This is a genomic window from Halomonas sp. AOP43-A1-21 (assembly GCF_052376775.1).
GTDB classification, from domain to species: domain Bacteria; phylum Pseudomonadota; class Gammaproteobacteria; order Pseudomonadales; family Halomonadaceae; genus Vreelandella; species Vreelandella colorata.
Map to the genome: position 1 here is coordinate 1 of NZ_JBQSWC010000003.1, position 114,026 is coordinate 114,026.

Annotated in this window: 112 protein-coding genes and 1 other RNA gene (1 of these 113 running past the window's edge); 62 read left to right on the forward strand and 51 right to left on the reverse strand. The window is 54.2% G+C overall.

Annotation, left to right across the window (positions count from 1 at the left end; all coding sequences use genetic code 11):
- Positions 1-149: 149 nt before the first annotated feature.
- On the forward strand, positions 150-1,175 hold the full coding sequence (pyrB, locus tag ACT3R7_RS02325) for an aspartate carbamoyltransferase (RefSeq protein WP_496198738.1): 1,026 nt from the start codon (positions 150-152) through the stop codon (positions 1,173-1,175).
- A gap of 13 nt (positions 1,176-1,188) precedes the next feature.
- Here the strand turns inward: pyrB and ruvX are convergent, their stop codons facing one another.
- From ruvX to ACT3R7_RS02360, 7 genes are all read right to left on the reverse strand, one after another.
- Positions 1,189-1,644: a Holliday junction resolvase RuvX gene (gene ruvX, locus ACT3R7_RS02330; protein ID WP_018918357.1), complete on the reverse strand. Its 456-nt coding sequence runs from the start codon at positions 1,642-1,644 to the stop codon at positions 1,189-1,191.
- The gene (locus ACT3R7_RS02335) at positions 1,644-2,201 is read right to left on the reverse strand and encodes a YqgE/AlgH family protein (RefSeq protein WP_192536720.1); all 558 of its coding nucleotides are present in this window, start codon (positions 2,199-2,201) and stop codon (positions 1,644-1,646) included. Before ACT3R7_RS02335 ends, ruvX begins: the two co-directional genes overlap by 1 nt.
- A 62-nt stretch (positions 2,202-2,263) precedes the next feature.
- On the reverse strand, positions 2,264-3,226 hold the full coding sequence (gene gshB / locus ACT3R7_RS02340; protein ID WP_496198739.1) for a glutathione synthase: 963 nt from the start codon (positions 3,224-3,226) through the stop codon (positions 2,264-2,266).
- Between the two features lie 75 nt (positions 3,227-3,301).
- A complete protein-coding gene (locus tag ACT3R7_RS02345; RefSeq protein WP_192536721.1) occupies positions 3,302-3,994 on the reverse strand; it encodes a CvfB family protein in 693 nt (230 codons plus the stop codon).
- 266 nt (positions 3,995-4,260) lie between these two features.
- Positions 4,261-5,016, reverse strand: coding sequence for a 16S rRNA (uracil(1498)-N(3))-methyltransferase (locus tag ACT3R7_RS02350; RefSeq protein WP_192536722.1), 756 nt, complete (start codon positions 5,014-5,016; stop codon positions 4,261-4,263).
- A 2-nt stretch (positions 5,017-5,018) separates the two neighbouring features.
- Entirely contained in the window at positions 5,019-5,531 is a 513-nt protein-coding gene (gene secB, locus ACT3R7_RS02355; RefSeq protein ID WP_018918363.1) for a protein-export chaperone SecB, read from the reverse strand.
- Positions 5,532-5,582: 51 nt separating this feature from the next.
- The gene (locus ACT3R7_RS02360) at positions 5,583-6,005 is read right to left on the reverse strand and encodes a rhodanese-like domain-containing protein (RefSeq protein ID WP_192536723.1); all 423 of its coding nucleotides are present in this window, start codon (positions 6,003-6,005) and stop codon (positions 5,583-5,585) included.
- Between the two features lie 290 nt (positions 6,006-6,295).
- Between ACT3R7_RS02360 and gpmI the strand changes: the two genes are divergently transcribed.
- The 3 genes from gpmI to ACT3R7_RS02375 all read left to right on the forward strand — a co-directional run bounded on the left by gpmI (position 6,296) and on the right by ACT3R7_RS02375 (position 10,395).
- Positions 6,296-7,858, forward strand: coding sequence for a 2,3-bisphosphoglycerate-independent phosphoglycerate mutase (gene gpmI, locus ACT3R7_RS02365; protein ID WP_496198740.1), 1,563 nt, complete (start codon positions 6,296-6,298; stop codon positions 7,856-7,858).
- A 20-nt stretch (positions 7,859-7,878) separates the two neighbouring features.
- Entirely contained in the window at positions 7,879-9,015 is a 1,137-nt protein-coding gene (locus tag ACT3R7_RS02370) for a murein hydrolase activator EnvC family protein (protein ID WP_496198827.1), read from the forward strand.
- A 75-nt stretch (positions 9,016-9,090) separates the two neighbouring features.
- The gene (locus tag ACT3R7_RS02375) at positions 9,091-10,395 is read left to right on the forward strand and encodes a S41 family peptidase (protein WP_496198741.1); all 1,305 of its coding nucleotides are present in this window, start codon (positions 9,091-9,093) and stop codon (positions 10,393-10,395) included.
- On the opposite strand, the gene ACT3R7_RS02380 is transcribed toward ACT3R7_RS02375, so the two are convergent.
- From ACT3R7_RS02380 to ACT3R7_RS02395, 4 genes are all read right to left on the reverse strand, one after another.
- Positions 10,392-11,645 (reverse strand): UbiH/UbiF/VisC/COQ6 family ubiquinone biosynthesis hydroxylase, encoded by a 1,254-nt coding sequence (locus ACT3R7_RS02380; protein ID WP_496198742.1) that lies wholly within the window; start codon positions 11,643-11,645, stop codon positions 10,392-10,394. The two genes, ACT3R7_RS02375 and ACT3R7_RS02380, sit on opposite strands and share 4 nt — an antisense overlap.
- A 76-nt stretch (positions 11,646-11,721) precedes the next feature.
- Positions 11,722-12,951, reverse strand: coding sequence for a 2-octaprenyl-6-methoxyphenyl hydroxylase (gene ubiH, locus ACT3R7_RS02385; RefSeq protein ID WP_192536727.1), 1,230 nt, complete (start codon positions 12,949-12,951; stop codon positions 11,722-11,724).
- A gap of 89 nt (positions 12,952-13,040) precedes the next feature.
- The gene (gene pepP, locus ACT3R7_RS02390) at positions 13,041-14,378 is read right to left on the reverse strand and encodes a Xaa-Pro aminopeptidase (protein ID WP_192536728.1); all 1,338 of its coding nucleotides are present in this window, start codon (positions 14,376-14,378) and stop codon (positions 13,041-13,043) included.
- Positions 14,379-14,393: 15 nt separating this feature from the next.
- A complete protein-coding gene (locus tag ACT3R7_RS02395; protein WP_192536729.1) occupies positions 14,394-14,972 on the reverse strand; it encodes a UPF0149 family protein in 579 nt (192 codons plus the stop codon).
- A 160-nt stretch (positions 14,973-15,132) separates the two neighbouring features.
- Between ACT3R7_RS02395 and ACT3R7_RS02400 the strand changes: the two genes are divergently transcribed.
- From ACT3R7_RS02400 to ACT3R7_RS02410, 3 genes are all read left to right on the forward strand, one after another.
- Complete coding sequence (locus tag ACT3R7_RS02400; RefSeq protein ID WP_192536730.1) at positions 15,133-15,432, forward strand: cell division protein ZapA; 300 nt, start codon at positions 15,133-15,135, stop codon at positions 15,430-15,432.
- A 53-nt stretch (positions 15,433-15,485) separates the two neighbouring features.
- A non-coding RNA gene (gene ssrS / locus ACT3R7_RS02405) (6S RNA) lies at positions 15,486-15,669 on the forward strand.
- A 7-nt stretch (positions 15,670-15,676) separates the two neighbouring features.
- A complete protein-coding gene (locus ACT3R7_RS02410) occupies positions 15,677-16,303 on the forward strand; it encodes a 5-formyltetrahydrofolate cyclo-ligase (RefSeq protein ID WP_192536731.1) in 627 nt (208 codons plus the stop codon).
- Between the two features lie 386 nt (positions 16,304-16,689).
- Here ACT3R7_RS02410 and ilvA read toward each other — a convergent pair whose 3' ends face one another.
- Entirely contained in the window at positions 16,690-18,204 is a 1,515-nt protein-coding gene (gene ilvA / locus ACT3R7_RS02415) for a threonine ammonia-lyase, biosynthetic (protein WP_192536732.1), read from the reverse strand.
- Between the two features lie 199 nt (positions 18,205-18,403).
- Between ilvA and rpiA the strand changes: the two genes are divergently transcribed.
- On the forward strand, positions 18,404-19,075 hold the full coding sequence (rpiA, locus tag ACT3R7_RS02420) for a ribose-5-phosphate isomerase RpiA (protein ID WP_192536733.1): 672 nt from the start codon (positions 18,404-18,406) through the stop codon (positions 19,073-19,075).
- Here rpiA and waaA read toward each other — a convergent pair.
- The 3 genes from waaA to ACT3R7_RS02435 are packed head-to-tail and all read right to left on the reverse strand — an operon-like array spanning position 19,072 to position 22,893.
- Positions 19,072-20,376 (reverse strand): lipid IV(A) 3-deoxy-D-manno-octulosonic acid transferase, encoded by a 1,305-nt coding sequence (gene waaA / locus ACT3R7_RS02425; protein ID WP_192536734.1) that lies wholly within the window; start codon positions 20,374-20,376, stop codon positions 19,072-19,074. The genes rpiA and waaA overlap by 4 nt on opposite strands.
- Positions 20,376-21,806, reverse strand: coding sequence for a bifunctional D-glycero-beta-D-manno-heptose-7-phosphate kinase/D-glycero-beta-D-manno-heptose 1-phosphate adenylyltransferase HldE (gene hldE / locus ACT3R7_RS02430; RefSeq protein WP_496198743.1), 1,431 nt, complete (start codon positions 21,804-21,806; stop codon positions 20,376-20,378). The genes waaA and hldE overlap by 1 nt, the downstream gene beginning before the upstream one ends.
- The gene (locus ACT3R7_RS02435) at positions 21,796-22,893 is read right to left on the reverse strand and encodes a glycosyltransferase family 9 protein (protein WP_018918379.1); all 1,098 of its coding nucleotides are present in this window, start codon (positions 22,891-22,893) and stop codon (positions 21,796-21,798) included. The genes hldE and ACT3R7_RS02435 overlap by 11 nt, the downstream gene beginning before the upstream one ends.
- On the opposite strand from ACT3R7_RS02435, the gene ACT3R7_RS02440 reads away from it, so the two are divergent.
- A complete protein-coding gene (locus tag ACT3R7_RS02440; protein ID WP_496198744.1) occupies positions 22,892-23,617 on the forward strand; it encodes a 3-deoxy-D-manno-octulosonic acid kinase in 726 nt (241 codons plus the stop codon). The two genes, ACT3R7_RS02435 and ACT3R7_RS02440, sit on opposite strands and share 2 nt — an antisense overlap.
- Before the next feature lie 66 nt (positions 23,618-23,683).
- Here ACT3R7_RS02440 and ACT3R7_RS02445 read toward each other — a convergent pair whose 3' ends face one another.
- Positions 23,684-24,802 carry a glycosyltransferase family 4 protein gene (locus ACT3R7_RS02445; RefSeq protein ID WP_496198745.1) on the reverse strand — a complete coding sequence of 373 codons (1,119 nt, stop codon included), beginning with the start codon at positions 24,800-24,802 and terminating at the stop codon, positions 23,684-23,686.
- A gap of 84 nt (positions 24,803-24,886) precedes the next feature.
- Between ACT3R7_RS02445 and ACT3R7_RS02450 the strand changes: the two genes are divergently transcribed.
- Positions 24,887-25,942 carry a glycosyltransferase family 9 protein gene (locus ACT3R7_RS02450; RefSeq protein WP_192536739.1) on the forward strand — a complete coding sequence of 352 codons (1,056 nt, stop codon included), beginning with the start codon at positions 24,887-24,889 and terminating at the stop codon, positions 25,940-25,942.
- On the opposite strand, the gene ACT3R7_RS02455 is transcribed toward ACT3R7_RS02450, so the two are convergent.
- Positions 25,901-26,665, reverse strand: coding sequence for a glycosyltransferase family 2 protein (locus tag ACT3R7_RS02455; protein ID WP_441675185.1), 765 nt, complete (start codon positions 26,663-26,665; stop codon positions 25,901-25,903). The two genes, ACT3R7_RS02450 and ACT3R7_RS02455, sit on opposite strands and share 42 nt — an antisense overlap.
- 164 nt (positions 26,666-26,829) lie before the next feature.
- Between ACT3R7_RS02455 and ACT3R7_RS02460 the strand changes: the two genes are divergently transcribed.
- Positions 26,830-28,482 carry a sulfatase-like hydrolase/transferase gene (locus ACT3R7_RS02460; protein ID WP_496198746.1) on the forward strand — a complete coding sequence of 551 codons (1,653 nt, stop codon included), beginning with the start codon at positions 26,830-26,832 and terminating at the stop codon, positions 28,480-28,482.
- On the opposite strand, the gene waaF is transcribed toward ACT3R7_RS02460, so the two are convergent.
- Together waaF and rfaD are read right to left on the reverse strand one after the other, a co-directional pair.
- Entirely contained in the window at positions 28,472-29,515 is a 1,044-nt protein-coding gene (waaF, locus tag ACT3R7_RS02465) for a lipopolysaccharide heptosyltransferase II (protein WP_496198747.1), read from the reverse strand. The genes ACT3R7_RS02460 and waaF overlap by 11 nt on opposite strands.
- Positions 29,508-30,464: an ADP-glyceromanno-heptose 6-epimerase gene (rfaD, locus tag ACT3R7_RS02470; protein ID WP_496198748.1), complete on the reverse strand. Its 957-nt coding sequence runs from the start codon at positions 30,462-30,464 to the stop codon at positions 29,508-29,510. The genes waaF and rfaD overlap by 8 nt, the downstream gene beginning before the upstream one ends.
- A gap of 126 nt (positions 30,465-30,590) precedes the next feature.
- Between rfaD and glyQ the strand changes: the two genes are divergently transcribed.
- The 4 genes from glyQ (at position 30,591) to gmhB (ending at position 35,341) form a co-directional block, all read left to right on the forward strand.
- Positions 30,591-31,550, forward strand: coding sequence for a glycine--tRNA ligase subunit alpha (gene glyQ, locus ACT3R7_RS02475; protein ID WP_026285791.1), 960 nt, complete (start codon positions 30,591-30,593; stop codon positions 31,548-31,550).
- Complete coding sequence (gene glyS, locus ACT3R7_RS02480) at positions 31,551-33,617, forward strand: glycine--tRNA ligase subunit beta (protein WP_496198749.1); 2,067 nt, start codon at positions 31,551-31,553, stop codon at positions 33,615-33,617. It abuts the gene before it with no gap.
- A 351-nt stretch (positions 33,618-33,968) separates the two neighbouring features.
- Positions 33,969-34,757, forward strand: coding sequence for a hypothetical protein (locus tag ACT3R7_RS02485; protein ID WP_496198750.1), 789 nt, complete (start codon positions 33,969-33,971; stop codon positions 34,755-34,757).
- Positions 34,758-34,768: 11 nt separating this feature from the next.
- On the forward strand, positions 34,769-35,341 hold the full coding sequence (gmhB, locus tag ACT3R7_RS02490) for a D-glycero-beta-D-manno-heptose 1,7-bisphosphate 7-phosphatase (protein WP_496198751.1): 573 nt from the start codon (positions 34,769-34,771) through the stop codon (positions 35,339-35,341).
- Between the two features lie 265 nt (positions 35,342-35,606).
- Here gmhB and gyrB read toward each other — a convergent pair whose 3' ends face one another.
- From gyrB to dnaA, 4 genes are all read right to left on the reverse strand, one after another.
- On the reverse strand, positions 35,607-38,027 hold the full coding sequence (gene gyrB / locus ACT3R7_RS02495; protein ID WP_018918392.1) for a DNA topoisomerase (ATP-hydrolyzing) subunit B: 2,421 nt from the start codon (positions 38,025-38,027) through the stop codon (positions 35,607-35,609).
- Positions 38,028-38,066: 39 nt separating this feature from the next.
- The gene (gene recF, locus ACT3R7_RS02500; protein ID WP_417421914.1) at positions 38,067-39,167 is read right to left on the reverse strand and encodes a DNA replication/repair protein RecF; all 1,101 of its coding nucleotides are present in this window, start codon (positions 39,165-39,167) and stop codon (positions 38,067-38,069) included.
- A 142-nt stretch (positions 39,168-39,309) separates the two neighbouring features.
- Positions 39,310-40,413, reverse strand: a complete 1,104-nt coding sequence (gene dnaN, locus ACT3R7_RS02505) for a DNA polymerase III subunit beta (RefSeq protein WP_018918394.1) — start codon at positions 40,411-40,413, stop codon at positions 39,310-39,312.
- A 45-nt stretch (positions 40,414-40,458) separates the two neighbouring features.
- Positions 40,459-41,931, reverse strand: coding sequence for a chromosomal replication initiator protein DnaA (gene dnaA, locus ACT3R7_RS02510; RefSeq protein ID WP_018918395.1), 1,473 nt, complete (start codon positions 41,929-41,931; stop codon positions 40,459-40,461).
- Between the two features lie 534 nt (positions 41,932-42,465).
- Between dnaA and rpmH the strand changes: the two genes are divergently transcribed.
- The 4 genes from rpmH (at position 42,466) to mnmE (ending at position 46,290) form a co-directional block, all read left to right on the forward strand.
- Complete coding sequence (gene rpmH / locus ACT3R7_RS02515) at positions 42,466-42,600, forward strand: 50S ribosomal protein L34 (protein WP_008959105.1); 135 nt, start codon at positions 42,466-42,468, stop codon at positions 42,598-42,600.
- Between the two features lie 13 nt (positions 42,601-42,613).
- Positions 42,614-43,015 (forward strand): ribonuclease P protein component, encoded by a 402-nt coding sequence (rnpA, locus tag ACT3R7_RS02520; RefSeq protein ID WP_192536749.1) that lies wholly within the window; start codon positions 42,614-42,616, stop codon positions 43,013-43,015.
- Positions 43,016-43,130: 115 nt separating this feature from the next.
- Positions 43,131-44,819, forward strand: a complete 1,689-nt coding sequence (gene yidC, locus ACT3R7_RS02525) for a membrane protein insertase YidC (protein WP_192536750.1) — start codon at positions 43,131-43,133, stop codon at positions 44,817-44,819.
- Positions 44,820-44,919: 100 nt separating this feature from the next.
- Entirely contained in the window at positions 44,920-46,290 is a 1,371-nt protein-coding gene (mnmE, locus tag ACT3R7_RS02530; protein ID WP_496198752.1) for a tRNA uridine-5-carboxymethylaminomethyl(34) synthesis GTPase MnmE, read from the forward strand.
- 57 nt (positions 46,291-46,347) lie between these two features.
- Here mnmE and ACT3R7_RS02535 read toward each other — a convergent pair whose 3' ends face one another.
- The 4 genes from ACT3R7_RS02535 to rarD all read right to left on the reverse strand — a co-directional run bounded on the left by ACT3R7_RS02535 (position 46,348) and on the right by rarD (position 50,563).
- Positions 46,348-47,589: a Bcr/CflA family efflux MFS transporter gene (locus ACT3R7_RS02535; protein WP_444490966.1), complete on the reverse strand. Its 1,242-nt coding sequence runs from the start codon at positions 47,587-47,589 to the stop codon at positions 46,348-46,350.
- Positions 47,586-48,194 carry a TetR family transcriptional regulator gene (locus tag ACT3R7_RS02540; protein ID WP_444490967.1) on the reverse strand — a complete coding sequence of 203 codons (609 nt, stop codon included), beginning with the start codon at positions 48,192-48,194 and terminating at the stop codon, positions 47,586-47,588. Before ACT3R7_RS02540 ends, ACT3R7_RS02535 begins: the two co-directional genes overlap by 4 nt.
- Positions 48,195-48,367: 173 nt before the next feature.
- Positions 48,368-49,486, reverse strand: coding sequence for a cobalamin-independent methionine synthase II family protein (locus ACT3R7_RS02545; RefSeq protein WP_496198753.1), 1,119 nt, complete (start codon positions 49,484-49,486; stop codon positions 48,368-48,370).
- Positions 49,487-49,651: 165 nt separating this feature from the next.
- The gene (rarD, locus tag ACT3R7_RS02550) at positions 49,652-50,563 is read right to left on the reverse strand and encodes an EamA family transporter RarD (RefSeq protein ID WP_496198754.1); all 912 of its coding nucleotides are present in this window, start codon (positions 50,561-50,563) and stop codon (positions 49,652-49,654) included.
- A 111-nt stretch (positions 50,564-50,674) separates the two neighbouring features.
- Between rarD and ACT3R7_RS02555 the strand changes: the two genes are divergently transcribed.
- Entirely contained in the window at positions 50,675-51,124 is a 450-nt protein-coding gene (locus ACT3R7_RS02555; RefSeq protein ID WP_496198755.1) for an Lrp/AsnC family transcriptional regulator, read from the forward strand.
- A gap of 6 nt (positions 51,125-51,130) precedes the next feature.
- Here the strand turns inward: ACT3R7_RS02555 and ACT3R7_RS02560 are convergent, their stop codons facing one another.
- The 4 genes from ACT3R7_RS02560 to rdgB form a co-directional block, all read right to left on the reverse strand.
- Positions 51,131-51,976, reverse strand: a complete 846-nt coding sequence (locus ACT3R7_RS02560) for a 23S rRNA (adenine(2030)-N(6))-methyltransferase RlmJ (protein ID WP_496198756.1) — start codon at positions 51,974-51,976, stop codon at positions 51,131-51,133.
- A gap of 85 nt (positions 51,977-52,061) precedes the next feature.
- The gene (locus ACT3R7_RS02565; protein ID WP_496198757.1) at positions 52,062-52,736 is read right to left on the reverse strand and encodes an OmpA family protein; all 675 of its coding nucleotides are present in this window, start codon (positions 52,734-52,736) and stop codon (positions 52,062-52,064) included.
- A gap of 31 nt (positions 52,737-52,767) precedes the next feature.
- Entirely contained in the window at positions 52,768-53,934 is a 1,167-nt protein-coding gene (hemW, locus tag ACT3R7_RS02570) for a radical SAM family heme chaperone HemW (RefSeq protein ID WP_192536758.1), read from the reverse strand.
- A complete protein-coding gene (gene rdgB / locus ACT3R7_RS02575) occupies positions 53,927-54,535 on the reverse strand; it encodes an RdgB/HAM1 family non-canonical purine NTP pyrophosphatase (protein ID WP_192536759.1) in 609 nt (202 codons plus the stop codon). Before rdgB ends, hemW begins: the two co-directional genes overlap by 8 nt.
- Positions 54,536-54,812: 277 nt before the next feature.
- Here rdgB and ACT3R7_RS02580 point away from each other — a divergent pair, with 277 nt between their 5' ends.
- The 6 genes from ACT3R7_RS02580 to ACT3R7_RS02605 all read left to right on the forward strand — a co-directional run bounded on the left by ACT3R7_RS02580 (position 54,813) and on the right by ACT3R7_RS02605 (position 59,080).
- Positions 54,813-55,499 carry a LuxR C-terminal-related transcriptional regulator gene (locus ACT3R7_RS02580; protein WP_192536760.1) on the forward strand — a complete coding sequence of 229 codons (687 nt, stop codon included), beginning with the start codon at positions 54,813-54,815 and terminating at the stop codon, positions 55,497-55,499.
- A gap of 29 nt (positions 55,500-55,528) precedes the next feature.
- Entirely contained in the window at positions 55,529-56,044 is a 516-nt protein-coding gene (locus ACT3R7_RS02585) for a CsgE family curli-type amyloid fiber assembly protein (protein WP_192536761.1), read from the forward strand.
- Positions 56,044-56,469, forward strand: a complete 426-nt coding sequence (locus ACT3R7_RS02590) for a curli assembly protein CsgF (RefSeq protein ID WP_192536762.1) — start codon at positions 56,044-56,046, stop codon at positions 56,467-56,469. Before ACT3R7_RS02585 ends, ACT3R7_RS02590 begins: the two co-directional genes overlap by 1 nt.
- Before the next feature lie 99 nt (positions 56,470-56,568).
- The gene (locus ACT3R7_RS02595) at positions 56,569-57,399 is read left to right on the forward strand and encodes a CsgG/HfaB family protein (protein ID WP_192536763.1); all 831 of its coding nucleotides are present in this window, start codon (positions 56,569-56,571) and stop codon (positions 57,397-57,399) included.
- 257 nt (positions 57,400-57,656) lie between these two features.
- Positions 57,657-58,184 carry a hypothetical protein gene (locus tag ACT3R7_RS02600; protein WP_193091270.1) on the forward strand — a complete coding sequence of 176 codons (528 nt, stop codon included), beginning with the start codon at positions 57,657-57,659 and terminating at the stop codon, positions 58,182-58,184.
- A gap of 59 nt (positions 58,185-58,243) precedes the next feature.
- Positions 58,244-59,080: a curlin subunit CsgB gene (locus ACT3R7_RS02605; protein WP_192536765.1), complete on the forward strand. Its 837-nt coding sequence runs from the start codon at positions 58,244-58,246 to the stop codon at positions 59,078-59,080.
- 84 nt (positions 59,081-59,164) lie between these two features.
- Here ACT3R7_RS02605 and ACT3R7_RS02610 read toward each other — a convergent pair whose 3' ends face one another.
- From ACT3R7_RS02610 to ACT3R7_RS02630, 5 genes are all read right to left on the reverse strand, one after another.
- A complete protein-coding gene (locus tag ACT3R7_RS02610) occupies positions 59,165-59,524 on the reverse strand; it encodes a hypothetical protein (protein WP_226940076.1) in 360 nt (119 codons plus the stop codon).
- 74 nt (positions 59,525-59,598) lie between these two features.
- Positions 59,599-60,879 (reverse strand): glutamate-1-semialdehyde 2,1-aminomutase, encoded by a 1,281-nt coding sequence (hemL, locus tag ACT3R7_RS02615; protein ID WP_192536766.1) that lies wholly within the window; start codon positions 60,877-60,879, stop codon positions 59,599-59,601.
- 36 nt (positions 60,880-60,915) lie between these two features.
- The gene (gene thiD, locus ACT3R7_RS02620) at positions 60,916-61,725 is read right to left on the reverse strand and encodes a bifunctional hydroxymethylpyrimidine kinase/phosphomethylpyrimidine kinase (RefSeq protein WP_192536767.1); all 810 of its coding nucleotides are present in this window, start codon (positions 61,723-61,725) and stop codon (positions 60,916-60,918) included.
- Positions 61,725-62,156 carry a protoporphyrinogen oxidase HemJ gene (gene hemJ / locus ACT3R7_RS02625; protein WP_192536768.1) on the reverse strand — a complete coding sequence of 144 codons (432 nt, stop codon included), beginning with the start codon at positions 62,154-62,156 and terminating at the stop codon, positions 61,725-61,727. Before hemJ ends, thiD begins: the two co-directional genes overlap by 1 nt.
- A 9-nt stretch (positions 62,157-62,165) precedes the next feature.
- Positions 62,166-63,956 carry a chloride channel protein gene (locus ACT3R7_RS02630; protein ID WP_192536769.1) on the reverse strand — a complete coding sequence of 597 codons (1,791 nt, stop codon included), beginning with the start codon at positions 63,954-63,956 and terminating at the stop codon, positions 62,166-62,168.
- Positions 63,957-64,090: 134 nt separating this feature from the next.
- On the opposite strand from ACT3R7_RS02630, the gene argC reads away from it, so the two are divergent.
- The 19 genes from argC (at position 64,091) to mgtE (ending at position 81,760) form a co-directional block, all read left to right on the forward strand.
- A complete protein-coding gene (argC, locus tag ACT3R7_RS02635) occupies positions 64,091-65,125 on the forward strand; it encodes an N-acetyl-gamma-glutamyl-phosphate reductase (protein WP_192536770.1) in 1,035 nt (344 codons plus the stop codon).
- A gap of 162 nt (positions 65,126-65,287) precedes the next feature.
- A complete protein-coding gene (gene erpA, locus ACT3R7_RS02640) occupies positions 65,288-65,641 on the forward strand; it encodes an iron-sulfur cluster insertion protein ErpA (RefSeq protein WP_192536771.1) in 354 nt (117 codons plus the stop codon).
- Between the two features lie 159 nt (positions 65,642-65,800).
- A complete protein-coding gene (locus ACT3R7_RS02645; RefSeq protein ID WP_192536772.1) occupies positions 65,801-66,571 on the forward strand; it encodes a transporter substrate-binding domain-containing protein in 771 nt (256 codons plus the stop codon).
- Between the two features lie 105 nt (positions 66,572-66,676).
- A complete protein-coding gene (locus ACT3R7_RS02650; RefSeq protein WP_018918424.1) occupies positions 66,677-67,348 on the forward strand; it encodes an amino acid ABC transporter permease in 672 nt (223 codons plus the stop codon).
- Between the two features lie 23 nt (positions 67,349-67,371).
- On the forward strand, positions 67,372-68,130 hold the full coding sequence (locus ACT3R7_RS02655) for an amino acid ABC transporter ATP-binding protein (protein WP_225736023.1): 759 nt from the start codon (positions 67,372-67,374) through the stop codon (positions 68,128-68,130).
- Positions 68,131-68,703: 573 nt separating this feature from the next.
- Positions 68,704-70,608 (forward strand): tRNA uridine-5-carboxymethylaminomethyl(34) synthesis enzyme MnmG, encoded by a 1,905-nt coding sequence (gene mnmG / locus ACT3R7_RS02660; RefSeq protein WP_192536774.1) that lies wholly within the window; start codon positions 68,704-68,706, stop codon positions 70,606-70,608.
- Positions 70,605-71,285 carry a 16S rRNA (guanine(527)-N(7))-methyltransferase RsmG gene (gene rsmG / locus ACT3R7_RS02665; protein ID WP_192536775.1) on the forward strand — a complete coding sequence of 227 codons (681 nt, stop codon included), beginning with the start codon at positions 70,605-70,607 and terminating at the stop codon, positions 71,283-71,285. Before mnmG ends, rsmG begins: the two co-directional genes overlap by 4 nt.
- Positions 71,286-72,053, forward strand: coding sequence for a ParA family protein (locus tag ACT3R7_RS02670; protein WP_018918428.1), 768 nt, complete (start codon positions 71,286-71,288; stop codon positions 72,051-72,053).
- A gap of 27 nt (positions 72,054-72,080) precedes the next feature.
- Positions 72,081-73,010 carry a ParB/RepB/Spo0J family partition protein gene (locus ACT3R7_RS02675; protein WP_192536776.1) on the forward strand — a complete coding sequence of 310 codons (930 nt, stop codon included), beginning with the start codon at positions 72,081-72,083 and terminating at the stop codon, positions 73,008-73,010.
- A gap of 199 nt (positions 73,011-73,209) precedes the next feature.
- The gene (locus ACT3R7_RS02680; protein ID WP_192536777.1) at positions 73,210-73,605 is read left to right on the forward strand and encodes an ATP synthase subunit I; all 396 of its coding nucleotides are present in this window, start codon (positions 73,210-73,212) and stop codon (positions 73,603-73,605) included.
- Between the two features lie 16 nt (positions 73,606-73,621).
- Entirely contained in the window at positions 73,622-74,449 is an 828-nt protein-coding gene (atpB, locus tag ACT3R7_RS02685) for a F0F1 ATP synthase subunit A (protein WP_192536778.1), read from the forward strand.
- Positions 74,450-74,525: 76 nt separating this feature from the next.
- Positions 74,526-74,753, forward strand: coding sequence for a F0F1 ATP synthase subunit C (gene atpE, locus ACT3R7_RS02690; RefSeq protein ID WP_192536779.1), 228 nt, complete (start codon positions 74,526-74,528; stop codon positions 74,751-74,753).
- Positions 74,754-74,833: 80 nt separating this feature from the next.
- Positions 74,834-75,304, forward strand: a complete 471-nt coding sequence (locus ACT3R7_RS02695; protein ID WP_106374612.1) for a F0F1 ATP synthase subunit B — start codon at positions 74,834-74,836, stop codon at positions 75,302-75,304.
- An 11-nt stretch (positions 75,305-75,315) separates the two neighbouring features.
- Complete coding sequence (locus tag ACT3R7_RS02700) at positions 75,316-75,852, forward strand: F0F1 ATP synthase subunit delta (RefSeq protein ID WP_192536780.1); 537 nt, start codon at positions 75,316-75,318, stop codon at positions 75,850-75,852.
- Between the two features lie 16 nt (positions 75,853-75,868).
- Positions 75,869-77,413 (forward strand): F0F1 ATP synthase subunit alpha, encoded by a 1,545-nt coding sequence (gene atpA, locus ACT3R7_RS02705; protein WP_192536781.1) that lies wholly within the window; start codon positions 75,869-75,871, stop codon positions 77,411-77,413.
- Between the two features lie 65 nt (positions 77,414-77,478).
- Complete coding sequence (atpG, locus tag ACT3R7_RS02710) at positions 77,479-78,363, forward strand: F0F1 ATP synthase subunit gamma (RefSeq protein WP_018918436.1); 885 nt, start codon at positions 77,479-77,481, stop codon at positions 78,361-78,363.
- 73 nt (positions 78,364-78,436) lie between these two features.
- Positions 78,437-79,816, forward strand: coding sequence for a F0F1 ATP synthase subunit beta (gene atpD / locus ACT3R7_RS02715; protein ID WP_018918437.1), 1,380 nt, complete (start codon positions 78,437-78,439; stop codon positions 79,814-79,816).
- A gap of 24 nt (positions 79,817-79,840) precedes the next feature.
- Positions 79,841-80,269 (forward strand): F0F1 ATP synthase subunit epsilon, encoded by a 429-nt coding sequence (locus tag ACT3R7_RS02720; protein ID WP_192536783.1) that lies wholly within the window; start codon positions 79,841-79,843, stop codon positions 80,267-80,269.
- Positions 80,270-80,377: 108 nt separating this feature from the next.
- Complete coding sequence (mgtE, locus tag ACT3R7_RS02725; protein WP_496198758.1) at positions 80,378-81,760, forward strand: magnesium transporter; 1,383 nt, start codon at positions 80,378-80,380, stop codon at positions 81,758-81,760.
- A gap of 86 nt (positions 81,761-81,846) precedes the next feature.
- Here the strand turns inward: mgtE and ACT3R7_RS02730 are convergent, their stop codons facing one another.
- Complete coding sequence (locus tag ACT3R7_RS02730) at positions 81,847-83,040, reverse strand: cation diffusion facilitator family transporter (RefSeq protein ID WP_496198759.1); 1,194 nt, start codon at positions 83,038-83,040, stop codon at positions 81,847-81,849.
- Positions 83,041-83,237: 197 nt separating this feature from the next.
- Between ACT3R7_RS02730 and ACT3R7_RS02735 the strand changes: the two genes are divergently transcribed.
- The 5 genes from ACT3R7_RS02735 to nhaD all read left to right on the forward strand — a co-directional run bounded on the left by ACT3R7_RS02735 (position 83,238) and on the right by nhaD (position 90,041).
- Positions 83,238-84,038 carry an undecaprenyl-diphosphate phosphatase gene (locus ACT3R7_RS02735; RefSeq protein WP_496198760.1) on the forward strand — a complete coding sequence of 267 codons (801 nt, stop codon included), beginning with the start codon at positions 83,238-83,240 and terminating at the stop codon, positions 84,036-84,038.
- Between the two features lie 9 nt (positions 84,039-84,047).
- Positions 84,048-85,166, forward strand: coding sequence for an FAD:protein FMN transferase (locus ACT3R7_RS02740; RefSeq protein WP_496198761.1), 1,119 nt, complete (start codon positions 84,048-84,050; stop codon positions 85,164-85,166).
- Position 85,167: 1 nt separating this feature from the next.
- Complete coding sequence (gene glmU / locus ACT3R7_RS02745) at positions 85,168-86,538, forward strand: bifunctional UDP-N-acetylglucosamine diphosphorylase/glucosamine-1-phosphate N-acetyltransferase GlmU (RefSeq protein WP_496198762.1); 1,371 nt, start codon at positions 85,168-85,170, stop codon at positions 86,536-86,538.
- 48 nt (positions 86,539-86,586) lie between these two features.
- Positions 86,587-88,416 carry a glutamine--fructose-6-phosphate transaminase (isomerizing) gene (gene glmS, locus ACT3R7_RS02750; RefSeq protein WP_496198763.1) on the forward strand — a complete coding sequence of 610 codons (1,830 nt, stop codon included), beginning with the start codon at positions 86,587-86,589 and terminating at the stop codon, positions 88,414-88,416.
- 158 nt (positions 88,417-88,574) lie between these two features.
- A complete protein-coding gene (gene nhaD, locus ACT3R7_RS02755) occupies positions 88,575-90,041 on the forward strand; it encodes a sodium:proton antiporter NhaD (RefSeq protein ID WP_496198764.1) in 1,467 nt (488 codons plus the stop codon).
- A gap of 130 nt (positions 90,042-90,171) precedes the next feature.
- Here nhaD and ACT3R7_RS02760 read toward each other — a convergent pair whose 3' ends face one another.
- The 3 genes from ACT3R7_RS02760 to ACT3R7_RS02770 all read right to left on the reverse strand — a co-directional run bounded on the left by ACT3R7_RS02760 (position 90,172) and on the right by ACT3R7_RS02770 (position 92,909).
- On the reverse strand, positions 90,172-90,774 hold the full coding sequence (locus tag ACT3R7_RS02760; RefSeq protein WP_496198765.1) for a CBS domain-containing protein: 603 nt from the start codon (positions 90,772-90,774) through the stop codon (positions 90,172-90,174).
- A 99-nt stretch (positions 90,775-90,873) separates the two neighbouring features.
- On the reverse strand, positions 90,874-92,232 hold the full coding sequence (locus ACT3R7_RS02765) for an ATP-binding protein (RefSeq protein ID WP_496198766.1): 1,359 nt from the start codon (positions 92,230-92,232) through the stop codon (positions 90,874-90,876).
- Positions 92,229-92,909, reverse strand: coding sequence for a response regulator transcription factor (locus ACT3R7_RS02770; RefSeq protein WP_496198767.1), 681 nt, complete (start codon positions 92,907-92,909; stop codon positions 92,229-92,231). Before ACT3R7_RS02770 ends, ACT3R7_RS02765 begins: the two co-directional genes overlap by 4 nt.
- Before the next feature lie 113 nt (positions 92,910-93,022).
- Here ACT3R7_RS02770 and ACT3R7_RS02775 point away from each other — a divergent pair, with 113 nt between their 5' ends.
- Positions 93,023-93,940 (forward strand): GNAT family N-acetyltransferase, encoded by a 918-nt coding sequence (locus tag ACT3R7_RS02775; RefSeq protein ID WP_496198768.1) that lies wholly within the window; start codon positions 93,023-93,025, stop codon positions 93,938-93,940.
- A 528-nt stretch (positions 93,941-94,468) separates the two neighbouring features.
- The gene (locus ACT3R7_RS02780) at positions 94,469-94,942 is read left to right on the forward strand and encodes a c-type cytochrome (protein ID WP_496198769.1); all 474 of its coding nucleotides are present in this window, start codon (positions 94,469-94,471) and stop codon (positions 94,940-94,942) included.
- Between the two features lie 107 nt (positions 94,943-95,049).
- Here the strand turns inward: ACT3R7_RS02780 and rep are convergent, their stop codons facing one another.
- Complete coding sequence (gene rep / locus ACT3R7_RS02785; RefSeq protein ID WP_496198770.1) at positions 95,050-97,119, reverse strand: DNA helicase Rep; 2,070 nt, start codon at positions 97,117-97,119, stop codon at positions 95,050-95,052.
- Between the two features lie 76 nt (positions 97,120-97,195).
- On the opposite strand from rep, the gene ACT3R7_RS02790 reads away from it, so the two are divergent.
- Positions 97,196-97,666, forward strand: a complete 471-nt coding sequence (locus ACT3R7_RS02790) for a tRNA (cytidine(34)-2'-O)-methyltransferase (protein WP_496198828.1) — start codon at positions 97,196-97,198, stop codon at positions 97,664-97,666.
- Here ACT3R7_RS02790 and pyrE read toward each other — a convergent pair whose 3' ends face one another.
- Complete coding sequence (pyrE, locus tag ACT3R7_RS02795; protein ID WP_018918455.1) at positions 97,667-98,332, reverse strand: orotate phosphoribosyltransferase; 666 nt, start codon at positions 98,330-98,332, stop codon at positions 97,667-97,669.
- A gap of 141 nt (positions 98,333-98,473) precedes the next feature.
- On the opposite strand from pyrE, the gene ACT3R7_RS02800 reads away from it, so the two are divergent.
- Positions 98,474-99,241, forward strand: coding sequence for an exodeoxyribonuclease III (locus ACT3R7_RS02800; protein ID WP_018918456.1), 768 nt, complete (start codon positions 98,474-98,476; stop codon positions 99,239-99,241).
- A 72-nt stretch (positions 99,242-99,313) separates the two neighbouring features.
- Here the strand turns inward: ACT3R7_RS02800 and rph are convergent, their stop codons facing one another.
- Positions 99,314-100,051 (reverse strand): ribonuclease PH, encoded by a 738-nt coding sequence (rph, locus tag ACT3R7_RS02805; protein ID WP_496198771.1) that lies wholly within the window; start codon positions 100,049-100,051, stop codon positions 99,314-99,316.
- Positions 100,052-100,166: 115 nt separating this feature from the next.
- Here rph and ACT3R7_RS02810 point away from each other — a divergent pair, with 115 nt between their 5' ends.
- Both ACT3R7_RS02810 and ACT3R7_RS02815 read left to right on the forward strand, forming a co-directional pair.
- On the forward strand, positions 100,167-101,045 hold the full coding sequence (locus ACT3R7_RS02810) for a YicC/YloC family endoribonuclease (protein ID WP_496198772.1): 879 nt from the start codon (positions 100,167-100,169) through the stop codon (positions 101,043-101,045).
- Between the two features lie 248 nt (positions 101,046-101,293).
- Complete coding sequence (locus tag ACT3R7_RS02815) at positions 101,294-102,526, forward strand: tyrosine-type recombinase/integrase (RefSeq protein ID WP_496198773.1); 1,233 nt, start codon at positions 101,294-101,296, stop codon at positions 102,524-102,526.
- Here the strand turns inward: ACT3R7_RS02815 and ACT3R7_RS02820 are convergent.
- The 8 genes from ACT3R7_RS02820 to ACT3R7_RS02855 all read right to left on the reverse strand — a co-directional run bounded on the left by ACT3R7_RS02820 (position 102,523) and on the right by ACT3R7_RS02855 (position 110,199).
- Positions 102,523-102,834, reverse strand: coding sequence for a hypothetical protein (locus tag ACT3R7_RS02820; RefSeq protein ID WP_496198774.1), 312 nt, complete (start codon positions 102,832-102,834; stop codon positions 102,523-102,525). The two genes, ACT3R7_RS02815 and ACT3R7_RS02820, sit on opposite strands and share 4 nt — an antisense overlap.
- 95 nt (positions 102,835-102,929) lie before the next feature.
- On the reverse strand, positions 102,930-103,718 hold the full coding sequence (locus ACT3R7_RS02825; RefSeq protein ID WP_496198775.1) for a fumarylacetoacetate hydrolase family protein: 789 nt from the start codon (positions 103,716-103,718) through the stop codon (positions 102,930-102,932).
- Positions 103,712-105,157 carry a dihydropyrimidinase gene (hydA, locus tag ACT3R7_RS02830; protein WP_496198776.1) on the reverse strand — a complete coding sequence of 482 codons (1,446 nt, stop codon included), beginning with the start codon at positions 105,155-105,157 and terminating at the stop codon, positions 103,712-103,714. Before hydA ends, ACT3R7_RS02825 begins: the two co-directional genes overlap by 7 nt.
- Before the next feature lie 23 nt (positions 105,158-105,180).
- The gene (locus ACT3R7_RS02835; protein WP_496198777.1) at positions 105,181-105,933 is read right to left on the reverse strand and encodes an aspartate/glutamate racemase family protein; all 753 of its coding nucleotides are present in this window, start codon (positions 105,931-105,933) and stop codon (positions 105,181-105,183) included.
- A 32-nt stretch (positions 105,934-105,965) separates the two neighbouring features.
- Positions 105,966-107,336, reverse strand: coding sequence for an amidohydrolase family protein (locus tag ACT3R7_RS02840; RefSeq protein WP_496198778.1), 1,371 nt, complete (start codon positions 107,334-107,336; stop codon positions 105,966-105,968).
- A gap of 18 nt (positions 107,337-107,354) precedes the next feature.
- Entirely contained in the window at positions 107,355-108,635 is a 1,281-nt protein-coding gene (locus ACT3R7_RS02845; RefSeq protein WP_496198779.1) for a TRAP transporter large permease, read from the reverse strand.
- A complete protein-coding gene (locus tag ACT3R7_RS02850; protein WP_496198780.1) occupies positions 108,632-109,189 on the reverse strand; it encodes a TRAP transporter small permease in 558 nt (185 codons plus the stop codon). The genes ACT3R7_RS02845 and ACT3R7_RS02850 overlap by 4 nt, the downstream gene beginning before the upstream one ends.
- 8 nt (positions 109,190-109,197) lie before the next feature.
- A complete protein-coding gene (locus ACT3R7_RS02855) occupies positions 109,198-110,199 on the reverse strand; it encodes a TRAP transporter substrate-binding protein (protein WP_496198781.1) in 1,002 nt (333 codons plus the stop codon).
- A 360-nt stretch (positions 110,200-110,559) separates the two neighbouring features.
- On the opposite strand from ACT3R7_RS02855, the gene ACT3R7_RS02860 reads away from it, so the two are divergent.
- From ACT3R7_RS02860 to ACT3R7_RS02885, 6 genes are all read left to right on the forward strand, one after another.
- The gene (locus tag ACT3R7_RS02860) at positions 110,560-111,243 is read left to right on the forward strand and encodes a GntR family transcriptional regulator (protein ID WP_496198782.1); all 684 of its coding nucleotides are present in this window, start codon (positions 110,560-110,562) and stop codon (positions 111,241-111,243) included.
- Positions 111,244-111,469: 226 nt separating this feature from the next.
- The gene (locus ACT3R7_RS02865) at positions 111,470-111,808 is read left to right on the forward strand and encodes a hypothetical protein (protein WP_496198783.1); all 339 of its coding nucleotides are present in this window, start codon (positions 111,470-111,472) and stop codon (positions 111,806-111,808) included.
- Between the two features lie 95 nt (positions 111,809-111,903).
- Positions 111,904-112,872: a DUF932 domain-containing protein gene (locus ACT3R7_RS02870; RefSeq protein WP_496198784.1), complete on the forward strand. Its 969-nt coding sequence runs from the start codon at positions 111,904-111,906 to the stop codon at positions 112,870-112,872.
- Positions 112,873-112,992: 120 nt separating this feature from the next.
- Positions 112,993-113,163 carry a hypothetical protein gene (locus tag ACT3R7_RS02875; protein WP_496198785.1) on the forward strand — a complete coding sequence of 57 codons (171 nt, stop codon included), beginning with the start codon at positions 112,993-112,995 and terminating at the stop codon, positions 113,161-113,163.
- Between the two features lie 23 nt (positions 113,164-113,186).
- Entirely contained in the window at positions 113,187-113,942 is a 756-nt protein-coding gene (locus ACT3R7_RS02880; RefSeq protein ID WP_496198786.1) for an ERF family protein, read from the forward strand.
- A gap of 33 nt (positions 113,943-113,975) precedes the next feature.
- Positions 113,976-114,026, forward strand: the start of a protein-coding gene (locus ACT3R7_RS02885; RefSeq protein ID WP_496198787.1) for a lambda exonuclease family protein. The gene runs 561 nt beyond the window's last position; 51 of the gene's 612 nt are visible here — the first part of the coding sequence; the start codon lies at positions 113,976-113,978; its stop codon lies beyond the right edge, outside the window.

Below are 114,026 nucleotides of genomic sequence, written 5' to 3' on the forward strand. Positions count from 1 at the left end.
GGCGTTTGGCAAGGGGCTTTTTGAAATAAGTCTGAAAAACATCAGCGGCCTCTTTTATAAGACCTTGAAAGCACTTCGGCGAACCACGTATTGGCGGTTACACTACCTTCTACCACTTCATCTACCCACTTATATGTATGAGGTCTGTGATGAGCCCCCATCTGCTATCCGTTGACTCCTTAAACCGCGACAGCGTTAATCACCTTTTGCGCGTTGCGGCACAAATGGAGCCAATAGCCCAACGCCGCCAGATTACGCGTGTTCTTGAAGGAGCCGTACTGGGCAATCTGTTTTTCGAAGCCAGTACGCGTACGCGAGTGAGTTTTCATACGGCGTTCTGTCGGCTGGGCGGTAGCGTGTGCGACACCACTGGCTTTACCTTCTCATCCATGGCTAAAGGCGAGTCGCTTTACGATACCAGCCGGGTAATGAGCGGCTACTGCGATGCGATCGTTATGCGTCACCCGGATCAGGGCTCTGTTGCGGAGTTTGCGGCAGCGACGAATGTACCGGTGATTAACGGCGGCGACGGCCCTGGTGAACACCCAAGCCAAGCCCTGCTGGATATTTATACGATCGACAAGGAGTTTCAGCGGTTAGGCAAATCGTTTAGCGGTGCGCACATCCTGATGACGGGGGACCTTAAGTACGGGCGTACGGTGCACTCGCTGATCAAGCTGCTGTCTCTTTATGATCCGCTACGTATTACGCTGGTATCGCCGCCGGGGCTTGAAATGCCTACTTCACTGATTGACTTGGTAACGTCTCGCGGGCATCAGGTAGAGGTACGCGATCATTTAGCCACCGACTTCAGCGATTTGGATGTGGTCTACACCACGCGGATCCAGAAAGAGCGTTTCACCGAGGAAATGAACGAGAACTTCCAGGGCATCTCGGATGACTTTATGGTCAATAAAGCGTTTTTGGATCAGCGTTGCACTGATTCCACCATCATTATGCATCCGCTGCCCCGCGATAGCCGCGCCGGCGCGAATGATTTGAACGTCGACCTTAACGGCGACCCGAGACTTGCGATCTTCCGCCAAACAGATAACGGTATTTCAATGCGGATGGCTATCTTTGCCACGCTGCTACAGGTCGATACGCTGATCGAAAAAGATCTTCGCCCGGTGCGCTGGTTTGTGCCCAGCCAGATCGGCACGCTGGACCGCTAAAATTGCGTTCAGGTTAGTAAGCAGAGCGCCCATCGGGAAGGCCTTCCTGGTGGGCGAACCAGCCTTCCAGGATCAATACCGCCGCAATGCCATCCACGCTCTCTTCGCGGTAGTTACCCCGATGCCCGGCATCGCGTGCGATCTGCTTGGCTTCGCGGGTAGAGCCGCGCTCATCGACCATCACACACGGTTTGCCGTAGCGCCCGTGCAGCCGATTGCCAAACTTGCGCGCACGCTTGCTCATGTCCGACTCGCTACCATCCATATTAAGCGGCAGACCAACGACCAATAGGTCCGGCTGCCACTCTTTCAGCAGCTGCTCGACCTTATTCCAGTCAGGGATCCCGTCACGCGCGGTGAGCGGGGCAAGCTCACGAGCACTTCGCAGCAGCTCATTACCCACCGCCACACCAACTCGCCGCGTGCCATAGTCGAAAGCAAGAATTAAACGCTGGCCAATATCCGCCATTACGCGTGCCCTGCGTCTCGGGTCATCAAGTTAAGGTCAACGCCAAGCAAGCCTGCCGCGGCGGTTAACCGCTCCACGGGTGGCGTGTTGAACAATACCTCAGGCTGCCCTTCAACCGTCAGCCAGCTATTTTCCTTAAGTTCATCTTCCAACTGGCCGACTTCCCAACCAGCGCAGCCCAAGCAAATCAGAAAGTGCTCGGGCCCTTCGCCGTTGGCCAACGCCTGAAGAATATCCATGGAGGTTGTCAGCGCAATATCATCCTCAACCTGCACGCTGGAATCCCACTCCTGACTGTCCCCCAGATGCAGAATAAAGCCGCGATCCTTGTGCATTGGGCCACCGTAATAAACTGGCGCGTTACGGTGAGGGCTATCTTCACCGCCCAGCTCTAACTGCTCAAACAATGCATCCAGGGTGATCTCAAGCGGCCGATTGGTAATAACGCCCATACAGCCGTTGTGGTCATGCTCGCACAGGTAGATCAGGCTACCCTCAAAATTGGGATCATCCAGATGGGGCATTGCCATCAAAAAGTGTTGCTTCAAACTTTGCATGCGTCTCCTACGGTCTGCTGGCATGACCAGCAGACCTCAATCATCAAATGTGAATCGGCTTCTCAAGCAGCACTCAGCCGGCGCTCAATGGCATCCAGCAGCAGACCGGCGATATTCGTGCCGCGCTGGTCATCAATTTCACGCACACAGGTCGGGCTAGTGACGTTAATTTCAGTGATGTAGTCGCCAATCACGTCCAGCCCCACAAACATAAGACCTTTCTCACGAATCATGGGCTGTACTTGCTCAATGAGCCAGTAATCGCGATCGGTAAGCTCACGTGTGACGCCACGGCCGCCCGCTGCCAGGTTACCGCGCGTTTCGCCTGCCGACGGGATACGCGCCAGCCCAAACGGCACCGGCTCGCCATCGACCAGCAGAATGCGGGTATCACCGTCTTTAATTTCAGGTAGATAACGCTGAGCCATGATCTGGCGCTGGCCGCGTAGCGTTAGCTGCTCAATCACTGCGCCAATATTGCGGCCTTCTGGGCCGATATGAAAGATACCGGTGCCGCCCATACCGTCCAGCGGCTTAAAGATCACATCGCCATGCTCGGCATGAAAAGCCCGCAGCACGTCATCCCGGCTGGCAACCATGGTGGGCGTACAACACTCGGGGAACTGCTGGGCAAACAGCTTTTCGTTACACTGCAAAAGTGCGGCGGTCGGATTGACGATCAACACGCCTTCACGCTCGGCAAAGCCTAGAAGATGAACCGCATTGGTGAAGTCAGCGTCCACCGGCGGGTCTTTACGCATTAATACCACATCCAGCTCAGCCAGTGGCCGAGCGGCCGCCTCCCCCAAGTTATACCAATGGTTAGGGTCGCGATGCACCGTGAGTGGACGCATGCGTGCATAGGCCTGCCCCGCCTGTAAGAAAAGATCTTCCTGCTCCATATAGTGCAGAGTATAGCCACGTTCCTGGGCCGCCCATAGCATGGCTATAGTGGTATCTTTCTTGTAAGCGATGTCGCTGATGGGGTCCATCACGACGCCGAGATGCAGATTTGATTGACTCATCGGGGCACAATCCATACTTAAACAATAGATAGGCAGTATGCCGTACTGCCTGTCCAGCTCCAACTGCTGACGCCGTTACGGGGCAAGCGCACCCGGCACTAAGCGTATCGCGTCAGGCGCAAGAGTAATCAGCTGCTGCTTATAGAGTCGACCAATGGCTTGTTTAAACGCACTTTTACTTACGCCTAGGCGCGCCTTGATCGCATGGGCGTCACTTTTATCGCCCAGCGGCAGGTAGCCGCCACTTTCACGCAGCGCTTTGAGTATTTTCTCACCCACCACGTCCAGGCGTGCGGCTCCTGGCGGTAATAGTGAGATATCCAGGCGCCCGTCTTCACGGCGCTGCTTCACGTAACCCGACAGCGCCTGCCCACGGCGCAGCGGCTGGGTAATATCATCCTGGTAAATTAGCCCCCAATAGCGGTGGTCGACCACGACTTTCATGCCTAGATCGGTGCGATCAGCAACCATCACGGCGACTTCAGCGCCTTTTTCCAAGGCCCAGGCGTCATCGGTCAAAAAACGATCCAGCTTCATCGTGGCAACAGGGCGCCCCTGGTCATCGCTATACAGCATTACCAGTACGCGTTTGCCAACGTCCGGCCGGAAATGTTGCTCACTAAAAGGTAGCAGCACATCTTTAGGCTGCCCCCAGCGCAAGAAGGCACCGGTGTTATTGACGGCCACAACGGTTAAATACGCCACTTCGCCTATTTGGGCAGATGCATCGCTGGCAGCGCGAGGAGGAGGAGTTGATTCACGGGCCATGGGTGCCGTCCTTAAAAAGTGAACCTGTATTATGGCGCCTGAGGATCATTGGGCAAAGTGGCAGCGCACTTTATTAGCCCGCCGGGCCTCTTTCAAAATGACCGTAAAGCCAGGCGAAGCATGGAAGGCATCAATCATACTGCGCAGACTATCTGGCAAGCCGTTGGTATTCAGCGGGCTTAAACAGGCATAAAGCGAATATTCAGACAGCCCCCAAAAACCAGGTCATCTGAACGTGGGAGCTAGGCAGGGTAGTTAGTAAGTGCTTACAAATCGCCGAAGTAGTGCTGTAACAACGTTAAAGCAACCACCGGAGCGGTTTCAGTGCGCAATATGCGCGGACCCAAGGTTAACGGCGTAAAGTCAGCCGCCTGGGCAGCTGCAATATCGGTGTCCGTCAAACCACCCTCAGGGCCAATTAAAAGCGCGGCGGTTTCGGGGCGTTCTGGCTGGTTAAACGCATTGCCGGTGGCTAAATGCAGCATCAGACGAAGCGGCTCCTGGCGAGCACTCAACCATTCATCAAGGCTCAGTGGAGAATGCACCGTGGGCACTACCGCCCGGCCGCTTTGCTCGCAGGCACTGGCAGCCACCGCCTGCCAATGGGCCAGCTTTTTAGCTTCGCGATCTCCCTTCAAGCGTACATCGCCCCGCTCGGTATACAGCGGAGTAATGGCGGCAACCCCCAGTTCAACGGCCTTCTGGATCGCATAATCCATCCGGTCGCCTTTGGAGATCGCCTGGCCAAGATGAACGGCAAAGGGTGATTCACTTTTACCCCGCCACACGGCGTCCACCACGGCAAAGGTGTGCTTTCGCCCCACCTCTGCCAAGCGAACACCCGCTTCTTGCCCCTGACCATCAAACAGCACCAACGGCGCGCCTTCACCCATGCGTAATACACGGGTCACATGGCGCGCCGGGCCTTCCGGCAGCTCTACCGTCTCGCCCACATTAAAAAACGCTGGTACATAGAGACGGGGCATTTTGCCATGCAAGGCATACCAGTCGGCTGCTTGCATGCTTAGTGAGTACTTGCTTCGGCTTGACTAGCCTGCTGCGCTTCACGCTGCTTGCGCTGGGCGTACATGGCTTCGAAGTTGACCGGCGCCAGCATCAGCGGCGGGAAGCCACCACGGTTGACCAGGTTATCCACGCACTCGCGGGCGTAAGGGAATAGCAGGTTGGGGCAGAACGCACCCAGCGTCTGTTCCAGCTGCGCACCTTCAATGCCGGAAATGCGGAACAGGCCCGCCTGCTGGACTTCAGCCAAAAACGACGTGGTGCCGGTTTCGTTATCGTTCACCTGAGCCGTCACTTTTATAACCACTTCGTATTGGTCGTCAGCGATTTTTGTGCTGCTGGTATTGAGATCCAGATTCACCTTGGGCTTGAAGGCCTGTTTGAAAACAGAGGGCGAATTCGGCGCCTCAAAGGAGATATCTTTTACATAAATACGCTGCAAAGAGAACTTCAGCTGCGGCTTATCGCCTGACGCTGCTGCGCCAGCTTGCGGGGTGTTGTTATCTTCCGCCATGGGGAAACTCCTCGTTGTTCATTTAATCAATATATAAAGGTGCGACGTTACTTACTTCTTAACCACAGGAAGGCTATCAGCCTGCCACTGCGCCATACCGCCTTTCAGCTTAAACACGCGCTCAAAGCCCGCCTTGGCAAGCTTGGTCTGAGCCACACCTGAGCTCTGCCCCTGCTTGCACACCACAATGATCGGCTGATTTTTTACTTTATTCAGTTCGCTCATGCGGCTGTCGATATTGCTTTGCGGGATGTTACGTGCGCCAGCGATATGCCCAGCTTTAAAGTCTTTCGTTTCGCGAATATCCAGCACAACCGCGTCTTCACGGTTAATAAGCTGGGTTGCCTGCGTTGAGGTCACCGCGTTGGTTGAGGCACTGCGTGTTTCATAAATAAGCCACGCTACCAGCACCAGTAAAAACGCCCCGACGAGCAGGGGGTGGTTCTGTACGAATTCGAGCAGCTGATCGATCATCGCGAACACAATCTCTTAGTCTATGCGGAAAAAAGCGGCTGAACCGCTGACAAAACGCGACAAGTATACACGTCACAAGGCACCCCGCGCAGGCCTTGGTCATGACGCCCGGCAGTTGCCTACGTTATGATGCCCCAAGCGTGCGTCAGTCGCGACCCTGATCACAAGGCATTGTCTGAAAATAACCGGTGTGGCACGTTTATTTTCAAATAATTCTTTAGCGTCAAATCATCTTTTCGCTTTGCGCCGCTTTTTAAGCCGCTTCGATTATTCAACCTAACGAGGTTTTTATGGCTACTTCTACCCCGCGCCCCGTCGCACTGATCATCCTCGACGGTTATGGCCACAATCCTGATAACGCGCACAACGCCGTGGCATCCGCCAACACGCCGGTAATGGACGATCTGTGGGCCAATCGGCCACACGCCTTTGTACATACCGATGGCCGCCACGTGGGCCTGCCCGATGGCCAGATGGGCAACTCTGAAGTCGGCCATATGAATCTAGGGGCGGGCCGCATCGTTTACCAGGACTTCACCCGCATTACCAAAGCGATTGAAGACGGCGACCTGGATATTAACGAAAACCTGACCCTGCCGATTGATGACGCGGTGGCCAATGGGAGCGCCGTTCATCTACTGGGCCTGCTTTCCCCGGGTGGCGTGCACAGCCATGAAGATCACTTTATCGCCATGGCAGAACTGGCGGCGCGGCGCGGCGCGCAGCGCATCTTCATTCATGCGTTTCTGGATGGCCGAGACATGCCGCCGCAAAGCGCCCTGTCTTCCATCGAGCGCGCTAACGCCCGCCTGGCCGAGCTGGTAGGCGCTGACAATGGCTTTGTGGCCTCGATTATTGGCCGCTTTTACGCCATGGACCGTGACAACCGCTGGGAGCGGGTCGAAAAAGCCTACCACTTGCTAACGGAAGGCCAGGCGGACATCTATGCGACCAGCGCCGAAACCGCGCTGCGCGACGCCTATGAGCGTGGTGAAACCGACGAGTTTGTATTGCCAAGCTGCGTATTGCTCAATGATAAGTGCGTTACTTTACAAGACGGTGACGCCGCTCTGTTCCTCAACTTCCGCTCTGACCGAGCCCGCGAGCTTACCCGCGCGTTTGTAGAGCCCGAGTTCAGCGGATTTTCACGCAAAGCCCGCCCGTCACTGGCCGGTAAAGGGCTGGTCATGCTGACCCAGTATGCAGCGGACATTCCCGCGCCGGCCGCGTTCCCGCCATTTGATCTCAACAACACCTTAGGCGAAGTCGTCGCCAAACGCGGTTTAACCCAGCTGCGTATTGCCGAAACCGAAAAATACCCGCACGTGACGTTTTTCTTTTCAGGCGGACAGGAAACGGAGTTTGACGGCGAAACGCGTATTTTGCTGCCCTCCCCTCAGGATGTGCGTACCTACGACGAAAAGCCTGAGATGAGCGCCTATGAAATTACCGACAAGCTGGTTGAGGCGATTGATGCCAGGCAGTTTGATCTGATTGTGTGTAACTACGCTAACGGCGATATGGTTGGCCATACCGGCGACTTTAACGCCGCGGTAAAAGCCATTGAAACGGTCGATATCTGTGTAGGTCGCGTTGTAGAAGCCATTGAGCGGGCAGGCGGCGCGTGCCTGATTACTGCCGATCACGGCAACGCCGAGCAGATGGTTCATCCAGAAACCGGCGCCCCGCAAACCGCACATACAACGTTCGTCGTGCCGCTGGTCTACGTGGGCGAACGCGCTGGCGCGTTAAGCGATGGTCGTCTATGCGATTTAGCGCCCACGCTATTGACCATGATGAATCAATCCGTTCCCCAGGCGATGACCGGGAAGCCATTGATCGATTTCAGTTGATTATACGTCCGCTAATATCCATGCGTGCGGCATTAGCGCTTAGTGCGCTTTTGATAGCCATGTATTCACCGGCGGGCTTGGCCCAGCCGGATGAAAATGCGGCACGCCAGCAGCTAGACGCGCTAGGCCAGGAAATCGAGTCGCTCTCGCAGCGACTGAGTGCCACCGGCCAAGCGCGCGACAGCGCCGAACGTGACTTACGCGAAGTCGAGACGGAACTGGCCGAGACTCACCAGCGTCTTGATGCCCTGCAGGCCGAGCGGCGTCAGCTAGATGACGAAATGGCGCAGTTAAATCAACATCGCGAGCGCCTGGAAGGAGAGCGAACCCGCCAGTATGCGGCGCTTAGCCAGCAGTTGGCCGCCCTGTATCGATTAGGCCCTACGCCGCAGCTTAAGCTACTGCTTAATCAGGGCGACCCGGCCGAGCTGGACCGCATGCAGGCTTATCTCAACCGGTTTACCCAAGCGCGTAACCAGCGGCTTGCCGATATCGCCCGCCTGGACGCCGCGCTTGCCGATACCCAGCACGCGCTGAATGAACGCCAAACGCGCCTGCTGAGCCTGGAAGACGAGCTGGACTCACAGCGCGCTCGACTGGTCGAGCGCACTAACGAGCGGAGTAGCGTGGTGGCAACGCTGGATGACCGCTACGGCAGCGAAGCCGACCGGCTAGCGGACCTGAACGACAACCGAGAACAGGCGGAGCGCAAGCTGCGTGAAATACAGGCAGAACTCGCTCGCCTCGATGCCCCCACGCCTACGACCAATATCACCCGCACCCAGGGAGATTTGCCGTGGCCGGTACAAGGTGACATTACCACGGCATATAACCGTCGTGACGGGGTTCACTATAATGGTATTGTCATTCAGGCCAGTGCCGGTACTCAGGTGGGTGCAGTGCACACCGGGCGGGTGGTATTTGCCGAATGGATGCGCGGGTTTGGCAATCTGGTGATTATCGACCATGGTGATCAGGTAATGACGCTTTACGCTCACCTGCAGCAGTTTAGCGTTCGCCCCGGCCAGCAGATCAGCCGTGGCGATGAGATCGGTCGTGTAGGCGACAGTGGCGGGCAACCCCGCGCCGCGCTCTACTTTGAAGTACGTCAACGTGGCGAACCAATTAACCCTCAGCGTTGGATTGCGCGCCGCTGACGGGATAAGCTGAAACGCATTAATGTCAACTAAGGCGGCGTCTTGTAACGCTGCCTATCGCCTTGCGGAGTCTGCATGACGCCATTTGTTACCGACGTATCGGCCCCTGCCAAGCGACTCTTGGCTACCCTGCTTCCCCTTGCGCTACTGTCGGCCCCGCTACCGCTGCTTGCTCAGCCAGCCAGTCAATCGGCGGTCGATGACCTGCCGCTTGAAGAAATCCAGACCTTCGCCGAGGTATTCGAGCGCATCAAACGTGGCTACGTTGAGGAGGTCGATGACCGCACCCTCTTGCGTAATGCCATGCGCGGCATGCTGAGCGAGCTGGATCCGCACTCGGCGTATCTCGATGAAGAGGAATACCAAAGCCTGCGTGAAACCACCCAAGGCGAGTTTGGCGGTATTGGTATCGAAGTGGGCATGGAGAACGGACAGCTAGTGGTAGTAACACCCATCGACGATACCCCAGCCTCACGAGCGGGGCTGCTGTCACGCGATGTGATCATTGCCATCAACGGTACGCCTACCGAAAGCATGTCGCTGCAGGAAGCGGTGACCATGATGCGCGGCGAACCGGGCAGCGAGTTGCGTATTTCCGTGCTGCGCTCGGGCGAAGAGACGCCGCGCACCTTTACGCTTAACCGCGAAGTGATTCGCAGCGAAAGCGTCAAGCACGAGCTGCTTGAGCCAGGCTACGGCTATCTACGCATCAGCCAGTTCCAGACGCGCACCACGGAGCAGGCACGCCAGGCGATTGAGCGCATGATGCGCGAGCAGCCGCTGGAAGGCCTGATCCTTGATCTGCGTAACAACCCCGGCGGCATCCTACAGGCTGCTGCTGGCGTGGCGGATCTCTTTTTAGATGACGGTTTGATCGTGTACACCGAAGGACGCCTTTCTGACACTGAGCTTTCGTTCTCAGCCTCGCCGGATACCCCCGCAGGCGATATTCCCCTGGTGGTGCTGATTAATAGCGGCAGCGCCTCGGCCGCAGAAATTGTTGCCGGCGCTCTGCAGGATCAGCGGCGCGGCGTGATTATGGGCACCGATAGCTTCGGCAAGGGCTCGGTTCAGCAAATTATGCCGCTGGGTAATGGCGAAGGCCTGAAGCTCACCACGGCGCTCTACTACACGCCGAACGGGCGCTCCATTCAGGCCCAGGGCATTGTGCCGGATGTAGAAGTGGTGCGCGGCCGCCTCGAAGTGGCCGAAAGCCGCCTGGAGCTTCGCGAGTCGGATTTAGGCGGCCATCTGGATGCTCAGCAGCCAGCAACACAGGCACGCATGTCAGCGACTGAACGGCTGCGCGACGACTATCAGATGAGCGAAGCGCTTAACCTGCTTAAAGCTCTCAACGTGGTGGATCGCCGCCGCCGTTAACGACAGCTAAGCGGCAGGCGCCCGCGCTCTCCGGTGGCCTGCCGCATTACCATCCGCTTTAAAGGACTGAGTCGATTCATACCGCTCATGCCCAGATTGCGCGCTAACGTAAACACCGGCATTTGGGTACCAAACAGCTCTCTAAAGCCCTTCATCAGGCCTAACATGGCGCTATTGTCCAGACGCCGCCGACGCTCATAGCGGCGTAGCGTGGTTAGCTCGCCCCAGGGGGCACCGCGTCGCCAGGCACTGATGACTTCTTCAGCAAGCACCGCTGCATCCATCAGGCCCAGATTAACCCCCTGCCCCGCCAGCGGGTGAATACTATGTGCGGCATCGCCCACCAGCGCAAAGTGCGCCAGCACATACTGCTTTGCATGGCGCTGCACCAGCGGAAAACGGTATGCCTGATCACAGGCGACCACGTCGCCCAAACGATGGCCAAACGCCTCGCCTAGCGCCTGGCCCAAAGCCTCGCGCGATAACTGGCCAAGCGTTGAGGCGTGCTCAGGCGTGGTCGACCAGACAATCGAGCAATAGCGCGCGTCGCCGTCCACGGTAAGCGGTAAAAAAGCCAGCGGCCCGCCCGTCAGAAACGCTTGGCGCGCAGTGCTGCCATGGGTTTGCGTGCACTTGACGGTTGTGACCACGGCTTCCTGGCCCATGTCGTCACTGACAACGTCTATCTCGGCCATTTCGCGCAGCGTTGAGCGCGCGCCATCCGCCGCCACCAGTAACGGCGCATGCAGCGTACGCCCGTCAGCCAGCTTCAACCAGCGCCCGGTGACCGAGGTTTGCAGCGCCCGTAACGTCGCCCCAAAAAAGCACGTTACGTTGGGGTGACCAAGCACCTGATCGTTTAGCGCTGCTTGGGTGACCGCGTTTTCAACGATATGTCCAAGCACGGACACCCCGGCTTCATCGGCAGAAAAGTTGATCTCCCCACTGCCATCGGCGTCCCAGACCTGCATATAGCGGTAAGGCGTTACACGACACTCGGCCATCGCGGGCCATACGCCCAAATGGGTGAGCAAGCGCTGGGAGACCGGCGTTAATGCGCTTACCCGAGGGCCTGGCAGCGCCTTGTCGATCGACTCCCAGCCAAGCGGCTCGTTACGTGTCTCAACTAATCCAACGCGTATGCCCGCCTGCGCCAGCAAGGCAACCAGCGCCGTCCCGACTACGCCCGCACCGACGACGACAACGTCAAAGCATTGGGTAGGGTCAGTTTGTGTCGCATGCGTATCCATAGCGTTCCTTGGGTCTGATCTTGATTATCCTGCAGTTGGTTCGCGCTTTACTTAAGCCCGGGCGAGCGGTTGATAATTAACGCTCCAAACCCATCGCCCGGCGTGCTAAGCCGCGACGCAACGGCCCAATTAGATTAAGGCCAATCAGTCCCGCGGCCCTGGCATGCGGCAGTAACGGCAATGATTGACCAAACAGGCGCACTAGGCCATCGCTAAAGTGAATCACATTGCTGCGATCACGCGCCCGCTTTTGCTCAAAAGCCAGCAGCGTGGCCATATCGCCCAGTGACCGCTTGGCCTGTTCGCCCTGCTCAAGTGCTTCGACTAAATCCATGATACCGCGCAGCGCCAGATTAAAGCCCTGCCCTGCGACCGGATGCAGTGCATGGGCGGCGTTGCCCAGAACCGCAAGCCCTGGGCGAACCGGTTCTTCTGCCGTCACCAGCGAAAGCGGATAGCTATAGCGCTTGCCTGCCCGGATAAAGCGTCCTACACGATCGCCAAAAGCGGCCTGTAACTGAGAGAGGAATTCGCGATCCGGCAACGCCATTCGCGCCTGCTCCTGTCCCGATGGGTGTGTCCATATCAATTCCATTGCCTGTCCGGGAAGAGGCAGAAGAGCCATCGGCCCTTCCTGGGTAAAACGCTCATAAGCCACCCCTTGGTGGGGCTGGCTGATACCTACATGAGCAATCAGTGCGGTCTGCTCATAGGAGTTACGCCGGCTGCTGATGCCCAACTGCTCTTTAAGGCCCGAACGGCCACCGTCGGCAAGTACGGTTAATGCTGCACGCAGTTCGCTACCGTCAGAAAGGCGCAAGTAGTGGCCGTTTGCTCCAGGTGAGAGCTTGTCTACCTTGGCCGGGCAATACCACTCGACCGGCAGGGTTCTTAAGTGGCGATGAAGCACCCGTCCCATCCAGGCATTGGGAATAACATGCCCCAACGCATCGACACCCAGTTCCTGAGCGCTGAGGCGTGTAGCACCCAAACGCCCGCGCTCGCTGATATGAATATTTCGAATAGGTGTCGATTCCGCCTGCATGGCCTCCCAGACGCCCAACTGGCGAAAGCGCTGCGCAGAGCCCTCGGCAATAGCGCTTGCCCGGGCGTCAAAGCTTGGCTGCCAACTCTCGTCAAGCGGCGCGTCATTAAGCGGGGCCGCTTCGATAATTGCGACTTTCCAACCATAGCGCTCGATCAGTGGAGCCAGTGCGCAGCCTAAGCTGGCGCCCACTAGCCCACCCCCGACGATGACAATATCGTGGGTGGTCGTCTGTGCTGGCGTATGCCCCGACTGCGCCATTGGCGTCTCCTGTTACTTAACTCACCACCACTTTGTAATGGTGTAATGTAATTTACATAATGCCAACTCAAGCCGTATGGAACTACTTATTATTTAACCATCAGCGCTTCAATGTCAGCTACTTGCTTTGGCACATCCAACGTCAGGTTTTCATGACCATGAGTAGTCACCACCAGATTATCTTCGATGCGGATACCTACGCCCCGATAAGGCTCTGGGATATCATCTTCATCAGGAATATAAAGACCCGGCTCAACGGTCAAAACCATTCCAGCGGCAAGCGGGCGCGGTGTCTGCTCATCCAGCCGGTAGGTGCCCACATCATGAACATCCAGGCCCAGCCAGTGAGAGGTGGAATGCAGGTAAAAGCGTCGATAGCTTTCATCATCGATTCGCGCCTGTACATCGCCTTCCAGCAGGCCCAACGTCATCAGTCCCGCGGTTAGATCCTTCACCACAGTCTGATGGATATCGATAAGCGTGGCGCCAGGTTTTACCGCCTCGACTGCCCGCTCCTGGGCATCAAGCACGACCTGATAGAGGGCTCGCTGCGCATCGCTAAACCGGCCGCCCACCGGAAAGGTGCGCGTAATATCGCCTGCATAGAGATCAAACTCTACACCCGCATCAATCAACACCAGTGTGTCATCGACTAACCGCGCATCGTTCTCAATATAGTGCAATACACAGGCATTGGCGCCGCCGCCCACAATGGTGCTGTAGGCGGGCGCACTGCCGCCCTGCCAGACAAACTCATGCTCAAGCTCGGCCTGCAGCTGGTACTCGAAAAGCCCGGGGCGAGATACCTGCATAGCGCGCACATGGGCCTTGGCCGACACCGCGGCGGCGTGACGCAACAGGTCAATTTCCGCTGCGCTTTTAATCAGACGCATCTCATGAATCAATCCACTAACGTCAAGCCAGCCCTTTAACGGCGCCTGCCCACGACGAAGCCCGGCCAGCGCGGCAGAAAAAGCTTCTTCGGCAATGCCTAGCGCGTCGGGATTAGCCAGCGGCATATAAAGCAGTTCGCGCCCTTCAAGCAGAGCGGGTAACAGCGTTTCACGATCAGCATTTTCAAATGCCTGATCAATACCATGCTCGCGCTCAACGCCTCGGGCACCCAGACGACGGCCGGTCCATGCTTCCTTCGTCGGGTCGCGGTCCTGGCAGAACACAATACTTTCTCCCGCCTCACGCCCCGGCAGCAGAACCAACAGCGCATCAGGTTCGATAATCCCGGTCAGATAGTAAAAATCGCTGTTTTGACGAAACGCGTATTCGCTATCGTGAGAACGGGTAACCAGTGAGGCGCCGGGCAGTACAACCGCTGCATTGGCAGGCAACTGCGCCATCAAAGCGTCACGGCGCGTGCGATACTCACTCACGGTGATCGCGGGCGGCCGGGGAAGTAGCTCAGGCAACATACAGACTCCGAAAGATTAGTGAACGGGCGCGTCGGCTTGCTCGACCTGGGGTTTACCCGGGTGCTGCTCGGTATACAGCAGCATGGCTGCCATACGTACATGCTCAGTCAGGGCAAATAGATCGTTTTCATTTTCAGGACTGTCGTCGATATCTGTTTCGATGTGGCCGATGCCCGCCAAGTCGTCAATGGCTTCACACAGGGTTTGCGACCAGCGCTCGCGAAGCTCCCCATCCACTACGTCCTCGACCACTTCCATAAAGCCCAGCGTCCACTCTTTTAGCCCCTGGGCCTGCTCACCTAACGAGAACAGCTCATCAGGCAGTAGCGGGGCGAAGTTCAGGTCGCTGGCGCTAAGTGCTTCCAGCGTTTGCCGACGCCAGCCCAACAGACGCTCCGCGCTGGCCTGATCGCGAGGCTGCTCAACCCCCAGGCTGATGCACACTTCTTCAAGCCAGGCTTCTGCGCTGACATCACGCAGCGCCAAAAGCGCACTTAAGCGACCATCCAAAAAAGCCGGTGACTGCATGCTTCCATGCAACAGAAAAACATCGGCAACGTCAGAAAAATCCTGGCGTTCATCGATCAGTGACATAGTAATAACTCGCTGTGTAAATGGATCATACGTTAAGACATCCCGGCATCTTGCGCGTTGACCCCGCGCAAGCGCCTCTCTTATAGTGAGCGACGTCTGTTTTTCCTATGCCATGATGTTAACGCATTGGGCCCCTCGCTGGCCCGCGCCGGAGCTTTAAATGAGTAACGCCAAGCGGCCAACGAAAGAAATTACCCTTCTCGGGCGCAGCTATATGATTGCCTGCGATACAGGAGAAGAAGCCAAGCTTGATCGCGCAGCTCGCTACCTGGACCGTGCCATGAATGGCATTAATGCACAAAGTGGCACCCTGGGCAGTGAACGGGTCACGCTGATAGCAGCGCTTAATATCACCCATGAGCTACTGGAAGCCCTGGATGAGCATCGCGCAAGCGAAGCCAACTTAAACCGGTTGAACGATCGCCTTGAGCAGGCATTGGCTAAAACCCGCCAACCTTAGTTAACCTTTCACTCAACACTTTGGCATCGCCGCTGGCTCTGTTAGGATAGCGGGGTTCCCTGGGGTGTACGCCAGTCGTTATAGTCCCTCGAGCCTATGCGCAGTACCCAGGGGGCCAAATGCTAGTCAGACCCGTGTGCATGTCCGTGCGTCGGAAAGCCTGACGGTCTGGCTGCGGCCACCCACTCTGAACCAGTAGGTTCAGGGCCAGAATGACAGCGGCACTCTGGGGAACACTTATTTTATGGATAGCCTGCATCATCCTGAGGCCAAGCGCGCCCTGCGCCTTAAGCTGCGGCGTAAACGCTTTGAATTATCAAAGCAAGAGCAGCGCCAAGCCGCTCGTCGCCTTTGTCAGCAACTTAAACACCTGCCTGAAATTCAACGTGCTCGGCGTATCAGCTTATATCTGCCGGTAAACGGTGAAATTGATCCAACCCCTCTGTTGTCCTGGTTTCGTCAGCGAAATGTCGACGTCTATCTGCCCGTACTGCGTCCGCTCAGCGATAACTCACTCTGGTTTGTGGCTTACCACGCCAACACGCCCATGGTAAAAAACCGCTTTGGCATACCAGAACCGGATACACGCTTTGCCGCTCAACGCCGCAACCGGTTACCCGCCTGGGCCTTAGATACGCTTATCGTGCCGCTGGTGGGCTTTGATGCCCAGGCTAACCGCATGGGCATGGGCGGCGGCTTTTATGACCGAAGCCTAGCCTTTATGCGTCGCCCAGGCCCTGCGCCTGCGTTAATCGGTGTTGCCCATGCCTTCCAGCAGGTTGAATCGCTACCCGTGGAACCTTGGGACGTACCCTTAAGCGCCGTCGTCAGCGACCTTGGCGTGGTGCGGGCAGGCAAAAAAAAGAGCTGACCCTGTAGGGGTCAGCTCGTATCGCCTTATAGTGACGGGCGGTGATGCCCTGACGTTACGGTTAACTTCCCGATAACGCTTGCGCATAGCCAGTGGCCAATACGCCTAATAAAAACACCACCGTTAATGCCATCACCATATCAGGCTTCTTACGCCGCATGCCGCTTCTCCACCACTTACGCCATTGCACTAGTGCATCATCCCAACTCATTGAGAGGGGATGAGGCTTCTCATAAATTCGCTGATGACTATAGGACTATAAGGGCCTCAATGACAACGGCAAAACAGACTATTTTTTAGCTTATTTAGACGTTTTGATAATTTATCAGCCCTTGGCAGCCCTGGACTAAGCGGTTAGTAACTACTTACCTACACAAAGCAGCTTATTACGCCATAAACAGTCGGTAAGCCGGATTGTCACTTTCATTCCAATAGCGATAGCCAATCGCATCCAAATAATCAGCAACATGCGTCTGGTCGCTGCTGGGCACCTGCATACCGACCAATACGCGTCCGTAAGCAGCCCCGTGATTGCGGTAATGGAACAGTGAGATATTCCAGTCATGGGGCAGCTGGGTCAGGAAGTTCATCAGCGCACCCGGGCGCTCAGGGAACTCAAAGCGGTAAAGCTCTTCTTCAAAATGCACGCTTGGGCGACCACCGCTTAAATGCCGAATATGCAGCTTGGCCAGTTCATTATCGGTTAAGTCTTCTACCTGATAACCGCCCTCACGCAGCCTTTCGATGACCGCCTGACGGTCTTCACCGCCGGGCTTTACCTGAACGCCGACAAAAATATGCGCTTCTGTGGCATCCGCGTAGCGGTAACTGAACTCGGTAACCATACGTTTACCCAGCGTGCGGCAAAACTTTTTAAAGCTGCCAGGTTTTTCGGCAATGGTGACCGCCAAAATGGCTTCACGCTGCTCGCCAAGTTCCGTGCGCTCGGCAATATGCTGCAGACGATCAAAGTTGGTGTTAGCGCCCGAATTGATGCATAAAAGCGTTTCACCCTCAGCGCCGGTTTGCTGCACGTATTTTTTCAGACCGGCCAGCGACAGCGCGCCAGAGGTCTCAGCAACCGCCCGGGTATCCTCAAAAATATCTTTAACGGCGGCACACATCTCATCGGTATTGACCGTGATCACATCATCGACCAGGTCTTTCACCAGCGAGAACGGTACTTCGCCAATTTGCGCGACCGCCACGCCTTCAGCAAATACGCCCACCTGATCGAGTATTACGCGCTTGTTGGCTTTTAGCGCGGCTTTCAGGCAAGCGCTGTCTTCGGCTTCAACGCCAATGATTTTAATGTCCGGGCGCAGATACTTGATATAGGCCGCCACACCGGCGATCAGCCCGCCGCCGCCCACGGGCACGAAAATAGCGTCCAGGCGTCCGCTATGCTGACGCAGGATTTCTACCCCAATCGTGCCTTGGCCCGCGATCACGTCAATATCATCAAAGGGCGGAATATAGGTGTAGCCATGCTCTTTGATCAGTTCTTGGGCATGCTCGGCAGCAGCGGCAAATGCATCGCCTTTAAGCACGACCTTGGCTCCCCGGGCACGCACGGCCTGGACCTTGATTTCCGGCGTAATGCGCGGCATCACGATCACCGCCTTAACACCCATCAATTTTGCTGCCATGGCAAGGCCTTGCGCGTGGTTACCTGCCGAAGCGGCAATCACCCCCTTAGCTTTTTGCTCATCAGAAAGCTGGGCCATTTTGTTATAGGCGCCGCGGATCTTGAACGAAAATACCGGCTGGAGATCTTCGCGCTTAATCAAAATCTGATTGTTAAAACGACGCGACAAAAAGGGAGCAGGCGAAATCGGGGTCTCACAAGCGGCTTCGTAAACGTTGGCCTGGAGAATCTTTTTGACGGTAGCTTCAAGCATGCAGGTATCCAAAGGGAAAAAGCGTGATAGTGATGGCGGTCATTTCAAGCGTCTTTACAACAAGTGTTAAGACGCAAACAAAGCCTGTATTGGTAGCAGATTACGCCTGCCGACGTCTACTGTGTTTCCATCGGCAGCCAGCGATTTGGTCGGTATACTAGCGCAATAACTTCATTTCCCCGATCTACTAAGGCCCACTATGACACAAGATGAACTCAAAGCCGCCGTCGCGGACGCAGCTATTCACGAAATCACACCAGGGCTTGAAAAAGACACCGTGCTGGGCATCGGTACAGGCTCCACGGCGAACCTGTTTATTGATCGCCTGGGGCCGCTGCGCGACCGCTTTAAGGGCGCAGTCGCAAGCTCGGAAACCAGCGCCAAACGTTTGCAGAGCTTGGGTATTGAAGTGTTTGAGCTTAACAATGTCGGTACAGTACCTTTCTATATCGACGGCGCCGACGAAGTGAATGCTCACTTACATATGATCAAAGGCGGCGGCGCCGCACTTACCCGCGAAAAAATCGTCGCGGCGTGTGCCGAACGTTTTATCTGCATTGCCGATGGTTCAAAACGTGTGGATACACTGGGTGACTTCCCTCTGCCCGTCGAGGTAATTCCCATGGCGCGCTCCTACGTTGCGCGTGAGTTGGTTAAGCTGGGCGCCGACCCGGTGTATCGCCCGGGTGTGGTCACCGATAACGGCAACCAGATCATCGACTGCTACGATTTTATGATTGAAGATCCGATCACCATGGAAGCCAAAATCAACGCCATTGTGGGCGTGGTGACCAATGGCCTGTTTGCCGCTCGTGGGGCTGACGTACTGCTGCTGGGTAAAGAAGGCGGCGTCGAGCGCAGCGTGCGCTAAGGGCTAGGGCGATAAGGGCTAAGCAACGCCTCGAGGCCATTCAGAGTGCGTGCAAGCGCGCCTTGGCTGGCCTTGATAGCGGATTGACCAGCCTGGCCTTCTTGTAGACAACGCGCTGGATCAGCGAAGCGGCTGCGTAACGCCTTTACTAAAGCGCCCACATCTTCCACCAGCGTGAGTGCCCCCGCGGTCTGCAGGGGCTCGGCCACATCGACAAAATTTTCCATATAGAGGCCGCTGAGGACGGGTTTGCCTAGCGCTGCCGGCTCAAGCACGTTATGCCCGCCAAGCGGCACTAAACTACCGCCCACAAACGCTACCTGACCCGCGCCGTAGAGGATGGCAAGCTCACCCAGCGTATCGCCGATATAAACTTGCGTCGCCTGGGTAACGGGTTCGCCCTGGCTGCGTCGGCTCATCTTCCATCCTTCCGCCTTACACAGTGCCGCGACTTCATCAAAGCGCTGCGGGTGGCGCGGAGCGAGCACCAGCAGCGCATCAGGATACTGGGGTAGCAACTGGCGATGCGCTTCAAGCAGCAGCGCTTCTTCGCCGTCGCGAGTAGAACCGGCGACCCAAACAGGCCGCCTGCCCCACTGGGTAAGTAAACGCTCACTTTCAGCTAAAGCGCTGTCCGGCAGATCCATCTCAAACTTTAACGACCCAACCACTGCCGTTTTTGAGATCGTCGCGCCGAGGGTTTTAAACCGCTCTGCATCGGCATCGGACTTGGCTGCCAGCCAATCGACATCGGCCAGCGTGTGGGCCATTAATGAAGCGATTTTCTGATAGCGTTTAAATGCTCGAAGCGAGAGTCTGCCGTTGACCACGGCGACCGGCACTTTGCGTTGCTGGCAGGCGGAAAGCAGGTTGGGCCACAGTTCGGTTTCAAACATGATGGCCAGCTCCGGTTTTACCTGACGCACAAAGCGTTTGGCCGCGCCGGGGAAATCCAGGGGTAAAAAGCAGTGTGTGAGCCGGTTGCGATCCGATTGCGGCTCATCCATCAACGCCTGCACCTGTTGGGCACCCGTCGCGGTCATGGTGGTCAACAGCAGGCTATGGCGCGGGTAGCGGGCAAGCAGGCCATCAATAAGCGGGCGGGCAGCGCGTACCTCACCGACCGACGCACAATGCAGCCAGATGCGCGGCGACGCAGGTAGCGCGCCAAGGCACAAGCCTAGCCGCTGCCAGCGTGAGTAAGTGGGCACTTGCTCGCGCCAGATGCGCCAGCCAATCAGCGGAGCAAGTGCATAGAGCACCGCCGAATAGCCAAGCCGCGGCCAGTTGATTCGACCCATTAGCCTTCGCGGTCCAGAATAGAGCTGATCATCGCGGTCGTCGATACGCCATCTTCAAACCCGAGGACCTTCACCTCTCCCCCGTTGGCTCGAACGGCTTCCCCTCCCGCGATATCATCAGGATGGTAATCACCGCCCTTGACCAGAATATCGGGCAGAACGGCTTCAATCAGCGCTTGCGGCGTGTCATCACTAAACGGCACAACCCAATCGACCGCGCCAAGACCTGCCAGCACCTGCATACGCCGATTAAGCGGGTTGATGGGCCGCTTGGGGCCTTTCAAACGGCCAATGGACGCATCATCGTTGACCGCGACAATCAAGCGATCCCCCAGGCGCTTGGCCTGCTCCAGGTATGCAACATGACCCGCATGGAGAATATCAAAGCAGCCGTTGGTCATAACGACCCGCTCGCCGCGCAGTTGAGCGGCACGTACTGCGTCAATCAGCGACGCCTGCTCAATCACGCCGAACTCGGCGAGCTTATCGCCATGCAGCGCGGTATATAGCTCGGCTACGGATAGCGTCGCGGTGCCGGGCTTGGCGACCACCAAACCGGCTCCCAGATTCGCCAGCATCATGGCTTCCGGCAGGCCGTGACCAGCGGCAAGCGCAAGGCCCATCAATCCAATCACCGTGTCGCCTGCGCCGGTAACATCAAAGACTTCCTGGGCACGCGTAGGCAGATGAATAGGCGCCAGCCCTTCACGAATCAGGGTCATGCCTTTTTCACTCCGGGTGATTAAAAGCGCCTCCAGCTCAAGTTCGGCACGTAGCGCTTCCCCACGCTTGGCAAGCTCGGCATCGCTTGCGCATGGACCTACGACGGCTTCAAATTCCGTCAGGTTGGGGGTAATCAAGCTCGCCCCGCGATATTTGCTGAAGTCCTGCCCCTTGGGGTCAATCAGCACGCGTTTGCCGTGGGCGCGCGACTGGGCGATCAGCCGTTCGACCTGATTGAGGGTGCCTTTACCGTAGTCAGACAGAATCACTACATCGCAGTCAGGCAGAGCCTGCTCTACCTGAGACAGCAGGTCATTGGTATCGACGTTATCCAGACGCTGCTCAAAATCCAGGCGCAGCAACTGCTGGTTACGGCTCATCACACGCAGCTTGGTAATCGTCGGTATATCGCCACTGCGCTGAAAGTAAGTACTTACATTGGATGTATGCAGCTGGGCTTCCAGCAGGTTGGCGTTGTCGTCATCTCCCACCACACCCGCCAGTGCCACATGTCCCCCCAGCGAGGCCACGTTGAGGGCCACGTTGGCGGCACCACCAGGTCGATCATCCGCATCTTCAACACGAACCACCGGCACCGGCGCTTCTGGTGAAATGCGCGAGGTGCCGCCGTGCCAGTAGCGGTCGAGCATGACATCACCAACGACCAGTATATGAGCGTGTTCCAGGGCGGTTAAATCAACTTTCATGGGTAAGTCCTGCGGCGGTGTCTGGTGCTGTATGGGCTAATAGCGCATCCAGATGGGCAATAACGGTATCGGTTTTAATAAGCTGCATCGCATCCTGATGGCGTACCCGCTGTCCCCAGGTCACTTCATCTACCGATTTATGCAGATAGGCGCTTACGGCGTCGGGGTAGGCATTGACGGCAAAGTCGCGCCAGCAATAGGGCGCTGCTCGCTGAGGATTGGTGGTGGCATAGAGACCCAACGTAGGAGTGCCCATAGCATTGGCCATATGTGCCGGGCCGGTATCCGGGGCAATTACTGCTCGCGCCTGACCAATTAGCGCCAGTACGCCTTTCAGCGAGGTGCCACCAATGGCGTTGATTACGCTATCTGGCTGGCACAGCTTTTCTATCTGCTCGCCTATCTCGCGCTCAAGCGAGCTGCTTCCCCCGGTCAAAACGCTTTTTAGACCGTGGTGGACCCAGGCATGTTCAATGACGCTGGCGTAGCCCTCAACCGACCAGTTACGAAAGTTACGCAGACGTGCGTTGCTGCACGGGTTGATGACCAAATAGGGTGACTCGCCGCTGATGACCCGCGCCTCATCAAGGGCTGTGACCGGCACCGGCATGTTCCACTCCAGGCGATCATCGGTCACGCCCAGCAGCCGGGCAAAATCCATAAAGGATTCCAGCACGTGTGCCTGGGCGTGGGGCTTCAACTGGTGCTGGGTAAACCAGTGTTGGGCATCCTTGGCGCGGGCTTTGTCATAGCCCACGCGAACGTTGGCCTTGAGCCCCAACGACAGAATACTGGCGCGGATCGCCTGCTGCATATGCAACAGCACGTCAAAGCGCGTATCAGCAAGCTCACGCCACAGGGTACGCATGCCGGCAAGCCCGGTCGACTTGTCGTAAACGACAAACTCGACCCCGGAAAGTCCCGCCAGTAGACTGTGCTCCCCCTTGCCGATAATCCAGGTAATACGCGCACGGGGCCACTGGCGTTGCAATGCGCGTACCGTTGGCACGAGATTGCACACATCTCCCAGAGCGGAGAGGCGCAAAATGGCAATGTGGTTGGGTTCAGCAGGCAACGAGGGCTTCATGCGCTTAACGGCACTCCGGCAAAAAAATAGTCTGATGTTACATGATGCAGACAGTTTAAGTGACGCACCGGGATCACACAAAATCCAGCCGCGTCTATTTACGGCCGATTACTGGCGCCAGCAAGCCCTGGTGGTAGGCGAAGCGCCTGGCCGGGGAAGCAGCCTTTTTCTACAAGCAACGCCTAGCCAACAGTGGGTACTGCGTCCCTACCGGCGCGGCGGCATGGTAGCCAAGCTCAGTGAAAAGCGTTACCTATGGACAGGTGCCGAGCGTACCCGTGCGTTTCAGGAGCTAAGATTAACCGCGTCGCTTTTTGAGCAGGGCCTGCCAGTGCCCGCACCGATCGCCTGCTGCGTAACGCGCCACGCTCTTACTTACGAGGCGGCGCTGATAACGGTGAGAATCCCAGGGGCCCAAGCATTTGCCGCTCTACTCGCTGACGATAAAGCCGATAACGCACTGCTTACGCGAGTAGGCGCAATGATTAAGCGCTTTCACGCTGCAGGGCTTGATCATGTCGATCTTAACGCACGCAACATACTGGTTGACCCAGGCAACACACCCTGGCTAATTGATCTGGACCGCTGCCGCCTGCGCCCGCCGGGCAAGTGGCAAGCCGCTAACCTGGCACGCCTTTCCCGCTCGGTGGCTAAATTCAGCCACCCGTCCCAAGTAGCTGATGACGTGATGGCCTGCATTCATGAAGGCTATGTTAATAGTTAATAAAAACGGTGCTAATAAAAACGACGTTCATACAAACGATGTTCCTAAAAACAATGCTCATAAAAACTAGGCAGAAGCACTGTAAGCCTCAATTAAGCGCTTCACATGCTGTTTGTTGCTGAAGTGCTGCTCGACGCGCTGCCGGGCGGCTTTGCCCATACTTTGACGCGTGGCGTCATTACGCACCATGGCATCCATCGCAGCGCACCATGCGCTAATGTCGTGAGGACCTACTAAGACGCCTGAGGCGCTATCGACCAACTCTGGCAGCGAGCCGGTATTTGACCCAATAATCGGCATGCCACATGCCATTGACTCAATAATCGTCAGGCCAAAGGCTTCGTTTTCTGAGGGAATACACACTAGATCGAGCACCGGCAGTATGTCGGTTAAATCGTTACGGTGACCCAGGAACGTAATCTTGTCTTCCAGCGCGGTATCCACAATCAGCGCCTGTAAACCCTGATAAAAGCTTTCCACACCGCCTGAATCGTAATCGGTGCCACCGATAGAGAGCGCATAGAAATTCAGCTCAGGATCAAGCTCAAGCAGCGCTTTCACCCAGATATCCTGGCCCTTCCCCGGCGTTACGCGCCCAGGCAACCCAATCACGACCGCGTCACGAGGAATGCCCAGCGCATCGCGCTTGATGCGAATGGCGTCCAGATCATAACAAGGCCGGTACTTATTGGTATCGACACCATGGGGCAGGCAGATAACCTGTTCACGATTGACGGGCAGATTGCTGACATTACGCTGGTAAGTCGCCTGGCTAATGGATAAAACACGATCCACTTTGCCGTAAGCAAACCGGTGATAAGGGTTCTTCTTGGGCCGCTGCCCACCGACATGATCGGTATAAAGCACTCTCAAGCCAGGCATCAAACACTTTAATAACGAGCTTAATCTTAAGTCACTCGACTTATGGCAATGAACAACGCGGACGCCTTCCTGTATTAGCCAACGACGAAGGCTGATGACACGCGCCAGCGCGCTTGCATTACTTTTAAAGGCTTTATATGGCACGTTATTCTGCTGCATATACGCTTCCACCTTAGTGTTTTCAAGGCAGATGCCGATGACCTCCCAGCCCTCGTCTTTCAGGTCACCCATTACGCGATCGACATATAGCTCCATCCCGCCTTTGCCGTCGGACATACATAGTTGCAGCACTTTATTTGCCATCACCTCACCTACCCAGCTACGCACCGTTAAACAATGAATACAATCTCTTGTAGTATACAGGCTGCAATTAACGGGGCTTAAACCATGGCGAAGAAATTGCTCGTTGTTCGCAACGACAAAATCGGTGACTTTATGCTGGCATGGCCGGCGCTGGCATGCTTAAAAAGTGCATCGCCTACCCCGCATATCACGGTATTGGTGCCCGCTTACACTGCGCCATTGGCCAGCGCGTGCCCGTGGGTCGACGAGGTCATTATTGACCCTGGCCGCCAGGCTGACGCTGCGGCTCAAAAAGCCTTGCTTGCCGAGGTCAAAGCCGCCCAATTTGATGCTCTGCTAACGCTTTTCTCAACCCCGCGTATTGGCCTGTTGGGCTGGCGAGCGGGAATACCGCTGCGCGTCGCACCGGCGACCAAGTGGGCACAGCTGTTTTATAACGCTCGAATACGCCAGCGCCGCTCTCAATCGGCAAAGCCTGAGTACCAGTACAACGTGGATCTGGCCTGCGAGCTGTTGGCAAGGCTTTCGCTTAAGCTTACAGCACTCCCTTCGCCGCCCTTCTGGCCGCTAAGCGATACGCAGCGCCAACGGCAAGTGTTGCTCGAGACTACTCGGGAAACTAACCCAGAAGCTGACAGCCCCATCGTTGTCGTGCATCCGGGTAGCGGTGGCTCGGCGGTTAATCTCTCACTTGATCAGTACGCGGCGCTTATTGCGCTCATCAATCAGACGACCGACAACGTTAGCTGGCTAATCAGCGCAGGGCCTAGTGAAGACGCCCATGCCGAGGCGCTGGTCGATCAGCTAGCTCAGACAGGCATTACTGCCAGACGCCTGCCCGCTAGCCAAAATGTGGCTGATTTTGCTCTTCAGCTTGCCGGCGCCGATATGTTGATCGCGGGCTCAACCGGCCCGCTGCATATTGCTGGCTGCCTGAATATTGCCACTGCAGGATTTTACCCCGCCAAACGCTCGGCCACGCCGCTGCGCTGGCAAACCTGCAATAGCGCCGAAAAACGCCTGGCGTTCAGCCCACCGGCCGTGGCCAACCAGCAGGATATGGCGGCGATTGATATAGCAACCGCCGCCCAAGAGATATCAGCGCTTCTCAGGCGCGGACGTGCGGGTGCGAATCCATAGGTCGGCATATTTATTAAACGTTGAGTGCGCTGAGAGTAGCGCCAGTAAAAAGCCCTGCTTACCGTCTTTAAAGCCGGCCTTTAGCAGATACATTTTGATAAAGCAGGCAAGCCCATGGATGAAGCCGCTACCCAGCGTCGCGGTTTTGCCCTGCGCGGCACGCTGCTCTGACCACGCTTGGGCATAGTGGGCAGATTTTTCTAAGTAGTGGCGCAAATCACGATAGGTGTAGTGAAGCAGATCCCCCGTAAGTCGCTGAACGCTCAGGTTCTCCGGCACCACGAGTTTTTCATGCACAAGCGCTGCGTTATAGGAAGCCTGTGCTTTGGGGTAGAGGCGCAGCACCCGGTCCGGGTACCAGCCGGAATGGCGGATAAAGCGTCCAAAGCACCATGAGAGGCGGCAAGCACTGTAAACGGCGGGCGGCTGTTGAACCGCCTTGAGAATGCTGTCGCGCAGTTGTGGCGTCACACGCTCATCGGCATCGACCATCAATATCCACTCATGGCGGGCCAACGCCTCTGCCCGTTGACGCTGTATGCCAAACCCCTGCCAGTCAGTGTTAACGCTGACGTTATCCGTATACTCACGCGCAATCGCACAGGTTTCATCCTGGCTGCCCGCGTCCAGCACGACGATCTCATCGGCCCAGGTCAGCGTATCCAGACACTCACGTAAATGATGTGCTTCATTTTTAACAATTAAAACGGCAGAAATTGGCACAGATCACCTTCGCCAGTCAGGGTTAGTAAGCGCGTAGAGCCGCGCATTTTGCCAGGGTGCCTCAATATAAATGCTAGCACGCCCATAACAATATGAATTGCGCATTACGATAACAACATTTGGTAAGCTTAGAGGCTTACTTTGGGATATCGAAGGGATACGGCATGCCCACCTTGACATCATTTAAGCTTACCCCTTGGCTGCCATTGGCTATGATTGGCCTCAGCCTGGGTTATGCCGCAACCGTATTAACCCGCCTACCTTGGTGGACACTGCTTCTGATCGCAGCGATCTGGATTGGTCTTGGGCTCAAGCTTGCCTGGGGCAAGCCGCTAAATGCCCGTTATCGCAGAATATGGCCGTGGTCATTGGTACCGCTCAGCTTGATGGGCGTGTATGTCTATTTAGCCGACAGCTTTGGCAGTGTTGATTTAGGCGCGGTGTTCTTCCATTTGCAGGCTGGCATCGCCGAACACGGTGGCGCTGGCAAAATGATCTCCGCCATTATGTATATTGTCGTTATGGCGGGTGTCTTATGGTCGGTGACCTGGCTTGCACGCCACGACCAGCGTTGGCGCCTTGCCGAGCGGTACTTTGCTATTGTTTTGTTAGCCGCCAACCCGCTGCTATATGGCTTGGGTCAACGCAGCGTGGCGATTGTGGCAGATGACGGTGAGTGGCTTAATCGACGCTATATGCCGCCGCCCACGGACGAACAGCAGCATAAGCCGAACCTGCTAATTATGTACCTGGAAAGCCTTGAGCGTACTTACGGCAACGATATTTTTGATGACGCCTATGCGGATCTAAACACTCTGGGTGAACAAGGGCTGGTATTTGAAGGCATCCGCCAGATGGAAAACACCGGTTGGACCATGGCAGGCATGATTGCCAGCCAGTGTGGCGTGCCGCTAATGCCCGCAGGGCTTTTACACGATACCCAGTTTGAACCGCTCACGCACGTGGTACCCGGCGTTGACTGCCTAGGCGATATTTTAGCCGCCCACGGCTACCGGCTGAGCTATTTAGGCGGTGCTAGCACTCAGTTCGCAGGTAAAGGGCTTTTCTATCGCGGCCATCAGTTTAATACCGTCAAAGGTAAAGAGGAGTTCGCGCCTAAGCTTGAAGACCCTGAGTATATAAATAGCTGGGGTATTTATGACGATACCCTTTACGATTTCACCGCTGATGAAATACGCCGTTTGGATGAAGAGGATAGCGGGCCCTGGGCAGTGGTTAATCTTAACCTTGCCGGCCATGCGCCAAGCGGCTTCCCGTCCCAAACATGCCTTGACCGGCAGGGCGAGTTTGACGGCCAGGATATCCTTTATTCGGTAGAGTGCTCGGCTTATGAGGCGCGGGTATTTATTGAAGAGCTACAGCAGGAAGGCTTATTGGATAATACGCTGGTCGTCGTTCTTAGCGACCACCTCACCATGCGGGTTTCCGTCTGGGATCAACTGACGGCACTCGATCGTGACAATACGCTGATTATGCTGGGCGATCATATCGAGCCTCAGCGCATTCGCCGTGACGCCACCATGCTGGATGTTTTCCCCACTATATTGGAGACAATGGGCTTTGAGCTTAACGAACACCGGGCCGGGCTTGGGGCCTCACTAATCAGTGAAAAGCCGACGCTGGTTGAAGTGCACGGTATTGAAATACTCAACGAGCGTCTGCGCCAGGAAACGGCCCTGCAGCACCGCTTATGGGAAGGGCTAGCCCCTCAGCGCCGCGAGGAAGAGCCGCAACCGACAGTGCAGGTCACCGAAACGCCAGCCGATCAGGCCGGCGAGATCGAAATTATTTATTAATGATGCCATTTTTGCGCTGCTGGTCAGCGTGCATTGCCTGATACACCTGCTCCACCGTCAGCTGGTTCAAGCAGTTGGTATGCCCCAAGGGGCAGGTGCGCTCAAAACACGGTGAGCAATAAAGCCCCAGATAATGAATTACCGCATTATCGGTAAGCGGCGGCGTATAGGCCGGTGATGAGGAGCCGTAAAGCGCATGAATACGCACGCCTACCGCCGCCGCCACATGCATTAGCCCCGAATCATTGGTCACCACCTGCGAGCAGTCAGCCAGCAGGTCGACGGCATCCGCCAACTGGGTTTTGCCACACAGGTTATGTGCGTGGGAAAGCCCGGCAACGATCGTCTCACCGGCATCATGATCTTTCGGCCCACCCAGCACCCGCACTTCAAAACCGTCGCCAATAAGCCGCTTGGCCAGGTCGTGAAAATAGGCCAACGGCCACTGTTTGGCAGGGCCGTACTCGGCCCCCGGCATCATGCCAATGGCCGGGCGCGACGACAATGTATGCGCCAAGCGCAGATTAACCAGGTTATCCCGGTCAATGTTCAAGCGCGGTCTGGGAATAGCGAAGTCGCCGTTGAGCGTTTCTTCAAGGGGTAAGCCCAGCGATACAAACCGCTTCACGGTCTGATCCAACACCTGCTTATCGAGCTTGCGGCGCTCCTTTAAAAGCCCATAGCGGTGCTCGCCTAGAAACCCCACCCGCTCTGGAATCCGCGCCATAAACGGCACCAGCGCGGCCTTCCAGGAACGCGGCAGCACAATGGCGCAATCAAAACGCCCGCGCAACTGATTCGCCAATTCGCGCCGGTTGGCCAGGCCGAACTCGCCATGGCCCACGCTCAACGGCAAGACTTTATCGACCTCTGGCATGCGCTCTAAAATGGGCTGCGACCACGCTGGCGCAACAACGCCTAGCATGGCCCCAGGATGGCGTGCCTTCAGCGTCATAAACAGGCTTTGCGCCATGACCATATCGCCCACCCACGAGGGGCCGACCACCAGCAGACGCTTGGCGGAATTAGCCATTCAGCCACTCCAGGTAGGCTTTAACACCCTGGGCGACGGTTTTGAACTCCACATCGCAGCCTGAATCACGCAGATGGCTAATATCAGCGCGGGTATAGCTCTGGTAGCGGCCTTTCAGCTCTTCAGGGAAGTCGACGTAATCAATCTGGCCCTTGCCATAAAAGTCGATGACCGCTTCACCAATTGCTTTAAACGGCTCTGCCCGGCCGGTACCCAGGTTAAAAATACCCGATGCCTGGGGGTTATCCAGAAACCATAGGTTTACATCTACCACATCGCCCACGTAGACGAAATCACGGCTCTGCATACCCGCATCAAAGCCGCCGTAAGCGCCAAACAGTTTCAGATTCTCGCCGTTACCGATTTGCAGGTGGTTGTGGTAGGCAACGCTTGCCATCTTACCCTTGTGCTGTTCACGCGGGCCGTACACGTTGAAATAACGAAACCCAACAACTTGTGTCGTCAGCTCGTTCCACCGCGAACGCACATGCTGATCAAACAGCAGTTTGGAGTAACCGTACACGTTGAGCGGTTTTTCATGCTCGGGGGCTTCTTTAAATATTTCGCTCCCGCCATAGGTGGCCGCCGACGACGCGTATAGAAAAGGGATGCCGAACTTCTCGCAGTAGTTGAGCAGCACCTTGGAATACTCGAAATTGTTTTCCATCATGTAGTGACCATCCCACTCTGTAGTATCAGAGCAGGCGCCTTCATGGAAAATCGCATCGATCTTGGGCAGGTCGGTTAGCTCACCGCGTAACGCCGCTTTAACCCTGGCAAGAAAGTCGTCTTTATCCAGATAGTCAGCTAGCGTGCAGTCGGCCAGATTGACAAACTTAGTGCCGTCACGCAGGTCATCCACCACCATGACATCGTCACGACCGCGCGCATTCAGTGCTTTGACAATGTTGGCACCGATAAAACCGGCTCCGCCTGTTACAACGATCATCTCGCTCTCCTTACCTAAAGCGGTTGTGTTGGCTTACGTGCCTATTAGCATACGTGCCTATAACCCATCTGCTTGGGATTGTATACTTGACGGCTTATGAATTCATGGCCAACGGTGCTTTCTGCGATGAGTGTCTCGACAAACCAATCGACGCCTGATGTGTCGACCTTCCAAGGCTTGATCCTTGCTCTGCAACAGTACTGGGCAGAACAGGGCTGCGTCATCCTCCAACCCCTCGATATGGAAGTCGGCGCGGGTACGTTCCACCCCGCCACATTCCTGCGAGCCATTGGCCCGGAATCCTGGAATGCAGCTTATGTTCAGCCTTCCCGCCGCCCGACAGATGGCCGTTACGGTGAAAACCCCAACCGCCTGCAGCACTACTATCAGTTTCAGGTGGTAATGAAGCCCTCGCCAAGCAACCTGCAGGACCTGTACCTTGGCTCGCTTAAGCGCTTAGGCCTGGACCCGCTGATCCACGATGTGCGCTTTGTAGAAGATAACTGGGAGTCCCCTACTTTGGGCGCCTGGGGTCTTGGCTGGGAAGTATGGCTCAACGGCATGGAAGTTACCCAGTTCACCTACTTCCAGCAGGCGGGCGGCATCGAATGCTACCCCGTGACCGGCGAGCTCACCTATGGCCTTGAGCGCATTGCCATGTACCTGCAAAACGTCGACAGCGTCTACGACCTTGTTTGGGCCATTGCCCCAGACGGCAGCCAAGTGACTTACGGCGATGTGTATCTGCAAAACGAGCGTGAGCAGTCCGCCTACAACTTTGAACACGCTGACGTGGACCATCTTTTTGCCGCCTTCGATCATCAGGAAGGTGAGTGCAGCAAACTGCTGGACGCCCGCCTACCGCTGCCTGCCTATGAGCAGGTATTGAAGGCCTCGCATACGTTTAACCTGTTGGACGCCCGCCACGCGATTTCCGTGACCGAACGCCAGCGTTTTATTCTACGCGTGCGCACCATGGCGCGAGACGTCGCCGCTGCTTACTTTGAGTCGCGCAAAGCCGAAGGCTTCCCCATGGCCCCGGAGGCTCTTCGCCGCGAACTACTCGCCGACCAGGGAGACGTATAAATGGCTGTTGATACGCTTTTATTAGAACTAGGTGCCGAGGAGTTACCGCCGACGGCACTGGATGCGCTCTCCGATGCGTTTGCCGCAGGGATTGAAAAAGGCCTTAAGGAAGCTGAGATACCTTTCCAGAGTGTCAAAGCCTACGCGACCCCCCGCCGCCTAGCGGTACAGGTCAGCGAGCTTGCCGACAAGCAGCCCGATCGTGAAGTAGAGCGCCGTGGCCCGGCACTGGCTGCCGCCGTTAAAGACGGCGTACCTACCAAAGCCGCCGAAGGTTTCGCGCGCTCATGTGGCGTTAGCGTGGACGAACTGATCCATCTGGAAACCGACAAGGGCACCTGGCTTGGCTTCCGTGAACAGCAGCAAGGCGAAAGCATTCAGACGCTTTTACCCGAAATTCTGCGTAAAGCCATTCAGGGCCTGCCGGTGCCCAAAAACATGCGTTGGGGTGCGTCTCGTATTGAGTTCTCCCGCCCGGTGCATTGGCTGGTTGCCCTGTATGGCAGCGACGTCATCGCCGCCGAAGCGTTAGGCCTTCAGGCGAGCTGCACGACTTACGGTCACCGCTTCCATGCCCCGAACGCGATTCAGCTCAAGCATGCCGATGAGTACCTTGCCACGCTAGAGAATGCCTATGTACTGGCAGATCGTGAGCAGCGTCGTGAGCGTATTCGTGAACAGGTGCTGTCCGAAGCCGAAGTGCAGGAAGCCAATGCGGTAATCGACGAAGCCCTGCTGATTGAAGTCAGCGGCTTGGTGGAGTGGCCGGTAGCGCTTACCGGTAGCTTTGATGAGCGCTTTTTGGACGTGCCGGCGGAGTGTCTGATCTCCTCCATGAAGGCCAACCAGAAGTACTTCCACCTGCTGGATGATCAGGGCAAGCTCAAGCCGCTGTTTATCACTATCTCCAACATTGATAGTGCCGACCCGCAGCAGGTGATTTCGGGTAACGAGAAAGTCATTCGCCCACGCTTGGCCGACGCCGCCTTCTTCTACGATACCGATCGCAAACAGAGCCTTGCCTCGCGTATTCCACAGCTTGAAAGCGTAGTGTTCCAGCAGCAGTTAGGCACTCTGGCCGACAAGGCGCGCCGCACCACCGCGATTGCTACCTTTATCGCACAAAAGATTAATGGCGATGTGGCTAACGCTCAGCGTGCTGTGGCGCTTGCCAAGTGTGACCTGGTCACTGAGATGGTGCTCGAATTTCCTGAGCTGCAGGGCATTATGGGTCGCTACTACGCCGAGCAGGACGGTGAGCCTGCCGAAGTCGCTCAAGCCATTGAAGAGCAATACCTGCCGCGCTTTGCCACCGACGCCATCCCGCAAAGCCTTACCGGGCAGACGCTGGCGCTGGCGGACCGCCTAGATACGCTGGTGGGCATCTTCGGTATTGGCCAGCGCCCAACCGGTGCCAAAGACCCCTTCGCACTGCGTCGCGCCGCCATTGGCGTACTCAATATTCTGATTAAAGGCGAACTGGCTCTTGATCTGCGTGAGCTGTTAGACGCGGCTGTTCAGCAGCACCAGGCCCTGCCCAAGGCTGAAGGCCTGGTTGATGACGTGCTGACCTACATGCTTGACCGCTTCCGCGCCTGGGGGCAGGAAGAAGGCATTAGCGCAGAGATGTATCTGGCCGTACGTGCGCGCCCGGTTACCAACCCGCTCGACTTCGCCCGCCGCCTGCGTGCCGTGAAAGCCTTCGCTCAGCGTGATGAGGCCGCTGCATTAGCCGCCGCCAATAAGCGTGTGTCTAATATTTTGAGTAAACAGGAACACAACGGCAGCTTAGAGGTTGATGCAAGACTTCTGCAGGAAGACGCCGAGCAGGTGCTGTTTAAAGCCGTTACCAGCCGTCAGGAGCAGGTAGCACCACTGTTTGGTACAGGCGATTACCAGCAGGCGCTGGACGTTCTAGCAACCCTACGTGAGCCTGTAGATGCCTTCTTTGATCAGGTAATGGTCATGGCAGACGATGAGGCCGTGCGCAACAATCGTTTAGCACTCCTGGCTAGCCTTCAAGCGCTCTTCCTGGCCGTTGCTGATATCTCCTTACTCCCTCAATAATCTCCTTCCCTTCTACCTTTTGCCGGTGGCTTTAAGCCGCCGGTAAAAGGCATTTCTTATTTACCTCTCTATTTATCTTGTCAGCGTTTATAGCGGTGGCATTGATTTCGCTGTAAGCACACCTGCATCAGCGTGAAACTAGCAGGATGGCTATTCACATAGACAGTCACCGCTGAGTGGGCTGACTGTATTTTCGAAAAATCTATCGTATTGCCTCACTTTGTTTCACGTGAAACATCGTGAAAAATAATCGATTTTTGGTAAAATAAAATACTTAATATATTAAAGTCGTCTTTTTGCTTAGTAGATAAGCCTAGTAAGGCTGGAGCCTAAGCTCCTTGGAGATGCCCTGTGTACGATCTCTTTTTATTGGACTCGCTTCCCCAGCAGCAAGCGAACATGGCGTCCCATACGCTTAACGGCCAAAAAGTATGGCTAAAACGTGCCGCCAAGCGTAATTCGAAGCTTGCTTATGCGCCGCTAAAGCTGTTGGCTGCCTGGTGTAATATTGACGTGTTAAAACCAGTGCCTAATTTAGGTGGCGAGCAAAGCATTCTGGTGGAGTCGGCGCGGATCAAAACGTTAAGTAGCGCAGGTATTGCGGTTCCCACGATACTGGCAGAGCACCCTCGCGCCCTTCTGTTGGCGGATGCTGGGTCTTCAGATCAGCCTGCCATAACACTGCTCGATAAGCTTAAAAAAGCACGCAGTGTCGATGAAGTCGACAGTACACTTACGCAAAGCATTCAGGCGTTGAACGCCGTGCATGCGCGTGGCTGTTATCTTAGCGAAGCATTTGCCCGCAATATTTTGGTTACCCAGGATAAGACGGTTTTTATCGACTTTGAGACTGACCCCTGGAAGGTACATAGTCCAGTCAACTGTATGGTGCGTGATTGGTTTTGCTTTATTTTTTCTCTGTATGGCAAACTACACAAATCGCCAATGCAGGTTGAACGCTTGTCGCCTGCATTAATTGATGGGTTACATAACGCCCGCCAGGAAGTCCAAGACCAGTTTAAAAACACGCTGTCTAGACTTCTTCGTCTGCAAAAAATCCCCTTTAAGTACCTGGGTAGCGATGGGCGTAAAATTAGCGCTACTTTGCAGGCGCTGGCGGTGCTTAATCAGCGTCTCTAGTTGGAAACATAATGCCTACTTCCCCTCGGCAGCTGGTTATTCTTGATCGCGATGGCGTCATCAATCAGGATTCAGATGCGTATATTAAGTCGCTTGAAGAGTGGCTGCCCTACCCTTCAGCGATCAGCGCTATCGGCAAACTGTCCCAAGCTGGATTTACTGTGGCGGTGGCAACCAATCAATCTGGTATTGCCCGAGGCTACTATGATGAAAGCGTGCTCTCGGCAATGCATGCTCGGTTGAATCAGCTCGTCGAAGCCGCCGGTGGACACATTGCGCATATTGCTTACTGCCCACACGGGCCCGAGGATGACTGCCAATGCCGCAAACCCCTGCCCGGCTTACTGCATGATATTCAGCGCGAACTTGATCTTCAAAGCTTGGCGGGTAGCTGGATGGTGGGTGATAGCCTGCGTGATTTACAGGCGGGCAAGGCATGCGGCTGTCGGCCGGTATTGGTAAAAACGGGTAAGGGTGAGAAAACGTTAGCCAAGGCGATTGGCCTGGAAGGCGCACGAATTCATGCTGATCTTGCAGAGTTTGTCGATTGGCTTTTAGTTAACCATTCTCCGCTGCAGAAGTAATCATTTTATCAACAGCCTAGTTATCAGCAGCTTACTTATCCCCAACCTGTTTTTATAAAGCTTCTATTTATACTATAAAAATTTTTTCATAAAAAAATGCCGCAGGTTTAAAACCGGCGGCATTTTCATTTTTAGCTATATTTTCAGTACTGCGCTAACTTTTTCGTACTGTCATACAATCCGCAGATAAAGGCCTGCAAGTTAAAAGCATGTTTCACGTGAAACATTTAAACCGAGGCCCACATCCTATTTCCAGCACCGTGACTTATACGTCAAGGTTAGCAACCAGCGCGTTAGTCTCGATAAAGTCACGGCGTGGCTCTACGTCATCGCCCATCAATGTATTAAACATCTTATCGGCCGCGACAGCATCTTCAATCGTAACGCGTAGCATGCGGCGGCTATCTGGATCCATGGTGGTTTCCCACAGCTGGTCGGGGTTCATTTCCCCTAGCCCTTTGTAGCGCTGTACTGACAAGCCACGCTGGCCTTCCTGCATTAGCCATTCAAGCACTTCGGAGAAATGCGCAACCGGCTTCTGGCGCTCGCCACGCGAAATAAACGCGCCCTCTTCAAGCAACCCGTCAAGCGTGTCGCCCAGCGCTGAAATCGCCCGATAATCGGCGCTCTCAAAGAAATCTAGGCCCCAGTCGTACTCGGTCGTTACGCCGTGGGCAACCAATGATACAGTGGGTAGCAGTAAGCCGCGCTCTTCATCCTGTTTCAGGTAGAAGGTATAGCGCGGGCCACCTTCATAGGCCACCATGTCATCCATGGTTTTCTGCAGCTCGGCAATCCAGTTTTCCATCGTCACGTGGTCTTTCAGGCTTGTTTCACCCTGTAAGCCGGTGGCATGGATAATCTGTTTTAGCACTTCGATCGGATATACCCGCGCCAAGCGATCAATCCGCTTCATAACATTGCGGTATTGATTAACCAGCGTTTCCAGCTGCGACCCGGCGATTCCCGGTGCCTCGGCGTTGACGTACAGACCTGCGCCATCCAATGCTGTGGTGGTCAGGTAATCAATCATGGCCTGCTCATCTTTCAAGTAAAGCTCTTGCTTACCCCGCTTGATCTTGTAAAGCGGCGGCTGAGCAATAAAGATGTGGCCACGCTCAATCAGCTCCGGCATCTGACGGAAGAAGAACGTCAGCAGCAGCGTACGGATGTGCGAACCATCCACATCCGCATCGGTCATGATGATGACAGAGTGGTAACGCAGTTTGTCTGGGTTAAATTCTTCTCGACCGATGCCACAACCTAAGGCTGTGATTAGCGTGCCTACCTCTGCAGATGAAAGCATCTTGTCAAAGCGTGCTTTCTCGACGTTAAGAATTTTACCTTTCAGCGGCAAAATGGCCTGCGTACGCCGATCGCGGCCTTGCTTGGCACTGCCGCCGGCCGAGTCACCCTCCACCAGGTAAAGCTCAGATTGACTGGGATCTTTTTCCTGGCAATCGGCAAGCTTACCCGGCAGCCCTGCGATATCCAACGCGCCTTTACGCCGCGTCATATCCCGCGCTTTACGCGCTGCTTCACGCGCACGCGCCGCATCCAGCATTTTATTAACGATGGCTTTGGCTTCGCTGGGCTTCTCGATCAGGTACTCAGAAAACAGGCGACCCATTTCCTGCTCAACCGCCGTTTTCACTTCACTGGAGACCAGCTTGTCTTTGGTCTGCGAAGAGAATTTCGGATCCGGCACTTTAACCGAAATAATTGCCGTCAGGCCTTCACGTGCATCGTCGCCTGCAGTATTAACCTTGGCTTTTTTGAGCAGGCCTTCCGCTTCGATGTAGTTATTCATCGTACGCGTCAGTGCCGCCCGGAAGCCGGCCAAGTGAGTACCGCCATCCCGCTGAGGAATATTATTGGTATAGCAGAAAATGCTTTCGGTGAAGACGTCGCTCCACTGCATGGCCACTTCTACTTCTACGCCATCTTCTCGCGAGGCGTTGAAATGGAAAACAGGATTCAGCACCGTCTTGTTAGAATTCAGGTGATCAACAAATGCTTTCAAGCCGCCTTCATAATGAAACAGCTCTTCTTTTCCGCTGCGGTCATCCAGCAAGCGGATAGCGACGCCGGAATTCAAAAACGACAGCTCGCGCAGACGTTTAGCCAGAATATCGTAATGGAATTCGATATTGGCAAAGGTGTTAGGCGAAGGACGGAAATGAACACGTGAGCCGGTTTTTTCCGTTTTACCTACGACGCTAAGCGGTGCCTGAGGCACGCCGTGGTGATAAATCTGCTCAAATACTTCGCCCTGGCGCCAAATCGTCAGGCGCAGCTCTTCAGACAGCGCGTTAACGACGGAAACACCTACGCCGTGAAGGCCGCCGGATACTTTATATGAGTTATCATCAAATTTGCCGCCAGCGTGTAGCACGGTCATGATAACTTCAGCGGCAGAAACCCCCTCGCCTTCATGCAGTTCGGTGGGTATACCGCGTCCATTATCACTAACGGTTACCGACTCATCGGCATGAATGACCACGCGAATCTCACTACAGTGGCCTGCCAACGCTTCGTCGATGGAGTTATCCACCAACTCGAAGACCATATGGTGCAATCCGGTGCCGTCATCGGTATCGCCGATGTACATACCTGGACGTTTGCGTACTGCATCCAGCCCTTTGAGCACCTTGATGCTTGATGAATCGTAAGCCTGCTCGCTCATTGACCACTCCGTCGTGAAGTCTGTCTCGTTCCGTGTCGTTTACCCGCCCTGCAACTGGCTAAGCCCCTGTTCATTATGTTTCACGTGAAACATGCTAACCGGGGTTTCTAATTGCCACATATTCTGCAATGCGGCGGGGTCAACGCTGGTAATAAAAGCCTGACACTGCATCTCTTCAAGCAACTGACAGAAACGCTGTCGATGCTGTTCATCCAGCTCCGCTGGCAAATCATCAATTAAATAGATGCAGTGCCGCTGTGCTGTTCTTTCCAGAAACCGCCCTTGGGCAAGCTTGAGTGCGCTTACCACCAGCTTTTGCTGGCCTCTGGAAAGTACTTCTACAGCGGGCTGTTTGTTAAGCCTGATACGTAAATCGGCGCGCTGAGGGCCCTGCTGGGTAAACCCCATCTGCTGGTCGGTTAACCGATTATCCTGAAGCACTTCAGCAAGCGTTTTTTGCTTATCCCATCCACGAGCGTAATTAAGCTTTAAGCCAGGTAACGGAAGCAGTACATTAAGCGTCTCTTCAAAGACTGGAAGAAACTCGCTAAACCACTCAAATCGTAACCTATCAACTACCTCGCCCCATAGCACCAGTTCCTGTTCCCAAGCCGTCATTTCCTGAGGATCTATTCTACCACGCCTGAGTAGCGCGTTCCGATGTTTCACTGCTCGACGCGTGCGCTTCCACGCTTCAAGAAAGTGTTGTTTCACGTGAAACACTCCCCAGTCGAAAAACTCCCTGCGTCCGGCGGGCGACCCTTCCAGCAGCCTGAAGGCATCAGGGTTAATTAACTGAAGCGGCATGGCCTCCACTAACTCAGCTAAACGCACCCCTTTATCGCCCCTTAGGCGCAGCTCAAGCTCTCTCTGAGCCCTTAACCGACGAACCCCTACCGAAACCTCAGGCTCACCTTGAAGGCGCCCGTAGAGCGTCATATGCGGCTGATCCGCCTGAATGGCATTTTTTAACTGCCGGGTACGAAAAGACCGTCCCATACCTAGAATATGAATGCCTTCCAATAGGCTGGTTTTACCACTGCCGTTTGGACCGCTAATGATATTAATTCTGGATGAGGGACGCATCTCAAGCGGGATCAAATTCCGCAGGCCCTGGAAGTTAAGCTGTATCAGGCTCATTCAAGCTCGCTGGTTAAAGTCCCACAACAATGAGTAGCCAGGCAAAAAAGTGAAAACGGCGCTTCTGCTGTCAGAAGCGCCGCTCTCCCTGCATAGGCTACTTTACACACCTTACTCGGCATTAAGGCAGCCTGGCGGTTATTTACAGCCGCATGGGCATAACGACGTAAAGCGCGTCGCCACCACCCGGCTCTTCAAGCAATGCACTGCTATTAGGATCCGCCAGCGTCACCTGGACTCTGTCTACGCTCAATACAGACAGTACATCCACTAGATAGCCTACGTTGAAGCCAACTTCCATTGCCGTGCCGTTATATTCAACCGCCACGTTCTCTTCGGCTTCTTCCTGCTCAGGGTTATTGGCCATTACCTTGAGATTGTTCTCCTCAAGATACAGACGCACACCGCGATACTTTTCATTGGAGAGAATCGCGGTACGCGACAACACCTGACGCAGCTCGGCTCGCTCGGCGATCAGTACTTTATCACCATTGCGCGGTACAACTCGTTCGTAATCGGGGAACTTGCCGTCGATCAGTTTCGAGGTGAACGTAAAGTCACCGGTATGGGCACGCACATGGGTTGAGCCCAGCGTTAAGCTGACCGGCTCGTCACTGTCATCAAGTAGGCGCGAAAGCTCAAGAATACCCTTGCGCGGTACAATCAGTTTTTGCGACTGGCTAACGGCAACCTCAACCGGGCGTGAGCACATCGCCAGGCGGTGGCCATCGGTTGCAACCGTACGTAATAGATTACTCTGAATCTCAATCAGCATACCGTTGAGGTAGTAGCGAACATCCTGCTGAGCCATGGCAAACGATGTGGCTTCGATAAGATGTTTTAACGTGCCCCGCGGAACGCTCAGCTCTTGGCTACCGTCGGCATCTTCAATATTGGGGAATTCGGCGACCGGCAGTGTCGAGAGCGTAAAACGTGAACGACCGCTGCGCAGTACCGCACGGCCATCCTCTACCGCCAGATGAATCTCTGATTGATCAGGCAGCGATTTACAAATATCCATCAGCTTGCGAGCTGGCACTGTGGCAGCGCCAGGCTGGTCTACCTGGCTTGCTACCGTACGCCCGATAAGCTCAACTTCTAAATCCGTACCGGTCAAGGAGACCTGATCGCCTTCGACCTGAATCAATACGTTAGAGAGTACAGGCAGCGTTTGACGACGTTCTACCACGCCTGCCACCAGCGTCAGCGGACGCAGCAATGCCTCTCGGGAAATGGAAAATTTCATCAACACTCCGGTTTATATCCTGAAAACCTGCAGACGACAGGCTGATTAGCTGGTTAATAGGCGCAGCAGATTTTTATAATCCTCGCGAATATCCGCGCTTTCCTCTTGCAAGGATTTCACCTTGCGGCAGGCGTGAAGCACCGTTGTATGATCACGGCCTCCAAACGCATCGCCGATTTCCGGCAGACTGTGATTGGTAAGCTCTTTGGCTAACGCCATAGCTACCTGCCGGGGGCGAGCTACCGAACGCGAGCGCCGCTTGGATAATAAATCCGCCACCTTAATCTTGTAGTACTCGGCTACCGTGCGCTGGATGTTATCCACACCCACCTGCTTATCCTGAAGCGCGAGCAAATCTTTTAACGACTCACGGATAAAGTCCTGGGTAATCGGTTTACCCATAAAGTGTGAGTCAGCAATGACTTTTTTCAGCGCGCCTTCCAGCTCACGAACGTTAGAGCGGATTTTTTGAGCAATAAAGAAAGCGGCATCATGGGGTAAATCGACCTTAGCCTGGTCGGCTTTTTTCATCAAGATAGCGACTCGGGTCTCAAGTTCAGGCGGCTCAATTGCCACCGTCAACCCCCAGCCAAACCGGGATTTCAAGCGCTCTTCCACGCCGCTTATCTCTTTGGGATAGCGGTCAGAGGTAAGAATCATTTGCTGGCCACCTTCTAATAGTGCATTAAAGGTGTGGAAAAACTCTTCCTGAGAGCGCTCTTTGCCAGCGAAAAACTGAATATCGTCAATTAACAGCGCATCAACGCTGCGGTAAAACCGCTTGAAGTCGTTAATCGCATTAAGCTGAAGCGCTTTAACCATGTCCGCGACAAAACGCTCTGAATGCAGGTAAACCACTCGGGCATTATCCCGACGGCCGGCTAATGCGTTACCGACAGCATGCATCAAGTGCGTTTTACCTAAGCCTACCCCGCCGTATAGAAATAGTGGGTTATAGGCACCGCCCGGATTTTCCGACACTTGTCGGGAGGCGGCTCGGGCCAGCTGGTTCGACTTACCTTCAACAAAGGTATCAAAAGTAAAATTAGGATTAAGTCCACTGCCGTGCTTAAGGCTTCCCTCCACCTGAACCTGGCGCTCGTTGTTGCGCCGACGCGGCGCTTCTTCGCGTTCGCGCATCTGGTCGATTTCACGCTCATCGGCAATATCTCCGCGCGGCGGCGTATGTACAGCAGGCGCCGACGAACGGTCAGTGGCCGCTGAAACAGGGTTGCCCAAATCGCGAGGTTGAGGAGCCGGGGCCGCTGGGCGGCGGCTACCCACCGTAAGGCTTACCTTAGGCGGTTTAGAGGGCGCAAGCTCACGAATCAGCTCGCTGATCCGCTTAGCATACTTGTCACTCACCCAATCGCGCACAAAGCGATTAGGCGCCAGTAAGCGCAGCTCGTTGGACTCTCCTTCTTCTGCCTGGAGTGGACGTATCCAGGTATTGAATTGCTGTGAATTCAATTCGTCCTGCAGGTAGTCCAGGCACTGCTGCCAAAGCGCGAGTGACACTCATCTCACCATCGGTTGAAAACGGCCGACCATTGTAGCGCCCAAAGGCGCGGTTATCCACACGGGTTTAGCCTTCAATTTCGCCTGTGGACAACTTTCTTTAAGGTCTCGGGACAACCCCCCTAACGGCGTGGGGATAGATTGGATTTTCCGGTTTTCCAAAGGGTTTAATCACACCAAGCCAACAGCTTATTTGCCGGTTATACGATACTTATGCACATTGTTTTTATGATTTTAAAATAATGATAAATAGAAAGATTAATCACTTATCCACAAATTGTATCCCCACTATTAATAACAATAGGTTTTAAAATACTTAACTAGTAATAGTAGTTGCCAAGGTAATGGGTGAAGATAACCCACAGAGCAAATGCCCATTGCCTTTTTGTCGCTTTTTGTGCAAGGAAAAATTGCACCCGGCGCGGGAAGTCTCTACAATTTCCGGTCTTGATTTGAAACTCCCCGGCTAGTTTCCTCACTGGACCGGGTCTTTTGGATTCACATCCGTCCTAAACCACGTGGGAATAACGAGTTATGAAACGCACTTTTCAACCCAGCGTTCTCAAGCGCAAGCGCGCGCATGGCTTCCGTGCTCGTATGGCAACCAAAAACGGCCGTGCCGTACTCGCACGCCGCCGCGCCAAAGGCCGCAAGCGTCTGAGCGCCTGATCTCGGATTGCGTGTGCCGCATCAAGGCTATCCCCGGTGTTTACGTCTGCTAAATGCCGGGGATTTTAGTCACGTGTTTGAACAGGCCGACCTCAAAGTTCATGGCAAAGGTATGATGGCGTTAGCGCGCATGAGTACCCGGGGACACCCCCGCGTCGGACTGGTGGTCAGCAAAAAAAATGTAAAACGTGCTGTCGATCGCAACCGCTTTAAGCGTCTTGTTCGAGAATCCGCCCGCCTTCGCCAGGATCACCTACCCTCAATGGATATCGTGATACTTGCTAAGCGCGGCGTACAGGACATCGATAACGAAACGCTTTTTCGCCAGTTACATGGCATGTGGAAACGGCTTCAGCGTGACGCCCAAACGGTATCAGTAGCACCACCGTCTGATGGCGTAACACGTGACTCTTGACGACGCATCTCGCCGCTCGACCTTGGCCTGCCGCTTGGCAGGCTTTCGTGTGTCATGGGTCGAGTAAATGATACTGCGCCATTAGCATGTTCATCACCCAGCGGGCAGAACCCTCATGGACGTAAAAAGACTTCTATTACTGATTCCACTGGCAGTACTTGCCTATCTACTGGTCATTCAGTGGAATCAGGATTATGGGCCGACAGATTACGACTCGACGCCTGAGATTACACAAAGCACGAGCAATGCGCCCTTAAGCAATAGCGAAGACGAAAACGGTTTAGCCGTTCCATCTACGTCGGCGCCCAATACGGCGATTGACGAAGGCATGCCTGGCGACGCGGAAAGCGAAACGTCCAGCCGTGACCTGATCGCAGTGGCCACCGACGTACTCGACGTGCGTATTGATCCGCATGGCGGCGATATCGTGTACGCCGCACTGCCGCAACACAAGATGACGTTGGATACTGAGCGCAACTACGTGTTGCTTTCAGACAATGCAACGCGCAGCTACGTTGCGCGCTCAGGCTTGCAGCTGGACGGTCAGGCAAGCCGTATTGCCTTTACCCCGGAAAGCAGCGCCTATCGCATGAGCGATGACGAAGATCAGTTGAATGTCGATCTACGCGCTGAGATTAATGGCGTTGAGATCACCAAGCGGCTTACCTTCGAACGCGGAAATTATGCGGTTAACGTCAATTACTATGTTGCCAATAATACCGATGCGCCGGTTAGCGCTCGCTTTATCGGCCAACTGGCACGTGATAACAGCCCGGACCCGTCAAGCGGCGTTGCCTTGGGCATGAAGTCCTATATTGGTGCAGCCTACTCCACGCCTGATGCGCGGTATGAAAAGGTTGATTTCGAAGATATTCGAAACCGCAACTTTGAGAACCGTGAAGCACAAGGCGGCTGGATCGCGATTATTCAGCACTACTTCGTGTCCGCCTGGGCACCGGCACAAGATCAGCAAAACCTTTACTACGTTACGACCGATTCAAGCGATCGCAATGTAGTTGCCTTTGCAGGCCCGACCAGCAATGTCGCGGCTAATAGCGAAGCAACACTCGGCGCAACGCTGTATATGGGTCCTAAGGTTCAGGATTATCTTGAGCAAGTGGCACCTAATCTGCGCTTAACCGTCGACTACGGCTGGCTGTGGTTTATTGCCAACCCGCTGTTCTGGCTGCTGGACAAGATCCACGACATCGTGGGCAACTGGGGCTGGTCGATTGTTCTGCTGACGGTTGTGGTTAAGCTGGTGCTCTTCCCGCTGTCTGCCAAGGCTTACAAGTCCATGGCACGCATGCGTAAGCTGGGCCCGGAAATGCAGCGTCTTAAAGAGATGTATGGCGATGATCGCCAGAAAATGTCTCAAGAGATGATGAAGTTCTACCAAAAGGAGAAGATCAATCCTTTAGGTGGCTGTTTACCCATCGTGATCCAGATGCCGGTATTTATCGCGCTTTACTGGATGTTGCTGGAATCCGTTGAGCTGCGTCACGCGCCGTTTATCTTCTGGATTCAGGATCTGTCGATTAAGGATCCGTACTTCATTCTGCCGATCTTGATGGGTGCGTCTATGTTTGTTCAGCAGATGCTGAACCCGACACCGCCGGATCCGATGCAGGCGAAGATCATGAAGATGCTGCCGATTATCTTCACCTTCTTCTTCCTGTGGTTCCCGGCTGGCCTGGTAATTTACTGGGTAGTCAACAACATCATTTCGGTCGCGCAGCAGTACTTCATAACGCGCAGCATCGAGAAAGACCCAAGCGTGGGTAAAGGGATGCGAACCAAGTAATCCCCCAACGCTTTGCTAACAGACCCCCGCCCTAGTGCGGGGGTCTGGCGTTTTAAAGACGACAAATTCACAATGTAGGCATCTATTAAAGAGGCGCGCCATGGTTGAACGACTTTACACCCAGGATACGATTACTGCGCTGGCCACTCCGCCTGGCCGCGGTGGTGTAGGCATTATCCGCGTCTCCGGGCCTGCCTGCCGGGATATCGCCAAGGCCATACTCGGTGATTGCCCCACGCCCCGAAACGCTTACTTCGGCCCATTTAAAGGCCCTGAAAGCGTTATTGACGAAGGCATCGCGCTACTGTTTAACGGCCCGCACTCGTTTACCGGTGAAGACGTGCTGGAGCTGCAGGGGCACGGTGGCCCGATCATCATGGACATGCTGCTAGAACGCTGTGTGGCCTTGGGTGCGCGGTTAGCCCGGCCCGGCGAATTTTCCGAGCGCGCTTTTCTAAACGATAAGCTCGACCTCGCCCAGGCCGAAGCCATCGCCGATCTAATTGACGCGACGTCACGCTCGGCCGCAGAGAATGCTGTGCGCTCGCTGCAAGGGGAGTTCTCAAAGCGGGTTGGCGATCTAGTGGGGCAGCTTATCGAGCTGCGTGTCTATGTAGAAGCCGCCATCGACTTCCCTGAAGAAGAGATCGACTTCCTGGCTGACGGACATGTCGCCAAGCGTCTGGAAGGCGTCCAGCAAGCGCTCAGCGATGTACGCAAGGCAGCCGGGCAAGGCGCGCTCTTGCGCGAAGGAATGAGCGTGGTGATTGCCGGGCGCCCTAATGCTGGCAAATCCAGCCTGCTTAACGCGTTGACTGAGCAAGACACCGCCATTGTTACCGATATTGCCGGCACCACGCGGGATGTTCTACGCGAATATATTCATATCGATGGTATGCCGCTGCACATCATTGATACCGCCGGGTTGCGCGATACACCGGATGCCGTCGAAAAAATCGGCGTTGCCCGCGCCTGGACCGAAATTGAAAAAGCCGACCGCGTACTGCTACTGGTCGATGCGTCCACTACCGCAGCAACGGACCCCATGGTCATCTGGCCTGAGTTTGTGGCAAGGCTGCCTGATCAGAGCCGTCTGACCCTGGTGCGTAACAAAATCGATACCAGTGCCGAACCAGCAAGCATTGATTTATCCACAGCCACACCGACGTTACGCCTATCGGCCAAAACCGGTGCCGGTGTGGATAACTTAAAAAACCACCTCAAGGACGTAATGGGCTTTGCCGCCACCACCGAAGGACGTTTCTCCGCACGCCGACGCCACCTGGACGCCCTCGACCGGGCAATGGCAGCGCTCGACACAGGGCGTGCTCAGCTAGACGGCTACGGGGCAGGCGAACTGCTTGCCGAAGACCTGCGCGACGCGCAGCAGGCACTCGGTGAAATTACCGGCGACTTTAGCGCTGATGATTTGCTGGGCGAGATTTTCGGCAGCTTCTGTATCGGCAAGTAAAACCAAAAGCGCCCATCAGGTCGTCCTGATGGGCGCAAAGCGCTATCACCGGTCGGCTCAAGCCGATCCGGTGGCGCCACTCGGATAGGCAGCGCCCTGAGTTTTAAGCCTTGCCATCCAGCACAGCACCAACGCCAACACCCCACATACAGCGATGGTGGCCGGCAGCTGAGAAGGGCTGACGGTGGTCAGGCTGACCGCAAAGCCGACCACGGCGGAGAGCAGGTACTGAAGTACGCCCATCAGCGCCGAAGCCACGCCGGCGGGGGAATCCGCCGCGTTCATGATCAACGCCATCACGTTACCGAACACCATGCCGAGCGAGGCGATCGCGAGCCCCAGAATGAGGCCGTAGGTCAGAAGCGTCGGCGCGCCGAGGACGTTGACGCACCAGAGCGCCGCGCCGGCCAGGGTGTAAATCGCCGTACCCGCCATCATGACGCGAAACGTCGACCACTCGCGCTTGATGAGCGCGTTGCTAACCGCCCCGCCGACCACCAGACCCACGGAGTTGGCGGCGAAGAGCTGGCTGTACTGGGTCGAATTCAGTCCGAAGTGCTCCATGAACACGAACGACGAGCCGCTGATATAAGAGAAAAACGCCCCAAGCACCAACCCGCTTGCCACGCTGTAGAGCATGAACACCGGCTGTACAAAAAGCCGCGCGTAGCCTTTCACGATGCTCGCCCCGCTGAGTGCCACGCGCTGCTCAGTTGCCAGTGTATCCGGCACGCTGACGAGCCCCCACACCAGCGTGATCAGGGCCAGCGCCGCCATGACCCAGAAGATCATGTGCCACTCGGCATAGAGCAGCACCAGTCCGCCCAGTACCGGGGCCACGATCGGGGCCACCATCATCACCTGCATGAGAATGGAGAGCTTCTGCGCCGATTCTTTGAGCTCGTAGACGTCGTCGATGATCGCGCGCGGCGCCACCAGCCCCGCCGATGCGCCGAGCGCCTGCAGAAAGCGGGCGGCCATCAGCATCTCGAAGGAGTGGGCCAGGGCAGCGAGAATCGAGCCCCCGATAAACACCACAAGCCCGGCCAAAAGCGGCCAGCGGCGGCCAAAGCGGTCCAGCAGCGGTCCGTAGATGGCCTGCCCGACTGCCAGTCCGATTAGAAAGACCGCCAGGGTCTGCTGAATATGGCCGGCAGACACCCCGAGATCCTCGGCAATGTTCGGCATGCCCGGCAGGTACATGTCGATGGCCATGGCGTCCAGCGCGGTGATCAGCGCCAGTAAAATGAGAAGCCCGGTCCCGATGGACTGGATGCGATGTGTCGCTTGCTGGGTCATGACGTTTTATCCGTATCGAGATGGTGGATCAGTGAGTCTTCGAACACGCTCAAAAGCGCCGCCAAGCGGCGTTCGCCGAGCTCGGCAGTGGTGTAGATCAATTTAACCTGGAGGCTGTCGACGATGCCGAGGTAGGCTTCGCCAAATCGCGATACCTGGGTCGATGTCGGCGTGATGGTCGCCTTTTCCCAGCGCGACAGCTTGTCCAGAAAATGGGCCTTCAACTGCGCAAGATACGTTTCGTGCAGTGCATCGACCGGCTCGGTGAGCGTGACCGGCGATATGTAGCTTGCGCGCAGGAAAAAGCGCAGATGCGCGACCTCACCGAAGCGGCGCACCAGCGCCTGGCAGTAGTGAGAGCCGGGGAGCGCCTCGCTGCCTTCGTCGGCAAAGCAGTCGTCGGCGAAGGCGCGCTCTTTGGTGAGAGCCTCCTCGAAGGCCGCCATGAAGAGCGCCTCCTTGGACGCAAAGTGAGCGTAGAGCGACGCCTTGCGGATTCCCACTGCCTCGGCGATAGCGGATAGCGAGGCGCCGTCGTAACTCGCCGCGGCAAAGTGCGTCACCGCCGCCTCGACGATACGCTGGGTCGCCTTTGAACGTGCCATTTGCACACACCTCATAAAGCGCTGATGAAAGGAGCTGCGCAATATACTACCTACCGATAGGTAGGTAGGTAGGTAGGTAGGTAAATACTTTCACGCCATTTAAATCAAAAAAACCCCGCCAACGCATCGGCGCCGGCGGGGTTTGAAAGGTGCGAATGTGAACGTGTTCGGCGCTACTCGCCCCAGACCTCTCGGGCGACCTGCACGACCAGCGCAAGCTTGGCCTGCTGCTCGGCCTCGGTGATCGTGTTGCCCTCTTCCGTGGAGGCGAAACCACACTGGGTGCTCAGACAAAGCTGCTCGAGCGGTACGAAACGCGCCGCTTCATGAATGCGCGCCTTGATCGTTTCCGGGTCTTCGAGTTCGCCGGTTTTGGTAGTAACGAGCCCCAGCACCACTTTCTGATGGCCAGGCTTGATGAAACGCAGGGGTTCGAAGTCACCGGCGCGGTCGGAGTCGTACTCCAGGAAGAAAGCGTCAATATTGACCGAGCCAAACAGCAGCTCGGCAACCGGCTCGTAGCCGCCTTCGGATATCCAGGTAGAGCGGAAGTTGCCGCGGCACACGTGCATGCCCACCACCAGATCATGCGGCTTGTCCTCAAGCGCTTGGTTGATAACCTCGGCATACACTTGGGCCAGATGGTCCGGATCCTCTCCGCGCTCGATCACCAAGGCGCGCTGCTCTTGCGAGCACAGGTACGCCCAGACGGTATCGTCAAGCTGAAGGTAGCGACAGCCAGCGGCATAAAACGCGCTGATCGCATCTTTATAGAGGTTCGCCAAGTCGATGAAGAAGTCGTCGATATTCGGATAAGCCTCTTCACTGACCACGCCACGTCCACCCCGAAAATGCAGTACGCTGGGGCTCGGAATGGTCATCTTGGGCACCGTGCCCTCAGCAATGCTGGCAAGAAATGTAAAGTCTTCAAGCATTGGATGACGACCAAATTCCAATTTGCTCGTCACGCGCACGTTGCGCGACTTGGTCTGCACACCGGCAAATTGGATACCCTGCTCGGCATCGTAGCCTTCAATGCCTTCAAGACCTTCAAGACCTTCAAAAAAATCGAAATGCCACCAGGCGCGACGAAACTCACCATCGGTCACCACTTTCAAGCCACACTGGCACTGGCTTTTCACCGCATGCGCAATGGCCTCATCCTCGACGCGACGCAGATCACGGGCATCCAGTTCACCGGCTTGATGCGCCTGGCGAGCATTTTTAATAGCGGTGGGTCGCAGAAGACTGCCGACCACATCGGCGGAAAAAGGGGTAGGGTTAAGGCTCATTTAGCATCTCCACCGGTAGATTGGACGTATCGTGTATCGCCCTATCCTCCCCCATCCTCAAGACGCATTAAAATGATCATTTCTTGAGTATGCATGAACGACTTTAATGCAGAGTAGCCACTTGATATTGCTAGTGATTAACAATTTATTGCTGGGCACGCTTGTTTAAACGGTGGGTAATATCGCCCTCGATTTTTTGAAATGCTGCCAACCTCCTAGTGCAAGTACCATCACGGCTAACCAAATCGCGATATACGTTGGCCACTCGTGAGGAACAATCACCTCGCCTAAAAGCAGCGCCACGCCCAACAGCAGTATGGGTTCAACATACACCAAAAGGCCAAACAGGCTCAGATTGAGCAGCGGAGCAGAAAGCGCCTGAAAACCCAGAGCGAGCGCACTGAGCAAACCCAGCCCAGCTACCAACCCCAACGCTTCGATACTAAACGCGGGCGTCGCCGCTATGTGGCCGCCATCAAGAATAAAGTAAACACATACCGGCAGGCTGAGCAGCATATCCCACCAGAGCCCGCCAATATGATTGGTATCGGTTTTACGCCTAAGCCAGAAGTAGCCCGGATAGCCTAAACACACCGCCAGGGTAGTCCAGGCCAGCGTTTGTGATATGACTAACTGATTAGCGATGCCCGCCACCGCCAGCAAACAAGCAATCTTCTGAAAGCCTGACAGACGGTCGCCGAACGCGATACGTCCAATAATCACCATGGCAATCGGCATCATGAAGTAGCCCAGCGATACCGCGAGGCCGTGGCCATTACCCGGTGCCCACATGAATAGCCACAGCTGAATGCCCAGCATAAACGCTGATATCAGTCGTGTAGCCCAGAAGTAACGCTCTGTGAGCAGGCGCCGGCCAATGGCGACTATTTGCGTTCCATAGCCCCGCCATAGAATAAACAGGCTCAAGCAGGGAAATGTCAGCAGAATACGCCATCCGTACAGTTCGCCCCCCTCCATGGAAGGAAGCAGAGCGGTATAGGCAAACAGTAAAGCAAACAAGGCCGAGGCTATCACATTCAGCGTGACACCCAGCGGCGTATTGGGGTTAGCGTGCATAAGCCATTTCTGGTTAGTTAAATTTGGCGTTATTTTATTGCAACATACTTGATAAAGGCGCTTGTATTACCTACTGTCAGCGAGAAAATTTCTCACTTGGCTGGCTTTATTATGCTTGATGACTTTGACCGAACCCTGCTAGAACTTTTACAGAAGGATTGCCAGACGCCGCTTCGCGAGCTGGCTGAAACCGTCCATCTCTCCACGGCTTCCGTCCAGCGACGTATACAAAAGCTAAAAAACGGTGGCTTTATCCAGGCGAGCGTGGCGGTGCTTGACCCCGATAGGTTGGGCCAGGTCATTACCTTACTGGTCGAAATACAGGCGGTTAAAACGCATGCTGCTGACTTGGCGCTGCTCAAGGCCCAATTTTCCGGGCCTGAGATTCAGCAGTGTTACTACGTTACCGGTGAGGCGGACTTCATGCTGGTATTACTGGTGCCCAGCATGAGCCGGTTTCAGGAGCTCTGCGACACCCTGTTTCACAACAACCCCAACGTCAAATGGTTTAAAACCACCGTGGTGCTGGACCGGGTCAAAACTACGCTGGAAGTTATATAACCCTAGCTACTCCTCGACCCACCACTGTGCTTCATAGCGGCTTTCATCCCCAAGGTAGGGAGTAAGCTGGGCCATTGCTGCCTCCAGGCGCTCATCCAGCCCCCAGGGCGGGTTAATCACCAGCATACCGCTGCCGTACATACCATGGGTCTGTTCGCCCAGCTCACGCAGTAAAAGCTCGCTACGCCATATCTTACGCACGCCGCTCGTCTTTAGCGCGTCTAGCAGTACGTGATGGTGACCCGCTGGCAGCAGCGGATACCAGACTAGCACTACGCCATGGCGCGCCTTTTCAAACGTATAAGCGACGGTATCGGCTACTTCCTGATACTCCGCTTTACGCTCAAAACTTGGGTCAATCAACACGCAAAGTCGTGGCGTGGCTACCGGTAGCATGGTGCTTAACCCATCAAGCCCATCGCCATAAATGCGTCGCGCCTGGGTGGCCAACTCTTGGGAAGCCAAGTGCTGGTGCTCGCCGGGATGCAGCTCAAAAAGGCGCAGTTGATCCTGAGTGCGTAACGACTCTCCAAACCACCAAGGCGATCCCGGATAGTGGGTAAGCTCGCTAGGCGCTGGCTGTGCACCCAATAATACATTCATCCAATCCGTTAACAGAGGGTCTGTTAGCTGATCGCGCTTCTGCCATAAAGGCCAAATGCCCTCGCGGTACTCTTGGAGCCGCTGTATCTCTTTAGTGGCAAGTGGATAAAGTCCACGCCCCGCGTGCGTATCCACATATGTAATGGCTGTTTTTTTACGTAATAAATAATTATTAACGCTGTAAAGGGTTAGATGCTTGTGTACATCGGCAAAGTTACCGGCATGATAAGCGTGTTGATAAGACAGCATGGTCGCTCGACATCAAGTGAACAAAAAAGCCCGCTATGGGAGCATAGCGGGCTTTGAAGGACAATGCGCGGGTTACACGGGTCGCTTATCTTTGGCCGTTGCCCGTTGGCGTCAAGGTAATTTCTACCCGACGGTTTTGCGCTCGGCCCTGATCGGTATTATTGCTGGCAACGGGCTGGTTAGCCCCGTATCCCATAGTGTTAAGACGTGAAGACGAAACGCCATTTTGACTCAGGTAATTGCCGACGGCTTGAGCACGACGCTCAGACAGGCGCTGATTGTAACTGGCGTCGCCCGTGCTATCAGTATGCCCGGCAATATTCACGCGGGTATCGGTGTATTGAGAAACCACGTTTGCGACTTCATTGAGTGCGCTGCGCGCATCGCTGGTCAGGTCAGAAGAATCAAAACCGAACGTAACGCTGCTGGGCATATTCAGCACGATATCGTCGCCACGACGGTCGATTTCGATGCGCGAACCCTGCAGATTCTGACGTAATTGCTGCTCCTGGCGGTCCATATAAGCACCTACACCCGCGCCCGCAGCGGCACCAACGGCTGCACCAATCAAGGCACGGTCGCGGCGGCTGGTGCTGCCATCGCCAGAAAGGGCGCCCGCTGCTGCGCCTACCGCGGCGCCAATCCCGGTACCGATACCAGTAGAAGAACGTTGTGTCTGGCCACCGTAAGGATTAGACGTTGCACAGCCCGCCACTAAAATTGCGGCAGCCAATGGGGTCAGTAGTCGAGAAATACGCATCGCTCACTCCTTGTTTGTCTTTGCGCTTAAGTCATTCGTCGCTGATACACTCCAGCAACTCATTCAAGAATAATAGACCTTGAGGCGATGCACGCAGCTTTTCAGGCATTTCCATCAAAAGTCCTTTTTTGTGGGCCCTTTGTAAACGTGTCAGGAGCACCGCATCGACCTGCCCGGTATGCCGTGACCAGGCTTGCATGCTAACGCCTTCGGTTAAACGCAGCGCATTCATGGCGAATTCCAGCGGCAGCTCGTCAATGGTAATCGGCTGTTTGCCCGCTAAAAAGCCCCGAGGATCGCTAGCCCGCCGTAAATAAGCCTCGGGCTGACGCGTTTTCCAGCGTCGCTCAATATGCCACTGCCCATCTGTATCGATAGTTGTCAGCTTGCCGTGGGCACCGGCGCCAATACCCAGGTAATCACCAAACTGCCAATAGTTGAGATTATGCCTGCTCTGCCTTCCAGGCTGGGAATAGGCTGAAATTTCGTAGCGCGCAAAACCTGCCTGCTCTAACCGCTGGTGGCCTAGCTCCTGAATATCCCAAAGTGCTTCTTCTTCAGGCAGCACGGGGGGCTGTGAATGAAACGCCGTATTGGGTTCAAGCGTGAGCTGATACCAAGAGAGATGATCCGGCGAAAGGTCTAGCGCCTGATCAATATCCGCAAGTGCCAAGGAAGGCGTCTGGTCGGGCAATCCATGCATTAAATCGATATTGATATTATCAAAGCCCGCCGCGCGCGCCTGCCCTACCGCGCTGATAGCTTCTTCGCCACCATGAATACGCCCCAGCGCCTTGAGCTGGGCTGGCTGAAAGCTCTGCGTACCCAGCGAGAGGCGGTTAATACCGGCCTCGCGATAGCCAATAAAGCGCGTCTGCTCGGTGGTGCCGGGATTCGCCTCCATGGTGATTTCAATACCCGGCGCAAATGCTAGACGCGCGCGTATTTCACTGAAAAGACGTTCATAAAACGCAGGTGACATAAGGCTTGGCGTACCGCCACCGATAAAAATGGTGTGGATCTGTCGCTCAGCGGCTAACGCTAAATCGCCGTCCAAATCGCTTAGTAGCGCTTTTAAATAATCGACTTCAGGCAACTCACCGTTAGGCTCATGAGAGTTAAAATCGCAATACGGACACTTACGCACACACCAGGGCGTATGGATATAGAGCGATAGCGGTGGCAGTGGATTAGCCATGCGCCACCTTAAGCATATCGACCAACCCTGTGAGCGCCCGTCCTCGATGGCTCAAACGATTTTTCATTTCGCTGGGTAGTTCAGCCACACTCATGGCCTGATCAGGAAGCCAGAACAGCGGGTCATAGCCAAAGCCGCCTTCCCCGCGAGGGTGGGCAAGCAACTCTCCTTCCCAGCTACGTTGGACAATTACCGGCACCGGGTCCAACGGGTGACGCAAATACACCAGTACGCACCAGTAGCGTCCCGTACGCTGACCCTCAGCATAGTCACTTAATGCTGCTAAGAGCTTTTCATTATTACGCTGGTCACTTTTAGGCTCGCCGGCATAGCGCGCGGAATAAATTCCCGGCTCGCCGGAAAGGGCATCGACTTCTAATCCAGAATCATCGGCGAGTGCCGGAAAGCCGCTGATACGGCTCGCTTCACGGGCTTTCAGCAGTGCGTTTTCGACAAAAGTCAGCCCCGTTTCTTCAACATCATGTACGCCAAAGTCTGCTTGGGGGCGTACATCAAACCCCAATGGTGAAAGTAACTGATTGAATTCTTTTAGTTTTCCTGCATTACTGCTGGCTAGAACAAGGGTATTTACCGTGGCCATTACTTTTCTCCAAACGTCAGTAGGTCAGTGTACGCCTAACAAAATCGTTCTATATCTAACAAAATGTTACCAAATGTACATAATAATTTAGTTAAAAATATCCTAAATATTAATAAAAGATATTTACTAACAATAAGTTATTAAAAATAATTCGATTTATAGCTTGGTTGACATAGGTTATTTTTAAAATAATCTAGTAACAATACTTTACGAAAACACACTTATAGTCGACACTGATTTTGTTGCCAGCTCACTCCTTCTTACCAGAGGCGTTATCATGAAAAAGGAACAGTCACCCGACTCGGTATATATCCTTACAGAGCAAAGCCCTCAATCTCAGCTATTTGCAGAATATCTAAATAAGCATACCGGCTACCAAGTAAGTGTTTACTCACGTCATTCTTCGCTTCCTGCAGGTACATCAGAAAAGCTTCTGCTGCTTATTGATAGCGATCATATCAGTATCGATGCCTTACCCGAATGGCAAGATCAGTTACCTGAAGCATTATCAAAAGCAACGCTTGCCGCGTTTAATATCCGCAATATGAATCATGCTTTAGAAGCGCTTTCCTGTGCCCATTTAACAGGTGTTTTTTATCGCGAACAGAGTTTGGATATTATTTGTAAAGGCGTACATGCCTTATTAGATGGTGAGCTTTGGATGTCGCGCGAGTTAATGGCTCGGCTAATCCTTTTTTATCGCAAATCACAAAACAATGCGTTTAGACCAACCTGCGGCCTAACCAACCGTGAAATTGAAATTATTTCGTTGCTAAAAGCAGGTTCTTCTAATCAACAAATTGCTGAGCGGTTATTTGTTAGCGAGCATACGGTTAAGTCACATCTTTATAATATATTCCGAAAAATAAATGTACATAACCGTATACAAGCTTTGAACTGGATCCATCAAAATCTCGGGCCTATTCTTCCGGCTATCGATAAACCCCGTGGACTAAAAAACTAATAACAACACTGGCGTGAGGTTATATCGTGATGTCTTTTCTTCGTTATTTAACTCCACACTGTGTGCTTTTCCTATTCCTATTATCACCATTAATGGCCAGTGAGACGCAATCACCGATTGATGTATCACCCTCAAGTGAACAAGAGGAAATCGATTCTATTAATCAGCTATCAAGTCCCGATGGCCCTGAAGTGGAAAGTGTTAAAAGGGCTAGTAGCGAACTGACCGGGGTAATGGTAGACCGCACCATTACCATGGCGGGTAAGACATTTTATCGCGCGTTTAGTCAACGTGCCATGGACAACCTGATTATTGGTAATGCCACCATCACGATACAAGAACGCCCCGATGCTCGCTGGGGCAGCCAAATATGGGTGATGGATGGAAACCGTATGTATTTTCGCACACAGCTTTCTCCAAGGATTAGTGAAGCTGATCGCGCCGCAGGAGAAGCGGTACAAATCGTCGAAGAAGCGCTGCTACGCCAACAAATAGCCTCGGCGCTGACCTCCGACAAAGACTTGGGAAGAGAGGAGATACGTTAATGAATGCTATAAAAAGGTCCGCCCGACACACACTGCTAGCCGTAACGCTGGGCACATTGATAGCGTCAACCGCATCCGCCGGCGAGTTGATTTATCGTCCCCTAAACCCCTCTTTTGGTGGCGACCCTTTTATGGGTACCTACCTATTGGGTAAAGCGCAATCGCAAGATACCAATACAGACCCTAATTCGAGAGGTATTGAGACAATATCCTCCACTGAAAGGCTAGTTCAAAGTCTGGAAAGCCGCTTGATTTCCCAACTTATTTCAGATGTTGGCGCAGGTAATGTCGGCCAGGGTTCCTTTGATAGCGGTGACTTTAGTGTGGTGGTCCGCGACGAAGGCGGGCAATTGATTGTACGTGTCATCGATAAAGTAACCGGCGATGTAACGAATATCAGCGTTGGCGGATTATTTAATCCTTAGCAATCGAGCCTGACTTTCAATCCTGAAAGATTAATAACGAAAAAACCAATAAGGCTTAAAAAGCCTCGCCACTATCCTAGATGCTGTCAGGGGAACATCATGAAATTCATTGCTTCTCTTATAATGCTCGCGCTGCTTAGCGGTTGTGCGGGTATGGTTGCGAACTCTGAAAATTTAGAAGGCGCTCAAGCAACGCTTACGCCGCGTGGGGCAACTTACCAGGACCTTGTTTCATTGCCGCCGCCTGCCGGAAAAATTTTTGTATCGGTTTATGATTTTAGAGATCAAACCGGCCAATATCGACCCGCGCCGGCCAGTACATTTTCGACCGCCGTTACCCAGGGGGCGGCGGCAATGCTAACCGGTGCACTAGCCGACTCAGGCTGGTTTATTCCTCTTGAACGGGTGGGATTACAAAACCTGCTTACGGAGCGACGCATTATACGCGCAGAGTTTGAGCGCTTTGGCCAGCCAGATACGCTTCCTTCACTACGCGCGGCCTCGGTAATGTTAGAAGGCGGCATTATTGCGTATGAATCCAATGTACGTACTGGGGGGGCGGGTGCTGAGTATTTCGGTATTGGAGCCTCAGGGCAGTATCAGGTCGACCAAGTAACGGTTAACTTACGCGCCGTTGAGATATCCACAGGTGAAGTACTGGCTAACGTCACCACAACGAAAACTATCTACTCTAAAGAAGTAAGAGCAGGCGTCTATCGCTTTATTGATTTCCGGCGCTTATTGGAAGCCGAAGTGGGAATTACCACTAATGAGCCTGTTCAAATGGCGGTTATGTCGGCCATTGAATCCGCCGTTATTCATTTAGTAGCTCGTGGCGTTGAAAACAATCTTTGGAATCTTTCCAATGGCGTTAACTTTCAAGAGACTATTTTGTCAGAATATTTAAGCGCGCCTACGCCCATGCTATAAACACCATCCCTTTTATAACCATTATTCTCTATCAAGTAATTTTTTAAAATCAAGCGGCTTTGCCTTAGGCTAAGCCGCTTTTTTTAATATTAGTCATACTCATTATTTATAAAGTATGAAATAGCTCATCAATAAGGCGTATAAAAACATTAGAAAATGCGCCATTAAAATAACAAAATTACTGATAGCGTAAAACTTTAAATAGTCCACACTCAACACATGAATTAAATTTACATTAGCATCTAAGAGTAAAGAAAATGAATCGTAAATTAGCAGACGTTCAGCACTCAACAGTGCTACTCAAACAAAAATCAATGAACACTTTGCTATTAATGGCGGTACTCTTAGCGTTTACCAGTAATGCCAATGCAGATAAAAATCGTATTGAGCAGTACTTTAATCAGGTTGACACACAAACCTATCAAGGAAATTACAGCGTTATTTCTCAAATAGGTAATAACAATCAGGCAACCGTTAAGCAGTCTTATTCTGCCGCTTATCAAATAGGTAATTTTTCACACATCGGTCAACGCGGTAATGAGAATACTGCTTCAATTACTCAGGTTGGCGGTAAGAATTATGGCGTCATTCTTCAAGCCGGCAATCATCATAATGCAATTATTAATCAGTCTGGAAACCAGCAAGAATTAGCAACCTATGTTTCTCAGACTGGCTTAAGAAGCGACATACAAGTTTCACAATCGGGGAGTGGCTATCGCAACATAGGCATAGAGCAACAAGCATCCTCTGGCTATACACGACCAGTCACCGTCGAAACCTACTGAGCAATACTTCTTTTGTCTCAGTAACAACCAAAGCAAGCATAAAAGGATGGGGAAACAACATGAAAACACAAATCACCGCTATCGCCGCTGCTGTTACTTTCGCTATGAGCACTGGTGCTTTCGCACAGTTCGCAGGAAGTGACTCGACTATCTATCAAAGTGGCAATAACAATACTAACGATGTAACTCAGTGGGGAACACAAACGTCGCGTGTTTATCAAGAAGGCGGCTTTAACTCCACTACCGTATCACAGGATGATATTGCAGGTGTTGCAACAACCCTGCCTGGCCGTAACAACTCAGGTATCGACCAAATTGGTCAAGGGAACTCAGCGGAAGTAACTCAGTTAGGCGCATGGAACAGCTCTACTGTGTATCAGGAAGGTAGTAACAATGATGCTAGCGTTGATCAAGACGGTTCAAAAAACCTGTCTGTAGCAACGCAAGTGGGTAGCTTCAATAACGCCAACGTGACTCAGGATGGCCGGTTCAACGACAGCTATACCTACCAGGAAGGCGGCAATAATACTGCGACCGTTAATCAGGAAGGCTTTGCCAACAAATCTGTCGTTGAAGAAATCGGCACCTTCAATAATGCCGCTATTACCCAGAACGGTTCTTACAACGATAGCTATGCATACCTGGATGGAAACAATAACGTTGCCACCGTTAACCAAGATGGTTATTCGCTGGAAAGCACTATTTTAGCCAGTGGCAACCACAATACTCATAACGTTATGCAGTCTGGCTATGGCCATGACTCCTATATCAATACTGTTGGCAGCTTTAACGAGCATAACGTTTCTCAAAGCGGTTCTTTCTGGGGCGGTCAGCATACCTCCAGCATCGTGACTTATGGCAATGGCAACATCAACACAGTAAGCCAAGGCCAATAAGCAGACGGCTTAAGGTCTATTCAAACCGCCCCTCTCGGGGCGGTTTTTTGCTTGCGACAATTTATATCTACAATAAAAAGCGCCCTAACGAATCCCCACGGTTAACGTTCCACCAGCGCCCTGGGTGGATGAACGCGAACGATTACCACCTTTTTGAATATCTACTTCCAGGCGCTGATTCTCGCTTAACAGTTTAACCGTGCCCTCAAGTGCTGACCCGGTAAACGAATACTCAGTGGGAACCGTACCACGCTCCTCGATATGCTCGATGGTTTGGCCGTTCTGGGTGATACGCCAGTGGGCAGAAAATACCGCACCCGGGGTGCCTTCCATCATGATATGAATGTTATCCATTTCCTGCTCCTCGAACGCGTGGGCGCTAAAAGGGAAGCCAATGGCAAGTGCGGCAATCAAGGCCATCGGAATAGGCGTTATTATCGACATAGTGGCGACCTCGCTAACCACAAAAGCCGCTCGGTATGAGCGGCTTTTTGAAGTTTAGCAGGCGTTACGTTCGGTTACATTATGTTAAAGGCTTTTTCGGCGGCATTCAGCGTGTACTGAATATCTTCTGGCGTATGCGCACTCGACATAAATCCGGCTTCAAACGCGGAAGGGGCCAGATACACGCCGTGATCCAGCATCGCACCGAAGAAACGGCGGAAAGCTTCAGGGTCACAGGCGGTTGCCTGGGCAAAGTTATCTACTCGGCTTTGTGAGGTGAAGAAAATGCCGAACATCCCACCGGCCGACTGCGTCATCATGGGTACGCCAGCCGCGTTGGCACGCTCCTGCAAACCGTTGCACAGCGTTTCCACTCGCTGAGTGAGCGCATCATGAAAGCCGGGTACCTGAAGCTTGGTCAGAAGCGCAACCCCTGCCGCCATGGCTAGTGGGTTTCCTGACAGTGTACCCGCCTGGTAGATCGGTCCCATCGGCGAGATGTTTTGCATGATGTCGCGCTTGCCGCCAAAGGCGCCTACCGGCATACCGCCACCCACGATTTTACCCAGGCAGGTTAAATCGGGAACAATTGAGTAATGTGCCTGCGCGCCACCCAAGGCAACTCGAAACCCGGTCATCACTTCGTCAAAAATCAGGATGCTGCCGTGCTCGTTACACACCCGACGCAGGGTTTCCAGAAAGCCCGGCTGGGGGGGAATACAGTTCATGTTGCCGGCGACAGGCTCAACGATGATGCAGGCAATCTGATCACCGATTTCTGCAAAGCACTCTTCAACGCCTTCAATATCGTTATAAGACAGCGTAATGGTATGTTCGGCAAGCGATGCCGGAACGCCTGGCGAACTGGGTTCACCGTGGGTAAGCGCGCCTGAACCGGCTTTCACCAGCAGCGAATCTGAATGGCCGTGATAATTGCCTTCAAACTTGACGATTTTATCGCGCCCGGTAGTGCCACGCGCCAGCCGAATGGCCGACATGGTCGCCTCGGTACCAGAACTCGTCATACGCACCATTTCCATGGAGGGGATCATCTCGCAGATCAGATCCGCCATGGTGGTTTCAACCGCCGTGGGCGTACCAAACGAAAGACCGTTATCCAGGCGGGCGCGTACGGCAGCCAAAACGTCCTGATCAGCGTGACCGGTAATCATTGGCCCCCAGGAACCCACGTAATCCACGTAGCGATTACCTTCCACATCAAACAGGTAGGCGCCTTGAGCGCGCTCCATAAACACCGGCGGACGATGCAGGCCTTTAAACGCGCGTACCGGTGAATTTACGCCACCTGGAATATGGCGGCTAGCAAGCTCAAACAGTTCAGCAGATGTGGTCATGACGTCCTCAATATTCGTGGCTTTGCGCTAATGAGATCAAAAGCGAACCGGTCGTGGCAAGCGGTTAGGCAAACACTGGCCACTGGGTGGCTGGTACCCATGAGACAAACTCTCCCAGGTAAAGTGCTGGGCCTGCTCACAGGCAGTCGGTAAGCGCTCACCAACTGCCAGGCGTGCCGCAATCGCCGATGCCAACGTGCAGCCTGAGCCGTGAAACTGTTCGGGTAAACGCGGCCACTGCCATTGACGTGTGGTATCGGGTGAATGCAGCGTATGTACCACCTGCTGCTCGTTACCTGGAATAGGCGCGTCGGTGGCGGTAACTAATACCGCCTGGCAGCCTTGCGATAAAAGCGCAACGGCGCGCGCCGTATCATCTAATGGGTCAGTAATTTCTGGTGCTAACTGCGCCAGCTCATAACGATTGGGCGTTAAAATATCCACAAGTGGTAGTAAGCGCTCACTATAGAGCTTTACTAATTGGGGTGTGGATAACTCAGTTCCGCCCCCCGCTTTAAGCACCGGGTCGGCGACCACTGGAATACCCGGAAAACGGCGAATAATCTGCTCGGCTGCTCTCAGCGTCGCTTCATCCGCCAATAAGCCTAGCTTAATAGCAGCTATTTGCATGCCGCTTAACGCTTCCGCCATGTGCCGCATCAATGCAGGGTCGGTGGGTACAACCTGGGTAACGTTGTGACAGTTTTGCACCGTTAAGGCTGTTGGAATGGTAACGGCCCAACCGCCGCAGGCGGCAACGGTTTCACTGTCTGCCACTAGGCCCGCCCCTCCCGTGGGATCATGACCTGCCAGCACTAAAACAACTGGAGAAAGAGGCTGGCGCATCAAAAAGGTTTCACAACGGCGAGTAAAATAATCGCGACTAACGCAATCACTGGCGCTTCATTAAACCAGCGAAAGAACGTGTGGCTTTTCGTGCAACGATCCTGGGCGAACTGCTTTAAATAAATCAAGCAGACATGGTGATAAGCAATCAACAGGACAATAAACGTAAGCTTGACGTGCATCCATCCCTGGCTCATCCAGAAGGGGTTTAGATAGAGCATCCATCCGCCAAAAATCAGGACCATTATCATCGAAGGCGTCATGATGCCGCGATACAGCTTGCGCTCCATGGTCTTGAAATACGCCATGGACTGCTCATCGCCTTTATCGCGTGCCGTTGCGTGATAGACATAAAGCCGCGGTAAATAAAATAGTGCGGCAAACCAGGTCACCATGGCCATCAAGTGCAAGGCCTTTACCCATAGGTACATTGTCTCTCCTTATACGGGTGAATCATTATCTTTCGGGTCGGCGTAGTAATAGTAACGCTCAATGGCGCCGCGGGTGATGATACCTGAAATCCGTTGCTGCTTTGGTCGATAACCATGCACAACATAAAGTGCTCCCAAGGCATCATCCTGAAGTTTTAAAAACGCCTCAGAAAGCGTCGCCTGCAGGCCAATCGGCGCAAGCTCCAATCGCTGACCAGGGATTTCCAGCAAATCTATCAGCTCATCATCAGGGGGCGCTTTCCCGTCTAACGCTTCATCGTGTTCCAGCAGCCAGCGCGCCAATGTGGCGGCTTTTAAGGCGAGCACGGTTTTTTCGTCACTTGAGCGCTCAATGATAAGCCAGACAGGATTGTTTTCCAGAAGCTTTCGCGCCTGGTCGGGCGTTATCATACGTTCTGTGCGCACCAGGCTGCGCTCCATCACTGCCGGTACCGATACGCGTGACAGCGCTTGCATCAGAGGCTGTTGAAGTGGGTGTAATCCATAACGCACGGCGCTGATAAAAAAGCCTTCGCAGCCAGTAAGCTGGCGCGACGTCAAGCAGGCAACGACAACCACCAGCATGCCCGGCAGTATAATATTGGAAGTATGGGTAAGTTCTAGCAGGGCCATTAGCGCAGCCAACGGCGCTTGCAAAACGGCCCCCATCATAGCGGCCATTCCTAACATGGCGTAAATGCCCGGGTCCGCCGCTTTGTCGGGCCAGAGAAATCCTCCTAGCATGCCGCCCAAGGCACCGGTCGCGGCCCCTATCACCAGCGTAGGCCCAATAATCCCGATGGGTACCCCGCCAGCGACAGTGAGTGCCGTAATCAATAGCTTGGCAATTATGAGCGCTATCAGTACGTTGATTTCCAACTGGTTATTCAGGGCAGCAGCCACGCTGTCATAGCCGATTCCCTGAATTTGCGGAAACCACCACGCCACTACCGCAGTCGACACCCCAACGGCGCCCAGACGCAGCCATAAAGGCAACGCTTGTATGCGCTGATTACGCGCAATATGGATAAACAGCCCGGCCAGCAGGCCCACGACCAGCCCGAGGATGATCACCCAGGGCAAATTCATCAATGAACCTAGCGCCATTTCAGGAATACGGAAAGCCGGTTCATTGCCGTAAACCACTTGAGCAACCAGCGCGCCCATGGTGGAGGCTAGTATCACCGGCATAAAGCTCATCAAGGTGTATTCCATCATCACCACTTCCATGGCAAAGATGACACCGGCAATCGGCGTATTGAATGAGGCAGATATCCCCGCGGCGGTACCACAGGCGACCAGTACACGCAGGCTGTTATTGGGTAAGCGAAGCTTGACCCCTAACCCGCTTGAGGCCGCTGCCCCCAGATGAATGGCCGGGCCCTCCCGACCTGCTGAAAGCCCCCCCAGGACCGATACCACGCCCACCCACCACTGATTTAACCAGTTGCGAAGCGGAAAACGCCCCTGATGGTAAGAAAGGCGTTCAATAACGTGGCCTACCCCCATTTTCTGGGCGGTAGCTTTTTGTCGGTAAAGCAGCACGCCAATCAAGCCGACTGCCACAAGCGGCAGCAAGGAACGTAACCAGGGGGGCAGTCCCTCGAACGCTTCTGGATTGCCTCCCGGCATATAAAGTACGGCGCCCGCTTCGAGCAACAGTCGAAAGGCAACCATCACGGCGCCCGTAATCACCCCGGATGCTAACCCCAGTACGCACAGCTGCGGCAACGCATCGACATTGGCCAACTGGCGGCGAAAACTCTCTAGGGTAAAATCAGATCGGGAAAAACGCGCCACGACGACCTTCCTTTGCTCTTGTGTTGTAGTCCTCTTGTGTATCATAGCCGGATACACTTCGACAGCCTGCAGCAATCTGTTTAGGCTGTTAATTATTAACATGTCCCAAATGCGAAACTCGCAAGGAGCGATTTGTGATTAAGGTCGGCATTGTCGGTGGTACGGGTTACACCGGCGTTGAACTACTGCGGTTACTCGCCCAGCACCCTAACGTCAGCGTTGAAGCAATTACCTCGCGCTCAGAAGCAGGGGTAAAAGTGTGCGATATGTACCCCAACCTGCGCGGCCACTACGACACGTTGGCCTTTAGCGAGCCGGATGCTAAGCAGCTGGGCGCTCTGGATGCGGTATTTTTCGCTACTCCTCACGGCGTTGCCCACGCGTTAGCCGGTGAGCTTTTAGAAAAAGGCACTCGGATTATCGATTTATCCGCCGATTTCCGGCTGCGCGATGCTGACGTATGGAGCCAGTGGTACGGCCAGCCCCACGGCGCGCCTTCACTGCTTGAAGAGGCGGTTTACGGCTTGCCTGAAATGCACCGTGAACAAATCAAGACGGCGCGCTTGATTGCCGTTCCCGGCTGCTATCCAACCGCCGTACAGCTGGGCTACCTGCCACTGCTGGAAGCGGGCCTGATTGATTCTCAGCAGTTGATTGCCGACTGTAAATCCGGGGTTACAGGTGCAGGACGCGGAGCCAAAGTGCCTTCGCTACTTGCGGAAGCCAGCGAGTCATTCAAGGCTTACGGCGCTTCAGGGCATCGTCACTTGCCTGAGATTCGCCAGGGCCTTAGTGATATGCAGGCAAACCCAGTGGGCTTGACCTTCGTGCCGCATCTAACCCCCATGATTCGGGGCATTCATGCCACGCTTTATAGCCAACTCACGGCCACGACTGACGATCTTCAGGCGCTTTTTGAGCAGCGCTATGCAAACGAGCCCTTCGTTGACGTGATGCCTGCGGGTAGCCACCCCGAAACGCGCAGCGTAAAAGGCATCAATACCTGTCGCTTAGCCGTCCATCGCCCTGAAAACAGCAATACGGTGGTGGTACTGTCGGTTATCGATAACCTGGTGAAAGGCGCCTCAGGTCAGGCTATTCAAAACCTCAACCTGATGTTTGGTTTCGATGAAACCATGGGCCTCACGGCCCCAGCGCTGATGCCTTAAACGCAAGAGCTCATATGTTATGAGCTAGCGACCCTTGCAGAGGGCAACACCTGGTTGTCCTCTGTTGATATGCCAACACAATAGTTGACCATTTTGCTGGGAATTACCCATAATTACCCCCCAATGCCGATTATTCGTTCTTTAAGCTCGCGGGAGGTACCCATGAGCGGTGCAGAAGCTTTTGTTCCAACCCCTTTAATGCTGTCCGATAGTGCACGTAAGCGTATTAGTGCTCTGATGGATGAAGAAAAAAATCCCGCCCTGAAACTGCGTGTCTACGTAACTGGCGGCGGCTGCTCAGGTTTTCAGTACGGATTCGATTTCGCTGATAATGTCGCCGAAGACGACACGCTCATCGAGTTTGGTAAGGCCACCCTGGTGGTTGACCCCCTGTCTTACCAGTATCTGGTGGGCTCCACGGTGGATTACGAAGAAGGCCTCGCTGGCGCACGTTTTCGTATTCAAAATCCCAATGCCACGACAACTTGCGGGTGCGGCGCTTCGTTTATGGTCTAGCTATCGCCTGCTTGCGTTGGTAGTAAGGACTCCTCGTGACTTGACGCCTTGCCGGTTTCTCGCCAAGGTTGATAGGTCAATAACCGCTCATATGGCGCTACAAAGAGAGCTCAGCTTCTTTAAAACGCCTCACAAGAGCTATAAAACATGGGGAAATAAATGAAATCCATACTAACGAAAACAGCGATTGCTTCGGCCATAGCCTTGGGTTTAGGCAGTACTACTGTCGCCATGGCCCAAACGCCATCCGTCAATGTAGCCACCGATCCAAGCTTCGTTCCGTTTGAAATGATGGACCCCGAAACCGGTGAAATGGTCGGTTTCGATATGGATATCATCAACGAAATCGCCGACCGAGCCGGTTTTGAAGTTAATCTGACCACGATGGAATTCTCCGGCATTATTCCGGCTGTACAGACCGGCAGCCAGGAAGTCGCTATTGCCGGTATTACAATTACCGATGAACGCGCTCAAATTGTCGATTTTACCGACCCCTACTATGACTCCGGCCTGCAGATCATTGTCCGCGCTGATAACGAAGAGGTCTCTTCACTTGAAGACCTTCAAGATCTGACCATTGGCACTAAGATCGGCTCCACCAGCTATGACTTCCTGCAGCAGGAACTGGGTGAAGACGCCGATATCACGCCTTACCCTGGCACTGCCGACATGTACATGGCGCTACTGGGTCGCAACGTCGACGCCGTGCTCTATGACTCCCCCAACGTTGCTTACTTCTCGCAAACCCGTGGTGAAGGCCGCACCAAAGTCGTTGGCCCGCTTTACGAAGGCCAGCAGTACGGCATTGTTTTCCATAAGGGTAGCGAATGGGTAGCGCCGGCTAACGAAGCGCTTGCTGCCATGCGCGAAGACGGTACTTACGACGAAATCTACGCCAAGTGGTTCGGTGAAGCGCCCAGCGAAGACTAAGTGAGTCGCTAATCTCACTTTGCTATCCCTCATCACAGGGCCGGGCGGCCATTTCCCCGGCCCTGTGCCGTTGTAATGTCGCTTTTTCCTTTTTGGAGATAACGCGTGGACTTCGATTTTCAGTTTGACTGGTCGGCAGCGTTTGCGTCGATCCCCTACCTATTACCCGGCATCCCCTGGACGCTGCTGATTTCCTTTGGTGGCCTGGCGTTTGGCTTTTTTATCGGCATCTTTTTTGGCTTGCTGAGGATCAGCCCTATCCGCTGGTTACGCTGGCTTGCGATTTGCTATATAGAAATATTTCGCGGCACGCCGATCCTTGTGCAGGTGCTGTTTATCTTTTATGGCCTGCCCCAGCTGCTGGGTAGTCCCATCAATGCGCTGGTCGCAGGTATCGCGGCCATTGCGGTGAACTCAGGCGCGTATATTTCCGAAATCGTGCGCGGCGGCGTGCAGTCAATTGAGCGCGGCCAGCGTGAAGCCTCGCTGTCGCTCGGGCTTTCCCGCACCCAGGCGTTTCGCTACGTAATCTGGCCGCAGGCGTTTCGGCGTATGATTCCACCGCTGGGTAATCAGGGCATCATCAGTATCAAGGACACATCGCTATTCTCGGTGATAGGGGTAGGTGAGCTGGTGCGTCAAGGGCAGATCTATATTGCCACGACGTTTACCGCCCTCGAGGTCTATTTTATGGTCGCGCTGATGTATCTGGCGATCACCTGGACCCTTTCCATTATTCTGCGCCAGCTTGAGAGCCGCGGCATTGCCGGCCAATAAGGACACGTACAATGACCGATACAATGTCACCTACAGTGCAACCAATTGTGCGTATGCAGAAGCTGAACAAACACTTTGGCAGCCTGCATGTACTCAATGATATTGACCTTGAGATTGTTCCTGGCGAAGTCGTTGTGGTGATTGGCGCCAGCGGGTCAGGTAAATCAACGCTGATTCGCTGTATTAACGGTCTGGAAGAGTTTCAATCAGGCACCTTAAGCGTTGATGGCAATACGCTAAAACCCGACGGTAAAAGCAGTAAAGCACTGCAAACCATCCGTACGGAAGTCGGCATGGTGTTCCAGCAGTTCAATCTGTTTCCTCATCTAAGCGTTATCGACAATATCACTCTGGCGCCGATGAAAGTGCGTGGCTGGAGCCGAAGCGATGCGGTGGCTACCGCAAAACGCCTGCTTGATCGGGTGGGTATTGCCGATCAGGCCGATAAGTATCCCAGCCAGCTCTCAGGCGGCCAGCAACAGCGCGTAGCGCTTGCCCGAGCCCTGGCCATGGAACCCCGGCTAATGCTGTTTGACGAGCCTACCTCGGCGCTTGACCCCGAGATGATAGGGGAAGTACTCGATGCCATGCGCGAGCTTGCCAAAGAAGGTATGACCATGGTGATTGTTACCCATGAAATGGGCTTCGCACGCGAAGTGGCCGACCGGATTATCTTTATTCATAAAGGCGTTATTGCTGAGCAGGGAACGCCGGAACAGCTCTTTGATGCCCCTCAACATGAACGCACCCAATCGTTTCTAGCCCGGGTGCTCAAGCACTAAATCTGAATAAATTATCGACTCAAACGTACTTTTTAATGGCCTGTCATTGCGACAGGCCATTTTTTTGCCCTGTGGATAAACTTTTTATTTTAATTGTCTCTTTGACGCTGAAACGCTGATAAACAGCGTTTCTCATCGCTTTGCCATGTGGTTAAGTGACATGTTCACAGGTGCGGTAACAAGCCCGGTATGGGGAGGTGGATAACCCGTGTTTTTGGCAGGCTGTGGGTAAGTAGCTATTTCATCCACAGGTGAGACACCGCTTCTACGCAGGCAATACGCTGCTTAACCACGTAAAGGTCAACATTTTAAGTGAGTGATATTAATAAATATAAGTAAGTTATGCACAGAAACTGTCCACACCAGTAGTAACAACATTAACAGAACTTCTCTTATTTTATTTTTATGTTGTTATTAATAGAGGTCCGTTAATGAATCGAGGTGTGGAAAAACCTGACGGTTACCCACAGGGGGTTTATACTGCCCGGCTTATTGAACTACCGTGGCTATGTCGGAAAAACTGACGACATTGGTCACATCATTCGTGCCAACAGGCGCAAGACGAGGTGTCTCTTGAATTACCCCGACCGCTTTGACGTGATTGTCATCGGCGGTGGCCATGCGGGAACCGAAGCCGCATTGGCCTCTGCTCGTATGGGCTGTCAGACCCTACTGCTCACTCACAACATCGAGACCTTGGGTCAGATGTCGTGTAACCCTGCCATTGGCGGCATTGGCAAAAGCCATTTGGTTAAAGAAATCGATGCGCTAGGCGGGGCGATGGGGCTTGCCACGGATTTGGGCGGTATTCAGTTTCGGGTGCTTAACGCTCGAAAAGGGCCTGCAGTGCGTGCCACACGTGCTCAAGCGGATCGTGTACGCTACAAAGCAGCGATCCGCGGTATGTTGGAAAACCAGCCAAATTTAACGATTTTTCAGCAAGCGGCTGGCGATCTGGTTGTGGATAACGACACGGTACGTGGCGTGGTTACTGAAACCGGCATTCGTTTTTATGCAGAATCGGTAGTGCTATCCACGGGGACGTTTTTAGGCGGTGTGATTCATATTGGTTTGGATCAAAGCCGCGGTGGCCGGGCAGGTGATCCGCCCTCGAACGCTCTGGCCGAGCGTCTACGTGCTTTACCGTTTCGCGTTGACCGGTTGAAAACCGGCACGCCACCGCGAATTGACGCCAAGAGCGTGGATTTTGCCCAGCTTGAAGAGCAGCCAGGCGATACGCCAACGCCGATAATGTCGTATCTTGGTTCGCGGGACATGCATCCTCAGCAGGTCAGTTGCCATATTGCGCACACCAATGAGCGCACTCATGAAATCATTTTGGCGAACCTTGACCGCTCACCCATGTATTCCGGCGTGATCGCAGGGGTTGGGCCGCGCTACTGCCCGTCAATTGAAGACAAGGTTCATCGGTTTGCCGATAAATCGAGCCATCAGGTATTTATTGAACCGGAAGGCCTGGACACTCACGAGCTCTATCCCAACGGTATCTCGACCTCGCTGCCGTTTGATGTACAGCTGCAGGTGGTTCGCTCGATCAAAGGCTTGGAAAACGCGCACATTACGCGCCCTGGCTACGCCATTGAGTACGATTTCTTTGATCCGCGGGACTTAAAACACTCGCTGGAAACAAAATTTATCCACAACCTGTTTTTTGCCGGCCAGATTAACGGCACAACGGGTTACGAAGAAGCGGGCGCGCAAGGGCTTCTTGCCGGGCTAAACGCCGCACGCCGGGCCAAGCAGCTGGAAACCTGGTACCCACGCCGCGACGAAGCGTACCTTGGCGTGCTGGTTGATGATTTGATCACCATGGGTACCAAAGAGCCCTATCGCATGTTTACATCGCGGGCGGAATATCGCTTGTTGCTACGTGAAGATAATGCCGATTTACGTCTGACGGAAAAAGGCCGCGAACTCGGCTTGGTCGATGACCAGCGCTGGAGCGCGTTTAGTCAAAAGCGTGAAGCGATTGCGTTGGAAACGGCTCGTTTAGCCAGTACTTGGGTACAACCAAGTAGCCCGGCCGCGGCAAAAATAGCCGAAAAAACCGGCAAGCCGCTTTCGCGGGAATACCGTTTGAGCGATTTACTCAAACGCCCGGAGCTAAATTACGCGGACCTGGCCGATCTGCCGGGCCTGGAAAATGCGCTTATTCATGATGAAGCTGTGGCCGAGCAGGTGCAGATTCAGGCGAAGTACGATGGCTATATCGGACGCCAGCAGGATGAGATTGATAAGCTTAAGCGCCATGAAGCAATGCCGCTGCCAGCCGATCTGGATTATCAGCGGGTGGAAGGGCTTTCCAACGAGATTCGTCAGAAGCTGACCGACGTTCGGCCCGAGACGCTTGCCCAGGCGGCACGTATTTCCGGTGTAACGCCGGCTGCCGTCTCTATCCTGCTGGTGCATCTTAAAAAGCGTCGCCTCATAGCATCACCCGAGGTAGCTAACGGATGAGTGGGTTAACGGGATTGCTGAATAGCCTGCCAGCAAGTGCTGCCAAGCGGTTAGACGATGGGCTAGCGCAGCTTGGTTTAACCGTCACGACGCACCAGCGTGAGCAGCTGTTGGGGTTTGTCGCGCTATTGCACAAGTGGAACAAGGCTTATAACCTCACGGCAGTCCGTGAGGTTGACGAGATGGTTTCACGTCACGTGCTGGATAGCGCCGCCGTAGCACCCTATGTACAGGGCCCGACGCTGCTTGATGTTGGTGCTGGACCTGGCCTTCCAGGTATCGTATTGGCCATTCTTAACCCGGCCTTAGCGGTTACCCTGGTGGACAGCAATGGCAAAAAAGTCCGTTTTCAGCGTCAAGCCATAATGGAGCTTGGCCTGGAAAACGTGACCGCGAGCCAGGCACGCGTGGAGCAGTTTAAAGAGCAAGCGTTTGATCAAGTGATTTCCCGGGCGTTTGCAAGCTTAGTAGACTTTGTAACGTTGACCCGCGAGTTGCCTGCCGCCAATGGGCAGTGGCTGGCCATGAAAGGCCCCGGCGCTGACGACGAACTGCGAGAACTACCCAGCGGGATTAGGTTGCAAACGCGCCATCTGCTGAAAGTCCCTTTTGAAACGGCCAAGCGACAGCTGTTGATTCTGAACGTTGATTCTGAACCCCAGGAAGGAGTTGAGTAAGTGAGCCAGATCATTGCCCTGACCAACCAAAAAGGCGGCGTGGGCAAGACCACCTCAGCCGTTAACCTGGCTGCCAGTCTCGCCGCGCTTGACCGTCGGGTACTGCTGGTGGATCTTGATCCGCAAGGTCACGCCAGTATGGGCAGTGGGATCGACAAGCACGAACTCGATAAAAGCGTCCTGGATGTCCTGCTGGGTGAAGCGACGGCTGCCGATACTATCGTGCGGCAACTGCCGGTTCACTATGATGTTCTACCCGGAAACGGTGATCTGACCGCGGCTGAAGTCGAACTGCTGGATCTGGATAAGCGCGAAAGTTGCCTTACCACGGCTCTGGCTTCAGTGGCCGATAATTACGATGTGGTGCTGATCGACTGCCCACCTTCGCTGAACATGCTCACCGTCAATGCACTCACGGCGGCGGACAGCGTGCTTATTCCGCTCCAGTGCGAGTTCTATGCGTTGGAAGGCCTCTCGGCGCTGCTGGATACCGTTGAGCAGATTAAGCAAAGCGTGAACCCTGACTTGGCGGTCGCTGGCATATTGCGCACCATGTACGATAAGCGCACAAGCCTGACGCGGGAAGTGGATAAACAGCTGCGCGACTTTTTTGGCGATGCGCTGCTTAAAACGACGATCCCGCGCAATGTGAAGGTGGCAGAAGCGCCAAGTCACGGGGTGCCCGTCACGCAATATGCCCGCTTTTCACGAGGCAGCCAGGCGTACCGTGTACTGGCAAAAGAAATGATTCGTCGGTTATCGCTATAACGTATTGATAAGTACGAGGGAAAGCGAATGACGCGTAAACGCGCGCTAGGACGTGGCCTGGATGCCCTAATTGGTGCGGGCGCCCGTCGCCGTGACAGTTTAGAACTTACCGGAGGCTCCGCTTTAGAGGCTCACGACGATGTTACTGTTGTGGCTGCAGCCACAGAGGTGGCACCTGAGCGTTTGGAGCGGCTGCCGCTTGGCCAGCTAACGCGCGGCAAATACCAGCCGCGGCGGGATATTCAGCCAGAAGCGCTTGAAGAGCTCGCCGATTCTATTCGTGCCCAGGGCGTAATGCAGCCTATTGTGGTGCGTCCGGTCGGCGAAAACCGCTATGAGATTATTGCCGGTGAACGGCGTTGGCGCGCCGCCCAGCTAGCCGAACTTGATGTGATCCCTGCGGTTATTCGTGAGGTGAGCGATGAAGTTGCCCTGGCGCTGGCGCTTATTGAAAACATTCAGCGCGAAAACCTTAATGCGATTGAGGAAGCGCTGGCGCTTAAACGCCTGGGTGATGAGTTCGAGCTAACGCAACAGCAAATCGCGGACGCGGTAGGCAAGTCACGCACGCAGGTCGCGAACCTGTTACGTCTACTGGCGCTGGATGGCGAGGTGCAAACCCTGCTCGAGCGCGGCGATCTGGATATGGGCCATGCCCGTGCGCTGCTTTCCTTGACCAGTGCGCAGCAGCGTCAAGTCGCTCACGAAGTGGTGAATAACGACCTGACGGTAAGGGCGACCGAAGCGCTGGTTAAAAAAGTCCAAACCAGCCAAAGCGTTCCTAAAACGCCCAGCCGAGCCAACAAAACGTCTGACGTGGCGCGCCTGGAGACCCAGCTAGGCGAATTGCTCGGTGCGCCGGTTTCCATTGATCACGGCAACAAAGGCAAAGGCAAGGTGACCATTCGCTATACGAGCCTTGATGAGCTGGATGGAATTTTAGCCCATATTAAGTAGCAGGATAAATAGCAGGCTTATTAAAGAAAGCGTCTAAAATCGGCTATTTTTCACCCTTTGGTAGCAAGACTGTACCTAAACGCGTTAAATACGCGCAACTTCGGTTGAAGGTGTGATAGCGCTTCCCTATAATCGCGCAAGATTTGTGCAGGTTGCTTAGAACATTCTGGGCAATCGTTCGCTAGCAGGGTGCTGGGCAATGGTACAACGTGTTGAAACCCAGCGACGGAAGGCTTACGTCATTCGGCTTACTACCGCACAGCTTGTGGTAGCGCTTGCCGGAATATTGATGGCTTATCCAGTAGCGCGCATGCCGGGCGTCTTCTCCGTAGCAACAGGCGCTTTGGTGGCCTTGCTACCCCAGGCTTTTTTTATACAGCGAATGGGCATACTGAGCAGCAAGCGGACATCACGAAGCGGTGTTCATTTATTTCGTGCCGAAGCAGGCAAGTTCGGTTTGACGGTGGCACTGTTTAGCGCAGTGTTTGTGGTAGTGCCCCCCTCAAACCCCGCTTTCTTCTTTAGTGCTTATGTGGCGATTGTTCTGATGCACGGCCTTGCTCCATGGCTTATGCGACGACATCGCACAATTTGATTGAGGTGACATCTCTATGGCCGCAGGAAACGAAGTCTCGACGACTTATTATATCCAGCACCACTTGCAGAACCTGACGTTTGGGCATCACCCGGTGAATGGCTGGTCGTTGGCACATTCAGCAGAAGAAGCAAGCGATATGGGGTTCTGGGCAATTCACCTGGATACCATGGGCTGGTCAATTGCCATGGGGCTGCTGTTTATATGGCTGTTTCGTAAAGCAGGTAAAGCCGCGACAACCGGCGTACCGGGCGGCCTGCAAAATGCGGTTGAAATGGTGTTCGAGTTTGTTGAAGACATGGTAAAAGGGGCCTTTAAAGGACACAACCCGATTATTGCACCGCTGGCATTAACGCTGTTCGTGTGGATTCTGTTCATGAACACGCTCAAGATATTACCTGTCGACTATGGCCCGGTGCTGTTTAGCAAGCTTGGTGTGGATTACATGAAAATTGTACCGACCACCGATGTTAACGCCACGCTGGGTCTGGCATTGGGCGTATTCTGTCTAATCCTTTACTACAGCTTTAAGGTGAAGGGCGTTGGCGGTTTTGCCAAAGAGCTGTCTCTGACACCGTTTAATCACTGGGCTTTGATTCCCTTCAATCTACTGTTGGAAATTGTCGCCTTGCTGGTGAAGCCATTCAGTCTAGCAATGCGTCTTTTCGGTAACATGTTTGCCGGTGAAGTTATCTTTATCCTTATCGCCATGCTGCCGTTCTGGGCGATCTGGGTGCTGGATGTGCCGTGGGCGATTTTCCACATTCTGATCGTTACGCTGCAGGCATTCATCTTTACTGTGCTGTCCGTTGTGTACCTGAGTTCTGCGCACGAGCATCACTAAAGTAAGCCCTGTTTGTAAGACAACAACCCTTAACCCTCAACCTTAAACTTAAACTTGAAAAACTAGGAGCATTACCATGGAACTTATCTACATCGCTGCTTCGATCATGATCGGCATGGGTGCCTTGGGTACCGGCATCGGCTTTGCCATCCTGGGCGGCAAACTGATCGAATCTACCGCGCGTCAGCCGGAAATGAGCGATCAATTGCAAACCAAAACCTTCCTGATGGCAGGTCTGCTGGATGCTGTACCGATGATCGGTGTTGGTATTGCGATGTACCTGATTTTCGTTGTTGCCGGTTAATGACAGCACCACCGAGCGGGAATAAGCCGCTCGGTTTTGTTTGACTCCGGTCGCCACGAACTTGTCAGAGGTACATCCCTGTGAATATCAACATGACGCTTATCGGGCAGACGATCGCCTTCGCGATCTTTGTCTGGTTTTGCATAAAGTACGTGTGGCCTCCGATCAGCAACGCGCTCCACGAGCGTCAGAAAAAAATTGCTGATGGTTTAGATGCAGCCAGCCGTGCTACCCGTGATCTTGAGCTTGCTCAAGAACGGGCAGAACAAACGCTGCGTGAGAGCAAGGAGCAAGCTTCTCAGATTCTTGAACAGGCCAACAAACGTTCTGCTCAGATGATTGAAGAAGCCCGCGAGCAGGCCCGCGCTGAAGGCGAACGCCTAATGGCGAGCGCACGTTCTGAGATTGAGCTAGAAGTGAACCGCGCGAAAGAAGAGCTGCGTGCCCAGGTATCCCACCTGGCAATCGTAGGCGCTGAGCGTGTTCTAGAAGCCTCTGTCGACGAGAAAGCGCATCGCGAGCTGCTTGATAAGCTAGCCGCTGAACTGTAAGGAGGTGAATCATGGCGGAACTACATACCGTCGCTCGTCCTTACGCTAAGGCGGCGTTTGAACACGCACGTGATAATGACGCGCTTGATAGCTGGTCGCAGGCGCTGGGTTTTCTAGGCGCCGCCGTGACTGATAGCGACGTTCGTCGTCTGCTGAACAGTCCGAAAATTGAGAACGAAAAGAAAGTTGCCTTGCTGGTGGATCTATTTCCAGAACAGCAAAGCGACACGTTAACTCGCTTTTTGGACACTTTGGCAGACCAGGGTCGCTTGATGTCACTGGCCTCAATTGCTGAGCAGTTCGAGTACTTACGTGCCGAACATGAGCAGCGCACAGAGGTCATGGTAACGTCAGCTTATGAGCTGACGGCCGAAGAGCAGACCAAGCTCGCAAACGCGCTCAAGAAACGTCTGAATCGCGAAATCTCCATTACTACTCAGGTAGACAAGTCGCTTATTGGCGGTGTCATCCTGCGTGCCGGTGATACCGTCATTGACGGTTCGGTGCGTGGTCGATTGAACCGCCTTTCCGAAGCGCTGACCGCTTGAGTCTGAGGGACATGGCATGCAGCAACTGAATCCTTCCGAGATCAGCGACATCATCAAGCAGCGTATTGAAAAGCTTGACGTCGCATCTGAAGCCCGTAATCAGGGCACCATTGTTAGCGTTTCTGACGGTATCGTGAAAATTCACGGCCTTGAAGACGCAATGTTTGGTGAAATGATTGAATTTCCTAATAGCGTCTTTGGCATGGTACTTAACCTGGAGCGCGACTCCGTAGGTGCCGTTGTCCTGGGCGACTACCTGCTGCTTGAAGAAGGCATGACCGCGAAATGTACCGGTCGTATTCTTGAAGTACCGGTAGGTCCTGAGCTGATTGGCCGCGTTGTCGATGCGCTGGGTAACCCCATCGATGGCAAAGGCGACATCAATGCCAAGATGACCGACGCCGTAGAAAAAGTGGCGCCGGGCGTTATTACCCGTCAGTCGGTTGATGAACCGATTCAAACGGGTCTGAAATCTATCGATTCTATGGTGCCGATCGGTCGTGGTCAGCGTGAGTTGATCATCGGTGACCGTCAGATTGGTAAGTCGGCCATTGCTATCGATGCGATTATCAACCAGAAAGGCAAAGGTGTTACCTGTGTTTACGTGGCGATTGGTCAGAAACAGTCGACCATTGCCAACATAGTACGCAAGCTCGAAGAACATGGCGCGATGGAACATACCATCGTCGTTGCTGCTGGTGCTGCCGATCCGGCCCCCATGCAGTTCCTCTCTGCGTATTCCGGTTGCACCATGGGCGAGTACTTCCGTGACCGTGGCGAAGACGCGATGATCGTGTATGACGATCTCTCCAAGCAGGCTGTGGCTTACCGTCAGGTATCCCTGCTGCTACGTCGTCCGCCGGGCCGTGAAGCTTACCCGGGTGACGTGTTCTATCTCCACTCGCGTCTTTTGGAGCGTGCTGCACGCGTCAACGTCGACTACGTTGAGAAGTTCACCAATGGTGAAGTGACAGGCAAAACCGGTTCCTTAACCGCGCTGCCGATCATCGAAACCCAGGGTGGCGACGTGTCTGCGTTCGTTCCGACCAACGTGATCTCGATCACCGATGGTCAGATCTTCCTGGAAACCAACCTGTTCAACTCCGGCATTCGTCCGGCGATCAACGCAGGCCTGTCGGTTTCTCGTGTAGGTGGTGCAGCGCAGACCAAGATCATCAAGAAGCTGGGTGGTAGCGTACGTCTGGCTCTGGCTCAGTATCGTGAACTGGCGGCGTTCTCGCAGTTTGCCTCTGACCTTGATGAAGCCACGCGCAAGCAGCTCGAGCACGGTGAGCGTGTTACCGAACTGATGAAGCAGAACCAGTACTCGCCGATGTCTGTGGCAGAAATGGCTCTCTCGCTGTATGCCGCCAATGAAGGCTACCTGGATGACGTGAGCGTCGATAAAGTGTTGGACTTCGAACGTGCCCTGCACGATTACATGAAGTCCGAGCACGGCGATCTGCTCGACAAGATCAACCAGACCGGCGACTACAACGACGAGATTAAAGACGGCATGAAGTCGGGTCTCGAGAAGTTCAAGGCGACTCAGAGCTGGTAATGTCTGGCCCGCCTGCGGGCGGGCTTGCCTACTTTCTGAGAGCCACGAACGAAGGGTAGATCGCTATGGCAGCTGCAAAAGAGATACGCACCCAGATTGGGAGCATCAAAAATACGCAGAAGATCACCAGCGCCATGGAAATGGTGGCTGCATCGAAAATGCGTAAAGCACAAGATCTAATGAAGGCCAGCCAGCCTTACGCCAAGCAGATCCGTAACGTGGTAGGCCACCTGGCTAACGCCAATCCTGAGTACACGCACGACTATATGGTCGAGCGTAACGAGGTGAAGCGCGTTGGTTATATTGTGGTTTCTACTGACCGTGGGTTGTGTGGCGGGTTAAACGTCAACCTGTTCAAAGCCGTGGTGAAAGACGCCGTGGCCTGGAAACAGGAAGGCGCTGAACTGGACTTCTGTGCCCTCGGCTCCAAGGCCGGTGCTTTCTTCCGTAACTATGGCGGCAACCTGATTGCAGCCAAAAGTGGTATGGGAGAGAAGCCGACCGTCGAGGGTTTGATCGGAAGTATCAAGGTCATGCTCGAAGCGTACGACGAAGGACGACTCGATCGCCTGTTCGTGGTGTATAACGAATTCGTTAACACCATGACCCAGAGGCCGGTGGTTCGTCAGCTTCTTCCGCTGTCGCCCGATATGGGTGTCGGTGAGCACGACGAAGAAGACGCCCGTCCCGGAAGTTGGGACTACCTGTATGAACCGGATGCCAAGGCGTTGCTTGATAGCCTGCTAGTTCGTTTCGTCGAATCACAGGTGTATCAGGCGGTAGTCGAAAACGGTGCCTGCGAACAGGCAGCCCGTATGATCGCTATGAAGAGTGCCACCGATAACGCAGGCAACCTGATTGATGATCTGGAGATGGTCTATAACAAGGCTCGCCAGGCTGCTATCACCCAGGAAATTTCCGAGATCGTCGGCGGCGCTTCAGCCGTATAACGCCTAGGAAGCCCGATATTCAAGTGGCTTCCGGCAGACAGGTTTCATTTGCAGGTTTTTGAGAGGAACCAAGATGAGCGGACGTATCGTACAGATCATCGGCGCGGTGATTGACGTAGAGTTTCCGCGGGACTCAGTGCCCAAGGTCTACGACGCGCTGAAGGTCTCCGAGAAAGAGACTATTCTCGAAGTCCAGCAGCAGCTGGGCGACGGCGTGGTTCGTGCTATTGCAATGGGCTCCACTGAGGGCTTGAAGCGTAGCATGGACGTGATCAATACCGGTGCCGCGATTTCCGTACCCGTGGGTAAGGAAACGCTGGGCCGTATCATGAACGTACTTGGCGAACCGATTGATGAAGCAGGACCGATCGGCGAGCAAGAGCGTATGCCGATTCACCGTAAAGCACCGAGCTATGCCGATCAGGCAGCTTCCAACGAGCTGCTGGAAACTGGTATCAAGGTTATCGACCTGGTCTGCCCGTTTGCCAAGGGTGGTAAAGTCGGCCTGTTCGGCGGCGCCGGTGTAGGTAAAACCGTTAACATGATGGAGCTTATCCGCAACATCGCCACCGAGCACAGCGGCTATTCCGTATTTGCCGGTGTTGGTGAGCGTACGCGTGAGGGTAACGACTTCTATCATGAAATGACCGAATCCAACGTTATCGATAAGGTATCGCTGGTTTATGGTCAGATGAACGAGCCGCCGGGAAACCGTCTGCGCGTAGCATTGACCGGTCTGACCATCGCTGAAAAATTCCGTGATGAAGGCCGTGACGTTCTACTGTTCGTCGATAACATTTACCGTTACACCCTGGCCGGTACCGAAGTATCGGCACTGCTTGGCCGTATGCCGTCAGCGGTAGGTTACCAGCCGACATTGGCCGAAGAGATGGGTGTTCTGCAGGAACGTATCACCTCGACCAAAACAGGCTCTATCACGTCTGTTCAGGCCGTATACGTACCGGCCGATGACTTGACGGATCCGTCGCCTGCGACCACCTTCGCGCACCTTGATGCGACCGTGGTACTGGCACGTTCTATCGCTGAGCTAGGTATCTATCCGGCCATCGATCCGCTGGATTCTACCTCGCGTCAGCTGGATCCGCTGGTTGTTGGTGAAGAGCACTACGCTACCGCTCGCGGTGTGCAGAACGTTCTTCAGCGCTACAAGGAACTCAAGGATATTATCGCTATTCTGGGTATGGACGAGCTGTCTGATGAAGACAAGCTGGCCGTTTCCCGGGCGCGTAAAATCCAGCGCTTCTTGTCGCAGCCGTTCTTCGTGGCTGAGGTCTTCACCGGTTCGCCCGGCAAGTATGTTTCACTGAAAGACACGATTAGTGGCTTCCAGGGCATACTCGCCGGTGAATACGACGATATGCCGGAACAGGCCTTCTACATGGTTGGCTCCATCGACGAAGCGGTCGAAAAAGCTAACCAGATGAAGAAGTAATCCCGTCCATTAGGGGGATTCGCTATGGCGAATAGCTTCACTTGCAATATCGTCAGCGCTGAAGAGTCCATCTTCTCGGGTACGATTGAGATGGTGGTTGCTGCCGGAAAAATGGGTGACCTGGGGATTTTGCCAGGTCACGCTCCATTGTTAACCGAGCTTCAGCCGGGTCCGGTACGGGTGATCCACGATGGTGGCAAGGAAGAAAACTTCTTTGTCTCAGGCGGCTTTATGGAAGTCCAGCCTGATGTCGTGACGATCCTGGCTGATGCGGCTACGCGTGCCAGCGACCTCAATGAGGCCGCCGCTGAAGAAGCGCGCAAAGAAGCATTGAAAGCCTTTAACGAGAAGTCAACAGAGCTTGACTATACTCGTGCGGCGGCAGAGCTTGCCGAAGCCGTTGCCCAGTTGCGTACGATTCAACAGCTGCGCAAAAAAGCGGGTAAAGGTTAAAAAACGCATTTAGCGTTCATAAAACGCTCCTTGAGCCCGTGCTAGGGTTTAAGGAGCGTTTTTTTTGTCTGGTAGAATGATGGTTGTCAGCAACGTAGGAGGATAGCGATGGCATTGAATGATGAAACCTTGCAGGAACTAAAAGCCGAGTTGCTCGACGAGCTGGTCAAAAATGAACCCAGTAAGGAACGGCTTTCCGAACGATTAGCTGAAATTCGCTCCGCCGATATTGGTGAAGTGCTCGAAGAGCTGATCGAAGAAGACGAAGAGCTGCAGGCGGCACTATCGATTCTGGATGTGCTTTCTACCGAGCGTGCGGCAAATGTACTGGGCTACCTGCCTGGAGAAAGCCAGCTTGAAGTCGTTGGCGAATTAGGCGATACCCAGGTACTTAAACTGCTGGAAGAAATGGGCTCTGATGAGCGGGCCGATTTGTTTAACCTGCTGGGCGATGACCGACGCGAAGCGCTGTTGCGGCGTATGGCCCACCAAGAGCGTGAAGACCTCAAACGGTTAGCCAGTTACGAAGAAGGAACGGCCGGCGCCATTATGACCTCTGACTATGTCGCCATAGCCAGTGGCATGACGGTGTCTCAAGCGCTGATGCGCGTGCGTCAAACGGCCCCAGACGCTGAAACGGTGTATCAGCTGTATATATTGGACAGTGACGGTGAGTTGATTGGCACGATGTCACTGCGCCAGCTGATGGTTGCACGTCCTGGGGCGGTGGTTGATGACATCATGATCAAGGATGTGATCAGCACCACGGTGGATGAAGAGCAGGAAGAAGTGGCGCGTATTGTGGCGCGTTATGATTTGCTTGCACTACCGGTGATTGATAACGATGGCAGGATGGTGGGTATTGTTACCCACGATGACGCTATGGACGTTGCCGAGTCTGAGGCCACCGAGGATTTCCATAAAGGGATGTCGATCGGTCAGCTAGAAGATGGTGTAAGCCGTGTACGGCTGTGGAGCCTTTATCGCAAGCGGGTTTTTTGGTTGGTATTACTGGTATTTGCCAACCTGTTTTCCGGTGCGGGTATTGCCTACTTTGAAGATATTATTGCCGCCCAGGTGGCGCTGGTGTTCTTCCTGCCTTTATTGATTGGCAGCGGCGGTAACGCGGGGGCTCAGGCCGCTACGCTGATGGTACGCGGGATGGCAACCGGCGATGTAGGGGTTAAAGACTGGAGTAAAATGCTCGGTCGAGAACTGCTGGTCGCTGGCTCGTTAGGGCTCACCATGGCGATTGCCGTGACCCCGATCGGTATTTTACGCGGTGGCAATGAAGTGGCCATGATTGTGGCACTAAGCATGGTAACGATCGTACTGTTTGGCAGCCTGATCGGAATGTGCTTACCCTTTGTGCTTGAGCGCTTCAAGGTCGACCCGGCTACCGCCTCCGCACCTTTGGTAACCACGTTGATCGATGCCACGGGCGTATTGATCTACTTCACTATTGCGACATCGATTCTCTCGCATACCTAGCACTTAGCCAAGTGGCTAGGGCCCTGGCACCGTACCCAGCCGCGATCGGTTAATGGATCGTTTAGCGCATTGGCGTTGAGAAAGCGCTAACGCATTGAGCTACTGGCGGCTCGGGTGATGAACATGACCTCTACGTGTCCCAACCATTCGATGTCACTGGCCAGGCCCTTCAGCTGGCTGGCCAGACACTGGGGGGGCTGGTGAACCGCATCGTCAATGATCAGTGATACCGATACCTTGTCGTCCAGATAGTGCAGCTGCAGCTCATTCAGCGTGCGCCACACCGGATGACGGTACCAACGCTCGTTAAGTGCAGCTTCTACTTCAGGGCGTAAGGGCAGGCCGGGCAAGCGGCTTGGATCGCCTTCTCCGGCATCATCCTCCGGGTCAACGTGGAAAATAACGTCGGTGAGCAGGGGGAATTCATGGCGCAGGCGACGGCTAACTTCATTGCCGATTTCGTGGGCTTCAGACACGGTAATCTTGGGCCTCACCACCACATGCAGATCGACCATGACCCAGCCCGCCGATTGACGGGTACGCAGGTCGTGAACGCTATCTACTCCTGGCACGCTACAGGCAACATCGTGCATCTGGTGTTGAATGTCCTCGGGTAGGGCCGTATCGACTAATTCTCGGGCTGACTCCCAGAGTAAATCCCAGCCCACTTTACCGACCAATAAACCCACCACGATAGCCGCTACCGCATCCAGCCAGCCCAGACCAAACTGGGCACCAATCAGTGCAATGAGAACGACTGCCGTGGATAGAGCGTCGCTGCGCGAATGCCAGGCATTGGCTTCAAGTAAGCGTGACTGGATACGCTTGGCCACCCGCATGGTATAGCGAAATATCCACTCTTTGCTCAACAGTGCAATAAACGTAATGAAAATGGCCCAGAGGCCAGGGGCGGTCACTTCTGCGCCACTGAATAAGCGGCTCAGGCTGGACCAGGCAATGCCACCTGCGACGAAAATCAGCACGCTGCCCAGCAGTAATGTGGTCAAGGTTTCTATGCGGCCATGGCCATAATGGTGGTCATCGTCGGGCTCCTGACGACCATAATGAATAGCCGCCAGCACGAAGCCATCGGTCACCAGATCAGACAGCGAATGGATGCCATCGGCAATCAGTGCTGCCGACCCAACAAGAAACCCCACTGCCACTTTGACAATGCTAAGCAAGCCATCTAACCAAGCGCCGATATAGGTGACGCGCTTGGCAATTTGACTATCTAGCTCGCGGTTGGGAACCACTGGCGTTTCAACGGTCTGAGTCATGTAATACCTGACGGGGCGCGCTTTCAATGAAATAGGATTGTAGCGCAAAGCATAGCTACCTCTTAAGCCCTTTACAGGGAAGTATTCACTAGCGCGTAACGTCATACGACGGTGGCCATGGCGGACATTCGCCTGATGGAGGTGTATCCTTATGCGCCATTGTCATTCATTAAACGTTTTGATGTACAGGATGACCCATGGAGTGGTTACAAATACTGGTGCTTGCCGCTGTGCAAGGCCTGACTGAATTTTTGCCTGTTTCAAGCTCCGCGCATTTGATTTTAGTACCGGTACTTACCTCATGGGAGGATCAGGGGCTCGCCTTTGACGTAGCGCTCCATGTGGGAAGCCTAACCGCCGTTATGGTTTATTTTCGTAAAGAAATCCTGCAAATAGTGCGCAGTAGTTTAGCGGTCGTCAAAGGCGGTGCCATTAACGAGGATGCTCGTTTAGGCCTCTGGATCGTCGTCGCTACCTTGCCCGTCTGTATCATCGGTTTCTTGCTCCAGGACATTATTTCAACCTATATGCGCTCGACGCTGATCATTGGTATCAGCCTTATAGGGTTCGGGTTATTGCTGGGGTATGCAGACTATTTTAAACGCGGCACCAAAAGTGAATATCAGATGGGCTGGAAAGAAGTGATGATCATTGGCTTCTCCCAGGCACTGGCTCTGATTCCCGGAACTTCACGTTCAGGCATCAGCATGACGGCGGCACTGATGGTGGGGATGAGCCGTGAAGGCGCTGCCCGCTTCTCCTTTTTACTCTCTATACCCGTTATCTTACTGGCCGGTGGGCTTGAGACCATCAAGCTGTTACGCCAGCCTCAGGCTATCGACTGGCTGTCCCTGGCGGCTGGCACGCTGCTATCGGGTGTGATCGCTTATTTATGTATCCACTTTTTTCTGGTGGTGATTAAAAAAATAGGCATGCAGCCCTTTGTCGTTTATCGCGTACTGTTCGGTGCGTGGCTTATCTGGTTTTTCCACTTTTAGAGCAAGCTCATGATGTTATTACTCCCTGGATCGATACGGTTAATAGAAAAAGCAGCGCTGGCAATGGTGCTTTTGCTCTTGGTCGGCTGTTCAGAAAAGGATCGCCCGCTTGAATCGCCAGTACGTTTGGAAGGTGGCATATTTGGCACCTTCTACCAGGTATCCATTAGCGATCCCCTCACACAAGGAGAGGCTGAGGCGCTGGAAGCCGGTTTCCTGGCAGAGCTTGAAAGCGTCGATGCGGCCATGTCGACCTATCGTGATGACTCTGAGCTAAGCGTATTTAACCAGGCACCGATCAACGAGTGGCAGCCGCTTTCCAATGCGCTTATTGAAGTGCTGGCGATTAGCCGCTCAATCGCGGAAGCAAGCAGCGGTGCGTTTGATATCACCATCGGTGATCTGGTCAACCTATGGAGCTTTGGCCCTGAAGCGCGTCCTAAAGAGGTTCCTTCCGAGCAAATGCTCGCCCAGCGCTTGGCCCAAGTCGGCTTTGATGCTGTACAGGTGGATACCCAGTCCATGCAGGCGCGCCGTGAGCGCGATGTCTATATAGATCTCTCCGGTGTCGCCAAAGGTCATGGCACCGATCGCGTAGCGGCGTATCTGGACCAGCAGGGCATAGAGGGTTATTTAATCAACCTGGGCGGGGATATGCTGGCACATGGCTACCGCGATGATAATGAAACGCCCTGGCGAGTGGGTATTGAAACCCCACAAGATGGCGCGCCTCAGGCACAGCATATTTTACCGCTGCATAACATGTCCGTTGCGACCTCAGGTGATTACCGCAATTATTTTGAGGTGGACGGCAGACGCTTTGCTCATACCATTGACCCGCGCACCGGTCAGCCAGTCACACATAACCTTGCTTCGGTATCGGTTTTTCACCCCTCCAACGCCTGGGCCGATGCCTGGGCGACGGCATTACTAGTCGTGGGTAGTGAGGCCGGTATGGAAATGGCATTAGCCAATAATCTTAGTGTTTTGATGTTGATACGCGAGGGTGATCATTGGCAGAGTATCGTAAGCCCTGCCTTTGTAGATTATTTCGGTGAAGCGCTGGTCGATGAGCTAGGCATCGAGCAATGGACGGCCCCTAACGAGAAGCTAGAACAAGGTAACTAGGATGCAAAAAGAACTCGATGTTGTGATTCTCGCGGCGGGTAAAGGCACGCGAATGCGCTCACAAATGCCCAAGGTGCTCCACACCCTGGCGGGCAAACCCATGGTGACGCACGTGCTGGAGACGGCTGCGGGCTTGCGTCCAGAGCGTACCCACGTGGTCATCGGCCATGGCGCGGATCAGCTGCGTCAGGCATTGGCGGACGAGAACGTCACGTTTGCCGTACAGGAAGAGCAGAAGGGCACAGGACACGCGGCTGCTCAGGCAGTAAGCCAGCTTGGCAGCGGAATCGTTTTGATCCTTTATGGTGATGTGCCGCTTATCCAGCGCGAAACGCTGTCAGCGCTTTTGGCCCATGTCGATGAGCAGCATATGGGGCTTTTAACCGTCACCCTAGATGACCCAACAGGCTATGGCCGCATCGTGCGTAATGACGCAGGCGAGGCAGTGGCTATCGTTGAGCAAAAAGACGCCAGTGACGCCGAGCGCGCTATTTCCGAATGCAACACCGGCATTATGGCGATGACCAGTGACCAACTAAAACGCTGGCTACCCAAACTCTCCGCTGATAATGCACAGGGCGAGTACTATCTGACCGATGTTATCGCGATGGCTGCGGCAGAAGGTATCAAGGTATGCACCGAGCAGCCTAGCAGCGCCGTTGAAGTCGAGGGTGTGAATAATCGCGCGCAAATGGCGCGGCTGGAGCGTGCCTATCAAACGCACCTGGCTAATCAGCTAATGGAGCAGGGCGTAGCTCTAGCGGACCCGGCAAGGCTGGATGTACGCGGTAGCTTAACCTGCGGTCACGACGTATTTATCGACGTGGGCTGTATTTTTGAAGGCAAGGTAGAGCTTGGTGAAGGCGTACGTGTGGGCCCTTACTGCGTCATCAAAAACAGCACTATCGGCGCCGAAAGCACCATTGATAGCCATAGTGTGATTGATCATACGGTAGCTGCCGGACATAACCAGATTGGCCCCTACGCGCGGCTACGCCCCGGTACACGCCTGGCGGTCAATGCCAAGGTGGGTAATTTTGTAGAAACCAAAAATGCTGACGTTGGCGAAGGCAGCAAGATAAACCACTTAAGCTACGTGGGTGATGCACGCCTGGGGCGCAACGTTAATGTTGGCGCGGGTACGATTACCTGTAACTACGACGGCGCCAATAAGCACCATACTGAGATAGGCGACCACGTTTTTGTTGGCTCCAATAGCGCGTTGGTGGCACCGGTCACCATTGGCCGCGGGGCGACGGTGGGCGCAGGGTCGACCATTGCCAAAGATGTCAGTGAGCATGCCCTTGCGGTGACGCGTAGTAAGCAGCTGGAAAAAGCCGATTGGCCGCGGCCCGTCAAGACTGCCAAGTAGGGTATTTGTCCAACAATCGCTGGTTAATAAGTTCTAGGAGGACTGCTTATGTGTGGCATCGTCGCGGCGGTTGCGCAACGTAACGTGCAAGAAATACTGTTAGAAGGGCTTAAACGCCTGGAGTATCGCGGCTATGACTCATCCGGCATGACGGTGTTAGACGCTAAGAATGAACTCACGCGCCATCGTGCGCTAGGCAAGGTTGCAGCGCTTGAGCAAACGCTGGAACAACAGACGCTGCCGGGCACCTCGGGCATTGCACATACGCGCTGGGCAACCCACGGCAAACCCTCAGAAGCCAATGCCCATCCGCACCATAGTGGCCAGCAGGTGGCCGTCGTACATAACGGCATTATTGAAAACTACGAATATATTAAAGAGACCCTGCAAGCCAGCGGCTACACGTTTAGCTCAGAAACCGATACTGAAGTAATCGCTCACTTGCTTTCCGATAAGCTGCAAAGTGGTTTTAGCCTGTTTGACGCCACCCAGGAAATTGTCAATGGCCTGGGCGGCGCCTATGCCTTGGGGGTCATGAGTAACAAGGAACCGGGCGTGGTGGTGGGGGCTCGTCAGGGCAGTCCTCTGGTGGTGGGTGTGGGGATCGATGAGGCATTTTTAGCCTCAGACCCGCTCGCTTTGCTGCAGGTGACTGATCGGTTTATTTACCTGGAAGAGGGCGACCTGGTCGAACTGCGCGAAAAAGGCGTTATTCGTATCGTGGATCGTGACGGCCATTCGGTAACCCGGCCCGTACAAATATTCGAGCATGGCGATGGTGCCGCCAGTAAAGGCGACTATCGCCACTATATGCTCAAAGAAATCTATGAGCAGCCCACGGTCATTCAAGCCGTTCTGGAAGGCCGTCTGAGCGGCAACAGCGTACTGATAGAGAGCTTTGGCCCAGATGCCCAGGTGCTGTTCCAGAAAACGCGCCAAATACATATCATCGCCTGTGGCACCAGCTATCATGCGGCCATGGTGGCACGCTACTGGCTTGAACGTTATGCCTGCGTACCGGTACAGGTTGAAGTGGCATCAGAATACCGTTATCGCCATCCGGTCGTAGCGGAAGGCAGCCTGTTTGTGACGCTTTCCCAGTCTGGTGAAACGGCCGATACGCTGGCGGCACTTCGGTTTGCCAAAACCTTGGGCTACGTAGGCACTCTGGCAATCTGCAACGTGCCGGGAAGCTCTTTAGTGCGCGAGTCCGACATGACGTTGATGACCCGTGCAGGCCCCGAAATCGGTGTTGCCTCGACCAAGGCCTTCACTACCCAGCTGGTTGCGCTCATGCTGCTGACACTATCGGTCAGCAAGGCTAAAGGCCAGGAAGAGCACGCGGGTATTGTGGAAGCGCTACACACGCTTTCCAGCGTCTGTGAGCAGGTGCTGACGCTAGATGGCCAGATAGAAAAGCTTTCCCAGGCCTTTGCCGAGAAGCATCATGCGCTGTTTTTGGGCCGCGGTGCTCACTACCCGATTGCGCTGGAAGGCGCACTCAAGCTAAAGGAGATCTCTTATATTCATGCTGAAGCTTACCCTGCCGGTGAGCTTAAGCATGGCCCGTTGGCGCTGGTGGATAGCGAGATGCCGGTGATTTCGGTCGCACCTAACGACGACCTGCTGGAGAAGCTAAAATCCAACCTGCAGGAAGTCCGTGCTCGCGGCGGCCAGCTGTTTGTATTTGCTGATGAAAACGTCGGTATTAAGCCGCAAGACAATATTCAAGTGATTGAATTGCCGCATATCCACGAAGCTTTAGCACCGCTGTTGTATACCCTTCCCCTGCAGCTTTTGAGTTACCACGTAGCGGTACTCAAAGGCACCGATGTGGACCAACCGCGCAACCTGGCAAAAAGTGTCACGGTCGAGTAAACGCTGAGTAATAAAAGTTAAGGCGGTATGTTAAGATTGCGTTGCACAGGGTGTGGCAATAAGCCACACCCTGTTCGCGTTAGCTGCGTTGCAGCACTTAGTTAGTGTGCTTATCATCGTAGCGTTCTTTTTCCTCAATCTGTCAGGATCCCGCTGTCATGAAACCACCAAACGCCCTTGCTGCCCGGCTCTCAGCTCGTCGGGTCGCTTGGCTGTTGATTGCTCTCTGCGCTGTTGTCTTCCCTTCCCTGTCTTACGCTGCTGCTGGTCCGCTTGATTTAACCCTCTCCTTTGCCGGTATTACCTGTGTTGCTATCTTCATACTTGCCTACGCCTTGGTAATGTCTGAAGAAATCCTGCATATGCGCAAATCAAAGCCTGTGCTGGTGGCGGCCGGTCTTATCTGGGCCATCGTTGCTTGGGTGTATGTGCAGGCGGGTATGCCAGAAGCGGCCGAAACCGCGTTTCGTGAGACGCTGCTGGAATATACTGAGCTGCTGCTGTTCTTGCTGGTCGCCATGACCTACATCAACGCAATGGAAGAGCGACGCACCTTTGATGCACTGCGTGCCTGGCTTGTGCGCAAGGGGTTTAGCTATCGCAGCCTGTTCTGGATCACCGGTTTTCTTGCGTTTGGTATTTCGGCCATTGCCAATAACATGACCACGGCCATGTTGATGTGTGCGGTGGTACTCAAAGTAGCCGAGGGCGATAAAAAGTTTATCGGCTTATGCTGCGTCAACGTGGTGGTGGCCTCTAACGCAGGCGGTGCGTTTAGCCCGTTTGGGGATATCACCACGCTGATGGTTTGGCAGGCCGGCCAAGTGCCGTTTGGCGGTTTCTTTGCACTACTGCTGCCCGCAATCGTTAACTTCATAGTGCCCGCGGTGATCATGAATTTCTTCATCGTTAATCGCCAACCGGCAGCACTTACTGAAACCGTTTGGCTCAAGCGGGGCGCGCGGCGGATTATCGTGCTGTTTTTAATTACCGTTGCCATTTCGGTACTCTGCCACTCGGTTCTGCATCTGCCGCCGGCTATGGGCATGATGTTTGGTCTGGGGCTTTTGCAATTCTTTGGCTACTACCTGCGTCGCAGCCTGCCGCGTTCGCTGGAGCGCAAGCGGGAGCGCTATTCGCGCCGGGGTGACTGGAAGAAACTTGAGCAACTAGGTAGCGTGGTACCGTTTGATATCTTTAGCCGTATTGCCCGTTCAGAGTGGGACACCCTGCTGTTTTTCTACGGGGTTGTGCTTAGCGTGGGCGGTCTTGGCTTTATGGGTTACTTAGCTCTGCTGTCTGAAACCCTTTACGGCGGCTGGAACCCGGTATGGGCTAACGTGGTGCTAGGGCTTATCTCCGCGGTAGTCGATAACATCCCGGTCATGTTTGCGGTGCTCTCTATGGCGCCGGATATGTCGGAAGGCAACTGGCTGCTGATTACGCTAACCGCTGGCGTGGGGGGCAGCTTGCTCTCCATGGGGTCAGCTGCAGGCGTGGCCCTGATGGGTCAGGCGCGCGGTATCTATACGTTTGCGGTTCACCTGCGCTGGGTGCCGGCTATTTTGCTGGGCTACGCGGCGAGTATCGCGACACACCTATGGATTAACGCGTCGCTGTTTTAAGTGATCAATTAGTACGGCATTAAAAACGCCCCTTACCGGTAACGGTAAGGGGCGTTTTAATAACAAAGCATCTAAAAGGCTAACTGACAGACAAACCTTAAAAGCGTTTCACTAAACGACAAGCTCAGTCTTACAGGTCGTGGCCGGTAATAACCTGGCAGATATCTGCAAAACTGCGTGCCATGGGAACCACGGTGCTTACTTCCTTGCCGACTGCATTTTGAATATCGGTTGCTGAGATTAAGCCACGGATGGTCAGTTCATGCTGAGCATCGTGCTGGGTAATTAGCAGGTGCTGTTCGGTCACGCCTTCCATGATGAGCACAAGGTCTTCAATTGTCAGCGCGGAAAGCTGCTCATATGTCATGGCGCTAAGTTTGTTCCAGGGCGTCATGATCATGTCAGCGGTAATCTCGTTACGATCAAGATTACGCTGCTGCATGGCCAGGTTAATGCGCCGTGTGCCGATCACTTCTTTAGAGGTCAGAATACCGATGCAGTGGTCTTGTTTATCGGTGACAAATAAAAGACGCACACCGCTGTAGCGCATTTTAAGATGCGCTTCATCGATTGGGGTATCTGCCGCGACCGATTGGGGCTTCAAGCTTTGAAAGTCGGTAAGTACTTCTATCGCTGAGCTTTCGGTAGTTAAACGCTTGGCGCTCGGAGATGTCAGGCGCGGTGTTGAGCTAAATTGAATTAATGATTTAGGTGAAAAAGCCACTTGGTTCATCAGGGTACTCCCGTTATAAGTGGCCAACGGCTTTCTAACCATTGGCCTAGTACCTTCAGAGTCACAGCTAATTCTTATCAGAACCTTAAGGCATGAAAACTATTCTGAGGGCCCGTAACGTTTAAGCGTTACGTTAACGCGCAACCCGCCGCCTGACGCATCATCGAATGTCAGCGTGCCACCATGTTGGGCGACTACCCGTTCAACAATGGATAGCCCCAATCCTGAACCTGCGCCAGGACCTGCCCGGTGAAAGCGCTCCGTTACCGCCTTACGTGCTCCTGGCGGAATTCCTGGCCCCTGATCATCGACAATCAACGTGATGTTCTCCTCGGCAGCGTTAAGATATACCTGTATCGCACCCTGGGGCGGTGAGTGCTGTATGGCATTACCTACCAGATTCTGGATTAACGTACCCAGCGCGCCAGGCACCTCGTTCAATGTCCACTGAGCCGTTTCATCGGCTTCTAGCTGCAGCGTCTGTTGCTGTTGCCGAGCCAGGGGAAGCAGTTTGGCAAGCGCATCGCGAACCTCAAATAATGCGTCCACCGAGCGTAAAGGTGGGCTTTCCTCATCGGGGTCAAGGCGTGCCAGGGTGAGGAGCTGGCTGACCAAGTGCGTCGCCCGGGCGACCCCCTGGCGCAAGTAAACCAGCGATTCCTCACGATCCTGCGGGCTTTCAGCGGTTAACGCGTTTTGAGCATGTAGATCAAGTACGGCAAGTGGGGTGCGAAGCTCGTGCGCGGCATCGGCAATAAAGCGCTTTTCACGTTCACGCAGGCGCTGAATCCGCATCAATAAACGGTTAAGCGCGCCGGAAATAGTGGCCAGCTCATAAGGTAGTGGTGAGAGTTTAAGCGGCTGAAGGTTATGCGGATCCCGATTGCGAATCTGTTCCGCCATACGCGACAGCGGTGAAAGCCCCCAACCGATACTCCACCACAGCAGCGTGGCCAGAACGATCAAACCGATAAATTCAGGCAGCAGCGTGCGCAGCGCCACCCGCCTGACCAAGCTCAAACGTACGTCATCTCGTTCGGCAACGATCACCCGCCGCGTGCTCTCATCAAGCGGTAGCGTATAGGTTTGCCAGGTTTGTTCATGGTATTGCTGCCTGGAATAGCCTTTCTGGGCGGCGGCAAGGGGCACTAGCGGCGCATCGGCTGAGCGAAGCAGCAGCGTGTCTCCCTCCCAAAGCTGAAACACTAGTGCATCGGGGGTGCGCGGCTCGGTCTGTAAGGTATTTTCCACACTTTGCAGCAGCGCCTGCTGATAGGCGGGTGGAATCGGCGCCTGCATAAGCTCACCTAAAAGGTTGGCGTGCCGGGCGAGGCTAGCATCGTGTAGCTGCTGGATTTCATGGGTGGCGTAACGATAGCTGACTACGCTAATCACCATGATACTGAGCAGAAACAGCAGCAGCGTAAGGCCTAGCGTGCGCCGACGAATAGAGTTCACCGATCGCCTCCGTGCGGCGTTTTATCCATCACATAACCAATCTCGCGTAGCGTGCGGATCACTTCGGGAAACAGCTTGCGCCGCAAATGATGGATATGAACCTCAATGGCGTTGCTTTCCACATCCTCATCCCAGCCATAAATCAGGCTGGTCAGCGTATCTCGGGTAAACACTCGGTCAGGGTGGCCCATGAATTCTTGTAGCAGGGTAAATTCACGCCGCGAAAGGACAATTGTTTTGCCCTGATAGCTGACGCTCAGTGTTAAAGGATCCAACCGAATACCTCGGCATTCCAGGTGGCTATCCAACTGCCCCTGGCTGCGGCGTAGCAGGGCGCGAAGGCGCGCCTTTAGCTCCTCCACTTCAAAGGGCTTGACCAGATAGTCGTCGGCCCCGGCATCAAGCCCGGCAATACGGTCGTTAATACCGTCGCGAGCGGTCAGCACCAAAATAGGGATCTGGCTTCCGTGGCGGCGCACGGCCTTGATAATTTGCAAGCCATCCAGGCCCGGCAAGCCTAAATCGAGTATCACGGCATCAAACGGCTCGGACTCTTTAAGTGCTATAAGTGCACTGTTGCCATTATCCAATTGATCGACCGTATAGTGCTCCGGCTTGAGCGCCAAGCGAATGCCCGAAGACAAGCTGGCATCATCTTCAACCAGCAATATGCGCATGGTGTCAGCTACTCCTGTAACGGCCCTGGTTAAGAAATAACAAAAGGTAGCATCGTTAGGGGGAGTCAGTCAGGATTAACGTCAACGTAAGCAATCCAATGGCGCTTTAATTAATGATAACACCGACTGCCTGCAGCACTTGTGTGGCTGTCTGCCCTTCAACGCATCGGCGTGAAGCGTTGCTGCACTTGGCGGCTGTCCATGAACCGGCGCTACAGCCGATGCTGCAAACCGCCTTACAGTCGGCCAAGCAAGCCGATGCCTGGGAGGGGCTGTGGGTCTCTCAGCAACAGGGTCGTATTGATGGCGCTATCTGGGTACAGCTACTTGGCAATACCACGGCGCAGCTATGGCTTCCCCGCCAGCAAGGCCCCGTTGCACAAACGCTGTTACGTGCTGCTTATCGCTGGATAGCTGAGCAGGGGATAACGTTTTGCCATACGGTGTTACCGCCTAGCCATTATGCCTGGGAAGCAACGCTTCTCGCCCACAGCATGTCGCGCTTGGCTGAGCTGCATTACCTGTCGGGCAGTATAACCTCCTCGCTAGCCTCATCCGCCAATAAGCCAGCGGCCATTCAGCTACAGGCTTTTACAGAACTGGACGAATCGGCGCAAAAGGCGTTAATCGATGACGTTAGCCAGGAGTCTCTAGATTGTCCGGGCTTACGCGAAGCGTTGTCTTCTGAAGCCTTGCTGGCCGGTTTTTATCAAAAGGCGCCTGAAGCACCCCATCACTGGTATAGCGTTCACGTGGCGGGACAATCGGTGGGCGTACTACTGCTCTCATCCCTTAGAGAGCGCTGCTGGGAGCTTTTATTAATGGGCGTGATGCCTGAGTGGCGAGGCAAGGGTATCGGACGAGAAATGTTACAGGCGGCCTTTCACTTGGCAGCACAAGACGGCGCGACCGAGATGATGCTAACGGTTGATGTCCTCAATACGCCCGCCCTGCGTCTTTACCAGCGGGCAGGGCTTGCCCGCTATGCTCAACAGCGGTTGCTTGCCTGGAAAGCGCCGCTTAGTCCTTAAGAACAAGTCCTTAAGAACAAGCCCTTAAGAACGAACTCTTAAGAACGAGCTCTTAAGAATCGATGTCCTCTATATTAGTAAAAGCAACAGCTGGATACCTTAAATAGTTGATATGGCTAATAAATTTAAGTAAGCCATTAGCAATATTAGCCAACGTTTTGATTTTTCTTCTATACTGGGGGCTGCACTCAGGAATACTTTTCAATCATGGAGGAAAAAATGAAAATTCTACTGTGGATTATTATCTTTATTTTTGCGGTCGGCCTGCTGACCTTAACCGGCGTTTTTAAGCTTATTTTCTAATTAAGTCTCGTCAAAGCTCATGTTTCACATGAGCTTTTTAGCTTTTGTAATTGTAAATACTATTTCTATCGCTCGCTTAGTCACCTGACGTTAACAACTGGCGCCATGCCCACTAGAAACAAGGCATACTATTTTCTATTGGATGGGCTGTTATCGGTAGCGATTAAAGACGTTACGGGTATGGCGACTCACAAGGCAAGCCGTGGGTAGGCTAAAGGGGGCTAGGTGAATTTTAAATACATTGCATGCGTGATTACGGCTTTGGCGTTGTTGCCAGCCAGTACGATGGCTGATGACGAGGCGGCAGCTGAACGCGAAGCGTTGGCTAAACGGTTGGCACCCGTGGGGCAGCTATGCCTGGAAGGGCAGACGTGCACGTCGGCTGAGGAACTCCTGGCCGAGGTGGATGATTCCCCAACGGCTGTTGAAGATCCCAGTGTCGCCGAGGTGCCCGAGCACGACGGGGAAGCACTTTATGCCCAGGCAAGCTGCGGTGCCTGTCATGCGGCGGGCATTGCGGGCGCCCCGGCCACGGGCGACAGTGCCGCCTGGACTGCGCGGCTCACCAAAGGAAAGGGCGAGCTGTACGCCAATGCGATTAACGGCCTTGGTGCCATGCCGCCCAAAGGAGGCCGGTTTAACTTTAGTGACGACGAAATTAAAGCAATCGTCGACTATATGATCAGCGAAGTCGAATAAGTTATCCACAGGCAAGTTAATAAGTCTGCCTGTGGATAATTTATATGTGGTTAGAAAGACTGCTGCTTAGTGCGCGTCTTCAGCCTCTAACGCTAAGTTTAATAACCTCAACCTAATAAAGAGCGCAGCCCGGCAATTGCATCTTTGCCGCGCTCTTGTTTTTTATCTGGATCTTCCTTGTCGGCGCGGCCTTCCCATTCCAGATCCTCCGGGGGGAGTTCCTCTAAAAAGCGGCTGGGCTGACAGTCCATCAGCTCGCCATAGGCTTTGCGCTGGCGGGCAAGCGTAAGCGTTAACGTGCGCCGCGCGCGGGTAATACCCACATAGGCCAGGCGGCGCTCTTCTTCTACCGTGCCCATTTCGATCGCGTTGCGGTGGGGCAGCAAGTCCTCTTCCCAGCCCATCAGATACACGTGAGGAAACTCAAGCCCCTTTGACGCGTGCATGGTAAGGAGCTGCACACGGTCGGAATCATCCTCTTCGGCCTGCTGCTCCAAAATATCGCGCAGTACCAGCCGGGAAATAGCGGCCTCTACGCTATCGGTTTCGGTAGCCTCGGAGGCAGTATCCTCTTCCGGGTCGCGGTTAAGCGATTTTTCGAGCTGATCAATCAATATCCATACGTTGGCCATACGGCGCTCGGCGATCGTCGGCGCACTGGCGTTCTGATAAAGCCACGCCTCGTAATCCATATCGCGCAGCATGTCACGAATGGCCGCGATCGCATCGCCCTGATCCATCCGCTTGCGCACACCATCGATAAAGTGGGTAAAGCGCGAAAGCCGCTCTACCGCGCGGGTCGGCAACACCTGCTCGAGGCCCAGCTCATGGCAGGCGGCGAACAGCGAAATCGAGCGCTCGGTGGCGTAGTTGGCAAGCTTTTCAACCGTGCCTGGGCCGACTTCGCGGCGCGGCACGTTAACGATGCGTAAAAAGGCGTTATCGTCGGCAGGATTAATTAGCAGACGCAGGTAGGCCATGGCGTCCTTGATCTCGTTACGCGAGAAAAACGACGTGCCGCCGGAAAGCTTGTAGGGAATCTGGTAATGCTGCAGCTTGAGTTCCAGCAGCCTTGCCTGAAAGTTACCCCTATAAAGTACGGCGAAATCCCGCCACTCGGCCTTCTCTTTGATGCGCCGGGTGAGCATTTCGCTGGCCACCCGCTCGGACTCCGCCTCTTCGTGGCGATTGACAATCACTCTGATTGGCGCGCCGTCGCCCATATCCGACCACAGCGTCTTGTCGTAGACGTGGGGGTTGTTGGCAATCAGGGTATTGGCGGCGCGCAGGATGGTGGCGGTCGAGCGGTAGTTCTGCTCCAGCTTGATCACCTTGAGCCGCGGAAAATCCTCGCCCAGAGTCACCAGGTTTTCCGGCCGTGCGCCGCGCCAGGCATAGATTGACTGATCGTCGTCGCCCACCACGGTAAAGGTCGAGCGCTCGGCCATCAGAAGCTTTACCAGCAGGTATTGGGAGACGTTGGTGTCCTGATACTCATCCACCAGCATGTAGTGGATCTTGCGCCGCCAGCGCTCCAATGCCTCGGCATCGTTTTTGAGGAGTACCACGGGCAGCAGGATCAGGTCGTCGAAATCCACCGCGTTGTAGGCTTTCAGGTGGCGGTTATAGGCCTCGTACACCCGCGCAGCGAAATGCTCATCGTCATCCGCCGCAAAGGAAAGCGCGTCACCCGGCAGCACCAGATCATTTTTCCAGGTGGAAATCTTGCTCTGTACGGTGTTGATCTGCTCGGCGTCGACCTGAGCATCCTTGTTCATCAGATCGCGCAGCAGCGCCTTGGCATCTTCCGGGTCGAACAGCGAAAATCCCGGCTTATAGCCCAGGGTTTTTAGCTCGCCGCGAATAATATTGAGGCCCAGCGTGTGAAAGGTCGACACCGTCAGGCCATGGCCCTCTTTGCCCTTGAGCATCTGTCCGACACGCTCTTTCATCTCGCGAGCGGCTTTATTGGTGAACGTGACCGCGGCGATTCGGCGCGCGCTCATCCCGCATTCTTGGACCAGATAGGCAATTTTAGTCGTGATAACGCTGGTTTTACCGGACCCGGCCCCTGCCAGCACCAAGCACGGGCCATCAATGTAGCGCACGGCTTCCTGCTGGCGCGGATTAAGGCCCTTGATGCGGGTTAAGATGTTTTGTGGGGTCGATGGCGTCATTAGGCACGTTATCCTTTGCGGTTTTTCATCTACAATCAGCCGTTTCTACGCGCACAACATGGATAGGCAGGTGGTGATGTTTGAAGTAGCGCTGTTTGAACCACGCATGGCGCCCAATACGGGTAACATCATGCGCTTGGTCGCCAATAATGGCTGTCGTTTGCACTTAATTGAGCCGCTCGGCTTTGATCTTGAAGAAAAAAAGCTGCGCCGCGCCGGGCTCGACTATCGTGACCTGGCCAATGTGACTCGTCATGCTGATTTTGCCGCGTTTCAAAAAGCCATGCCGGGGCGGCGAATCTGGGCAATTACCACCAAAGGCACGCGGCCCCACAGCGAGGCTGATTTTGCACCGAGAGATGTGCTGCTGTTTGGCTCTGAAACCGCCGGGCTTTCTGCTGAGGTGCATCAAGCGCTGCCAGACGCCCAAAAGCTGCGTATTCCCATGCAGCCCAATAACCGCAGCCTCAATCTTTCCAACGCGGTGGCTATTGTGAGCTATGAGGCGTGGCGCCAGCAAGGTTTTGCTGGCGCACTTGCCACCTGACTAGGCGGCAATGCCGTAGCGGTCGCGATAGGCGCGCACGGCTTCCGCGTAGGCGAGCATTTCACCACCGGCATGCTCTTCAAGGTAAGTGAGCACTTGCTCAAGGGTGACGATACTTACGACCGGCATGCCGTACTCAGACTGAACTTCCTGGATGGCACTTTGTTCGCCCTGGCCACGTTCCTGGCGATCAAGAGCAATCATTACACCGCCGGCGCGGGCGCCGCTTTGCTCAATCAGACCCATGACCTCACGGATCGCAGTGCCCGCGGTAATTACATCGTCAATGATCAAAATATCGCCGGCAAGCGGCGCACCTACAATATTGCCGCCTTCGCCGTGGGTTTTGGCTTCTTTACGATTAAAGGCGTAGGGCATATCCAGATCGTGGTGGTCGGCAAGCGCTGCCGCGGTGACCGCCGCCAACGGAATGCCTTTGTAGGCAGGGCCAAACAGCACGTCGGCTTTCAAACCGCTGTCCACAATAGCCTGGGCATAAAAACGCCCTAGCTTGGCAAGCGCACGGCCCGTCTGGAACAAGCCTGCGTTGAAAAAGTAAGGACTCACTCGTCCTGATTTCAGCGTAAATTCACCAAACTTAAGAACGCCCTGCTCAATGGCAAAAGCAATGAATTCGCGCTGGTAGGTTTGTAAAGTGGTAGCCACGGCGTTCCTCATAAGGCAGTAGGGGTAAGTCGGCACGAAGGCAACAATAAAACACAGGTAAATAGCAAGAATTGGTTTGTCTATTTACCCAAACGTCTAAACGTCGGGTATCATACAGCAGCGACGCAAAAGGGACGATTTATGAAAATTGCCAGCATCAATGTTAATGGTATACGTGATGCCGTCGACCGTGGCTTCCTGGACTGGCTGGCTCAGCAGGACGCCGATGTGGTTTGCGTGCAGAACATCAAGGCAAAAAGTTTTGAATTGGATGACCATATTCTTTATCCGGAAGGCTATGAAGGCTATTTCCTGGATGCGGAAGAGGATGGTTTTTCCGGTGTTGGGCTTTACTGCCGTAAAATCCCCAAGGCGATCATGTATGGTCTGGGCTTTCCACAGTGTGATCACGAAGGGCGCTTTCTGCAGGCGGATTATGACCGCTTCAGTATCGCTACCTTTCTGATGCCTGATGGCAGCGATCAGAAAGCCAAACAGGCGTTTATGGATCAGTACCAGGAATACCTGACGAAGATGTCGCGCAAACGGCGCGAGTACATCATCTGCGGTACCTGGAATATTGCCCATAAAACGGTTGATCTGGCCAACTGGTCTGATAACCAGCTAACGTCTGGTTTTCGCCCGGAAGAACGCGCCTGGATGGATCAGGTGCTCGGCCCAACCGGGTTTATCGACACCTTCCGCGAAATCAATCGCGATGCAGGTGAGTACACCTGGTGGCCGAAGCTCGACCAAGATGTACCGCGTAGCCGTCAGGAAGGCTGGCGGATCGACTATCAGTTAGTCGGCCCCAACTTCCGTCGTCACGTGGTCGACGCATGGATCGATAAAGAGGCGACTTTCTCCGAGTACGCCCCGCTAATTGTCGAGTACGATCTCGCCCTTTAAGCATCTTTCCCGCGTCGTCGTTACCAATGAGCCGACCCAGAGGTCGGCTCATTGCGTTGGCGATTAAAACGCTTAACCGCGAATCCCCAGCGCCTCACGCTGGTGTTCACGCAGCTCGCTGCCCGCTTTTTCAGCTAAATCCAGCATGGCGTTTAGCTCGGCACGGTTAAATGCGCCCGCCTCAGCAGTGCCCTGCACTTCAATCAGCTCACCGCCTTCGGTCATGACCACGTTCAGGTCAGTATCCGCCTTGCTGTCCTCGGGATAGTCGAGATCCAGCACTGGCGCGCCTTTATAAATACCTACTGAAATCGCGCTCACCAGCTGCTTGAAGGGGTCGCTTTTGATTTTCTTCTCGCGCTGCAGGTAACGAATCGCGTCCACCAATGCTACGCAGCCACCGGTAATCGAGGCGGTACGGGTGCCGCCATCGGCCTGAATCACGTCGCAATCCACGGTAATCGTGAATTCGCCCATCTTTTTCAGGTCGACTGCCGCGCGCAGGCTACGCCCAATCAGGCGCTGAATCTCCAGGGTGCGGCCACCCTGCTTTCCACGTGCCGCCTCACGCCCGCTGCGCGAATGGGTTGCCCGAGGCAGCATGCCGTACTCGGCCGTTATCCAGCCCTGATTTTTGCCCCGCAGCCAACGCGGCACGCCCGCTTCTACGCTGGCATTACACAGCACCTTGGTATCGCCAAATTCCACCAACACGGATCCCTCGGCATGGCGGGTGTAATCGCGGGTCAAGCGAATTTCACGGAGCTGGTTGGCTTCGCGGCCACTGGGGCGAACAACATCAGGACGCATAGCACCTCACAATAAGCGCGTTATTAAGAAAAGGCCGCCATTGTACACGTCTTAACGTTCAAACCCGCGCTTATCGGGTAGACTGAGATAAATGCGTTTTTAACAGGATGAACCCATGGCCACTTCAAGTCGCGTACACAGCATGACCGCATTTGCCCGCACCGAGAAGGCCGCTCCTTGGGGCACGCTGCAAGTCGAAATTCGCTCCGTTAATCAGCGCTACCTGGAGCCCCATTTTCGCCTCCACGAAAGCCTGCGTGATCTTGAACCTGTTCTGCGCGAAACCCTGCGTACCCGCCTGGCACGAGGCAAAGTAGAGTGCAGCGTGCGCTTTGAAAGCGCTGAAACCGTGCAGGCCCCGGCGGTTAATACCACTCGCTTAGCCGCTATCGTTGAGGCGCTCAATGCCGTGCAGCAGCAGGTGCCCTGCGCTCTGGCGCCTACGGCGCTTGAACTGCTAAATCAGCCGGGCGTAATGGAAACCCAGCACCTGGACCAGGATGCCATCAAAACGGCCGCCAAGGCGCTGTTTGACCGAGCGCTGAATGAGTTGATCGACGCCCGCGCCCGGGAAGGCGAAAAGCTCGCCGAGATGATCGCCACTAGGCTAACGGCGGTAAATGAGCAGGTCGCTACGGTTAAAAGCCTGCTGCCGCAGATTCTGGAACGCCAGCGCGCCCAGCTGCTGGAACGCCTGGAAATCGCCAAAACCGAACTCGACCCCCAACGCCTGGAAGCCGAGCTAGTGCTGGTCGCCCAAAAGGCCGATGTAGATGAAGAGCTCGACCGCTTAACCACCCACGTAGGTGAAGTCAGCCGTCAGCTCGCTGAAAAAGGCCCCAAAGGCCGCCGTCTGGATTTCCTGATGCAGGAACTTAACCGCGAAGCCAACACGCTCTCGTCCAAGTCTGTGGTGGCTGATACGACGCGTTGTGCGGTGGAACTTAAAGTGTTAATTGAGCAGATGCGGGAGCAGATTCAGAATATTGAGTGATGTCCACGATTTTTCATTTAATCATATAAGATACTATTATACTTAAATTTTTATTTAAGCGTTGTCTACGCTTGTCTACTGAACTCCAGCTTAAGCCGCCGTCAAGTGGGTAGTAAAATGGGTAGTAAAATGTCATTCTTACCCATCGAGGAAGCAGCGTTTGTGGAAGTACTACCCACTTCGAACGCAGGTGCTCTACGCCGCCGTGAAACATGGCAAAAATCTTAAGCGTTAGCGGAGGTGAGAGGATGGGAAGCTTTACTGCTAAGAAGGCCCAGTCACTGATCAGGGAAGCCAAGCCGGGGCGCTATGGTGATGGCAACGGCTTGTACTTGATGATTCCTAAGGCAGGCACTGCCTACTGGATGTGCCGCTATACGTTCGCGGGTAAGCGTCGTGGCATGACACTGGGTAAATGTTCTTACCTGTCCCTCGCTGAAGCTCGTGAACAAGTAGTTGAAACCCAGAAGGCGATTCGTAGCGGCACAGACCCTCTTACAGAGCGCAAACGTGAAGAAAAGATAACAATCAGCACAGTTCAGGATCTGTTTGACGATTGGTATCAGGAGCTAGAGAAGCGCCTTAAACATCCTAGTATCCCAAAACGCGTATTTGAAAGAGATATTGCTCCCGCCATTGGCGTAATGACATTGAATAGTGTTACCCCGATGGATATCCGAACCATCGTCAGAAAAGTGACCAATAGCGGTCGGCCAACCATTGCAAACGATGCTTTGATGTATCTGAAACAGCTCTTTAATCATGGCATCAAGCTGGGTCTTCTTACCTATAACCCTGCTTCTGCCTTCAACGTCAATGATGCGGGTGGGGTCGAAAAAAGCCGCGATAGAGCACTGAGCATAGACGAACTCAGCTTTGTCTTTGCTGTGTTCAGGGAGAACCGCACTAGCTTTACGCGTGACAACTATCTCGCTTGCGCTTTACTCGTTGTACTAGGAATACGCAAAACAGAGCTTACAGAAGCTAAATGGTCTGAATTTGACCTGATCAATGCGAAATGGAATTTACCCGGAAAGCGCAGTAAATCGGGTGTTGGTATTGCTATTCCGCTGCCGCCACAAGTTATAGATTGGCTGGAAGAACTGCAGATTCGTGCTTGTGGCTCGCCGTATTTGTTTCCGAGTCGTCGCAGCAGCAAGCAGCCTCATATGGGCAAGGACACACTGAATCGCGCCATTGCCAAGCTATTTGGTAAAGAACCTGGCAAGAAGAAGCAGCCCGAGAACAGAATGGGCGATCTCGCCGAGTTTACCGTGCATGACCTTCGGCGTACCTGCCGCAGCTTGTTAGCTGAAGCAGGTGTGCCTAGCCATGTGGCTGAACGTTGTTTGAATCACAAGCTTAAGGGAGTGGAGGGTATCTATGACCGTTACGACTATTATGAAGAGCGAAAACAGGCTTTGATCAAGGTAGCAGAGTTGGTTGAGCCTGCCATTAACAAAGTGCCAAAAATACCTTAAGCATTTTGTGGGGCAATCAGGGCGCTAACTTTTGGCCAGTATGTTTGGCACAGCGCCAGCAACAGCAAGGCCAGCATTGTGACCAGCCAGACGCCCAGGAAATGAATCGATACCGCCATAGCCAGCGCATAGGCCACAAGCGTCCAGGCGGTATTGCCGCGTTCGGACATACCCGAGAAGCGTAATCGCATGGCCGACAGTGGCAGAGCCACGCCTAATCTTGTGGCCAGCAGCACAATCATGCCGATAAAGAACGCCGCCGAGCCAATATCTTGAGGGGCTCCAGACGGAGGTGACGCGCTATGCATGATGCCTTGAAACCCTAACCTCGCTGTAATTACCGCAAATGCCAACAGCGATTCAATAAGTCAATAATCTGGCAAGCGCAGGCTAATACATGTGATTATGGGGGCGCCTCACCAGTCGTTAAAGCATCAATTTCAAGCGATACGTCACCGACGTTCTCAAAGCTGGCTTCAATGCGTTGACCTGGATACGCCTCAAACATACCTGTCCAAGAGCCTGTACTGATTACATCTCCTTCGGCTAGCCCCCACCCAGTGTGCTCAGCATGCATAGCCAACCAAGGAAGTAGCGATATGGGATCTCCCATTGGGTGTCGAAATGCCAAGCCTGGTAAAACTTGATTATTGACTCGAACAGACAGCGCGCTGTCAGCAAAACGCGACTGCCAAGGCCCTGCTACCCCCTCGCCTATGATCAATCTTCCATGCATCTGCAAGTCTGCCAAGAGAAAGGTCCGCGGTAACTGCTGCCAGTTGGCAGCTCGCACATCGAAGAGTTCGATGGCCGCTAGTGTTTCTCCTATTGCCAAGGCGGCTTCGCTGCGCCGACACCCAGAGTAAAGCGGCCGCTTGAGACGCACGGCCAGCTCGACCTCAATGCCGAACAGACTGAAGCAATCGGTCTTACTTAACCGTGTTGGCGAAGCCATCAAGCAATGATCAGGAATAGGTGCTGCTGTTACCGGGCCTATACCAAGCTTCCAAGCACGCGGACGCCCCTCGGCCCACCAGTTCATTGTCTTCCCCAGAGCGGCCTGTACGGCATAGGCGTCGGCATCGCTTTGCGGCGCCAGCCGCTGTGCTTTTTCTGGCGTTATTAATGAGCCACCTCGCCACACAGTCTCCAGCGCTTCGGTGAGCTCGGTAATGTTCGAGTGGCTTACCACGCATCACCTACCGATGGCCGTGGCTTGGGCCGCGCCGGTTCGGGGAGCGCGCAGTGCAGGAACTCACCGCGCCCGGCGCTGCCTATATAGTCGCCATCGCGCCACACCACCTCGCCACGTGACAGCGTCAGGGCTGGCCAGGCCGTCACCGGGATGCCTTCGTAAGGGGTGTAATCCACACCGTGATGGAGGTCGCTGTTGCGGATGCGTCGATCCAGACCAGTCTCCCAGATCACCAGATCAGCATCTGCGCCTACGGCGATCGAGCCCTTGCGCGGGTAGAGACCATACATGCGAGCAACATTAGTGGCGGTGAGCGCCACGAACTGCTGCATGGTCAAGCGGCCCGTCTCCACCCCGTGGCTGAATAGTAGGGCGAGACGCGTTTCGAGCCCTGGGATGCCATTGGGAATACGTTCAAAGCTGGCGTCACTGCCAGCAGCGAACTTGCCTTGGGGGCCATCGAATGTGAACGGTGCATGATCCGATGAAAATATCTGGAAGGCGCCGCTCTCCAGTCCATCCCAGACCACTTGTTGATTGGCTTTGTCGCGAGGCGGCGGACTGCAGATGCATTTGGCACCATGCTGATCATCGTCATTAATACCGAGGTCGTCAGCTGTCAGAAATAAATACTGAGGGCAGGTCTCGGCATAGATACGCAGGCCGTGGCTGTGCGCCCAGCGCAACTGCTCTATCGCCTCCCTCCCTGAGACATGTACGATCAGAATCGGTACATCAACAAGCTCGGCGTAGGCGATGGCGCGATGGGTGGCCTCGCGTTCTACTAGCATTGGCCGCGCCTCGGCGTGGTAACGGGGTGCGGTGTGACCATGAGCGAGCAGACGTTCGGTGAGCCAAGCGATACAGTCAGCATTCTCGGCATGCACCATGACCATGGCACCATACTCACGTGCCACCGCTAGGACGTCGATGATTTCGCGGTCTGACAACTTCAGATCGTCATAGGTCATATAGATCTTGAACGAGGTGTAGCCTTCGCGGATCAGCGCTGGCAGCTCATTGGTCAGTACCTCTGGGGTCGCATCAGTCACTATTAGGTGGAAGGCGTAGTCAATACACGCTTTACCTTCGGCACGCTGGTGATAGTCATCGACTGCGGCACGCAAGCTTTGGCCTTTTTGTTGGCAGGCGAATGGAAATACCGTGGTAGTGCCGCCACATGCAGCCGAGCGGGTCCCTGTGAGGAAGTCGTCAGCCATCACCGAGCCATCGGAGGTCGGCTGATCCAGGTGGCAGTGACCATCAATGCCGCCAGGCAGTACCCAGCGTCCTGCCGCATCGATCTCTTCCTTCCCCGCTGCCAGAGCATTGCCTAAAGCAACAATTATCCCGTCGCGAATGCCAATATCGGCGTCAAAAACATCGGCGGCGGTGGCACAGCGCGCACGACGAATAACTAGATCGAACTCAGCCATTTTAAAGATTACCTTATTTATGTTCAGGGCGTGCTTAGCCGTCCGATTAACTGGCCTAGTGCAGGCGATAAGCCTTGCCAGCTTTTTTCAGGAGGTGGAGCGTAGCTTCCCGCCGTCGCTTTATAAGGATTAAGTCGTGCCAGCAGTTCCGCCTGATGAACGGCACAGCTCACGCCATCAACAACGGGCACTGGAATCCGCTCTGCTACGCTGCGTGCTAACCCTGCTAGCGGCGCGCCAGCAATAATCAACACATCGGCCCCATCTTCGCGTACGGCGGCTTCGCACAGCGCCACTAGCTGTTCACCTTTGTCCTGCTGAACACTGCCAATATTGTGCAGCGGTTCGTCTAAACTTCGAATACTTGCCAGTCGCGAGGCCATCCCGTAGCGGTCAACGGTTTCGCTGTACCAGGCACGAATACGCCGCGAAATCGCCACTATGCCGATGCGGCCGCCCAGCATAGCGGCACTCATCAGCGCACTCTCCGTAAGCCCCACCACAGGGATCGGCAGCATTTCACGGGCGGCTTCTAAACCAGGGTCGCCAAAGGCTGCGATGATGGCGGCATCATGTCCTGCATAGTGTTCAGCAAGCTCGTTCAATGTCGCATAAGCCCCGACTGCTGCTTCAGCGCGGGTTTCGATATAGGCCACCCCAAATGCAGCTGTGCGCAGGGACAGTTGTGTATCGCTGCTTGCCGAGCGCTTCGCCTCAGCAGAGATAAGGTCGGTGACACTTTGAGAAATATTGGGATTAACAATCAGTAGCTTCATAATGAGCTCTCCTCTGTTTAAACCTGGATGCCTTAAGTCGTCTGGGCCCGCGCACGCGTCCATAGCGCCTCAGCGGCGTGTTGGGCATCTGCTAATAGTGCGGGCGTATCGGCTAAACAGAGTTCACCCTCCTCAACCACCACTTGGCCGTTACATACCACCATTTCTACATCCCGGCCTTGAGCGGTATGTACCAAGTTGCCCAGGGCATTAATCAGCGGCACTAAGTGCGGGCGACGGAAATCAAACACCACAAGATCAGCGCGTTTACCGGGAGTGAGAGAGCCCAGTTCAGAATCCAGGCCTAACGCTTTAGCACCCCCCAGGGTCGCCATTTCCAACACGTGATGAGGCTGCCAAGTGTCGTTAATCTCGCTTTCTTGCACCCGCCCCATAATCAGTGCCCAGCGCATGACCTCCACCATATCGCCGTGCATATTGTCGGTGCCTAGGGCAAGAGTCGCGCCCGCTGCACGTAATCGCGTGGTGGGGGCTATCCGTCCACCTGTAGCATTGCCACGGGGGATATGGGCAATGTTGGTGCCTGTGCGGCCAATGCGCTCGATATCGCTGTCGGTAACGTACATACAGTGTGCGGCGGTAAAGCGCGGGCCTAGCAGCCCCACATCTTCCAGCAGCTCACTAGGTGTCATACCGTCACGCTCTACTACCCGACGGTTTTCTTTAACGCTTTGGGAAAGGTGGCCATTAACGTGAATACCCAATGCATCACGGGTATTGGCGACTTTGGCTAATAAAGCACGGGAGCAGGTATCAGGGGCATGGGCAGCAAGCTCTACGCCTAGTCGGCCATCTAACTTTCCCTGCCAGCGCTCGTGAAGCGCGATGGCTTCATTCAGCGTTCGCTCGCCAATCACATCGCGGTGCTCCCAAACCCCTTCGTGCACACGGCTGAAATCAACATCGTGGATACGACCGCAGGTAATCACCCGCATGCCTAGCTCGCCCATAGCGGGAAGCGTTAAGTCAGCATGCACATAGCTGTCGTTAATCAGTGTTGAGCCAAATAGCAGTGCTTCAGCGGCGCCTAAGCGTGCTAGGGCAACGGCTTCCTCTTCACTTACTTCGTGGCCGTGGGGCACGCCGGGGGTATAGGCTGGTGCGAAGCCCATATCTTCAGCGACACCGCGCACCATGCTCAGGATAGTGTGGGTATGCACATTGACGAAGCCCGGTGTAATCACTCGGCCGGTTAAGTTCATAGTGCGGTGTGCGGGTGGCATCGGCTGTGACGGATCGTTTGGCCCTACCTCCACTAAGCGACCTTGATGAATCACCAGGCGAGCATTCGGAATTTCGCCCAGTTGAGGATCAACCGTCAGCACACGAGCACCATGAATAACCAAATCAGCAGGCTGTTGAGCATCGAATGGTTGCGTCATTATCTGCTCCGGTGACATTTAGTAGCCAAGCGCGCGGGGCAGCGCGGTGACTAACTGAGGGACAAATATGCATAGGGCAAGCACCGCGAACTGGAAGGCCACGAAGGGCAGCGACTCTCTAACAAGCTGCATCATGGGCACTTTGGTGATGCCACTCATGACGAAATAGAGCACACCTACCGGCGGCGTCATCATGCCGACCACTAGGTTGTACATAAACAGAAAGCCGAAATAGAGCGGGTCGATGCCATAGGTAAGCGCAACAGGGGCAAACAGCGGCACCAGCATGATGTAAGCAGCATTAGACTCAATAAGCATGCCAACCAAGACCAGCAGCGCCATGGTCAGCAAAATGAACGTCATCGGATCGCTGGTCAGTTCCTGGATAAAATCAGACAGCATCATCGGCACCATTTCAATGGTGAAGACAAACGTTAGAACTGAAGCAAACGCAATCAACGCGCCGACCATGGCCGAAGTGACCGCGGCACGGTAGAGACAGCCTGGCAAGTCGGAAATTTTCAGCCGCCGTGTAACGACAAAGCCGATAACCGCTGAGTAGACCACGGCGATGGCCGCACCCTCAGTGGCGGTAAAAATACCGCCGACAATGCCCCCCACCACGATGACAGGCATCATGATGATGATCAGTGCGCGCCTTCCTTGATGGAGTACATTGGCTAGATTAAAACGCTCGCCGGTCAGCGCATAGCCCCGCTTCCATGAGATCCAACTGGCAATCCCCATAAAGCCAACGGCTAGCAAAATGCCGGGTAGAATACCGGCAATAAAGAGCCCACCCACCGAGACCGAAGAGCCCGCCATCAACGCATATACGATCATCGCGTTGCTGGGTGGAATCACCGGCCCCAAGTTAGCCGCGGAAGCAATGACAGCCCCTGAGTAAGCATCGGGATAGTACTTACGCAGCGAGGGAACCAAGGTGCTGCCCATCGCGCTGGCACTGGCGACCGCGGCACCGCTGACGGAGGCAAAAATAGTGCCTGAGGTAATCGTTACATGAGCCAAACCGCCATGCATCCGCCCGACCAAGCTATTTGCGAAGGCAATCAATCGATCCATGATACCTGCACGTACCATCAGCTCACCGGCCAACATAAATAGCGGAATAGCCATTAATGGAAAGCTGTTAACCGCGTGCATCATGCGCTGCGGCATGACCACCAGTTCAAAATCGAGCATCCACAGGCCCGCTAGCGAGCCAAACCCAAGCGCAAAGGCCAACGGCATACCGAAAAAAGCCAGTGCTAGAAACAAGCCAATCGCCATCCATGTCATGACAGTTCCTCCCATGTGCGCGATCCACCCCATGCCAGCAGTGCCAAGTGCAAAAAGGCGTGCGCGCCACAAATCAGTACGGCGATATAGTAGATGGCAGAGGTTATAGGCAGTGTCGGCATTAATTCAGGCCAGCGATCTACTGTTGCTACCCACGCGCCGACCATCACCATCATCATTAGCAGCGTTGAAACGCCTGCCATCAGGCGAAACAAAACCTCCTTCAACCAAGCGGGCACCATCATCACAAACAGGTCAATGCCGACATGCACTCCGTGCTTCACGCCATGGGGAATGGCGAGGAAAATCGCCCACACGAAGCACAGCCGTGACAGCTCATCGGCGGCATCTATGGAGGAACCTAGTACGTAGCGCCAGAAAACCTGCAGCGCCACGATAGTAACCATTAACCCCATCACCACCACAATGCCCCAGTAGGTAATGGCATCTAAGCGCTCAACGACCCATTTCGCACGCTGAAAAACGGTGCTTAAATACGGAGGCTCAGGCCCCCGCTTAGTATCATCTTGAGTGGATGCAGAAGTAGTTGTCATAGTTAGCCTCACATTGCTGCTTCAGCTTCCTGGGTGACTAGTTCAATGAATGCCGGATCTATACGCTCTTTAAGGCTTTCAGTAACTTCCTGGGTAGCTAGACGCAGCTCAGCTCTGAGTTCAGGAGAGATAGGGGTAAACTCCATGCCGTCTGCAATTAGCTGTTCACGCCACTGCTCTTCTTCATCGGCGGCAGCTTCACGCTGCCACGCCAATGCATCCGTCATAGCGCCGTCAATAATGGCGCGGTGCTCTTCTGAGAGTCGCTCGTAGCTGCGCTTATTGGCAGCAGCATTGATAAAGTCATAGAAGTGACCGCTGTCGGAGAGATACTCTTGCACTTCGTTAAATCGACGACTGGCGATGATGTTATAGGGGTTCTCCTGACCATCGAGCACGCCTTGCTGCAGGGCAGAATAGAGCTCTGATACATCCATAGATACCGGATTAGCGCCCAGTGCGCGGAAAGTCTGCAGATGAACCTCATTGGGCTGCAGACGGATACGCATGCCAGAAAAATCCTCAACCGAGGTAATCGGACGCAAGCTGTTTGTCACATGCCGGAAGCCCAACTCACCGTATCCGAGATTGACGAACCCAAGCGCTTCCATCTTCTCATCCAACTGTTCACCTACGGGGCCATCCATTACGGCGAATGCCTGTTCACGGCTATCGAACAGGAAAGGCAGGCTCACCGCCTCATACTCAGGTATCGAGCGGGAGAAGTAAGCAATCGAGGTAAAAACGGCAAAGATGGTGCCGGAACGCACCTGGTCGACGTTCTCGGTAGCTCCCCCAAGTTGCATAGCGGGGAACAGATCGATTTGAAGCTCTCCCTCTGATTCACGCTCAACTTGCTCCTTGAACACTTCCATCGCACGTGACACAGAATGGTCCGTTGGGAAGTTACCCGCTATACGCAAACGTTCAGCCGCCTGCAGTGATGAAGAGAAAAGGGTCGCGGCCGTCAGTAATGAGGCCAGCGTCAATAGATTTGTTTTAGAGATCATGGGTAGGCTCCAGCAGTTTTATTGAATCGTTATCGTTTACTCAAGCAGGCGATTACCTGAAAATGAAACAGCAATCCTTATGCCATAGCAATTATTGTCTATCAAAAAAACGCTGTAAAAATCACTTAAGAGACTGATTTTAATTGTAATTTAAAAAGTATAAAATATAGTATAGGATATTGTTTTGTAAATTGCATACAATTGATAAAACACATTGGCGCACCAAAATGACATTAAATATTTTAAAATCGCACAGTTATAGTGCGAAGTTATGATTTCATGTGGTTTTAAGCTCAGTACTACAGTCCATCTTGCCGTTACGGCATACTGAACGCAGTTCTCGACAGGATAAAGGTACCCATGGACGCCGTCCCCACTACCAAGCTAGCCATTGAGCAAATAGCCGAGCGCATTACTGACGCTATCATGGAGCACCGACTGCCGCCCGGTATCAAGCTGGTTGAGGATAAGCTGGCAACCGCCTTTGGTGTTAGCCGCACTAAGATTCGTCAGGCGCTCACCGTGCTTGCGAAAGAAGGGTTGGTGACACTGCACGCCAATCGTGGCGCCTTCGTGACCCGCCCAAGCGCAGCTGAAGCACGTGACTTATTCGCTACTCGCAGGCTTGTCGAGCCCGAGATAGTACGCAATGTCATCGCCCGCGCCTGCGAACATGACTTGGCACGGTTGCGTCAACATTTAGCCGCCGAGGCGAATGCTAGGCAGGAAGGGGATCGTCGAAGGATAATCCGGCTCTCTGGTCAGTTTCATATGCTTTTGGCAGAAGTTAGTGGCAATAAATTTATTGAAAAACTGATGGCTGAACTTTGTCCACTCACCTGCTTGATCATTGCGCTCTATGACTCGCCCCAGACTCCAGCCTGCCCAGATGATGAACATAATCAGATCGTTGAGGCTATCGCACGACAAGATCAAGAAACGGCTATTCATCTTATGCTGCATCATCTGGCACATATCGAGAGCGCACTGGAGCTTGATGTGGCGCCTAAGCTAGATATCCAATGGGAAACTCTTTATGGGTAAGTATATTTCTTTGTTCTCATAATTATTTCTCTTGCCTTTTATACGCAATATAGCGGTTCCCGGCCAAGCAATGAGCAGCGAATCAATGTCAACTTTTCAGAATTGAGGCTTTTCGTAAAGTGCTGAACAATAGTGGGAAAAGGCGAATATCCCACCCTTTTTAAAATCTATATCACTCCTATGCATCCACACCCTGAATACCTTCCCGCTGCATAGGAGCTTAGTTATGCCCCCACCCTGCAAGCGTTGTACATCAACGCGCATGCTAAACCTTAATAATGCCCAGCGTATTAGTATCTTGGGCAGCACCCTTGTGGGCGGTGCCATTGGCGCATGGCGCGCGACAGCGACAGCTGGGTCGCTAGCTGCTTCCATCACTCGCTCCCCTTTGGCAAAGCTGCCCGCTGCAATGATGGGCGCAATGGCCGATGGCCAAACCGGTTCCCGTATGGCTACTTCATTGTTTGAACAGTGGCTGCCTGCGGGGAGTGGGACGCCTTGGTTATGCCTGTCCTGCGGTTATACCTTTCGCGATCCCAATCCATCATTGGCGTCTGCCGCTTAACTTCCTGTTATTCGTTTTTTTATTCGAATTATTTGTTTACTTACCTTATTGCGCTGGCTTTTGGCCAGCGCTTTTTTATGTCTGGAGAATGACCCATGGCACATCTCGTTGAAAAAATGGCCTACGTTGGCGATACCCCTTGGCATGGCTTGGGACAGCAACTGTCTCGTCAACAGCCGCTAGAGGTCTGGCAGCAACAGGCCGGTATGAACTGGCATATTAAAGAAGCGCCGGTGCGTTTTATTGCTGAAGGGGCCAGCCACCTCGGCAGCATTCACTCCTTTCCTGAACAGAAGGTGCTCTACCGCTCAGATACCAAGGCCCCGCTGTCAGTGGTGTCACAGCGTTATAAGGTGGTGCAGCCTGAAGAGATTCTGGAGTTCTACCGGGATCTGACAGAGTACGCTGGGTATGAGCTGGAAACGGCGGGCGTGCTTAAGGGCGGGCGTAAGTTCTGGGCCTTGGCCCGCAGTGGCTTAAGCACCTCGCTGAAAGGCCAGGATGAGGTCAACGACTACCTACTGTTGGCCACCTCCTGCGATGGAACCCTCGCCACCATGGCCATCCCGACCACGGTGCGCGTAGTGTGCAATAACACGCTGCAGATTGCCGTCGATGGTACATCCCAAGCAGTGAAGGTGGCCCACCGGTCGGAGTTTGATCCTCGTGCGGTAAAAAGCCAACTGGGCATTTCGGTCTCACAATGGAATGACTTCATGTACCGCATGAAGGCATTAGCGGGATGCAAGATAGATCACCGAGAGGCACAGCAGTATTTTCAGTCGGTTCTCTGCGGTATCGATAAGCCGTTAGATGACCCTTCCAAGCTGCCCAATTATCGGGCACTCAACAAGGTGCAGAAGCTTTACCACGGTGAAGGCCGCGGTTCCCACCTCGACACTGCCAAAGACACCGCCTGGGGCTTGCTCAATGCGGTCACCGAGTACGTGGATCACGACAAGCGGGCGCGTAGCAACGATACCCGCCTGGATTCAGCGTGGTTTGGCCAAGGGGCTCAGCTGAAGCAAGAGGCGTTACAAACAGCCCTTGCACTGGTGAGCTGACATGCTGTTTCTCATCGTTTTAGTGCTGATTTTCCTGTTTTTTGTCTTACCCCTCATTGGATAGCGCGATAAGCCCAGCCCCTAATAGGCTGGGCTTCTGCCTTTTATGTGGAGCCCATCATGGTCTCTCTTAGCCCCGACCTAGATATCGCATTAACCCAGTTGACGGAACGGCTGCTCACCCAGGATCAAACCTATGCAGAGAGCTACGTGATGGCAAAGGGACAGCTGTATCGCGCCGAGCTGTACCTACGCCCCGCCCGCCCCAGTGAGCTTCCCGCCGATTATTAACCCTCTATTGAAGGAGCCTTGTCATGGCAACCAAAACTAATGTGATAAATCACGACTCGCCTGCATCCTCTTTACAAGCCGTTCCTGCAATACCCACCCCTCAACTTGCAGAAAGCACTGCTATCATCCAGGTGATTGAACGTGCCGCGCTCAACCCTGACGTCGATATCGACAAGATGGAGCGCTTGCTACAGATGCAGGAACGGGTCATGGATCGCCAGGCCATGATGGCCTACAGCGCGGCCATGGCGGCGATGCAAACCGAACTACCCAGTATCGAAGAGCGTGGGCAAACCAATAACGGCTGCTACGCCACCTTGGAGGATATCGTCGATACCGTGCGTCCCATTATGCAGAAAAACGGTTTTGCAGTGAGCTTTCGTATTCAGACACAGGAACGCGGTATTGAGGTAACCGGCGTACTGATGCATAAGGATGGTCATCGTGAAGAGACCAGCATGCTACTTCCTGCCGATATAAGCGGCAATAAGAACGTCGTGCAGGCGTTTGGCTCATCCACCAGCTATGGCAAGCGCTATGTACTCTGCGCCCTACTTAACATCACCACCCGGGGCCAGGACGATAACGGCAAGGCCAGCACCAAAGCGAGCATCAAGCTAGTGACACCCTTTCAAGCGGGACAGATCCAGCGGCTGATTAGCCAGTGCCCTGCCACGACCCAGGAGTGGTTCAGCGGTAAGTACGGTTCTGCCGTGCAAGTGCCGTCTAGCGACTTCGACAAGCTACACGCCTCACTTTCTAAGCGGGCGGTTATGTAATCAGCGCATTACCCCTTATGACAGGAGACTTCCATGCAAGTGCTTACTATGGAGCAAGGCTCACCTGAATGGCTGGCAGCGCGG

Bases quoted from the DNA above. Each gene is read 5' to 3' on its own strand.
- glmU (WP_496198762.1), top strand. From the start codon at position 85,168: ATGCAAAAAGAACTCGATGTTGTGATTCTCGCGGCGGGTAAAGGCACG.
- ACT3R7_RS02735 (WP_496198760.1), top strand. From the start codon at position 83,238: ATGGAGTGGTTACAAATACTGGTGCTTGCCGCTGTGCAAGGCCTGACT.
- ACT3R7_RS02610 (WP_226940076.1), bottom strand. From the start codon at position 59,524: ATGTCGATAATAACGCCTATTCCGATGGCCTTGATTGCCGCACTTGCC.
- rdgB (WP_192536759.1), bottom strand. From the start codon at position 54,535: ATGGCCACGGTAAATACCCTTGTTCTAGCCAGCAGTAATGCAGGAAAA.
- ACT3R7_RS02600 (WP_193091270.1), top strand. From the start codon at position 57,657: ATGAATCGTAAATTAGCAGACGTTCAGCACTCAACAGTGCTACTCAAA.
- ACT3R7_RS02845 (WP_496198779.1), bottom strand. From the start codon at position 108,635: ATGACATGGATGGCGATTGGCTTGTTTCTAGCACTGGCTTTTTTCGGT.
- atpB (WP_192536778.1), top strand. From the start codon at position 73,622: ATGGCCGCAGGAAACGAAGTCTCGACGACTTATTATATCCAGCACCAC.
- hldE (WP_496198743.1), bottom strand. From the start codon at position 21,806: ATGAAAGTTGATTTAACCGCCCTGGAACACGCTCATATACTGGTCGTT.
- ACT3R7_RS02720 (WP_192536783.1), top strand. From the start codon at position 79,841: ATGGCGAATAGCTTCACTTGCAATATCGTCAGCGCTGAAGAGTCCATC.
- ACT3R7_RS02870 (WP_496198784.1), top strand. From the start codon at position 111,904: ATGGCACATCTCGTTGAAAAAATGGCCTACGTTGGCGATACCCCTTGG.
- ACT3R7_RS02410 (WP_192536731.1), top strand. From the start codon at position 15,677: ATGGATAGCCTGCATCATCCTGAGGCCAAGCGCGCCCTGCGCCTTAAG.
- ACT3R7_RS02775 (WP_496198768.1), top strand. From the start codon at position 93,023: ATGATAACACCGACTGCCTGCAGCACTTGTGTGGCTGTCTGCCCTTCA.
- ACT3R7_RS02645 (WP_192536772.1), top strand. From the start codon at position 65,801: ATGAAATCCATACTAACGAAAACAGCGATTGCTTCGGCCATAGCCTTG.
- ACT3R7_RS02435 (WP_018918379.1), bottom strand. From the start codon at position 22,893: ATGAAGCCCTCGTTGCCTGCTGAACCCAACCACATTGCCATTTTGCGC.
- ACT3R7_RS02565 (WP_496198757.1), bottom strand. From the start codon at position 52,736: ATGCGTATTTCTCGACTACTGACCCCATTGGCTGCCGCAATTTTAGTG.
- pepP (WP_192536728.1), bottom strand. From the start codon at position 14,378: ATGTTGCCTGAGCTACTTCCCCGGCCGCCCGCGATCACCGTGAGTGAG.
- atpA (WP_192536781.1), top strand. From the start codon at position 75,869: ATGCAGCAACTGAATCCTTCCGAGATCAGCGACATCATCAAGCAGCGT.
- rpmH (WP_008959105.1), top strand. From the start codon at position 42,466: ATGAAACGCACTTTTCAACCCAGCGTTCTCAAGCGCAAGCGCGCGCAT.
- gyrB (WP_018918392.1), bottom strand. From the start codon at position 38,027: ATGAGCGAGCAGGCTTACGATTCATCAAGCATCAAGGTGCTCAAAGGG.
- ACT3R7_RS02790 (WP_496198828.1), top strand. From the start codon at position 97,196: ATGTTTGAAGTAGCGCTGTTTGAACCACGCATGGCGCCCAATACGGGT.
- hydA (WP_496198776.1), bottom strand. From the start codon at position 105,157: ATGGCTGAGTTCGATCTAGTTATTCGTCGTGCGCGCTGTGCCACCGCC.
- ACT3R7_RS02380 (WP_496198742.1), bottom strand. From the start codon at position 11,645: ATGGATACGCATGCGACACAAACTGACCCTACCCAATGCTTTGACGTT.
- ACT3R7_RS02545 (WP_496198753.1), bottom strand. From the start codon at position 49,486: ATGAGCCTTAACCCTACCCCTTTTTCCGCCGATGTGGTCGGCAGTCTT.
- rep (WP_496198770.1), bottom strand. From the start codon at position 97,119: ATGACGCCATCGACCCCACAAAACATCTTAACCCGCATCAAGGGCCTT.
- erpA (WP_192536771.1), top strand. From the start codon at position 65,288: ATGAGCGGTGCAGAAGCTTTTGTTCCAACCCCTTTAATGCTGTCCGAT.
- atpD (WP_018918437.1), top strand. From the start codon at position 78,437: ATGAGCGGACGTATCGTACAGATCATCGGCGCGGTGATTGACGTAGAG.
- waaA (WP_192536734.1), bottom strand. From the start codon at position 20,376: ATGGGTCGAATCAACTGGCCGCGGCTTGGCTATTCGGCGGTGCTCTAT.
- ACT3R7_RS02440 (WP_496198744.1), top strand. From the start codon at position 22,892: ATGCGCTTAACGGCACTCCGGCAAAAAAATAGTCTGATGTTACATGAT.
- thiD (WP_192536767.1), bottom strand. From the start codon at position 61,725: ATGCGCCAGCCTCTTTCTCCAGTTGTTTTAGTGCTGGCAGGTCATGAT.
- gmhB (WP_496198751.1), top strand. From the start codon at position 34,769: ATGCCTACTTCCCCTCGGCAGCTGGTTATTCTTGATCGCGATGGCGTC.
- ubiH (WP_192536727.1), bottom strand. From the start codon at position 12,951: ATGGCGCAGTCGGGGCATACGCCAGCACAGACGACCACCCACGATATT.
- ACT3R7_RS02800 (WP_018918456.1), top strand. From the start codon at position 98,474: ATGAAAATTGCCAGCATCAATGTTAATGGTATACGTGATGCCGTCGAC.
- ACT3R7_RS02850 (WP_496198780.1), bottom strand. From the start codon at position 109,189: ATGACAACTACTTCTGCATCCACTCAAGATGATACTAAGCGGGGGCCT.
- ACT3R7_RS02820 (WP_496198774.1), bottom strand. From the start codon at position 102,834: ATGCATAGCGCGTCACCTCCGTCTGGAGCCCCTCAAGATATTGGCTCG.
- ACT3R7_RS02460 (WP_496198746.1), top strand. From the start codon at position 26,830: ATGCCCACCTTGACATCATTTAAGCTTACCCCTTGGCTGCCATTGGCT.
- ACT3R7_RS02730 (WP_496198759.1), bottom strand. From the start codon at position 83,040: ATGACTCAGACCGTTGAAACGCCAGTGGTTCCCAACCGCGAGCTAGAT.
- ACT3R7_RS02535 (WP_444490966.1), bottom strand. From the start codon at position 47,589: ATGACCCAGCAAGCGACACATCGCATCCAGTCCATCGGGACCGGGCTT.
- ACT3R7_RS02450 (WP_192536739.1), top strand. From the start codon at position 24,887: ATGGCGAAGAAATTGCTCGTTGTTCGCAACGACAAAATCGGTGACTTT.
- ACT3R7_RS02370 (WP_496198827.1), top strand. From the start codon at position 7,879: ATGCGTGCGGCATTAGCGCTTAGTGCGCTTTTGATAGCCATGTATTCA.
- ACT3R7_RS02335 (WP_192536720.1), bottom strand. From the start codon at position 2,201: ATGCAAAGTTTGAAGCAACACTTTTTGATGGCAATGCCCCATCTGGAT.
- pyrB (WP_496198738.1), top strand. From the start codon at position 150: ATGAGCCCCCATCTGCTATCCGTTGACTCCTTAAACCGCGACAGCGTT.
- yidC (WP_192536750.1), top strand. From the start codon at position 43,131: ATGGACGTAAAAAGACTTCTATTACTGATTCCACTGGCAGTACTTGCC.
- ACT3R7_RS02595 (WP_192536763.1), top strand. From the start codon at position 56,569: ATGAAATTCATTGCTTCTCTTATAATGCTCGCGCTGCTTAGCGGTTGT.
- ACT3R7_RS02770 (WP_496198767.1), bottom strand. From the start codon at position 92,909: ATGCGCATATTGCTGGTTGAAGATGATGCCAGCTTGTCTTCGGGCATT.
- ACT3R7_RS02835 (WP_496198777.1), bottom strand. From the start codon at position 105,933: ATGAAGCTACTGATTGTTAATCCCAATATTTCTCAAAGTGTCACCGAC.
- atpG (WP_018918436.1), top strand. From the start codon at position 77,479: ATGGCAGCTGCAAAAGAGATACGCACCCAGATTGGGAGCATCAAAAAT.
- ACT3R7_RS02700 (WP_192536780.1), top strand. From the start codon at position 75,316: ATGGCGGAACTACATACCGTCGCTCGTCCTTACGCTAAGGCGGCGTTT.
- mnmE (WP_496198752.1), top strand. From the start codon at position 44,920: ATGGTTGAACGACTTTACACCCAGGATACGATTACTGCGCTGGCCACT.
- atpE (WP_192536779.1), top strand. From the start codon at position 74,526: ATGGAACTTATCTACATCGCTGCTTCGATCATGATCGGCATGGGTGCC.
- ACT3R7_RS02875 (WP_496198785.1), top strand. From the start codon at position 112,993: ATGGTCTCTCTTAGCCCCGACCTAGATATCGCATTAACCCAGTTGACG.
- ACT3R7_RS02445 (WP_496198745.1), bottom strand. From the start codon at position 24,802: ATGGCAAATAAAGTGCTGCAACTATGTATGTCCGACGGCAAAGGCGGG.
- ACT3R7_RS02655 (WP_225736023.1), top strand. From the start codon at position 67,372: ATGTCACCTACAGTGCAACCAATTGTGCGTATGCAGAAGCTGAACAAA.
- glyS (WP_496198749.1), top strand. From the start codon at position 31,551: ATGGCTGTTGATACGCTTTTATTAGAACTAGGTGCCGAGGAGTTACCG.
- ACT3R7_RS02605 (WP_192536765.1), top strand. From the start codon at position 58,244: ATGAAAACACAAATCACCGCTATCGCCGCTGCTGTTACTTTCGCTATG.
- secB (WP_018918363.1), bottom strand. From the start codon at position 5,531: ATGGCGGAAGATAACAACACCCCGCAAGCTGGCGCAGCAGCGTCAGGC.
- hemL (WP_192536766.1), bottom strand. From the start codon at position 60,879: ATGACCACATCTGCTGAACTGTTTGAGCTTGCTAGCCGCCATATTCCA.
- ACT3R7_RS02680 (WP_192536777.1), top strand. From the start codon at position 73,210: ATGGTACAACGTGTTGAAACCCAGCGACGGAAGGCTTACGTCATTCGG.
- glmS (WP_496198763.1), top strand. From the start codon at position 86,587: ATGTGTGGCATCGTCGCGGCGGTTGCGCAACGTAACGTGCAAGAAATA.
- rarD (WP_496198754.1), bottom strand. From the start codon at position 50,563: ATGCACGCTAACCCCAATACGCCGCTGGGTGTCACGCTGAATGTGATA.
- ACT3R7_RS02840 (WP_496198778.1), bottom strand. From the start codon at position 107,336: ATGACGCAACCATTCGATGCTCAACAGCCTGCTGATTTGGTTATTCAT.
- gshB (WP_496198739.1), bottom strand. From the start codon at position 3,226: ATGAGTCAATCAAATCTGCATCTCGGCGTCGTGATGGACCCCATCAGC.
- nhaD (WP_496198764.1), top strand. From the start codon at position 88,575: ATGAAACCACCAAACGCCCTTGCTGCCCGGCTCTCAGCTCGTCGGGTC.
- ACT3R7_RS02855 (WP_496198781.1), bottom strand. From the start codon at position 110,199: ATGATCTCTAAAACAAATCTATTGACGCTGGCCTCATTACTGACGGCC.
- ACT3R7_RS02540 (WP_444490967.1), bottom strand. From the start codon at position 48,194: ATGGCACGTTCAAAGGCGACCCAGCGTATCGTCGAGGCGGCGGTGACG.
- waaF (WP_496198747.1), bottom strand. From the start codon at position 29,515: ATGGCTAATTCCGCCAAGCGTCTGCTGGTGGTCGGCCCCTCGTGGGTG.
- rsmG (WP_192536775.1), top strand. From the start codon at position 70,605: ATGAGTGGGTTAACGGGATTGCTGAATAGCCTGCCAGCAAGTGCTGCC.
- ACT3R7_RS02675 (WP_192536776.1), top strand. From the start codon at position 72,081: ATGACGCGTAAACGCGCGCTAGGACGTGGCCTGGATGCCCTAATTGGT.
- ACT3R7_RS02400 (WP_192536730.1), top strand. From the start codon at position 15,133: ATGAGTAACGCCAAGCGGCCAACGAAAGAAATTACCCTTCTCGGGCGC.
- mgtE (WP_496198758.1), top strand. From the start codon at position 80,378: ATGGCATTGAATGATGAAACCTTGCAGGAACTAAAAGCCGAGTTGCTC.
- rph (WP_496198771.1), bottom strand. From the start codon at position 100,051: ATGCGTCCTGATGTTGTTCGCCCCAGTGGCCGCGAAGCCAACCAGCTC.
- ACT3R7_RS02375 (WP_496198741.1), top strand. From the start codon at position 9,091: ATGACGCCATTTGTTACCGACGTATCGGCCCCTGCCAAGCGACTCTTG.
- glyQ (WP_026285791.1), top strand. From the start codon at position 30,591: ATGAGTGTCTCGACAAACCAATCGACGCCTGATGTGTCGACCTTCCAA.
- hemJ (WP_192536768.1), bottom strand. From the start codon at position 62,156: ATGTACCTATGGGTAAAGGCCTTGCACTTGATGGCCATGGTGACCTGG.
- ACT3R7_RS02760 (WP_496198765.1), bottom strand. From the start codon at position 90,774: ATGAACCAAGTGGCTTTTTCACCTAAATCATTAATTCAATTTAGCTCA.
- ACT3R7_RS02345 (WP_192536721.1), bottom strand. From the start codon at position 3,994: ATGGCCCGTGAATCAACTCCTCCTCCTCGCGCTGCCAGCGATGCATCT.
- ACT3R7_RS02860 (WP_496198782.1), top strand. From the start codon at position 110,560: ATGGACGCCGTCCCCACTACCAAGCTAGCCATTGAGCAAATAGCCGAG.
- ACT3R7_RS02865 (WP_496198783.1), top strand. From the start codon at position 111,470: ATGCCCCCACCCTGCAAGCGTTGTACATCAACGCGCATGCTAAACCTT.
- gpmI (WP_496198740.1), top strand. From the start codon at position 6,296: ATGGCTACTTCTACCCCGCGCCCCGTCGCACTGATCATCCTCGACGGT.
- ACT3R7_RS02585 (WP_192536761.1), top strand. From the start codon at position 55,529: ATGTCTTTTCTTCGTTATTTAACTCCACACTGTGTGCTTTTCCTATTC.
- ACT3R7_RS02590 (WP_192536762.1), top strand. From the start codon at position 56,044: ATGAATGCTATAAAAAGGTCCGCCCGACACACACTGCTAGCCGTAACG.
- dnaN (WP_018918394.1), bottom strand. From the start codon at position 40,413: ATGAAATTTTCCATTTCCCGAGAGGCATTGCTGCGTCCGCTGACGCTG.
- ACT3R7_RS02360 (WP_192536723.1), bottom strand. From the start codon at position 6,005: ATGATCGATCAGCTGCTCGAATTCGTACAGAACCACCCCCTGCTCGTC.
- ACT3R7_RS02555 (WP_496198755.1), top strand. From the start codon at position 50,675: ATGCTTGATGACTTTGACCGAACCCTGCTAGAACTTTTACAGAAGGAT.
- ruvX (WP_018918357.1), bottom strand. From the start codon at position 1,644: ATGGCGGATATTGGCCAGCGTTTAATTCTTGCTTTCGACTATGGCACG.
- rfaD (WP_496198748.1), bottom strand. From the start codon at position 30,464: ATGATCGTTGTAACAGGCGGAGCCGGTTTTATCGGTGCCAACATTGTC.
- ACT3R7_RS02580 (WP_192536760.1), top strand. From the start codon at position 54,813: ATGAAAAAGGAACAGTCACCCGACTCGGTATATATCCTTACAGAGCAA.
- rpiA (WP_192536733.1), top strand. From the start codon at position 18,404: ATGACACAAGATGAACTCAAAGCCGCCGTCGCGGACGCAGCTATTCAC.
- hemW (WP_192536758.1), bottom strand. From the start codon at position 53,934: ATGGCTAATCCACTGCCACCGCTATCGCTCTATATCCATACGCCCTGG.
- recF (WP_417421914.1), bottom strand. From the start codon at position 39,167: ATGAGCCTGATACAGCTTAACTTCCAGGGCCTGCGGAATTTGATCCCG.
- ACT3R7_RS02740 (WP_496198761.1), top strand. From the start codon at position 84,048: ATGATGTTATTACTCCCTGGATCGATACGGTTAATAGAAAAAGCAGCG.
- ilvA (WP_192536732.1), bottom strand. From the start codon at position 18,204: ATGCTTGAAGCTACCGTCAAAAAGATTCTCCAGGCCAACGTTTACGAA.
- ACT3R7_RS02395 (WP_192536729.1), bottom strand. From the start codon at position 14,972: ATGTCACTGATCGATGAACGCCAGGATTTTTCTGACGTTGCCGATGTT.
- ACT3R7_RS02350 (WP_192536722.1), bottom strand. From the start codon at position 5,016: ATGCAAGCAGCCGACTGGTATGCCTTGCATGGCAAAATGCCCCGTCTC.
- ACT3R7_RS02810 (WP_496198772.1), top strand. From the start codon at position 100,167: ATGGCCACTTCAAGTCGCGTACACAGCATGACCGCATTTGCCCGCACC.
- ACT3R7_RS02560 (WP_496198756.1), bottom strand. From the start codon at position 51,976: ATGCTGTCTTATCAACACGCTTATCATGCCGGTAACTTTGCCGATGTA.
- ACT3R7_RS02815 (WP_496198773.1), top strand. From the start codon at position 101,294: ATGGGAAGCTTTACTGCTAAGAAGGCCCAGTCACTGATCAGGGAAGCC.
- ACT3R7_RS02880 (WP_496198786.1), top strand. From the start codon at position 113,187: ATGGCAACCAAAACTAATGTGATAAATCACGACTCGCCTGCATCCTCT.